Origin of the sequence: Enterococcus sp. S53 (genome assembly GCF_016516865.1) — a bacterium.
GTDB lineage: Bacteria > Bacillota > Bacilli > Lactobacillales > Enterococcaceae > Enterococcus_D > Enterococcus_D innesii.
The window spans coordinates 1-115,343 of sequence record NZ_JACVUH010000008.1 but is presented as its reverse complement, the minus strand read 5'-3'; the positions used below and the strand labels follow the sequence as shown (position 1 = coordinate 115,343).

At 42.8% G+C, this 115,343-nt stretch carries 105 protein-coding genes and 1 riboswitch (1 of these 106 running past the window's edge); of the genes, 16 read left to right on the top strand and 89 right to left on the bottom strand.

Annotated elements, in window-relative coordinates; genetic code table 11:
• The 38 genes from IAE45_RS11640 to IAE45_RS11465 all read right to left on the bottom strand — a co-directional run.
• Positions 1–1,506, bottom strand: the 5' portion of a protein-coding gene (locus IAE45_RS11640; RefSeq protein ID WP_200127085.1) for a DNA topoisomerase 3. Its footprint begins 675 nt before the window's first position; 1,506 of the gene's 2,181 nt are visible here — the first part of the coding sequence; its start codon is at positions 1,504–1,506; the stop codon falls past the left edge of the window.
• Between the two features lie 61 nt (positions 1,507–1,567).
• Positions 1,568–1,981 (bottom strand): CPBP family intramembrane glutamic endopeptidase, encoded by a 414-nt coding sequence (locus IAE45_RS11635; RefSeq protein WP_200127087.1) that lies wholly within the window; start codon positions 1,979–1,981, stop codon positions 1,568–1,570.
• A gap of 13 nt (positions 1,982–1,994) precedes the next feature.
• Positions 1,995–4,622: a DUF3991 domain-containing protein gene (locus IAE45_RS11630; protein WP_233619031.1), complete on the bottom strand. Its 2,628-nt coding sequence runs from the start codon at positions 4,620–4,622 to the stop codon at positions 1,995–1,997.
• Positions 4,623–4,625: 3 nt separating this feature from the next.
• Entirely contained in the window at positions 4,626–5,417 is a 792-nt protein-coding gene (locus tag IAE45_RS18940; RefSeq protein WP_233619030.1) for a hypothetical protein, read from the bottom strand.
• 119 nt (positions 5,418–5,536) lie between these two features.
• A complete protein-coding gene (locus IAE45_RS11625) occupies positions 5,537–5,728 on the bottom strand; it encodes a hypothetical protein (protein WP_005230848.1) in 192 nt (63 codons plus the stop codon).
• A 16-nt stretch (positions 5,729–5,744) separates the two neighbouring features.
• A complete protein-coding gene (mobP2, locus tag IAE45_RS11620) occupies positions 5,745–7,256 on the bottom strand; it encodes a MobP2 family relaxase (RefSeq protein ID WP_200127088.1) in 1,512 nt (503 codons plus the stop codon).
• A 17-nt stretch (positions 7,257–7,273) separates the two neighbouring features.
• Positions 7,274–7,546 (bottom strand): hypothetical protein, encoded by a 273-nt coding sequence (locus IAE45_RS11615; RefSeq protein WP_005237637.1) that lies wholly within the window; start codon positions 7,544–7,546, stop codon positions 7,274–7,276.
• A 253-nt stretch (positions 7,547–7,799) separates the two neighbouring features.
• On the bottom strand, positions 7,800–8,237 hold the full coding sequence (locus IAE45_RS11610; RefSeq protein ID WP_200127090.1) for a hypothetical protein: 438 nt from the start codon (positions 8,235–8,237) through the stop codon (positions 7,800–7,802).
• A gap of 6 nt (positions 8,238–8,243) precedes the next feature.
• Positions 8,244–9,122: a hypothetical protein gene (locus IAE45_RS11605; protein WP_233619029.1), complete on the bottom strand. Its 879-nt coding sequence runs from the start codon at positions 9,120–9,122 to the stop codon at positions 8,244–8,246.
• Positions 9,122–9,358: a hypothetical protein gene (locus tag IAE45_RS19295; protein ID WP_200127139.1), complete on the bottom strand. Its 237-nt coding sequence runs from the start codon at positions 9,356–9,358 to the stop codon at positions 9,122–9,124. Before IAE45_RS19295 ends, IAE45_RS11605 begins: the two co-directional genes overlap by 1 nt.
• A gap of 356 nt (positions 9,359–9,714) precedes the next feature.
• Complete coding sequence (locus IAE45_RS11595; RefSeq protein ID WP_200127094.1) at positions 9,715–10,380, bottom strand: hypothetical protein; 666 nt, start codon at positions 10,378–10,380, stop codon at positions 9,715–9,717.
• A 24-nt stretch (positions 10,381–10,404) separates the two neighbouring features.
• Positions 10,405–11,520, bottom strand: coding sequence for a lysozyme family protein (locus IAE45_RS11590; protein ID WP_200127096.1), 1,116 nt, complete (start codon positions 11,518–11,520; stop codon positions 10,405–10,407).
• 4 nt (positions 11,521–11,524) lie between these two features.
• On the bottom strand, positions 11,525–13,450 hold the full coding sequence (locus IAE45_RS11585; RefSeq protein WP_200127098.1) for a VirB4 family type IV secretion system protein: 1,926 nt from the start codon (positions 13,448–13,450) through the stop codon (positions 11,525–11,527).
• 17 nt (positions 13,451–13,467) lie between these two features.
• Entirely contained in the window at positions 13,468–14,037 is a 570-nt protein-coding gene (locus IAE45_RS11580; RefSeq protein WP_005230823.1) for a hypothetical protein, read from the bottom strand.
• A 3-nt stretch (positions 14,038–14,040) separates the two neighbouring features.
• Positions 14,041–14,349: a DUF5592 family protein gene (locus tag IAE45_RS11575; RefSeq protein ID WP_005230821.1), complete on the bottom strand. Its 309-nt coding sequence runs from the start codon at positions 14,347–14,349 to the stop codon at positions 14,041–14,043.
• A 13-nt stretch (positions 14,350–14,362) separates the two neighbouring features.
• Positions 14,363–14,812 (bottom strand): single-stranded DNA-binding protein, encoded by a 450-nt coding sequence (locus IAE45_RS11570; protein ID WP_200127100.1) that lies wholly within the window; start codon positions 14,810–14,812, stop codon positions 14,363–14,365.
• A gap of 11 nt (positions 14,813–14,823) precedes the next feature.
• Positions 14,824–17,202 carry a pLS20_p028 family conjugation system transmembrane protein gene (locus IAE45_RS11565; RefSeq protein WP_200127102.1) on the bottom strand — a complete coding sequence of 793 codons (2,379 nt, stop codon included), beginning with the start codon at positions 17,200–17,202 and terminating at the stop codon, positions 14,824–14,826.
• Positions 17,203–17,297: 95 nt separating this feature from the next.
• A complete protein-coding gene (locus tag IAE45_RS11560; RefSeq protein WP_200127104.1) occupies positions 17,298–18,410 on the bottom strand; it encodes a hypothetical protein in 1,113 nt (370 codons plus the stop codon).
• 72 nt (positions 18,411–18,482) lie between these two features.
• The gene (locus IAE45_RS11555) at positions 18,483–21,107 is read right to left on the bottom strand and encodes a VirD4-like conjugal transfer protein, CD1115 family (protein WP_200127106.1); all 2,625 of its coding nucleotides are present in this window, start codon (positions 21,105–21,107) and stop codon (positions 18,483–18,485) included.
• An 11-nt stretch (positions 21,108–21,118) separates the two neighbouring features.
• Entirely contained in the window at positions 21,119–23,389 is a 2,271-nt protein-coding gene (locus tag IAE45_RS11550; RefSeq protein ID WP_200127108.1) for a hypothetical protein, read from the bottom strand.
• A gap of 63 nt (positions 23,390–23,452) precedes the next feature.
• Positions 23,453–23,731: a hypothetical protein gene (locus IAE45_RS11545; RefSeq protein ID WP_230319195.1), complete on the bottom strand. Its 279-nt coding sequence runs from the start codon at positions 23,729–23,731 to the stop codon at positions 23,453–23,455.
• Positions 23,685–23,978, bottom strand: coding sequence for a DUF5415 family protein (locus IAE45_RS11540; protein WP_200127110.1), 294 nt, complete (start codon positions 23,976–23,978; stop codon positions 23,685–23,687). Before IAE45_RS11540 ends, IAE45_RS11545 begins: the two co-directional genes overlap by 47 nt.
• A 26-nt stretch (positions 23,979–24,004) precedes the next feature.
• On the bottom strand, positions 24,005–24,415 hold the full coding sequence (locus IAE45_RS11535; RefSeq protein WP_200127111.1) for a hypothetical protein: 411 nt from the start codon (positions 24,413–24,415) through the stop codon (positions 24,005–24,007).
• Positions 24,416–24,428: 13 nt separating this feature from the next.
• Positions 24,429–24,572, bottom strand: coding sequence for a hypothetical protein (locus tag IAE45_RS11530; protein WP_176462067.1), 144 nt, complete (start codon positions 24,570–24,572; stop codon positions 24,429–24,431).
• A gap of 4 nt (positions 24,573–24,576) precedes the next feature.
• On the bottom strand, positions 24,577–24,945 hold the full coding sequence (locus IAE45_RS11525) for a hypothetical protein (RefSeq protein WP_200127113.1): 369 nt from the start codon (positions 24,943–24,945) through the stop codon (positions 24,577–24,579).
• Between the two features lie 17 nt (positions 24,946–24,962).
• Positions 24,963–25,727 (bottom strand): hypothetical protein, encoded by a 765-nt coding sequence (locus IAE45_RS11520; RefSeq protein WP_200127115.1) that lies wholly within the window; start codon positions 25,725–25,727, stop codon positions 24,963–24,965.
• Complete coding sequence (locus tag IAE45_RS11515) at positions 25,724–26,581, bottom strand: type II secretion system F family protein (protein ID WP_200127117.1); 858 nt, start codon at positions 26,579–26,581, stop codon at positions 25,724–25,726. Before IAE45_RS11515 ends, IAE45_RS11520 begins: the two co-directional genes overlap by 4 nt.
• Complete coding sequence (locus IAE45_RS11510) at positions 26,550–28,013, bottom strand: CpaF/VirB11 family protein (protein ID WP_200127119.1); 1,464 nt, start codon at positions 28,011–28,013, stop codon at positions 26,550–26,552. The genes IAE45_RS11515 and IAE45_RS11510 overlap by 32 nt, the downstream gene beginning before the upstream one ends.
• 4 nt (positions 28,014–28,017) lie before the next feature.
• Positions 28,018–28,404 carry a hypothetical protein gene (locus IAE45_RS11505; protein ID WP_086373492.1) on the bottom strand — a complete coding sequence of 129 codons (387 nt, stop codon included), beginning with the start codon at positions 28,402–28,404 and terminating at the stop codon, positions 28,018–28,020.
• 67 nt (positions 28,405–28,471) lie between these two features.
• Positions 28,472–28,633, bottom strand: coding sequence for a hypothetical protein (locus IAE45_RS11500; RefSeq protein WP_200127121.1), 162 nt, complete (start codon positions 28,631–28,633; stop codon positions 28,472–28,474).
• Between the two features lie 51 nt (positions 28,634–28,684).
• Positions 28,685–29,005, bottom strand: coding sequence for a hypothetical protein (locus IAE45_RS11495; RefSeq protein WP_148844165.1), 321 nt, complete (start codon positions 29,003–29,005; stop codon positions 28,685–28,687).
• Positions 29,006–29,018: 13 nt separating this feature from the next.
• A complete protein-coding gene (locus IAE45_RS11490) occupies positions 29,019–32,645 on the bottom strand; it encodes an MSCRAMM family protein (protein ID WP_200127123.1) in 3,627 nt (1,208 codons plus the stop codon).
• A gap of 139 nt (positions 32,646–32,784) precedes the next feature.
• Entirely contained in the window at positions 32,785–33,165 is a 381-nt protein-coding gene (locus IAE45_RS11485; protein WP_233619027.1) for a hypothetical protein, read from the bottom strand.
• A 259-nt stretch (positions 33,166–33,424) separates the two neighbouring features.
• On the bottom strand, positions 33,425–33,613 hold the full coding sequence (locus IAE45_RS18930; RefSeq protein WP_233619026.1) for a hypothetical protein: 189 nt from the start codon (positions 33,611–33,613) through the stop codon (positions 33,425–33,427).
• A gap of 420 nt (positions 33,614–34,033) precedes the next feature.
• On the bottom strand, positions 34,034–34,135 hold the full coding sequence (locus tag IAE45_RS19365) for a hypothetical protein (protein ID WP_376707402.1): 102 nt from the start codon (positions 34,133–34,135) through the stop codon (positions 34,034–34,036).
• Between the two features lie 1,057 nt (positions 34,136–35,192).
• Positions 35,193–35,606 carry a hypothetical protein gene (locus IAE45_RS11475; protein WP_200127125.1) on the bottom strand — a complete coding sequence of 138 codons (414 nt, stop codon included), beginning with the start codon at positions 35,604–35,606 and terminating at the stop codon, positions 35,193–35,195.
• A gap of 62 nt (positions 35,607–35,668) precedes the next feature.
• Complete coding sequence (locus IAE45_RS11470) at positions 35,669–35,857, bottom strand: helix-turn-helix domain-containing protein (protein ID WP_200127127.1); 189 nt, start codon at positions 35,855–35,857, stop codon at positions 35,669–35,671.
• A gap of 10 nt (positions 35,858–35,867) precedes the next feature.
• Positions 35,868–36,281: a sigma-70 family RNA polymerase sigma factor gene (locus tag IAE45_RS11465; protein WP_200127129.1), complete on the bottom strand. Its 414-nt coding sequence runs from the start codon at positions 36,279–36,281 to the stop codon at positions 35,868–35,870.
• 228 nt (positions 36,282–36,509) lie between these two features.
• On the opposite strand from IAE45_RS11465, the gene IAE45_RS11460 reads away from it, so the two are divergent.
• The gene (locus tag IAE45_RS11460) at positions 36,510–36,806 is read left to right on the top strand and encodes a helix-turn-helix transcriptional regulator (protein WP_325123423.1); all 297 of its coding nucleotides are present in this window, start codon (positions 36,510–36,512) and stop codon (positions 36,804–36,806) included.
• 63 nt (positions 36,807–36,869) lie between these two features.
• Positions 36,870–38,165 carry a site-specific integrase gene (locus IAE45_RS11455; protein ID WP_200127131.1) on the top strand — a complete coding sequence of 432 codons (1,296 nt, stop codon included), beginning with the start codon at positions 36,870–36,872 and terminating at the stop codon, positions 38,163–38,165.
• Positions 38,166–38,187: 22 nt separating this feature from the next.
• On the opposite strand, the gene rpsI is transcribed toward IAE45_RS11455, so the two are convergent.
• Complete coding sequence (rpsI, locus tag IAE45_RS11450; RefSeq protein WP_003128901.1) at positions 38,188–38,580, bottom strand: 30S ribosomal protein S9; 393 nt, start codon at positions 38,578–38,580, stop codon at positions 38,188–38,190.
• A gap of 15 nt (positions 38,581–38,595) precedes the next feature.
• The gene (rplM, locus tag IAE45_RS11445; RefSeq protein ID WP_301280258.1) at positions 38,596–39,042 is read right to left on the bottom strand and encodes a 50S ribosomal protein L13; all 447 of its coding nucleotides are present in this window, start codon (positions 39,040–39,042) and stop codon (positions 38,596–38,598) included.
• Between the two features lie 406 nt (positions 39,043–39,448).
• Between rplM and IAE45_RS11440 the strand changes: the two genes are divergently transcribed.
• Positions 39,449–40,663 (top strand): argininosuccinate synthase, encoded by a 1,215-nt coding sequence (locus IAE45_RS11440; RefSeq protein WP_200127133.1) that lies wholly within the window; start codon positions 39,449–39,451, stop codon positions 40,661–40,663.
• Positions 40,664–40,717: 54 nt separating this feature from the next.
• Positions 40,718–42,097: an argininosuccinate lyase gene (argH, locus tag IAE45_RS11435; protein WP_081119186.1), complete on the top strand. Its 1,380-nt coding sequence runs from the start codon at positions 40,718–40,720 to the stop codon at positions 42,095–42,097.
• A 40-nt stretch (positions 42,098–42,137) separates the two neighbouring features.
• Here the strand turns inward: argH and IAE45_RS11430 are convergent, their stop codons facing one another.
• On the bottom strand, positions 42,138–42,626 hold the full coding sequence (locus IAE45_RS11430) for a Dps family protein (protein WP_005230382.1): 489 nt from the start codon (positions 42,624–42,626) through the stop codon (positions 42,138–42,140).
• 125 nt (positions 42,627–42,751) lie between these two features.
• On the opposite strand from IAE45_RS11430, the gene IAE45_RS11425 reads away from it, so the two are divergent.
• The gene (locus IAE45_RS11425; RefSeq protein WP_081119187.1) at positions 42,752–43,423 is read left to right on the top strand and encodes a prepilin peptidase; all 672 of its coding nucleotides are present in this window, start codon (positions 42,752–42,754) and stop codon (positions 43,421–43,423) included.
• An 81-nt stretch (positions 43,424–43,504) separates the two neighbouring features.
• Here the strand turns inward: IAE45_RS11425 and IAE45_RS11420 are convergent, their stop codons facing one another.
• A complete protein-coding gene (locus tag IAE45_RS11420; RefSeq protein WP_200143129.1) occupies positions 43,505–49,702 on the bottom strand; it encodes a Spy0128 family protein in 6,198 nt (2,065 codons plus the stop codon).
• 294 nt (positions 49,703–49,996) lie between these two features.
• Between IAE45_RS11420 and IAE45_RS18925 the strand changes: the two genes are divergently transcribed.
• Together IAE45_RS18925 and IAE45_RS18920 are read left to right on the top strand one after the other, a co-directional pair.
• Positions 49,997–50,461 (top strand): helix-turn-helix domain-containing protein, encoded by a 465-nt coding sequence (locus IAE45_RS18925; RefSeq protein ID WP_233619025.1) that lies wholly within the window; start codon positions 49,997–49,999, stop codon positions 50,459–50,461.
• A gap of 32 nt (positions 50,462–50,493) precedes the next feature.
• Positions 50,494–51,414, top strand: a complete 921-nt coding sequence (locus IAE45_RS18920; protein ID WP_325123422.1) for a hypothetical protein — start codon at positions 50,494–50,496, stop codon at positions 51,412–51,414.
• A gap of 212 nt (positions 51,415–51,626) precedes the next feature.
• On the opposite strand, the gene rpoC is transcribed toward IAE45_RS18920, so the two are convergent.
• Positions 51,627–55,277: a DNA-directed RNA polymerase subunit beta' gene (gene rpoC / locus IAE45_RS11410; RefSeq protein WP_325123421.1), complete on the bottom strand. Its 3,651-nt coding sequence runs from the start codon at positions 55,275–55,277 to the stop codon at positions 51,627–51,629.
• 87 nt (positions 55,278–55,364) lie between these two features.
• The gene (gene rpoB, locus IAE45_RS11405; RefSeq protein WP_008381746.1) at positions 55,365–58,982 is read right to left on the bottom strand and encodes a DNA-directed RNA polymerase subunit beta; all 3,618 of its coding nucleotides are present in this window, start codon (positions 58,980–58,982) and stop codon (positions 55,365–55,367) included.
• A 432-nt stretch (positions 58,983–59,414) separates the two neighbouring features.
• Between rpoB and IAE45_RS11400 the strand changes: the two genes are divergently transcribed.
• Positions 59,415–60,377 carry a biotin--[acetyl-CoA-carboxylase] ligase gene (locus IAE45_RS11400; RefSeq protein WP_081119192.1) on the top strand — a complete coding sequence of 321 codons (963 nt, stop codon included), beginning with the start codon at positions 59,415–59,417 and terminating at the stop codon, positions 60,375–60,377.
• A gap of 336 nt (positions 60,378–60,713) precedes the next feature.
• Here IAE45_RS11400 and menA read toward each other — a convergent pair whose 3' ends face one another.
• The 3 genes from menA to pplA form a co-directional block, all read right to left on the bottom strand.
• Positions 60,714–61,667, bottom strand: coding sequence for a 1,4-dihydroxy-2-naphthoate polyprenyltransferase (gene menA, locus IAE45_RS11395; protein ID WP_081119193.1), 954 nt, complete (start codon positions 61,665–61,667; stop codon positions 60,714–60,716).
• Between the two features lie 12 nt (positions 61,668–61,679).
• Positions 61,680–62,756 (bottom strand): FAD:protein FMN transferase, encoded by a 1,077-nt coding sequence (locus IAE45_RS11390; RefSeq protein WP_074536301.1) that lies wholly within the window; start codon positions 62,754–62,756, stop codon positions 61,680–61,682.
• A gap of 262 nt (positions 62,757–63,018) precedes the next feature.
• On the bottom strand, positions 63,019–63,957 hold the full coding sequence (gene pplA, locus IAE45_RS11385; RefSeq protein ID WP_077454144.1) for an extracellular electron transfer flavoprotein PplA: 939 nt from the start codon (positions 63,955–63,957) through the stop codon (positions 63,019–63,021).
• Positions 63,958–64,227: 270 nt separating this feature from the next.
• Here pplA and IAE45_RS11380 point away from each other — a divergent pair, with 270 nt between their 5' ends.
• From IAE45_RS11380 to IAE45_RS11365, 4 genes are all read left to right on the top strand, one after another.
• Positions 64,228–66,168, top strand: a complete 1,941-nt coding sequence (locus IAE45_RS11380; protein WP_005230327.1) for an NAD(P)/FAD-dependent oxidoreductase — start codon at positions 64,228–64,230, stop codon at positions 66,166–66,168.
• A 206-nt stretch (positions 66,169–66,374) separates the two neighbouring features.
• Positions 66,375–66,782 carry a NusG domain II-containing protein gene (locus IAE45_RS11375; RefSeq protein ID WP_005230326.1) on the top strand — a complete coding sequence of 136 codons (408 nt, stop codon included), beginning with the start codon at positions 66,375–66,377 and terminating at the stop codon, positions 66,780–66,782.
• Positions 66,783–66,792: 10 nt separating this feature from the next.
• Complete coding sequence (locus IAE45_RS11370; protein ID WP_005232987.1) at positions 66,793–67,353, top strand: Gx transporter family protein; 561 nt, start codon at positions 66,793–66,795, stop codon at positions 67,351–67,353.
• A gap of 11 nt (positions 67,354–67,364) precedes the next feature.
• Positions 67,365–68,351, top strand: a complete 987-nt coding sequence (locus tag IAE45_RS11365; RefSeq protein WP_081119194.1) for a polyprenyl synthetase family protein — start codon at positions 67,365–67,367, stop codon at positions 68,349–68,351.
• Between the two features lie 163 nt (positions 68,352–68,514).
• Here the strand turns inward: IAE45_RS11365 and gor are convergent, their stop codons facing one another.
• From gor to IAE45_RS11275, 18 genes are all read right to left on the bottom strand, one after another.
• Positions 68,515–69,861 carry a glutathione-disulfide reductase gene (gor, locus tag IAE45_RS11360; protein WP_081119195.1) on the bottom strand — a complete coding sequence of 449 codons (1,347 nt, stop codon included), beginning with the start codon at positions 69,859–69,861 and terminating at the stop codon, positions 68,515–68,517.
• A gap of 93 nt (positions 69,862–69,954) precedes the next feature.
• Positions 69,955–71,196, bottom strand: a complete 1,242-nt coding sequence (locus IAE45_RS11355) for a peptidase U32 family protein (RefSeq protein ID WP_081119196.1) — start codon at positions 71,194–71,196, stop codon at positions 69,955–69,957.
• A gap of 13 nt (positions 71,197–71,209) precedes the next feature.
• On the bottom strand, positions 71,210–72,130 hold the full coding sequence (locus tag IAE45_RS11350; protein WP_200127205.1) for a peptidase U32 family protein: 921 nt from the start codon (positions 72,128–72,130) through the stop codon (positions 71,210–71,212).
• Between the two features lie 269 nt (positions 72,131–72,399).
• Positions 72,400–74,880: an ATP-dependent Clp protease ATP-binding subunit gene (locus tag IAE45_RS11345; protein WP_008381720.1), complete on the bottom strand. Its 2,481-nt coding sequence runs from the start codon at positions 74,878–74,880 to the stop codon at positions 72,400–72,402.
• A 5-nt stretch (positions 74,881–74,885) separates the two neighbouring features.
• Positions 74,886–75,353, bottom strand: a complete 468-nt coding sequence (locus IAE45_RS11340) for a CtsR family transcriptional regulator (RefSeq protein WP_005230319.1) — start codon at positions 75,351–75,353, stop codon at positions 74,886–74,888.
• Between the two features lie 223 nt (positions 75,354–75,576).
• The gene (gene pknB / locus IAE45_RS11335) at positions 75,577–77,580 is read right to left on the bottom strand and encodes a Stk1 family PASTA domain-containing Ser/Thr kinase (RefSeq protein WP_096741974.1); all 2,004 of its coding nucleotides are present in this window, start codon (positions 77,578–77,580) and stop codon (positions 75,577–75,579) included.
• Positions 77,577–78,317: a Stp1/IreP family PP2C-type Ser/Thr phosphatase gene (locus tag IAE45_RS11330; protein WP_077454136.1), complete on the bottom strand. Its 741-nt coding sequence runs from the start codon at positions 78,315–78,317 to the stop codon at positions 77,577–77,579. Before IAE45_RS11330 ends, pknB begins: the two co-directional genes overlap by 4 nt.
• 14 nt (positions 78,318–78,331) lie before the next feature.
• A complete protein-coding gene (gene rsmB, locus IAE45_RS11325; protein WP_015510616.1) occupies positions 78,332–79,690 on the bottom strand; it encodes a 16S rRNA (cytosine(967)-C(5))-methyltransferase RsmB in 1,359 nt (452 codons plus the stop codon).
• A complete protein-coding gene (gene fmt, locus IAE45_RS11320) occupies positions 79,680–80,633 on the bottom strand; it encodes a methionyl-tRNA formyltransferase (protein ID WP_081119199.1) in 954 nt (317 codons plus the stop codon). The genes rsmB and fmt overlap by 11 nt, the downstream gene beginning before the upstream one ends.
• Positions 80,626–81,117: a peptide deformylase gene (def, locus tag IAE45_RS11315; protein ID WP_081119200.1), complete on the bottom strand. Its 492-nt coding sequence runs from the start codon at positions 81,115–81,117 to the stop codon at positions 80,626–80,628. Before def ends, fmt begins: the two co-directional genes overlap by 8 nt.
• Positions 81,118–81,127: 10 nt before the next feature.
• Positions 81,128–83,530: a primosomal protein N' gene (gene priA, locus IAE45_RS11310; RefSeq protein WP_081119201.1), complete on the bottom strand. Its 2,403-nt coding sequence runs from the start codon at positions 83,528–83,530 to the stop codon at positions 81,128–81,130.
• A 128-nt stretch (positions 83,531–83,658) separates the two neighbouring features.
• Positions 83,659–83,964 carry a DNA-directed RNA polymerase subunit omega gene (gene rpoZ, locus IAE45_RS11305; RefSeq protein ID WP_005232977.1) on the bottom strand — a complete coding sequence of 102 codons (306 nt, stop codon included), beginning with the start codon at positions 83,962–83,964 and terminating at the stop codon, positions 83,659–83,661.
• Positions 83,965–83,969: 5 nt separating this feature from the next.
• Positions 83,970–84,584, bottom strand: coding sequence for a guanylate kinase (gmk, locus tag IAE45_RS11300; protein WP_005230308.1), 615 nt, complete (start codon positions 84,582–84,584; stop codon positions 83,970–83,972).
• Between the two features lie 124 nt (positions 84,585–84,708).
• The gene (locus tag IAE45_RS11295; RefSeq protein WP_005230307.1) at positions 84,709–84,990 is read right to left on the bottom strand and encodes a hypothetical protein; all 282 of its coding nucleotides are present in this window, start codon (positions 84,988–84,990) and stop codon (positions 84,709–84,711) included.
• Positions 84,991–85,003: 13 nt separating this feature from the next.
• Positions 85,004–85,888, bottom strand: a complete 885-nt coding sequence (locus IAE45_RS11290) for a YicC/YloC family endoribonuclease (RefSeq protein WP_081119202.1) — start codon at positions 85,886–85,888, stop codon at positions 85,004–85,006.
• 27 nt (positions 85,889–85,915) lie between these two features.
• Positions 85,916–86,131, bottom strand: a complete 216-nt coding sequence (locus tag IAE45_RS11285; RefSeq protein ID WP_005230288.1) for a YdbC family protein — start codon at positions 86,129–86,131, stop codon at positions 85,916–85,918.
• A complete protein-coding gene (locus IAE45_RS11280; RefSeq protein WP_081119203.1) occupies positions 86,124–87,788 on the bottom strand; it encodes a patatin-like phospholipase family protein in 1,665 nt (554 codons plus the stop codon). Before IAE45_RS11280 ends, IAE45_RS11285 begins: the two co-directional genes overlap by 8 nt.
• A gap of 75 nt (positions 87,789–87,863) precedes the next feature.
• Positions 87,864–88,580, bottom strand: a complete 717-nt coding sequence (locus IAE45_RS11275; protein ID WP_077454132.1) for a class A sortase — start codon at positions 88,578–88,580, stop codon at positions 87,864–87,866.
• 231 nt (positions 88,581–88,811) lie between these two features.
• On the opposite strand from IAE45_RS11275, the gene IAE45_RS11270 reads away from it, so the two are divergent.
• Positions 88,812–89,600 (top strand): hypothetical protein, encoded by a 789-nt coding sequence (locus IAE45_RS11270; RefSeq protein WP_081119204.1) that lies wholly within the window; start codon positions 88,812–88,814, stop codon positions 89,598–89,600.
• 54 nt (positions 89,601–89,654) lie between these two features.
• Here the strand turns inward: IAE45_RS11270 and thiT are convergent, their stop codons facing one another.
• The 7 genes from thiT to IAE45_RS11235 all read right to left on the bottom strand — a co-directional run bounded on the left by thiT (position 89,655) and on the right by IAE45_RS11235 (position 96,623).
• A complete protein-coding gene (thiT, locus tag IAE45_RS11265; RefSeq protein WP_081119205.1) occupies positions 89,655–90,227 on the bottom strand; it encodes an energy-coupled thiamine transporter ThiT in 573 nt (190 codons plus the stop codon).
• A 51-nt stretch (positions 90,228–90,278) separates the two neighbouring features.
• Positions 90,279–90,380, bottom strand: a riboswitch (TPP riboswitch).
• 181 nt (positions 90,381–90,561) lie between these two features.
• On the bottom strand, positions 90,562–91,536 hold the full coding sequence (locus IAE45_RS11260; protein ID WP_005230276.1) for a ribose-phosphate diphosphokinase: 975 nt from the start codon (positions 91,534–91,536) through the stop codon (positions 90,562–90,564).
• A gap of 116 nt (positions 91,537–91,652) precedes the next feature.
• Positions 91,653–93,026: a bifunctional UDP-N-acetylglucosamine diphosphorylase/glucosamine-1-phosphate N-acetyltransferase GlmU gene (gene glmU, locus IAE45_RS11255; protein ID WP_081119206.1), complete on the bottom strand. Its 1,374-nt coding sequence runs from the start codon at positions 93,024–93,026 to the stop codon at positions 91,653–91,655.
• Between the two features lie 177 nt (positions 93,027–93,203).
• A complete protein-coding gene (gene purR / locus IAE45_RS11250) occupies positions 93,204–94,028 on the bottom strand; it encodes a pur operon repressor (RefSeq protein ID WP_005230273.1) in 825 nt (274 codons plus the stop codon).
• A gap of 151 nt (positions 94,029–94,179) precedes the next feature.
• On the bottom strand, positions 94,180–95,010 hold the full coding sequence (locus IAE45_RS11245; protein WP_005230272.1) for a metal ABC transporter permease: 831 nt from the start codon (positions 95,008–95,010) through the stop codon (positions 94,180–94,182).
• Complete coding sequence (locus tag IAE45_RS11240) at positions 94,983–95,663, bottom strand: metal ABC transporter ATP-binding protein (protein ID WP_081119207.1); 681 nt, start codon at positions 95,661–95,663, stop codon at positions 94,983–94,985. Before IAE45_RS11240 ends, IAE45_RS11245 begins: the two co-directional genes overlap by 28 nt.
• 12 nt (positions 95,664–95,675) lie before the next feature.
• A complete protein-coding gene (locus tag IAE45_RS11235) occupies positions 95,676–96,623 on the bottom strand; it encodes a metal ABC transporter substrate-binding protein (RefSeq protein ID WP_200127207.1) in 948 nt (315 codons plus the stop codon).
• 306 nt (positions 96,624–96,929) lie between these two features.
• Between IAE45_RS11235 and IAE45_RS11230 the strand changes: the two genes are divergently transcribed.
• Positions 96,930–97,109 carry a hypothetical protein gene (locus IAE45_RS11230; RefSeq protein WP_081119209.1) on the top strand — a complete coding sequence of 60 codons (180 nt, stop codon included), beginning with the start codon at positions 96,930–96,932 and terminating at the stop codon, positions 97,107–97,109.
• 179 nt (positions 97,110–97,288) lie between these two features.
• Here the strand turns inward: IAE45_RS11230 and ispE are convergent, their stop codons facing one another.
• On the bottom strand, positions 97,289–98,140 hold the full coding sequence (gene ispE, locus IAE45_RS11225; protein ID WP_200127209.1) for a 4-(cytidine 5'-diphospho)-2-C-methyl-D-erythritol kinase: 852 nt from the start codon (positions 98,138–98,140) through the stop codon (positions 97,289–97,291).
• Between the two features lie 174 nt (positions 98,141–98,314).
• Between ispE and IAE45_RS11220 the strand changes: the two genes are divergently transcribed.
• A complete protein-coding gene (locus IAE45_RS11220) occupies positions 98,315–98,722 on the top strand; it encodes an Hsp20/alpha crystallin family protein (protein ID WP_077454126.1) in 408 nt (135 codons plus the stop codon).
• A 57-nt stretch (positions 98,723–98,779) separates the two neighbouring features.
• Here IAE45_RS11220 and IAE45_RS11215 read toward each other — a convergent pair whose 3' ends face one another.
• From IAE45_RS11215 to IAE45_RS11205, 3 genes are all read right to left on the bottom strand, one after another.
• Positions 98,780–99,535: a DUF6681 family protein gene (locus IAE45_RS11215; protein WP_081119210.1), complete on the bottom strand. Its 756-nt coding sequence runs from the start codon at positions 99,533–99,535 to the stop codon at positions 98,780–98,782.
• 8 nt (positions 99,536–99,543) lie between these two features.
• Positions 99,544–99,978, bottom strand: coding sequence for a hypothetical protein (locus IAE45_RS11210; protein WP_081119211.1), 435 nt, complete (start codon positions 99,976–99,978; stop codon positions 99,544–99,546).
• Between the two features lie 181 nt (positions 99,979–100,159).
• A complete protein-coding gene (locus tag IAE45_RS11205; protein ID WP_081119213.1) occupies positions 100,160–100,711 on the bottom strand; it encodes a hypothetical protein in 552 nt (183 codons plus the stop codon).
• A 125-nt stretch (positions 100,712–100,836) separates the two neighbouring features.
• On the opposite strand from IAE45_RS11205, the gene IAE45_RS11200 reads away from it, so the two are divergent.
• Complete coding sequence (locus tag IAE45_RS11200; RefSeq protein WP_081119214.1) at positions 100,837–101,349, top strand: type 1 glutamine amidotransferase domain-containing protein; 513 nt, start codon at positions 100,837–100,839, stop codon at positions 101,347–101,349.
• Between the two features lie 137 nt (positions 101,350–101,486).
• Here IAE45_RS11200 and IAE45_RS11195 read toward each other — a convergent pair whose 3' ends face one another.
• From IAE45_RS11195 to rsgA, 13 genes are all read right to left on the bottom strand, one after another.
• Entirely contained in the window at positions 101,487–101,786 is a 300-nt protein-coding gene (locus IAE45_RS11195; protein ID WP_081119215.1) for a hypothetical protein, read from the bottom strand.
• A 175-nt stretch (positions 101,787–101,961) separates the two neighbouring features.
• Positions 101,962–103,110 carry a mannitol-1-phosphate 5-dehydrogenase gene (locus tag IAE45_RS11190; protein WP_081119216.1) on the bottom strand — a complete coding sequence of 383 codons (1,149 nt, stop codon included), beginning with the start codon at positions 103,108–103,110 and terminating at the stop codon, positions 101,962–101,964.
• Between the two features lie 22 nt (positions 103,111–103,132).
• Positions 103,133–103,570, bottom strand: a complete 438-nt coding sequence (locus IAE45_RS11185) for a PTS sugar transporter subunit IIA (RefSeq protein WP_005230254.1) — start codon at positions 103,568–103,570, stop codon at positions 103,133–103,135.
• 15 nt (positions 103,571–103,585) lie between these two features.
• On the bottom strand, positions 103,586–105,358 hold the full coding sequence (locus IAE45_RS11180) for a PTS mannitol transporter subunit IICBA (RefSeq protein WP_081119217.1): 1,773 nt from the start codon (positions 105,356–105,358) through the stop codon (positions 103,586–103,588).
• A gap of 315 nt (positions 105,359–105,673) precedes the next feature.
• A complete protein-coding gene (locus IAE45_RS11175; protein WP_016612038.1) occupies positions 105,674–106,108 on the bottom strand; it encodes a PTS sugar transporter subunit IIA in 435 nt (144 codons plus the stop codon).
• Positions 106,109–106,120: 12 nt separating this feature from the next.
• A complete protein-coding gene (locus IAE45_RS11170) occupies positions 106,121–108,151 on the bottom strand; it encodes a BglG family transcription antiterminator (protein ID WP_081119218.1) in 2,031 nt (676 codons plus the stop codon).
• Positions 108,132–109,880, bottom strand: a complete 1,749-nt coding sequence (locus IAE45_RS11165) for a PTS sugar transporter (RefSeq protein WP_081119219.1) — start codon at positions 109,878–109,880, stop codon at positions 108,132–108,134. Before IAE45_RS11165 ends, IAE45_RS11170 begins: the two co-directional genes overlap by 20 nt.
• A gap of 69 nt (positions 109,881–109,949) precedes the next feature.
• Entirely contained in the window at positions 109,950–111,311 is a 1,362-nt protein-coding gene (locus tag IAE45_RS11160; RefSeq protein ID WP_081119220.1) for a C40 family peptidase, read from the bottom strand.
• Between the two features lie 185 nt (positions 111,312–111,496).
• Complete coding sequence (gene mreD / locus IAE45_RS11155) at positions 111,497–112,006, bottom strand: rod shape-determining protein MreD (protein WP_081119221.1); 510 nt, start codon at positions 112,004–112,006, stop codon at positions 111,497–111,499.
• A gap of 2 nt (positions 112,007–112,008) precedes the next feature.
• Positions 112,009–112,866, bottom strand: a complete 858-nt coding sequence (mreC, locus tag IAE45_RS11150; protein WP_200127211.1) for a rod shape-determining protein MreC — start codon at positions 112,864–112,866, stop codon at positions 112,009–112,011.
• Between the two features lie 143 nt (positions 112,867–113,009).
• Positions 113,010–113,642 carry a thiamine diphosphokinase gene (locus IAE45_RS11145; RefSeq protein WP_081119222.1) on the bottom strand — a complete coding sequence of 211 codons (633 nt, stop codon included), beginning with the start codon at positions 113,640–113,642 and terminating at the stop codon, positions 113,010–113,012.
• A complete protein-coding gene (rpe, locus tag IAE45_RS11140; protein WP_081119223.1) occupies positions 113,643–114,296 on the bottom strand; it encodes a ribulose-phosphate 3-epimerase in 654 nt (217 codons plus the stop codon).
• Between the two features lie 9 nt (positions 114,297–114,305).
• Positions 114,306–115,190: a ribosome small subunit-dependent GTPase A gene (gene rsgA / locus IAE45_RS11135; RefSeq protein ID WP_077454114.1), complete on the bottom strand. Its 885-nt coding sequence runs from the start codon at positions 115,188–115,190 to the stop codon at positions 114,306–114,308.
• Between the last annotated feature and the right edge of the window lie 153 nt (positions 115,191–115,343).

Sequence of the window (115,343 nt, the reverse complement as noted above, 5' to 3'; positions counted from 1 at the left end):
CTTATTAGCCGTTTTCATTGCTGTAAGCAACGTGCCTTCAGTAAATGGTTTCGGCGGCTGCGTCTCTTTCTGCACGCTTTTTACCTCCGCTTGAATCGCTTCACCGATCATCACAACTGGTAATGTTTGGCTCTCTTCGCTCTCCTTGTTGGTATCGGCTTTGAATAGGATCTTCCATCCCTCGACTTTTGGCACTTTTCCCGTCGCTTTAAAACAGAGATTTGATACCATAGTTTCTATTACGGTTTCTTCATACGTGTAATCTGGTAAAAACATGGCGATCGTTGTTTTCATGACGAGCAGATAGATTTTCTTTTGTAGATCATCTAATTTATTAAAGGCTGACTCACTTGCGACTTGCTTTGTTGGGATAATGGCGTAATGCTCTTGCACCTTACTACCATCGACATATCGCTTTCTTGGCTGATCTTGTGCCATGGGTTCATCTATGGATAAAAAACGGGCATAACTGGCGTAATTCGCTTTTAAGTACTGAAATTCACTGTCTGTAATAAATGGTGTGTCTGTTCTTGGATAGCTCAACAATTTTGCTTCATACAGTCCTTGCATGGCTTTCAACGTCTGACTGGCTGTTGCTTTGTACAGCTGATTGATTTTTGACTGCAGGCTGCTCAATGAGAATAAATTGGGACTATTCGTTTTCTTCATTTTTGTTTGAAGATCTTTGATCGTTCCTGGTTGTGTGCCGATTGCAGCGCCCTTAGAAGAAACAAAGGAAAGTAGTTCCTCTTTAGTAGAAAAACGTTGTGACGGGCTTAATAGGGCTTTGAACGAGCCATTCGTTGCCTTGATCAATGATTCGATTTCATAAAATGGTTCTTTTTTAAAATGCTCGATCAGTTGTTGGCGTTGATAGATCATGTAAAGCGTTGGTGTTTGTACCCGTCCAAGAGAAAACGTTCCATTTGCTCCTTTTGCACGAAGATTCAACGTGTAAAGCATACTCCCGTTCATGCCAATGAGCCAGTCGGCAATTTGCCGTGTCTGTGCTTCTTGATAAAAAGGATAATAGTCCATTCCTGGTTTTAAGTTTTGAAACCCACTACGAATCACATCTTTTTCAAGACTGTTGATCCATAGGCGCTTGTACACTTTTTTATTGGAAAAGGCGCCTGATTCATGAATGATCGACCAGGCGATATTTTCCCCCTCTCGATCGCTATCTGTTGCAATAATGATCGTATCGGCTTTCTTTAGCAGTCCGGAAACGATCTTAAATTGTTTTTTCTTATCAGCTGCGACCTGAAAATCGTATTGTTGCGGAAAGATAGGCAATGCATCCAATGCCCAATTCTTCCATTTTTCATCATAATGTCCTGGTTCTGCTAATTCGACCAAATGACCGAAGCCAAAGGTGATAAAGGTCTCATCTGAAAAAATTGGATCTTGGATCTCAAAAAAGCCATCCTTTTTCACGCTATGCTTAAAAGCACCTGCATAGGAAGCTGCTTGACTTGGTTTTTCTGCTAAAATTACGGTAGTCAATACATAAACACCTCTTTTTTTGTGATTGATAATCAGTATAACGAAAAATGGTTTAGATTTCTTATAAACCAGGAATCAGGGCAATAAAATTATAAGCACTATGAACGATCATCGATCCATAGGCTTTTTTTGTTTTGAGTGAAACCCATGAATAGACCAGGCTGTTAAAAAAATAGGGCAGTAGAAAAACCTGCCCATGTAAAACAGAAAAAATGAAGCTAGAGAAAAAGACTGCAGCTGGTAAATTCGTGCGTCGAATCAAAAAAGGCAATAGTTTGACCCGTATCAAGTATTCTTCAATGATCGGTGCCAATACAATAGAGAACGTTGCGGCAGAAATGGAAATTCCATGTCTTGCTTCAGGAAGTCTAGGAAGATACGTTGAAAAAAATTGTTCGCCGATCCACATACTAAGAAGGGACAGCACCACGGCCATCCCTATTCCCTGAATGATTGTAAAAATCATTCGTTTCATCCGTTCACCTTCTTTATAAGCTCAATGATGGTTCAGATTCGAGAGACTTTTTTCTTTGATTTTCGCCTTCGTTTATTTGATAGACCAGCTCATTGTTCCAATCCCATTTTTGCGTTTCTTGTCCGACCGGAGCTTGCGGAAACTCTGCTTGAAATTCAAGGGGCGCTTTTTCTTTTTGATTGAAAGTAAATTGTTGGAACTTATCGAAAAAGGCTTTTCCGGCTTCATCGTTATCGACACACAAGGCAATTTCTTCAATTCCTGAAGGACTGACTTGTTGTGCTTCTTCCAAATAGTGATAAACCGTTTCTGGCTTCAATCCTTCCATAGAAACAAACCAGGTATCTTTTAGATCGCTTTTATTCAAGGACATATAGCTCATAAGATCGACGCCAGCTTCAAAAAACTTCAATTTCTTCGGCTCGCCATTGCGTACATTAAACCCGATTTTACTATCGGATCCTGTCTGAATTTTCTTCCACGTTGAATCCGGAATCGTGCCTTTTTCGCTGCAGCCGGCAATTTTCCCATGATCATTCCATAATAACAAGACATTGTTGCGCTTGTCTTGTTGTAAGAGACCTTTATTATGAAGAACGCTAACGATTTCTTCATCAATGCAGCGATCCTCGATCAAATATTTCTTCGCACGAACAAAGTCCCGTTCGTTTTCTTTGTTGTAAGTAAATTCCCGTTGTTCAGACGGTGCTACATCGGAAATCTCATACTCGCTATCTGTAATATGGTGTACAGCGGATTTAAAATCCTCGATACCAACAACTTTTTGAACGAAATCGATTGGCCCACCGCCAAAGTTCCCATTATTTTCTATAAACAAGTTCTTATCAGCCGTGATCACTAAGGAATGATTGTCAGCTAGCCGATACTGTTTTTTTGAGTCCTGAATCAAGTCGATGCCATTTTTCAAAGCGATATCTAGGATCGATACCGTCTTCGCAAAAGCAATCTGTTCTGAGAACGTTTTGTACGTCTTTTGTGATTCGGTCAGCTTTTGTTTTTCTACCGTGGGCGCTTGCTCTTGTTCTTGTTGTTCCAATTCTTGTTGGATCATAAGTTGCGTGTCGATCTGTTCAATCATTTGACGAGAGAACACTTTCACCTCTTCCATTTGAGCTAATTTATCCTCAACGGTTTGTCCATTCTTTGTCCAAGCCGCAATATAAGGAATCGATTCTTCTTTCGTATCAATGCCGTAATGGTGGGCAACGATATACGCAGCCAGCTCCGCTTGAAATTCTTTGACTGAGCTAGAATAAGTCGAGTTACTCGTTTTTGAGTGAAGCTTTGCATGTGCCAATTCGTGGATCATGGTTGGCACTTGTTCTGCTTGAGTAAACCGAGGATTCATGAAAAGCATTTCTGAGCCATCGATGCCCTGACCATATGCCCCTTTTGCGGTTCCTAACACTGGCGTAACAGTCGTTAGATCATCAATGATCGTTAGGCCTTCTGATAAGGCATAGGTTTCTAATGATTGGTATAACAGTTTCGTGTTTGTGGCTTTCGTCAAATCAAAGTTATAAGGACGATTAGGGAAAATTTTCGGCAGATCATCGGCTGTGGCCGTCGTCTGACTAATGTCAAAGACCGGCACGTTTTTGAATGCCCTTCTTTCTTCTGTTTTCAATTCTCCTTTGAGAATCTTCTCTTTTTGTAGCTTAGTGGCTTTCGATAATGATTGCGTACGTCCCTGTTCGTTGATAAAACATTTATAGGTCGTTGGCGCTAAAACCCGTATGGCTTTTTCTCCCTTGCGAATAAAAAAGCCAGCTTCTTTGAATTTTTTCGCACCGGCCACAGCGTGAGCATGAGGTAATTGCTTTTGGATCAATGCCGTATTTTTTAGTGAGTAATTGTAAAACTTACTCATAAACGCACCTAATTCTAAGACGTCTTCCGGATCATCAAAATGATTCTTGATATTTTCCATGGCATCTTTGACGAGTTGGTCGGTTTCTTTTTTTAGTTCCTCGGCTGATTTTCTTTTTTTGACTGACCGTTTTTCTTCAGAGTGTTCAACTTTCTTTTGAGTATCTATGCTATCGATTGTGAGTTTCCCTTGTGTCAAAGGTAATGCCGTTCCTTTATAGTAATCACTCGGATCAAATTCGATCAGTCCATGATCAATAGGCACGCCCATATAAACATTATTTTGTTTTTTATAGTCATTCCATTGGCTAATGAAAGAGGAAAGATATTTTGGATTCAATCGGTTATTTACCAAAAAATCACCATTCAATTTCTCTTTAGCTTCTTTATGATCTTGACTGAACCAAATATTTTCTTCAGTTAATTTCGCATGTAAATCAAACTCATAGGACGCTACTGTACTTTTAAAAATATTTTCCTCATCCGTAAAGATTCTGAAAAAAGCTCCTTCTGCATGGTTTTCAATTCTTAAATAGTAAGCTGCTTTTGAACGTTCGTTTGTTACAACATTCGTCTTATCTTGTGCAGCTAACGATTCGAGCTTTTTATAATAGTCTTGGTTACTATTGACCCCGTCCCCGACGTCTAAACGAAACGCATCGACGATTTCTCCATCTTTAATTTCCTGAAAGTAAAATTTGTAATACCCACTTTCCATTGGTCGATCTAAACGTTTGATTTCTTCGATCAAAGGTTATGAAACGATCTCTCCTTCAAAATTACGAATGCTTTCCGACCCCTCGTTAAATTCCACTCGGTAGAAATGGTTCAAGGCAGCTTCTTGATCTTTTGTAGCATTGGGTATTTCTTCAGTGTTAAAATTTAGTTCGCTTAAAATATCAGAAATGACCGACTGTTCTGCTTCCGTTTTTGCCGCATACCGTTGAGAAGGTGCGAATGTTCCCGACTCTGTTAATTCAACGGCCAGTTTTCGATAGCCTTTTACAAAGTAGATCATTGGATTTTTTTTCCATTGTGTCAGACGTCCACTTTCAATCATTTTTTGCGCTTGTTCATTCATATGTTTATCCGCCCTTTCTGATCGACGCTTCAATTCTTCTAACTCAACCAGTTGCTTTTCGTATTTCCGAATCGTTGCGGCCGAATACATCGAGTTTCCTTGCTTTGCTTGTTCGATTTCTGCTTTGATCATTAGAATATTATCAACGCTCATGATCAGACCACCTTGATTATTTAGGCCGAGTTCTTTGCGTTCCTTTTGGTGTTCCAGCATCGAGATCCGTTCCTCTTGTGCTTCTATTTCACGAAGCAAAGTTCTAGCCCTACCTTCCAGCTGCTCTTGCCTATTAAAAAAAGATCGGCCATTTGCTTTCTCATTCATTGGCTGACCGTTTGTTTGTGCTTGATGGTCAAAGACTCTTGAAATTTGCGCACTGTACTCTCTCTTCAGACGTTCCAACTTTCTTTTTGCTCTTGCTAATCGACTATTGTCCGTTTCTTGTCGATCATTGTCCTGTTGTTCCATCAACTTTCCCTCCAAAAAAAGACCGGCTTTCGCCGATCTTCTTTTTTTATTCTGCTATTTACTGATTGAAAGCAGCCACTCTGAATCCGAAAAAAATTTTTCTACGGCTGGTTTTGACTTTATTTTAGATCCAGCTGAACGATCAACGGCTCCCCTTCTTGCGTTGCTTCATCCAACATTAAAGAATAAACATCGGCATCTTCTTTCGTGATACGTACCTGTTGCGCACTCATTTCGCCAGCACCCACTTCTTGAATACGCATCGTTTGGTTCTCCGGATCCACGCTATTGATAAAGTAATAATTTTCCATGACTTTCCTCTTTCTCCTAATTGAATAGGTCTGAATCTTGACTCATTTTTGCTTGTTCGATTTCACGCTGCAGCTTTTCAAAGGCTACTTTATTTTTGAATTGATCAAATTCATTGCTCGTCACCCGTTCCAGGTGTTTGACTTGATTTGTGACCGACCGACGATACTTGAATGATTCCTTAAATGGTTTGGTTCGCTCACTTAGATTTCTCTTTGGCGGTGATCGACTTTCATTCGTTTCTTTCCCCTTGAAGTACCCCTGTTTCATTCTATTGTATATTTCTTTGTTAGGGTTTTGTTGTCCTGATACCGAAGATCGATGGAAAGGTTTGTCTTGTTGGGAAGAATCATTTTCCTTTTTTAGTTCTTGGAGGATACTGTTTCCTAATCGATAGTATATGCCATCCGGCCCGTACATTCGGCCATCGTAAAATGATTTTTTCTCTTTGCTGGGATCTCCCTCACCATAAGTAGCTTTCTTGAAAATGTCTTCCTCTTTTGCCAGCTGTTTGAATTCTTCAAAGTGGCCATTGTCTTTCATCAATGAATCAATCAGCTGGTTCATTGTTTCTCGACTTTCTGGCGTTAAGTTTTTACTATTCCACTTGCTTTGATTCTCCGGCAGCTGCGCTTTTAATTCCTCAAGTAACAAAACACTTTCTTTTTTTGGTGTTGCCATTTCTGTTTTGATTTCATTACGCAGACCATTTCTCAAATCATTCAATCGTTCCAATTCGCTCGAACGATCAAAGATCAGATTCGCAAAAGTCGATTTCATTTTTTCTAATGTTTCATCGGAACGTTGCCCTTTTCGTTCATAGCGATTATGCTCTTTAACAAAAATCATTTCACGGGTAGGTTCGACTTCCGTCGTCGCAAAATGCACGTGAAAGTGACCTGTATTGTAATGGATCTCACCTACACTGATTGTGGATCCATTTAATTTTTCTTTCTCATAAAGAACGTTCATCATCTTTCGACCGGCCATGATCAACGGTTCCCTTTTTAATTCATTTGAATATGGATTGTAAATGCCTGCTTCAATCAATGCTTTTGTATCGAAAGACACCACATCTTGAAACAAAACAGATTCATTTTTGTTCGCTCGATCGAATAAATCTTTGTATTGTTCAACTTCATTTTGTGTCAAATCATCATTATTAAAATCAAACATTCCTGTATTCAGTGACCATATTTTTTCTTGGGTTTCCTTTTGCATGATCTCGATTTGTGCTTTTGATAAAGTCGAATAATCAGCGAGACGTTTGTTGATCTCACCTAATGATACTCTTTCTTCAGCTGTCAATTTTGATTGAGCGAGTAACGCATTTTTTCGATCCATATAATCCAAATAGCCTTCAAATGATTGACTAGGATCGTCATTCGTCATGGCCGTTTCAAAATCAGAAAGGTCTTTTTCTTTATACACTTTCTTATCTTCTCGATCCATATACTTTACATACTCAGAATCAAACGAAATAACAAAACCGCTCATTAGGTTTATATAAGAGCCAGCAGATTGTGCCATGTGATCACCTCGTTCATTTAAATGCCATCAGATTCAAATGCACGATACAAAAGCGCATTATTCGTGTCGACGTATTGTTGTAGAATGTGCTTAAAATCATCTAAACTATCTTTAATCGCATCAACTTCTCGATTATTCGTTAGATCATTGATCATTTCATTTTGAAGAATCTGGTTGATCACTTCGTTTCGAGTGACTTTTTTTCCTGTATTAAAGGTTTGTTTCTTAGCTCGCTGTTCGAGGTACGCAACCAACGGCTCGTTTTCAATTATTAAAGTAAATCTTGGCATGAGAAAACCTCCAGCTATTTAATCATTTTGAATCTTATGAGTGCCTAAAAGAGGTAGAACAATGAAAGAGCATAAGGTGAACGCACCACTCTCATGGAGAGAGTGGGAAAATAGGCTGTGCCTATTGCGTTTCAAGACCTTCAGAGAAGTCACCACAACCCTTTTTTTAATGGCACTCAGCTACCACTACAGATGGCACCTAGGTGGTACTTTTTGTAAAAAGTGCCACCTAGGTGCCACCATCAACCCTCAATTATTTTGGTAAATATTGGGAAACAATATCATTAAAATCACGTTCTTTTTTGACATCTTCTTGAACAGATTTGACCTTTTTCTTTTTTTCTTTCTTTGATTCGTCCTTCCTATTTTTAAAGCGATAGTTCTTATTTCGAACAACTCTCTTACTCATTGTGACTGCTTCTTGATAAACATCTGAAGAAAAAAGGTCTTGTATTTTGGTATGATCTTGCTCCAATTTTGCATTGGTCATAATCTCTAATAAAGACAAAGAATCCAATACTTTTTTTTCGAAATTTATTTCTTTTCTCACCCGATTAAGTAATTCAAGCAGCGCATATCGAATCATCGGACTGTCTTTAATATCCTCGTCAACGGGCAAATATGTTTTTAATTCTTTCAAAGCATCTTCATGTTCCGTGTCTAAAAATACCGGAATTCGTTTCTTTGACATGCTATCTCACACACCTTTTTTGAGTTCGTCAATTTTCGATTCAATCAACTGAATCGTCTTTTCGATATCAGAAATTTTGGTTTGATTATCTGAAATGTTCCCTTTAAATGATTCAATCGTATTCTCCAAAGTGGTGATTGAATCTTCCGTTTTTGCTAACTGCTCTCCGACTTGGTATTCTTTTTCTTCAGTGAAAGAAGCAATTTTTTCTCGTGTATTTTTGATTTCTTCGATAAGAGATTTGTTCTCTTCCTCAATCATTTTTCTGTTTAGCTGCTGTAATCGGATATCATTTTCAAGTCCGCTGATTTTCAATTCAGCTTGACTTAAAGTTGAAAGATCACTTTTAATGATCGTCGATTTTTCTTGGGATCCATACAGACTAAGCGCTGATTCATCGGAATCTTTTGATCGTTTATACGTAACATCAAACCGCAAAGCGCCGAATTCATCGTCGATATTTTGTGCTAAAAGAACAAAATAATTTTCAGAAACGGGAATTACTTCTACTTTTAACGGTGTATTGATATCTTCTTTTGTGACGACAGTTGCCTTTGTAACTGGCTCTCCATCAGATACAAGATCGACTTCTGAATCGACATAAATATCCATTCGATAACTTTTACTAACTGGTGAATATTGTTTTTTTAGTACTGTGACCTCTCCTGCATCAAAAGGAATCGGCTTTTCAACTGACGATTCCGAATACGCATTTGCTGGTTTTGATAACACAGCTTGACCGATGATCGATAGAAATAAAAAACCAAAAGCCATTAATATTTTGGTGTATGTTTGTGTCTTCGTTCGAAAATGTTTTTGTTTTATTTTCGATTTCATTTCCTTTACTGAAGAAATAAAGTGAGAGATTTTTCCGAAAATAACCATCATTCATCCCCCTTTTTTAATTTGGTATTTGTTGCGATCAGCTCATAATGATCGATTTGATTCGAATCACTGACGTGCGCAGATGCTACATAAACAAGGACTTGATTTGAATCCAATCCTTCATATTTGAGATCAAAAACGACGAAATAGGTTTGATCATCGTTCGTATAAACACGTAGATCTTCTACGCTCATTTTGGCATCTTCATTGTCCATATCCCCAATCGATTGCTTCATTTCTTGGTTATATTCGTCAGTAATCAACTTCTTTTCGTTCAACAGCGAAACACGATCTTTAAGAAATGGTTCATCTTTTGTGTTGAAATAGGTCGTCACAAAGTCTTGCACAACGGCACTTTTTTCATCCGTTGATTGATTTGTTTGTTCACTTTCAACGGTTTCTGATGCCTGATTTTCAGTAGGAACAACCGTGCTGCTATTGTCCGGCTCCGAATGGTTTTCTTCAATAGATTGTTCAATTTTGGTTTCTGAAACAGCTTCTGATTGTTTGCTTGAATGCCAGATAAAGAGTCCAAAAACTCCCCAGCTAGCTAATAAACCAAGTATTAAAATACCGCTCAATCGTTGATAACTCATGATCTCAACTCCTCATTTTTATTTTCTTCTTGAAAATAGTCCATTCGATAAATACGTGGCTCATCTTCCATTTCAAATCGTATGCCGTGACGCTTATAATGACCGATCAAATCTTCTTTCTCTGCTTCGTTATAAGATAGGAACACGGCTTCTCTTTGTAGATCCTTCCATATTCGAATGACTATTTTTACAATACCTAGTCCTAAAACGAACAATAAGTATGCTGGTTGAATGATACAGGCCAAACAAAGCAACAAATAATTTACACCGCCAAACAAGAAAAAAATAAGCATATTATTTAGCACCCGAACATCCTTCAGCTTGTCTTTAGATAGAACTACAGTAAAGAAAACAGAGAAAATCATCAGTAACAAAACTAAAATTGTATAAATAAATACAATATTTTGATAGGTTACTTTTGTAATATGGCTACCCAAAATAGCATTTAGTTTACTAACTGGCAACGTGTAAATAGATAGATAGCACCCGACTAAAATGATATAGTCGATCAAAATAGATCCATTCCTCAACCATTTGTACTTCTTAAGTTGTCGATAAAGGTCTGTTTTTTTTAGTTCTTCGAACCATTTGTTTTGGATTTTAATTTGTAAATGCTCTTCTTTCAGCGCATGTTTCCACTGTTTAAAAGCTTCTTTGATCATGTTGTTTCACTCCTTTGCTATGACTTATTTAGGTGTGCCATAGCCCATAATATACTGACTGGTCTTGCCATAATTGCGTTCTTTCGTGCTGTCTCCTGAGTTTCCTTCCAACGTATAGACCGTGCCGTTTGAGTAGCTTTTTACGATTCCCACATGGTCACTGATGCCATCTGCGTCCCAATCAAAGAAGATCACCCACCCATCTTTTGGTTCCACACCGACTGGCTGCCATTCATTTTTTTGTTTGAAGTTTTGAATACCCGTCGGACAGTAGGCGAATTTTTCCATGTTCACATTTGCTTTTGCGGCCACATAGGAAACAAAGACAGCACACCATTCAACACGACCACCATAGCCATACCATGACCAATATTTTTGTCCTCCGACATGCAAACCTTCATCGATTTCTGCTTGAGCGACTTTAGCCATATCACTGCTTCCACCAGGAAGACCGGAACTTTTCGGCGTTAGATATTGTTTAACGATCATGGCATAAAACATATTTCCATAGTCATAACGATAGGTATAACCGAGGTTTACCGCCACCGGATTCGTGTAGGTCACTTGTACGCCGTGAGCGTATTTATTCGAAAAAGCGATCGCTCGATTTAAGTCGTAATTGTTTGTCGAAAAGGACAAGAAACCTGGGCCAAAATTATAGGCCTGAATGAGATTTAACAAATCCATATCCTTATGTGCTTTAACCAAACTGGCGAAATACTTTACACCGACTTCAATGCTCGTATAAGGATCTGAAATCGTGTTAGGGGCATTTCCTTGTGACTCACTGGACTGCATGACATCAGGATAACGAATGGCATTTCCACCCGTCTCTGCTTCAATAATGCCAAGTAAGGGATCCACCATATCAGGGATCCCGTTTTTCTCTGCTTCTTTTGTGACCTTATCTTTCCATTGCATCGTCATTTCTGAGACACTAATTCCGCCCCCCTCAATACCTCCATCAGTCGATGTTGTCTGAGAAGCACCACCGATAAAGATCACGAGAAGCAAGCTGGCTACCACAATAACAAGGGCAGTTAAAACAGCGGTTGAACTACCTAAAAAAGCAAGTAAGAGTTGGATTTTCTCCTTCTTACTTGCTTTTCCGGCCAACAATTTAATTATTTTCGATTTCATTTTATTAATGACCTCCTGCAAATCGTTTCAACTGTTCTTGATCAGGATCCGTTTTGATCTTGTAGTTGTTATTTCCTCCTAAATTTACGATTACTTCTCCTTGTTCGAGTAATGCCAGGTCTTCATACTGTCCATCAGTCAACAGATTTCCCATTGCTTTTTTCATTGTTTCACTGACTGAAGCATCCAGCTGTAGAAAGAATTTCGCATTACATAATTCAAAGACTTGTTTGATTTTTGAAATGTAATCATCAGAAGACGTTTCAGGCAATAGCTCTTGCGGTGATTGTGTCGCAAAGAAAGCACCTGCAGAAAATTTCCGCATTTCTTTTAAGAATTTGACCACTTGTTTGACGACAAATACCGTATCAGGACTTAGGATCTCTTGACATTCATCCAAGAAAAAGGCAAAGAATCGAACTTCATCAGGAGTAATATCGCCATTCTCCAAAGCAATTTTTTGTTTCCGGCCATTTTTAAGTGCCTGGTTCCAAACGATATTCATAGCCGTATAAAGCATGCATTTGTACACTTCATCGTCAAAGTGACCAATCGTTTCAATATCAAAGAAAAGGACATCTTCTTCATCAATATTTCGAAACGTGCTGCGTCCATTGAAGATCGACCCATATTGTTCGCACATTGACGTGATCACCGTTTGAAAGTTTTCCATTTCCACCATTTTGACGTCTGTCACACGATCCTTATAGCCGCTTTCCACAAATTGATCAACGAATTTCTTGAATTCACCAACTGTAGGATATTTTGAAGGATCCAATCCAATGATATGAATATCTTTTTGATTCTGTGTATAGTTTTCAGGTAATAGACCGTAAGAGATATAAAAATCATCCATGATCTTACCAAAATCGAGAATATCTACTGAACGCATAGCAGGATTTAAGAAGCGCACTTTGTTAAAAAAAGTTGCTCTATGCTGCAAGTAACTGTTCAGTTCATCGATCACTTTACCGCTAGTATCGGTGATTGTGGCTAGTGGTTCCATCGGATTTAACATGCCTTCTTTTCCAGAAAGATCATAAATTTTCCCGTTTTGCGACTGAATCAATTTATACCAATCTCGATTTTTTTCAAACCCTCGAATGATCGTCCGCTTGCCATATAACAATTCCTCAATTAGCTTCAGTAACGTCGATTTTCCCATACCAGATTTCCCAAGAAGCATAGAACTAAATGATTTTCTAAGTGCAGTGATCATGTACGGATTATAGATAAATGACCCACCTGTGTCTGTTTTCCCAATATAGCCACCACCCGTATCATTTAAAAATTGGTGATTAAAAGGATAACCGCCACCGATCGCAGAACTTGGCACGGTTATGCCTTCCTTACTGCCTGGTTCATTTTGTTGTTCAGAATAACTTTGAAAGAAAGCTAGCCATTCTTGAGCTTGTTTGCCAATATAAGAAACGGATTTGTAGCCCATGGCTTTGAGCGAACGTCTAAGATCACCCACTTCCTTTTCAAGCTCTTCTTGTGTATCTGCAGTCACATAGATACGTATATCGACCATTTTACTGACTTCGTCGCCTTGATTGATTTCATTTGCGTAACGTTCCAGAGAACGAAACTCATTGACTGCTTCGTTTCGTTGGGTACGGGTTCGGTTTTCTTCTGCTTGTGAGTCTAATTCACGCATAGCTTTGTCAATATCGCTTAAAATGACTTCTTTGTCGATCGGCGCTAGATCGAATTTTGTGATTGAATTTTGATTGTTCATGATCGTGGTTAACCAAAATGGCGCTGGCCGTTTGGCTAATTGATAGATGTGAAGGCAAGCATAGGTACCGTCCCCTGCGACCATTCGGTCTTCAGGAAACGTAATGCCGCCTTGAGGTTGGATTTTTTCGATGAAACTGAGGTCAAAGCCTTCTTTAACAAGTGTTTGAATTTCTTTTTCATTTAACATAATTTTTATCCTCCAGACTAAATCGGGGTATTCAGGTTATTTAATTTAATTAAGATCTGCTCAATTTGTTTCGGCGGAATATCCTTGATTCCTAGATTGGATCCGCCTGCTCGTTTTAGAATCGTTTTGGAAAGATTCAGCTCCTTTTCTGTTTTTCCATAAACGATAAAGTAGAATTCTAAATTTGATAGTTCTTGTTCGACCCACACCAAACGGCTGATCTGTTCTCGAATGATTCTTGCTCGAACGGGGTTTCTTTCTTCCCTTGCCAGCTGCAGCTGTCGGTTCCAATAGACCAGATTATCATCGATATTTGTAGGAAACATCATCGATAAAATACTCATTTCTTCTTCATAGATCCGCAACATATTTTCAAAATGGCGCATAGCCTGATATTGCTCGCTTGCACTGAGACCGTTAATATTTCTTGTCGTGACTTTCAAAAAAGAGAGGTACCGGCCATTTTTTTTGACCACGTTTCCTCTGATCATTTTTTTGATTGGTACCAATTCTTGAATAGAAGGGTTCTCCCCTTTAGTGCGCTTTCGTCCTATTGATCGGAAACTTTGAACTTGTTTTGCGGCCATGCCTTACCCTCTCCTTTTTTTATAGCTTTGTACTTCATACACATTTCGATCCATAACGATCAAGCAATAGATCGTATATAGGTTTCTTCTGTTGCCATTTGACGCTGGCTTTGCACATAGGAACAAGCCAAGGAAAAAGAAAACAATGCCTAATAGGATCGACGTCACAAGAGAAAAATGCAGATACCCTTGTAGATACAAAAGGAACATCGAGGGGCCAAAGACGATCAGAAGATCCAAGATATACAAAGATTTATATTTTAGTTCTTGTTTAATACTTCGTTGAATCACTATATTATGGTATTTATCCATGTTTTTTCCTCCTCTATTGGTACCAATCTGCTTCGTCATAACTGGTTGGAATATGTTCTACCGCTTGACGGTACTCATTTAAAGCCGTTTCTTCTGCTGGCTGACCTTCAGATAAGTGCTTTCGACGACGATCGGTCACTTCCTTGGTTTCTAACAAGTTGTAGCTTTGTACAATATCTTCAGACACGTAACACCGTTCCCCTGACTGATTTTCATACGGTCGGACTTGGACTCTGGCCACAAAGGACACATGAGATCCTCGACACGTCATTTCAACAAAGGACTTTGCGATCGTGCCATACAGCACACATAAAAAGGAATCTGATTGATAGTCAGATTCCTTTTTTGTCTTGAAGTTTCGTTTTGATATTAGCAAGACACGTGTATAACACGTGCCACTTTCCGTTTTCTTTAAGACGGGACTTTCAGCCAATCGGCCTTCAATACAATGGACATTTAACACGAGATCTCCTCCTAAATATAATCATCGGCATTTACTTTATTCATGGATTGATAGATATCATAGTACTCATTTTCTGGTGTCACACTCGACTCTTTCAGGTATTTAGTGGCCAATTCTTTTGGTGTAGAAAGCTCCTTCGTTTTTGATTCAACCGTTGGAATATGATACGTTGGTGCCGTTGATTTTTCTGCAGGTTTCTGGCTAGTCACCGATCGATGGTTCGTTGGTTGTACTGATTGTTTGATCGAACCTGATTTTGGCTCACTACGTCTAGCAGGTATCACCGTTGATCGATCAATTCCTCTACTTGGTGATTGTTGCACTATTTGAGTGCCAGCACTGGTGGACGATGGATTGCTTCGTTGTACGCTCGCTGCTGTAGAAGAACTTACACTTGTAGTCCGTTCAAACGCCACAGAAGCTCCTTCAGGCGCTTGTTCACTCGATTGAACAGATTGACTAGGTGCTACTGCAGAAGTGCCGTAAGACGTTTCTGGTGCGGATCGTTTCACTTCTTGATCATTGGCTCTCTGAGTGTTAGTTGGATTTCCTTCAGAGGCACTCGGATTGTTTGACTGTTGCATATTGTTGTTCTGATTGACTTTGTCAGTCGCTGCTTGGATGGCGGCTTTTCTACTTGGCGTATGGATCGGCGGAATGGTCGTTCGTTGGATTTTTTGTGAAGCGGCCGTTTTCCCTGTTTCCAAACCATTCGTACGATTGCCGTTGATAGGGTCGATCGGTGATTCCGTTCGATTGCCGCTTTCACCCATATGTTTCAGCTCTTCAGCTGAAATATTGCCAATGCTTTTTCCATCTGTTTCTTTTCCTTGGGAAACGGTGCTGGAAGAAGCAGAAGCGTTCATTGGTTGATACATTGTTTCTGGTGAAAGATTGGTTCCTGAAGGCAAATCTCCATTAGCAGAAACCTGATCCTTGTCTTGAACCGATGGACTTATCTGATCATTTGGAACCGCTGATCGATTCGATCCTTGCGTTTGTGTCACCGGCTCTTGTTGGTCATTCATGCCAAATGTTTGGCGCATGTTGGCCGCAAATTCCTGCACACTGCTTTTAGAAGATCCATTGTTTCCTGGAACCGTTGAGCGACTCTGAATCGATTTATCATTGTTATTTTCGTGTACACCGTTATTGACTCTCATACGGCTGACTGCATTTCCGGCGTGCTCTTTAATACTACTACCAGCATTCACTCCACCTTTTACAGCGCTTGTCGCAGCTTTCGCAGCAACTGCTGTACCAACCATAGCTTGCCATCCTGAACGAAGCCCGATATCCAACCCCAGAAATTTCCCAAAGAAATTTGGGCCGTCGATCGTAATTCGGACACCAACAATACAAAGTACTAAATATGGAAGAAAATCGACATCAAGATTACCTATAAATGAAAAATATAACTTAAAGATACTCAAGCTAAACCCTGTCAACATAATCGCTAATAAACTGTTTCCAATATCCAAAAGGATTTTTTTTGTTCGTTGTCCGGTTTCAATATCAGAAACAGAAAGAACTGGAAACATCAACTTTGCAAATAGTAGTTCAATCAAAGACGTTGCAATTATAAATGCAGAGCAGATAAAAGCAAACGACACTGTCAGTAATGACAAAGTGATTGTCCCCGTCCTGTATGAAAAACGGAATTTACCTTCCTTAAAAAAATCAAACATTCCATTTTCTATTTTTTCTGATATGACTTTTCCATCTTCGTCAGTCTTTAACCTATATTCTAGGTAGGAAGTGTCATCTTGATTTTTGGCTTTATCCTTCATGTTTCTGACTTTTTCAGGAGTTAAAACTTCTGATAAATCAGTAGCTTTAAAAGCTTGTTCTGACAAATTGTTTTTTTGAGTTCCCGCATCACTATTCTGTCGAGAAAAGCCATTTTTTGAAGAATACTGTAAGTCCGACAAATTTTCTTTTACAATACTGTATGAAAGTGTGCTTTTCTCAGCCATATCTAAATTTTTTGATTCTCCATAAACTTTTTGAGAAAGCTCCACACTGGATGTAATCAATCCTGGAAGCTGAACACCCAAACAAACAAAAAAGACAGCCCTAAAAAGGCCTGCCTTTAGATCCACTCGTTCGTTTAAAATATATTTATAAGCAATAACAATAATCATAATAATCAAAACAGTGAATGAGACTAATCGCATGCTTGTATATATTTTACCGATTGCCCCATTATCAAGAAATCCAAAGACCTTAAACACTTGATCCAGGATATCTTCCACCCCTGAAGCCAGTTTATAAAGTCCTTTGACCCAGTTTGCACTTATCCATTTAAATAAATAGCTAAATAAAGTTGCATCTTGAATCCATTCACTAAATTTTTGAAGAAAATCCGTTGCTTTTTCCGTTTTACTCACCTTCCAATCATAAAAAAGAAGCCTTGAAAAGGCTCCGTTGTTACATCAAAATATTTTTAAATCCCGCTTATACATGAAATGAATTTAATCGTTTTTCATTTAATTTCTTTAATTCCTTTGTAGTCTGTTCTCAAATTTGCTAAAAGAAGCTCTAATGTATCCTCTGATCCATAGTAATCTTCGTATCCAGTATCACTTATATCCAATTTATTATTTTGGTAAGGAATAGACGAATATCCAAGTGCTTTATAAAACACTTTATTTTCGGTTTCTTCTCCATCAGAATCTCTATCTATTTTTCTAACTTCATAAATAGATAGAACTCGAAATGTTTCTTTTTCGCTAAGAAGGCCTTTCTCTGAACAATAGTAGTTTCCTTTATTAGTTGAGGAATACGTTGTACTAGTAAATCCGTAATCATAGCTTTCGAATTCTTTTTTTGATAAATCGTCGATTAAACTAAGAATATCCGCTAAATTAGATATCTCACTAAAGTCTTCTAGATTTGAGACACTTAATTTTACATTGTTATCTCCTTTGATAAATTTACCTTCATCTTCTAATTCCGTAATATAGGAATCAGAAACCTTTACATTCACAGAATCTCCATTGCTATAAGTACCGCTTCCAGCTAACTCCTCATATACAAAATCATCATAAGTCGCCTTTCCAGCCCCGTCAAATCCAGTGAATACAATAGGCTCCTTTTCTACTATACTTTTGATATCTATATTTTCACCTTTTTTGAGTCCTGTAACTTTGTATTCTTTTTCTTGATGAGGTATGGGAAATTCACTTGAGGTGGAAGTTATAGTAAATTTGACAATATCTCCATTTTTGAGATCACTGGTTTTATCGAATCCATACTCAACACTTTCAAATGCTTGATAAGCTTTATAAGCTTTTTCATAATCATTGGGAGTACTCTTAATATAGTCAATGGTAATTTCGTTCTCACTTATCAATCCTTTTGCTTGATCTTTTGATAAACCAGATTCAATTAATAAGTACTCTTGGATACTATGCTCTAAATCATCCTCATTATAATTTAAGTGACCATTTTCATTGTATCCAGAAAATTTTGGATCTATCTGTGAAATGAAGTTTGTCTTCTTTTTATTAACAACTCCTATTGCTACTGAAACACATACCAGAATTAAAACAATAGTAAATATCCATCTTTTACTTTGAAACTTTTTGAAATTCATATTAACCCAACTTTCTCGTTTTTTACTATATTAATATAAATCGGTTTGACTAAAAGATAGTTAACAGTTATATCAATCTATTCTAATTAAATTAGAAATATCTTTATAGTATGGCTTGTTTAAATAGAAATTCGCCAGCTGTAGAAACGCACACCGTTCTTCTTCTTTAAAAAGTGGTTTAAGATCTTCGGTTACCGCTTGTTTCAAAAAGTCGATTAAATCAATTTTTTGTGATTCTTCCGGATCCTCGTCAATCGAAAGTTTGATTATTTCTCGATAGTTTTCCAAATCTTTTGTATCAAAACGGTTGAGGACTGATGCAAAGGCTTCTTCATCGATCTGTAACAGTTCCTCTTCTGACTGAAGGCCTTCTTCCAGAGACAAAAGCAGCGATCGGTTGATTGATTCTGAAATCAAATCATCGACGTCGATTGCGTTTGCTGCTAAATCAAAGGTTTTATGTTCAGAGGGAATGTTAAAGTCTTCAATCGGTCGGTTTGGGTCAAAGTACTCACCCAAATATTCAAATCGGAAAGGCATAGACGTCTCTTTCGTAGAAAAAATAGAGTACGACCGGATTTTTTGGCGCTTTTTGTTTTCCCTGTGCAACCTCAGTACAACCATTTCACCCATCATAAGCGTAGATAATTTATACGGAGTAATTATTCGTTGAGAGCCGACGTTGGTTTGTTTACTCGTATCAAGAGAAAGTGGATCCTGTTCACCAGTCGAATGTTTTTCTACCGTTTTCTCACCAACTCTTTTCGATATTTCTTCGTGCGTATCTTTGTCTTGGCTCATGATATACAAATGGTTTTGGCAATTTTCTTTGATGATCTTCGCCGTATAGTCTCCATATACAGAGCCTAATTGCGCATAGCTTTGTAAAAATAGATCGAACAGAATGTTTCGCCCTAAACAAACGGTCACAATGTTATCCATACTTTCAATGGCTGGCATGTTCCCAAATTCATCCAGGATAAAATGGACTCTTCGGAAGCACTTCCCACCTCTTGTATTTCCAGCATTTTGCGCAAGTGTTGTGTACAGTTGTTTGACAAACATGGAAGAAATCACATTTTTAGACGGATCATAATCCGGCGTGATCATGAATACAGCGATCGGCTTTTCTGTGTAGAAAAGTTCACATTGCTTCAACTCGTCTAAATCTCCGCTGGTTCGATTTAACTCACCATCTTTTTCAAGTAGAGTGATCGAATAGGTTGCTTTTTTATCTTGAAAAACCACTTCTAATTGATCGCCAGTGTTTAAATTCAAATTGAAGTTCAAATCCACCACACCAGCCATATTCGGACGGATCGTTTCTACTCCTAATACTTGCCCATTGCGTAAGAAGCGAACTTTCAAAATTTGATCATACATCGATCGATCAAATTGGAAGAACAACGACTTAGGAAAACCCACCGACTTCAGCCGAAAACTATTTTTTGACGTCATCTTCGCAATCGCTTCAAACCCTTGGAAAATCGTTAACTTATCCAAGACGGCACTTTGAATTGGCCCTTTATTCTTCGAATCCATAGAAGAAAATGAAGAGTATTGTGCTTTGGCGATATGCCCTTGCGGCAAACGTTCAAAGTAGAGATCGAGTTGTGTGTACTCTTTTTTCGTGACCCGATCAATGACTTTTCGATTTGTCATTTCAATGATCCACTGTGCCACATTGTACATTGTAATCTTTCCTAAATCGTCCTTTTCCAAATAATAGTCGATTAGGGCTAAGATCACACCGTTTAACAGCTTCTGCGCACCGCTATAGACCCATTTGTTCTGACCGGCGTTTGGATCGTTGAACAATGCATACGTGAATTGATCCACCAACATCTGCGCAGAAGAAGAATCCCCTCTTACATAAGCATCAATGATCAGCTGCAGCGGATTATAACTCATGGATTGATCGGGTGTTTCTAAATTAAGTACTTGTACCTCATAGCCCCTTTCTTCTAATGTTTCTTTTGATCCTTTGTAGAGTTCTCCTTTCGGGTCATTAAAAATCAGAGAACACTGTTCCTTCGCTCGACTCAAGATATCAGTCAGTGGAAAAACGATCGACTCACCCTTACCTGATCGACTCGTCCCTAGAATGAGTGAATTGACTGTATTGAGATCGATATAAAACTTGTTCATATAGTGCGTGATAGGAATACCGCCCATTCCTTCAAACCGTTCCTTTCGATCAGGTACGGCCGAATATTGCTCTTTGATCTCTTGAATCGTCGCCAAACGGGCGTCTCCTTCTTGCCCATAACTCAATGAATCAAATTTTCGAGTCAGTTTTTTAAAGACGAACCAGGAAAAAAAGAAGGCCAAGGGTAGCGTGATAAGCAGCTGCTTGTTCGTTCCTACATGAATGAACAAGGAACGGGCAAAATAAGGAAACGTTTGAAACAGCTTCCCAGCCGTTGAAAAGTCCTGGTTTATCGAAAGTGTAAAAGCTTGGCCAAGAATCGGCAGAAATGAAACGATAAAATTGATCAGATAGTTGCTCATAAAATAAACAAAGAAGAAGGCACTGAAAAAACCCAGAAACGCTATTGGCGCATGACGCTTCTGTTCTTCAGCGAGTCCTTCTCCTTTTATCGAATAACCCCTTCCGATAAAAAGGGCTAATTTTTTCAGACCGAAAACAGAAAATAATCGGTAGAAAAAGGAGCGTCTCTTACTTCGTACTCGCATAGATGCTCACCTTATTCCAATACCGATTTTGCTTCTTTCGGCTTGTCCTGTAACAAGTAAGCAGAAGCGATCTGTTGCTTTTGACCCATGGTTAAATCCTTTTTCAACGCATCTGAAAGCTCTTGGTAGATTGACGTAATGGCCTTTTGATCTTGTTGTAGAATGGCCAGATCCAATAAACCATAATCAGATTCGCCTAGCTTTGTTAACTGCTTTAAGGTGTCTGTGTCCTCTTTTTCAAAGACGACTTGAACCACGTGGTCAATATTTTCAGGATATTCTTTAGCCGCTTCAATATACTTGCCAGCACTGATTTGATCATCATAAGAAGGAACCGCTGGTTCCGTTGATTCGAAACTTGCATAAGAATTTTCTGTTTGAACAGCTGCAGATACAGTTGTTTGATTTGAATCTTGTTGGGCTATTGCATGAACATAGCCGCCAAATCCTGCCACCGCAAGTAAAACCGCACCACTTAAAGTGATTTTTTTCCATAAAGATGGTTTCCCAGCTGCTTGTTGTACGGCACTTGGCTGTGTTGGCGCTGCCTGTAAAGGCGTGCCTTGTTGTTGCTGTTGGATAAATGCCAGCAGCTGTTGTTGCGTCGCCAAGTTTTCAGCCCCTCTTCGGGTCTGATCATCGAACAATTTTGCTAGAAATTGCGAGATTTCCATTTCTTTTTGTTGATTTTGTTGCTTCGTCGATTCAACATTCTGCACGGCTTTATCTTTTAGGGACAATTCTTTTTCTTTTATAGCCAATTCACGATCACGCTGCGCAAGTACGGCTTTTTCCCGTAACTCTTGTTCATGGATCCGACGTTGCTCTTCAAAGACAGGCTGTGATTCAATCAGTTTTGATTTCATTGATTGTAAGTACTGCAGTTCTTGATCCGTGACTTGTTGCACTGATTCGACCAAGATCGTGCTTAACTCTTCGAGTTGACTGTTCTTACGCTCAATCAATTGGCTGTACTGTGACTTATGAGCTTTTTCTTCATAAGAAGCAGTGATTTTTTCTTCCTCTTGTTCGATTGCTTCTTGTCTCATTTGATTGAGTTGTGCCGCTTTTTCCTGTTTGTCTGCCTGCAGTTTGACATCGATTTGATAAAGCTCGTCTTGATGGCGCTTATTCAATCGTTCCAGTTCTTCTTGTTGGCGCTTTTGGATCCTCGCTTTATCAAGCGCTAATTGATTCTCTAAAGAAGTGAACGCTGCTTCGATCTTATCAGTAAATTCTTCACTTAGAATTGCTTTTTTAGCAGCTAATTCCGCAAGACATTCTTCAGAACCGTCGTCTGCAGTAATTTCTTGATAAGCGATCGTCAACTTTTTGATCAATTTGTTCTCTACGTCATTTTTTAATTTATATAGGCTTGAGATCAACTGTTTGTAGAACGTTGGATTGTATTGCGTCCGGATAAATTCTTTCTTTCGCTCACTAATAAAGTCATTTTTATCGGCTAAATCAAAATACACGATCAATTCTTGCGTTTGACGATCCAGCTTTGCTTCTAGTTTAGCGATCAGCGATTCTATAGGATTAAAAATCGGTTGAGTCGTTAAATCCAAATAGGCGTCCAACGGTGGAATAACGACACTTGGAATCGATTCTTTGACTGTAGAAGGAACAATATCGTTCTGAGAAGCTTGTGGGCTAAGAATTTCTTCTTTTTCCATTTCTAGATCTTCAAGAGGAACTCCATCTTCTTCCTCGACGGTTTCGTAATCAGGGACATAGTTGTCTTCGGGCAACTCCAAGGCTTCTTCTACAAAATTCTCTGAAGGTGATTCTTCAATTAGTGGTACGGCTACTTGTTGTTTTTTCGGCAGTACACGAGAAAGAAGATTTTCCGCAACCTCCGGCAATTTCACTTCTGGCAAGGACAAGCCGCTAAGAAATGATGGTTTTGGTTCGTTGACTTCTTGTTCAACAGGTTCAAATGACTGATCGAACTCGACTAAAAGATCATTTTCCAATTCCTCAAACTGTTCTTTTTGGCTTCCCTTTAAGTTTCTAAGCTCCTGAATAATATCCTCGTCGATCAGTAGGTCTAAAGGTACATCTTTTGTTAAGGGGAGAGTGAACTCCCAATAGTCTTTTGTTCCTTCTATACGATGGATCTCTAAAGTCATCTTATTATCCAGCGGCCCAACGTCTGCTTGAACCTGGTAAAAAAGTTCTCTCGCTTCAGGAAGAGAATACTTCTTTTTCAGGGTCAATCGCTTCGTAGCTTTGATTTCTTTTGGTAATTTTGTAAAACGCAAAATATAATTTCCCATGGTTCTCTCCTTTAAAAAAAGATGGAAAGTGCTAATGCTTCCCATCTTTTTGTACATTTAATTTTAGAATCCTTTACCAATCCCTTGAAAGTAGGTTGCTAATGAAACTGCTGACATAATTACGATCATTCCTAAAGCAATCCGAAACCACATACTTTTGGCCATGTCCGCTTTTCGATCTGAACTCATGAAAATAATTCCGGCAACGATCGTCATAATAACGGCCAGTGGTAGTGATAGTTTTTGTAGTGCTGTGTAGATTGTTTTTCCTGAATTATCTAAAGAAGTGACCCAATCATTCGTTGGTAGTGTTAGCAGTGCTAGTTGTAGTTTCATTAACATGTTTATTTCCTCCATTTTTCACTTGGTTTTTATCTGATACAAGAGTATTGATTTTTGAAAGCACGTAAGACTCGCATTGCTTTTCAATCGTTGATTCTTCCCATTCCTTGTCTTTTCCTTCAAGAATGGCCATTTTTTTATCTCGTAAATGATCATTCGTCCATTCCTTAAAGGTAATACCTTCTTGAGAAAGTAATTCTTTTGCGGCTTCTACAAATGGTGAAGCCGCAGATTTTTTCCCTGCCATATGCTTCTTCCTTCCTGGCTAATTGATTATCTGAAAAAAGAAAAACCCCTCGATTTTTTCGAGTAGGTTCGCTTTTGTCTTGGTTCCATTTCCGGCAATGCTTTTTGTTCTTCGTTGAATTGCCGATTGATTTCTTGGTAAAGCTTTTCTCCTTCCAAGCGATTTGTCTCAAGAGTGGATATCTCCTCTTGCAACATATCTAACAGTTGTACCGTGTTCCGTGTAGGATCAACGACCACGTCTTCTAAGATTATTTCTTGTTCGCCATTGTCAATCACTACTGACAATTTCGTAGGCTCCGTGATTGAACGCTGTAGCTGTTCCATGATCTGTTGTGCTTGAAAGATACCGTGAACCATCTTTGTGTTCAATGCACGGTATTTTCGTGTCAATTTTTTGTTGACGTGCGAAAAATGTACCCGATATTGCCCGGACACACGATCACCCCTTTCACATTCTTATGCTTCCTTGTGTCCACCACTGTTCCCATGCAGCTTTTATGACGTCTTGATAATCAATGACTACTTTAAGAAAAAGCGCACCCACGACCAAACTGATGATCAACCGCAATAGCTTTGAAAATACTTTTCCCATATCTTCACCTCACTTGAGAAGGCGCTTGACCTTCAATTCCGATTTTCACAGAGATATTGTCCGGTAGAAATAAAACTGGATAGGTCGCTTTGATCGTATAAGCCACCGTATCTCCAAATGCGGCCTTTTTCCCTAGTTGTGTACTTTCTATCGTATACCATCCGTGGAATTGTTTAGTTGAGTACTCTTTAAGTTCTGAAACTGCTTCAGCTGTCAGTCCACCTTTTCGCTCGATCTGATAATTGACTTGTTGGCGATAAGTAGTGATCGTTTGAAGTTGATAACCGAAAACGACGACGCTCAAAAAGGCAAGCACAGTCAAACAGTAAAACAGCATGCTGAAAATTTCTCCCTGACTATCTTCTACATCCATAATTTATGCTCCTTTCTTTAGAGATAAACATAGACTTTTCCAAGTTGGAAAGGAATGATCGCAATAGAAGCACCGAGAACAAAGATCAAAATCGCTCCTACTAGCTTCATATACAACCCCGAAAATCGACTGAGCTTAAAATGGATGATTTGTTCAATACCGGCCATCATTTCTTCACTGGCAATCCTGGAAAGCTGATCGATCACTTGCAAATTCGCTGATCCTTGTGCCAAACGTGCCAAAGTAACCATAAATAACCGGCTGCTGTCAGTGCCAGACATTTGTTTAGCGAACATCTTAAACGGATCGAAACTGCTTGGATTTCGACTCATATCCAACATGAGCCGTTGTAAGATCTTCTTATCGATTTCATGTGGCATCCTTGGAACGATTCGCTCAAAAACAGAACGAAGATTGATCCCCCCTCTTGTTTGTTTTAATATCGGAACAAGTAGCCGTGAAAATTTTGAAAATTGAATTTGACGTTCAAATCGAAACTGCTGATAAACGACCTTAACTGATTTGATCGTGTCCAAATAAATCAGCACACTGACAACTAGCCCAATAGGAATCAGATACAAACTCATTAAAAAGCCAAGAACCACAAAGATAGAAAAACAGATGGCAGAGGTGCGAATTTTCTTTTTCGCCCACTTTTCAATGTTTTCCTTAGTATTATTCATTTCTAATAGATTTTGATAAACAACATCTGAAAGTAAACGGGAAAAAAATGGTCGATTCTCACTTGGTTCAGCGGTTTTGTTTCGAATAACGAGATTCATTTTTTGGTTCGCACCCCCAATTCCGTGACAGAATCATCAAAATACTGCTTGAAGAAACTATTTAAGATCACACTAAGCGAAATGAGACAAATGGCTGAACTGACATAACCGATTGGATGGTGCGCATAGCCGTCCATGTATTGCGCAAAATCACCATTCATGAAGAAAGAAACTCCATGAAATAGTAAGATAATAGCGCCCATTAAAAAAAGAAGTGTTTGCACACCGCTTAACATTTCATTCTTCTTCTTTAGAAACGAATTGACTTTTTCTAACATTTTACTGTGGTGTTCTGTTAGGTATTGCAACGAATCTGTATTGTTTTTCCCTTCTTGAATAATCGTGTCAAGCTGTTCCAAATACTGACCAAAAATCGCATCATCATGATACTTTTCAGATAAGGTATTCAATAAATAAGAGACCCGTTCCGGATCAGACCCTACACCAAGAGCGGCATACAAGCTTCGGAGATCTTCAGAAAGTTCTCCTTCTGTTTCATCGATCACATAGGCCAACGACTGAAGAACAGTCAAATCATTGTCCATTGTCACTTGTGTGAGATTCAAAAGAAATTTGTTTCTGGCCACCAATGACTGTATCTGGTACCGCCGATTCACGACCTTTGGCAAGATAAACCGATAGCCGTAGATGGCACCAATCACTGTACACCCGACAACGATCCACCAAATATACGTCAGAATCAATGAAAAAACGCCTAAGACTACAGCTGGGAGTCCAACGAGCTGAACGATCTCTTTTTGCTTTAATCGCTGCCCGTAAGCACTGTTTAATGCATGTAATTCTTCAAGATTTACACGGTTTTTAGTTTCCGTCTGAAGTTGATTGATCCGCAAACTCTTTCACCGCCTTTTGAAGAATCTGTTCAAGCTCTTCCGATTTATTAATCTTTTCATTGGTCATTTCAGGAAAATCAAAAGTTAAGAAGCGTTCTGCTAGCTTTTCCTTGTACTGATCAGACAACTGACCCGTAGTAACATAGAACTGCCCGTTGTTTAATACTTGTTTAAACAAAGTAGTGGCCGTATCTTTTACTGAATACTCTACGATTTCTGACAAATATCGAATTTTTTTGAAAATAAGATTTTCCGAATCGATCTCGATATAAGCAGTTTTGATCTGAAACCCAAAGTCAAAGAATGTAAGGATATCTTCAGTAACTGCTTCTTCATTGATTTTGTAAACCATACTAGACATGGTGACTAACCTTCGAGGATGTGCGCGACAATTTGTTGAGTGAATCGACGTCAATCCCGAATGGTTTGTCCGTGCAGCTTGGATCATTTCATAAGCTTCAGAACCCCGTGTCTCTGACGGAACGATCCATTTAGGATAATTCCGTAAAGCGGCTTGAACCAGATCTGAAATCGTCACGATATTTCCTGTAACGAGAGAAAAAATATCATGATCTGGCAAAAGTTCCTTGATCCTTGTTTCAGGAACGTCCTCAATCATAAAGATACGGTCTTTTTTTGGTACAAAGGACAACATCATTTTGATCAATTCTGTTTTCCCAGAACCCGTCTCCCCACCGATCACGCTCATTGATCCAGCCTTCATAATTATTTTAAGAAAGTCTAAAACAAAAGATGGCGCAAAATCGACAAACGTTTCTTCGGTCAACACTAGACCTGGTCGACTGACCCGTAAGGACATCGTAGTGCCACTTGGACTGATCACTTGATGCATAGCGTTTAATCGTAAATTTCCTGATACACTATCCAAGATAGGGTCATTTCGAGTAAATGGCTTTCCTACAGCATCCGCGAACTTCTTTACGATTCGAAATACCGTCTTTTCAGGATCGGTCAACTGTAATTGTTCTGCCGTGTAAATTCGTAGTTGATCCGCACTTTCGACGGTTAGAAACGTGCTGTTCCATCCGATATCCGTGATTGTCTCGTCTTGCAAAAGCAGGCGATCGATAAATTCAAAGCCGACGATCTCATTGATAACATAAGCCGCTTTTTTGTGTCCTTCGTCATTTTTTCCAAATCGTTGTTCTTCTTGAACCAACTTAACGAGCTTTTCACGAGAAACTTTAGAAGTGAAGGCACGCATCACTTCATCTGGATAGTGCTCGACTAAATCGTCTCGAATCACTTCGACTCGACTATCTTCAACTAATTTTTTCAAATAATCGTCTTGCTCTTCTTCAGCAGCTGAAGGTACATTGCGAAATTGATTGGTAGTCACGAGATTTCTTACATTTCTTAACACGTCTTTTTCATCTTGAAAGACGGACTTTTTTTCTCTAATAACAACCATTGATTTACCCTCCTTCCGGCGTACTTAAAATGCATGTGGCTTCGTCAATGGATCCATCGGACTCTACATAGGCACGAATGCCTTTGATTCCTTTGTTATCTGCTTCTTTTAAGTAGTTGAACGTCACTTTTACCGTTTTTTTTGCATAAAACGGCTGCTTCTTGATCGTCTGCTCAAACTCTTTTTCAAAGTTGGCTTGATCCAAGTAAAAAGTGCCTGGTTGAATGCGTGCAGAATCATCTTTGTTACTGATTGCAGCTGTTCTTAACGCTTCAGTAATGTTAAATGCTTCCGTATCTTTCTTGGCATTTCCGATAAAAAACCACGCAATTAAAATCATAAAAAGTGCTCCTACGATCATAACCGTGATCTGTCGCCAATAATGTGTCATTCCTCCCTCTCCTAACCAAGAAAAAGGAGAAGACAAAGAGTGTCTTCCCCGATCATCTTTTTATCCATTATTTTGTTGGTAATGTTGAAACGTAAGTAGTGATTTTAGCGAGCATTTGTGTTGTTAAGTCAGGAAAAAATACGAAAGCTGCACCCCCGACGATCGCAACTAAACCTACTGCAATCGCAATGTTCATCAATGTGTGAGAATGATGTTGAACTGTATCCATGAATGTCACCTCCCTTCAGTAGAAATAGAAACCGGCTATCAAAGCCGATCGTTACTTGAAAAATAGTTGTTTGATTTCATCAAAAAATTTGGTGCAGACTGCCAAGATCCCAGTAACGAATACCATAACGGCCTGAACAAATTGATTTTGTTGAATCGCTGAGGTCAGCGAACCGGAGACATTGCTGCTTCCAGAACCAAAGTTTAAAAACGAAGAACTGATCTGATTCAAGTAATTGAACGGGATCCCGATCAACTGCTTAAAGAGAAAGAAAAAGACCAGGATCCCTAAACTGCTAAAAACTACTTTTCGCAATAGGTGCCTGGACTGTTTTAATTCCGATCGTACATCAAAAACGGCTGAACCATACATATTGCCCAACTCCTTACTTTCCTCTTAACCACGTGATCTCTGCTTTTGACCATCCTTTTGGCACAGTCGTATCAGGATAAACCGGCGTGAGTAACAATTCATCTTCTTTCTTTGTTTTACTATCAATCGTCGCATACATGTTTGCGTAGACCGAAAGCGTTTGGTTCATCGATAATTGAATAAAGTTACGGCCAATCACATTCGATTGCAGCGTCAGATTGTAGTCCCCTTTTTCTGCCCAAATCGGCAAATAAAACTTTCTTCCCCCATCAAGTAATTTGTTTGGTATTTTTTTTGTTGGATTTTTTACTTGTTCTTGCGTATACAATGCACCCGTCTTCTCCTCTACGCTTATTTGAGGAAACTCAAATTTTGTAGAAGTAATTGCGGCAGTCGTTTGTTTCGCTACTTGATTGACCGTACGATCTAACGGGATTTGAATGTTCCCTTTTGATTCGACATACTGAAGATCTAAATAGGTATCGACTAGCTTCGTTGGAGAAGAAAGCGTAAACGAAAGTAATGGCGTATCTTGGATCTCACTGCTGTAGATCGGTTCTAATGTGATTGGTAGTCCATAGCCCGTTTTTGACGAACGCTGTTCTTCAAAATCAAATTGAAGGGTCTCTTTCTTTTCTACATACGCTTTGGTTTTTCTCGTTGCTTCTGTTTGACTCACTGCGCCATAGGAAAGCTTACCGCTTTTCAGATCCGCATTGGTGAGGACTTTTTCTGAAGCGGTATAGCCGAATGTTGAAAAATCAATCGTATCTGTTTCAGCCTTTACTTTGTCAGGATTTTTCAGTACCTGAAGGGAAAGAGAATACGGGACCTTCTCACCCTTAGTAAAGCCTGCAGTAGGCAAATCAACAACTAGGCTTGAAGCATAAGAACCAAGTGAAATATCTTTTGTAAAGACAGTTTTCTTCTGCTTTTGATCAGTTACAGTCAATCGATAAAGGACATTTTTCAATTCTTCTTCGTAACTCGCTGACTTAGAAAAAGTGATCGTCGCCTTCAAATTGTCGGTCAATGACGCTTTGCCTGTCAGTATTGAAACTTTCTCGGCATTGATCTCTAATGACGGTAGATAATACGGGATCTCAAGTACAAGATCTTTGCCAGCAACGACCCCACTTCTAGTCACTTTTGAGCGGTAGCGATTGCCTTTCACGTCGAATAGATCATCCAGCGGCTTATACTCGTACGACTCCCCATCGTACTTGGTCTCAACGACTTGTTTAAGCAGCGCTTTTTCTGTTTCTGTCACATGATTCACTGTCAGCTTGAATGCTGGCAAAGTAGTTGTAACAGCGTTTGAAGAAGCAGTTTTCGTTCCTGTTTTCACACTACCTTGCTTACTGAAGGACAGTGTTGCTTTGTTTTTAGCGGTCAGAACTTCTTGCTTTAGCATCATTTTCGTACGTAGATCATATGATTTTCCATAAAATCCAGAAGTTGTAAGTGCAGTGCTTTTCGCAGTAGCAATCACTTTCCCGTTCGTCAGATCTTTGGTAATTGTAAATTGATCTGTCACATCACTACCTTGCGCCAAAACTTGTACCGTAGAAATAGCAACCGTTTCAGCTGGAAACTGGTCTTCTATCACAAAATCAGCTAAGTAACGAGACCCTAGTTTTTCTACCGTACTTGTCGTTAAATCATATTGTAGAAAATCATCGGAAGCAGCTGACCAAGTATTGCTGGTTTTGCCTGTCTCATTCTTGTCTGATACCGTCTTTGAAGCACTTAATTTGTACTGATTGGTGATTGTTAATTTCACCGGCTTTGCTTCAGTCACATCTGCAGTAATGGTAAACGAGTAGTTTTTACTATCTGTTTCAAAACCAACTGCTGCCGTTTTTTCCTTAAAGTAATAGGATCCCAGCGTTAGATCCTTTACTTTCAGTTGGCCATTTGTATCGGTTTTTAGATTATCTTGTAAAATGGATCCATCCGATTTGTATAGTGTAAACACCACACCATCTAACGACTTTTGATCGACGTCTGCGATTTTGGTAAGCTCTACAGCCCCTGCGAGTCGCTCGTTTGTCCAGGTCTTCGATACATTCGTATTTTCCCCTACCGTGATTGAAAACTCCGTTCCGTTTAACTTGTAACCTGAAGGAGCGGTTATTTCTTTCACTTTGACTACTGACCCAGCCTTTAATCGTTCTCCTAGCTTTGCCTTCCCATCCGTTCCTGATTTTACGTCTGTTGTCTTTCCATCATACGTAAAGCGGAAGGTCGCATTTGCTAACGGCTTTTTCGTATCTGCATCTACTTTCAAGACATCCACAGTCCCTTTTCGCTTCACATTCACGGTTACGGAAGTTGAAACATAAAAAGAACCAGTGACCAGTTTTTGATACGAACCGTTCGCCCAGACAGTAGTGGGATATTTTTCGTTTGTTTTCGACCCTTTCACCATATTTACAGTGATTTTTGTTGCAGTGGATCCATTCGTATCGACGGTTAATTTATTGCCACTAATTGTCGCTTTTGCCCCACCGCTGACGGATTCTACATAGAGGTTATGATCACCCCAACTGTTTTTCACAGTAAAGGTTGCTTTTTCTCCTTCATAGACCGTCTTAGACGTTGCGTCCCATTGCGGACGTGTGCGGATCTGACCAGCTCGTGTAGTCATTTTGCTTTTCCAGTCAGTCACACCAGCTTTGTGGTTTGGGGTAATGGTGATACTTTTTGGTTTTTCATTTGAATTTTCCCAAACAAGAATCTGTGCGGCCATCCAACGTTGTTTTCCAGCGTCGTTATTTGCCCAACCGCCTAACTCACGGTAAGCACTAATAATGGACGTGATCGTTTCTTTTTGAGAAGTACTCAAATAGCTGCTTCCGGCATCCGTGTACGTCTTAGCTGCCGTGACCCCTGCTTGTAAACAAAACGCATCTTTCCCATCGATCGTACGTCGGATCCCTCTGTCTTCTGTATAAGAATAGCCGTTGCTGCGAACGATATACATCAGCCAAGGATAACCAGCTGGTGGATTGATCGTTGTTTCAGAAACTGTTTTTGAAACAGAAGCCAGCAAAGCAACTTTGCTTTCTTTTAGCATAGAAGGAACATCATTCAAGTTGTTCGTTTGGTTCAGGATCTCTTCAGCATAAAAGAAACGTGTCTGCATCAAGATCTGTTCGGATTCTTCTGAATCTTTGGCTTTTGACAATTCTTCAGCGACTTGATCTTCTTCAATAAATGGAAGATCGTCACTATTGACTGCCGATTGCAGCGATTCAACATCATTTAGATCGATTTCATCAAAGTCTTTGATTTCTTGATCTGCCTGATCCGCTTTTTCCTGGCGCTTTTCATCGACCCCTACTTCAACAGCTGTAAAGTCTCCTTCTGTTTTTTCAGCGATCTGCGGTGTATCTGAAGAAAGCAGCTGTTCTTTGTCTGATTTGTCTGCTACCACGTACAGTAAGCCATCCGCACCTTGAACAACGGTTGATTCCTGTTCTTTGTTTAAGGTCTCTTCCGATACTGCAGCCACTTCCTGATCCGCTTTAGCGGTATCTGTTTGTTCTTGTGCCAAAACATAAGGAAAGTTGGCCATAGCAAGAAGAGAAATGATCATCATTGAAAACGAAACGACGAGTTTGTACTTCTTTTTCATTGGTACCTGTTCACATCCTCTCCTTCAAAATAAATTTTCGAAAAGGACGGTGGCGCTCGATTACGCATTCTTTGTTCCTTGGCCATATAAGATCATAGGCGGTCTCCTTCGTTTAAATAACTTTTTGAGTTCTTTATATTTAGTGTATGCAGCTCTTGTTTCGATATGTGTTGTTCTTGATCAACGATAAATAAAAAGTCGCCATTCGTGAAAATATTTTTCCAGCGACTTTTTGTTTTGTTTTATCTTTATCGATAACCACGTCTACATGATCCGTATTACCGTGTAATACTTGTTTCCCAGCGACCACTTGCACAACGGTCTTATAATTACTTTTCGTGATCAGTGAAACTTCGTCAATTTCAAAAATACTTTGGCGATCGACCAAGCCATTACTAATAATTTCTGCCAGCTTATTCACGCTCAAGCGAATATACTGTAATGCTTCACCGTTTCCTGTAAAACTTAGGGAAACCTCCTTTCCTACGGTTAAATACAAGGTTTTCTTTTCAGCAACCATCTGTTTCTGCCCTCCCTTCACTCATTTTTTATCTATCATTTATGAACTTCGACAGACGTTTTTCATACGCTTCCTCCTTCTTGAGTATTAAAAAAAGCTTGAGATTCCATTCCCAAGCTTACTCTTCTTATTCTGTTAAACAGCTAAACCGAATTAGTTGATTTACTGTCTTTTTTACTTATAATAAATAAGGATATAATAGTTTGTTTGGTCTTTCTAGCGGAAACTAGGAGGACTTTTTTAATTCTTTCAAACAAGGTCAAAACCGATCCCAATCATCTAATGCACGTTGATCTGGCGATAATTCGGCTAATTTTTCATTGTAACTGTCAACAAGAATTTTGTGTTTCAAGTCCTTCAATCTATCGATTTTGCTTGATAGTTCTGCCCTTATTAATATCCTATCATCGTTCAGATCCATCAACTGTGCATTGATTCGACGAATCATTTTTTCAATTTCCTGTAGAGTGTCTTTCTTGAAAGAATGATCATAGTAACAATTTTTTTGTAAGTACTCTTGATTTTCTTTTGATAGGTACTGGTCAATATCTTCCTAATTGGACATTTTCGCATACAGATATAGCCCATACACACATAGAAAAGGTTACTATCATATAGATAATACTCATATCAACCTCCTGTCCTTGATTTTCCCGTATCAATGACTATCAGATTCCTTGACGGATCATCAATATATATTTAAAATGTCTGTAATGCTTTTATATTCTTTTAACTAACCCTTTCAAGTTTTTGAGGCATTGCCAGCAATCAATTGGTTGTTGGCTTTTTATTTGCTCAAAAAGATTAATTAAAGTAGTATTTAAAAAAAGGCACACTCCTAATCAAAAGTATTGAGGCCCGATCAATTTTAAACGTAGCCTTTCCAGTATCCATGCTCCAATGGGGCTGGTTTTTTTGTTGCAATTAGTCCGCTATCGCTGACTTTGAAGCCGCGATCGTTATTTCGAATCTCAAACGTTTTTTAATCGGTTATTTCTTTGAAGTATTCCGGCAAAATTTTCATTTCATGATCGAATGGGATTGTTATTTCTGGTTTCATAATTTCCAATTATCCTATTCCGTAAAATCTGTCAATTAATGACTTCCCCTTCCTTAGAAGAAAAGGATCCTCTTCGAACAGTAGCATGATCTAGCTTTTGTTGCTCTTCTTATTTTAATCTAATCTGCTTGTTACGCCGTGTCTCTTTAAATACATTTGGATTAGTTTTTCTCATTCTTTTCAGTTGATTCGTCTTCAGAATATTTCCCTCCTGTTCAGTTTTACATTTGATATAGACAAGAAATAATTTCAAATTTTCCGCTTTTCTAGGAGAATCTTGATCTGCAATACGCTAATTAAAAGCCAAATGACTATAGTTATTGCAATAAGCCACTTAATTAAAACAAACGATATAACCAACCCTTGAGTGCCGAATAAAAATAATGTACCTAAGATTCCAATACCAAATAAAGTTGTTATTACAATCAGCGTCGACAGTAACCGACTTTTCAACTTTTCCATTTTTCTTATTTTCTTCGTGATCTTGACTATTTCAGAGACTTTCACTTTTATCACCTTCTAGAAAGTGAAGTTGAAGTAGCATTGATCGCAGCGAACGTGAAAGTAAAAATGAAGATAAATACAGCAACATTCAGCAATCTCATGTTAACTTTAAACATTATCTTCAAAAAAAACTTTCCAACTGCAAATAACTTATTTGTCTTCGTCATAACTTCAACTCCCTTTTTAGATTTTAGTATTAACCAATTAAACATTTTTTGTTTACCAGATTCAAAAATAGAACAAAATAAAAGTCGCAGATTTTTACAACCGGAGAAATCTAACTCCTATGAAGGCCGGATATTCGCTCGCACACGTGCGGTCTTGGCAAATCCTTCAATGTTTTTGGCTCACCAGTTCATTGTATTCCTGGTTACTCTAAACCCCTTAGTAGCCATGCTGATCAGTTTAGAGAAGAAAATATTTTCTTATTACGTATTTAGTTATTTTCTAATTATAAGCTAATTCATTTGGGAAATTTGTGCTCGTTTTTATTATTACTGTACCAATATTCATTTATCATTTTTAAGTATTCATCATTTTCTATTTTCTTTATAAGGTTATATGCACCTAAGTAATTGTTTTTTTTCTTTTTTTTGAAAAAGTATTTATTTTTTTTAATTGTCAATAATCTACAATTTTTACTAATTCTTTGAGCTAGAACTTCACCATCACGATCATACAAAAATTTTATCTGAGGAAAAATTTTTGCTAATTCTTTACTATCAAAATATATTTTCTTGATTCTTCCATCTTCAAAATACTCTACATATCTATATGCAACCCCGCTGTGCAATTCCCATTTTTGTGAATTTAGAAGTTTTACATTCGTATTAATTTTTGTTAAATCACTTAAACGCAATTCTATTCCTTTGCTCATGTATTCCTCCTGTTAGCTATGTCCTTTATGAATTTATTAAGCACGTATAAAATAAACAAAAATTACAACACTTCAAATTTTTTTATGGATTTTATTATAGATAAAACACATTCTTGATAACAGTCTTCATCAAAGTGTCCATATATAATTGATTTTTTTATAATCAACGGCTTAAACTTTTCAATAATTTCTTCAATAGCTTCTGAGTCTCCATTTTTTGCTTTGATCATTATGTTTTTTAAACTACTCATTTTTTCTCTCCTAAATGATTTTAAAACCGCACAAATTTCTTCTTATTTTTTTGTATAATCTTATTTTAAAATTTGTTACCCCCTGTCTGGTTATGCCAAAATTTTTTGCAATTTCAGAATCTGTTTTCTCAAAAAAAAATTTTAATATAAGAATAAACTTTTCTTTATCTGTCAATGTTTTACTTAGATAAATAACAAACTCATTACTTTCAATTTTATTTAAAATTTTATAAGGATTATTATTATTAACATTGCTTTCTAATCCATTTTGATTAACATCTATTTCATCAAACAAATCTCCCAACTGTATTTCTTTTTCATATAACTGATACATAGTCCTAATATAATTTTTTGAAGTATTTACAATAACTTTTGATATATATTTTGTTATTTGTGCTTCAATCTTTTCTTCACAGATATTCAATGTATTCCTCGCATTCTAATTAATTGGAAAGAGTATTTTTTTCACTTCCCTTCACTTTTCTATCACAGATACTTTATAGATAACGTATCTTCATTTTACTCTTCATTCATAACAACAAATTCGAGATAAAAAAGACACAAAAATATGATTTGAATAAATAAAAATCGAATCAATTTATTTAATTGTTTCCTTTTTCAAAATAATTTGTTATTACTACTGAGTAAAAGTATGAAAATTAAAGGAGCTCGGATGGAAGAATTTAGAATTCAATTAAGCGACTATCAACAAAATCAAATAAAAGAACAACTGTATAAATTAATCATTTCAGAAATAGAAAATGTAAGAAAAAGTGTTAATTTAGATTTTAGGTATATGAATAAAAAGCAAACTTGTCGCTATTTACAAGTATCTAACAATACTTTGGATAAATGGATTTCTTTAGGATTACCTTTGATAAAAATAGGAGGATCGGTTCGGTTCGACAAAAAATTAATAAATGAATGGTTAAATAGTTTAACAAATTGATTAGTAGTGATAAAATTGAGTTACAGTGTTTAGTTTCGGCTCGCATTTTCGGAGGTAAATACTATGTCAATTACAAAAACTAAAAACAACACGTATCGCTTAAGACTCTACTATCCTCAAGACATACAAGAAATATTGGGAATTAAAAAATTGTATTCGAAAACTTTTAAGTCTAGAAAAGAGGCGAAAAACGCTGAGGTTGATTTTTACGGTAAAATCAAAGAAGTACGTGCAAATAAAGAACAAAATGCTCTCGAACTAGGTGGTGAAACCTTGTTCAAGGATTTCTATACAGATATTTGGCTTGATGCCTATACTTCGGGTCTTACAACTAACAATACCACCCCTCCTACTGTGGTTACTATTGGTAATACCAAAGATGTATTTAGAATTCATATCCTACCAATGTTTGGTAAATATACATTAAACTATCTCAATAGGAACAAAACATTTGTTCTACAACTAATGACAAAAAAAGCAGCAGAATACGCCAATTTTAAAACTTTAAGAAGTTATGTTAATTCAATATTTGATTGGGCTGAAGAGTTGGACTATATTGAACGAAATAAACTAGGTAAGTCTCTCAGACGAATTAAAGCAACAAAAAAGAATCAATTGAGACAGGCCCGAAAAGAAGACGATTTATATCTATCTTTTGAACAACTTCAAGAATGGTTGATAGCCGTTCAAAACGATCATGAAAGTGGACAACTGATTTTACAAGACTATGTATTATTTCTAACTACATTCTTTCTATCCGATCGAAAATCGGAAACTTACGCTATCAGATGGAAAGATGTGAATTTCACTACTTCTCAGATCACGATTGGTAAAGCCCTAGATAAATTTGGAAATGAAAAAAGCACGAAAGGAAATAAAATAACTATTTTCCATATTCCAAATGAACTAAAGCAATTACTTCAACAATGGAAAGACAAACAAAAAGAAGAACTAGCTCAATTTGAAATAGAGCAAACCGAAGAGCAGCTACTCTTTACCTTCTTTGATAATAAGGGAAATATCAACCAAAGACTTCATACAGATTATTTGAACTACCGTATGAAATCTATTGAGAGACGACATAAACACCTCACCCATGCGACTCCCCACAAGCTACGGCATACTGGAGCAACTTTAGCCAAACAATCTGGTGTAGCTCTGGAACAAATATCTGAAGCATTGACTCACAGCGATACCAACATTACAAGAACCTACGTAAACACACCAAACGTGATTCAAATGCCTATCGGTGAAATTGCCTACCGCAAATTGTCTCAAAAAGAGTCAGACCGGAATGGTGTCAACAATGGTGTCAACTCAAAAAAAGACGCTTCGCAAAGTGACTTGCGAAACGCCTGAAAGTGTTGATATAAAGCTGTTTTTAACGTTTTGAAAACTGTGAAGCTTTACGAGCTTTCTTAAGACCTGGTTTTTTACGTTCAACCATACGTGCGTCACGAGTAAGTAAGCCAGCACGTTTAAGAGCTAAACGGAAATCAGGATCAACTTGTAACAATGCGCGTGCGATACCGTGACGGATTGCACCTGATTGTCCAGCGTATCCACCACCATTTACGTTTACAAAAACATCGTATGAACCTTTAGTTTCTGTAACGCCGAATGGTTGGTTGATTACTTCACGCAAGTCTGCGTGTGGGATGTATTCTTCAACATCTTTTTTGTTAACAGTAATTTTACCAGTACCTGGTACTAAACGTACGCGGGCTACTGCATTTTTACGACGGCCAGTGCCGATATATTGAGCTTGTGCCAATGAAATTCCCTCCTATTAGATTAAGTTTGTGATGTCCAATACTTCTGGTTGTTGTGCAGCATGTGGGTGTTCAGCGCCAGCATAAACATGAAGTTTCATTCCTTGTTTACGGCCTAAAGTGTTTTTAGGAAGCATGCCTTTTACAGAAGTTTCGATCAAACGACGAGAATTTTTAGCACGTAATTCTCCAGCAGAGACTGATTTCAATCCTCCTGGGAAGTTTGAGTGACGGTAATAAATTTTATCGCTTGCTTTGTTACCTGTTAATTTGATTTTTTCTGCATTAATGACGATTACGAAATCGCCTGTATCCACATGAGGTGTGAATGTTGGTTTATTTTTACCACGTAAGACAGATGCTACTACTGCTGAAAGACGACCCATAGGAACATCTGTTGCATCTACTACGTACCATTTACGTTCTACTTCGCCTGGTTTGGCCATATATGTTGTACGCACAATTTTTTCCTCCAATTCAATTTCACGAATGTTTGACATACACTTGAGTTTCCGGGGCTCTTGTGGGGCAAACAATACCATATAACATAATACCTTCTATAAAGCCTAATGTCAACGTAATTCCGCCTCTTTTTGAAAATTTTCTCCATTCGTTTTCTGCCATTTTCTCTGAAAAATGAAACTTGTTGCTGCCGGCTTCTAAAACTGAATACCATAATGAATATCGTGTATAAACTTTCATTAAAAAAGTGAGCATTCACTACTTTTCCTCAATCACCGATAATAGTATAAAAACCTGATAATTACCACTTTTATGTATAAATATTTAATTTCGCCCTTGATTTATTATTTTTATTCTGATAAGATAGCTTCAATCACTTGAAAACATGCGGAAAAGGAGTTAATAAGTATGAAAGAAAAAGTAATATTGGCCTATTCTGGAGGATTAGATACCTCCGTTTCAATTAAATGGTTAACGGACCAAGGATATGATGTGGTGGCTTGCTGCCTAGACATCGGTGAAGGTCGCGACACCCAATCCATTAAAGACAAAGCGTTGGCAGTTGGCGCGATTGAATCTTATGCCATCGATGCCCGCGAAGAATTCGCCCAAGATTTTGCTTTGATCGCTTTACAAGGCAATACTTTTTATGAAAATTCTTATCCTCTTGTTTCCGCTTTGTCTCGTCCATTGATCGCCAAGAAATTGGTGGAATTGGCATTAGCAACTGGCGCAACGACCGTCGCCCACGGCTGTACTGGTAAAGGCAACGACCAAGTTCGGTTTGAAGTGGCGATCGCTGCTTTAGCGCCTCACTTGAAAGTCATCGCACCGGTTCGGGAATGGAAATGGTCCCGGGAAGAAGAGATTGCCTATGCGGCTGAAAAAGGGGTACCGATTCCCGCTGACTTGGACAATCCGTATTCCATCGACCAAAACTTGTGGGGACGTGCCTGTGAGTGTGGCGTCTTAGAAGATCCTTGGGCAACGCCGCCAAAAGGGGCCTACGCCATCACGCAAGAATTAGAAGATACTCCTGACGTACCAACGATCGTTGAGATCACCTTTGATCAAGGGGTACCGACCGCCATTGATGGCGAAACGATGAATCTAGCAGAATTGATCATGAAACTAAACCGGATGGCTGGCGAGCATGGCGTTGGTCGGATCGACCATATCGAAAATCGTTTAGTAGGGATCAAATCACGGGAAGTTTATGAATGTCCAGGAGCGATCGCTTTGATGACGGCTCATAAAGAATTGGAAGATTTGATCTTTGTACGGGAATTGGCGCATTTCAAACCAATCATCGAGCAGCAATTAGCCCAAGTCATCTATGACGGCTTATGGTTCAATCCATTGACGGAAGCCTTGATTACCTTCCTGAAAAGCACGCAAGTCTACGTCAACGGGATCGTGCGTTTGAAATTGTTCAAAGGCAACGTCATCTGTGAAGGACGGAAATCTGAAAACAGCTTGTACGATGAAAACTTAGCAACGTATACTTCTGCAGATACCTTTGATCAGCATGCGGCCATCGGCTTCATCAAATTATGGGGACTGCCAAGCAAAGTGCACGCTGAGATCCAAGCACAACAGCAACTAACAGAAACATTGATTTAAGTATGCACGGCTGAAGCTGCCGCTTCAGCCGTAATCTTTTTTTGAGGTGAGAATATGGCAAAATTATGGGGCGGACGTTTCGATGGGAAAAATGAAGCATGGATCGATGCTTTTGGGGCTTCCATCACGTTTGATCAAAAGTTAGCAAAACAAGACATTCTTGGCAGTTTGGCCCATGTCAAAATGCTGGTCCATACGGGTATCATCAGTCAAACCGATGGCGAAGCGATCATTGGCGGCTTGACCACGATTCAGCAGCAATTGTCCGCTGGCGAATTGACCTTCACGATTGAAAATGAGGACATCCATTTAAACATCGAGACATTCTTGCATGAATTGATTGGACCAGTGGCAGGCAAATTGCATACTGCCCGTAGTCGTAATGACCAAGTGGCGACCGATATGCATTTGTATTTGAAAGAAGTCGTGCAAGACGTGATCACTTTGATCGCTGAATTGCGAGAAGCGCTGGTTTTACAAGCCGAAGCCAACATCTACACCATCATGCCCGGTTATACCCATCTGCAGCATGCACAGCCGATTTCTTTTGCCCATCACCTCTTAGCCTATTACAGTATGCTGACGCGTGACCAAGAGCGTTTCAAAGAGAGTTTGAGCCGCATCGATGTGATGCCTTTAGGCAGTGCCGCTTTGGCAGGAACTACCTTCCCCATCGATCGTGCCTTCACCGCTCAAGAGTTAGGGTTCAGCAATATTTACAGCAACAGCCTAGATGCGGTCAGCGATCGTGATTTTATCTTGGAATTTTTAAGCAACGCCTCTTTATTGATGATGCATCTGTCTCGTTTTTGTGAAGAGCTGATTCTTTGGTGCAGCCACGAGTACCAATTTGTGGAGCTGACCGATACCTTCTCCACCGGCAGCTCCATCATGCCTCAAAAGAAAAACCCTGACATGGCGGAGCTAATCCGTGGAAAAACAGGACGTGTCTATGGGAACCTCTTTGGTCTTTTGACGGTCATGAAGGGCTTGCCGCTGGCGTACAACAAAGATTTCCAAGAAGACAAAGAAGGCATGTTTGACAGTGCCGAGACCATCACGAAAAGCTTGCAGATCATGACGGGCATGATCGCAACGATGAAGGTCAATCAAGCACGGATGCAAGAATCCACTGAAAAGGATTTTTCCAACGCAACAGAATTAGCGGATTACTTAGCTGGCAAAGGCGTGCCTTTCAGACAAGCCCATGAGATCGTCGGCAAGCTCGTCAGTGAGTGTTTGAGCAAAGGCATCTATCTGCAAGATGTTTCCTTGGAAGACTACCAAGCGATCCATCCTGCCATCGACAGCGATATTTTTAAAAAACTTGACTCCTATACCGCCGTCAAAAATCGCCATTCTTATGGCGGCACCGGTTTTGATCAAGTGGCACAGCAAATTGAAGCCGCTAAAGCATTATTGGCAGGCAAGTAAAAAAACCAGCGAAGAAAATTCTTCGCTGGTTTTTTGTTGATTAATGACGTACGCGAGATTTCGCTGGATCGATCAATGGCGCTTCGCCTAAGTGCGCTTGGATCATCCAAATACGTTTTTCGATGGCTGTTTTGAAGCCGATGAAGATATCTTGGGTTGGATCATCGCCTTCTTCACCAGATACTTCGATCCCTTTTTGGTATAAGTCCGCTAAGTAACGGTAACCTTCCACCAATGTAGCTAAGCGTTCTGGAATCGTGCGGTCCCAGTTACCGACTTCATCAGGGATTTGAGTATGTTCTGCCATTTCACGCAAAGTTGAATATGGTGAACCGTCTAATGTAATCAAGCGTTCAGAAACTTCATCCAATTGCTCATTTAGATCATCCATGAATTCGTCCATCATTGGATGCAATGTCAAAAAGCCAGGTCCACGCATGTACCAGTGCGTTTGGTGAACGACCATAGCCATTTGGCTTAAATCAGCAACAAGTTGGTTTAATACTTCTTTTGTTTGTTCAAATTTCATAACGATTCCTCCTCTAAATTATCTATTTTAAGGATAATACGAAACAAATAAAAAGTACAACAAAATCATCTATTTGAGAAAATTTCTCACTCTCTTACGTATTTCTTTATAAGGGGGGACGAAAAATGACGGTTTTCGTGTTTTTTTTAGGCGCTTTACTCGGCTTCTTTTGGCTTTTGCTCTTACAAACCCTGTTTTGGAATCTGCCAAAAAGTGATTCTCGTTCTCACTACCAGAAAGTGAACAAAGTTTCGGATAACCATTGGTTTCTTCTCCTTCCTACGAGATGGCTTTCACCCCCGTTTTATTGGGTTTTCGCCTGCTTGTGCTATGGCGGACTTTGCGGGGTTGCCTTTCATGATTCAGAAAGCTTCCTGGCTTTTGTCTGGCTGACCAGTGCCTTTTTACTCAGCTTGACCGACTTGATAGACTATAGCGTCTACCCGCACCTGCTGTACCCCGCCCACCTACTGCTAGCGCTGGCACAGCTTAGAAGCGGCGCTTCTTTTCAATGGCTGTCTTTAGGCTTGCTGGTTCCACTGGTCTTTTTTGTCTGGCAGGAAAAAATGGGCGGCGGCGATCTCTTAGTGCTGGCAGGTTGGAGCATTTGGCTAGCGCCAACGACCCTTTTGGCCCTCTTACTGGTAGCCAGTAGTCTTGGGCTCCTCGCTTTTTTTAGCTATCAAGGCATCTGGAAGAAACGATTGGCGCAGTTGCCCTTCGTCCCCTTCTTGAGTCTGGGTTTGCTGATTGTTCGCTTTCTAGCGTTTCATACTTTTGACGCTTTTTTTCTTTGAAGTGAAGAAAAACAGGACAGGAAAAAGCGGGACAAGTTGGCCTCATCCCGCTTTCTCTTTCTGCTCTGTTGCTTCTCCTGCCTATGATAACGGCGTTCGTTTTTTGCGATCAAGGTAGATGCCCACTGCAATTACTACTAACAACAGTCCCAAGACGACCCAACCAGCGGTCGTGGTGTCATTGGTTTTCGGTAAGTTGTCAGTTCCCGGCTTCGGTGTTTTGCCTTCTTTGACATGGTTGTTGAATACCATCTCTGCCGTTTGCTCCGCTTCAGCTACTAATTTTCCTGCTTGATCTTTGACTGTGACCGTTACTTGATAGGTGGTTTCATCATAGATGATCGTGGCGTCGTTGCCAGCTTTTTCACGAATCGTGTAACGATGTTCCCCAGCATCGTCATACGTCATTGCATCAAAGGTAATCGTTCCATTTGCGTCATTGCGTTGGGTTTGCAGAACCTTTCCAGCTTCATCCACTAATTCAAATGCGAATTCGTTGGCTTGCAAATCTCTACCCGTCAAGACTTTCTTAGCACTTAGTACGACACTGCCTGCTTGTGGTTGGTAGCTGTTTTCAAAGACTTGATCGCCTTCGTATTCCGCCACTGCGGTCAACTGTCCAGCTTCATCGGTGACGGTCACGACTACGGCCAGTTCTTTTGCATCGTAGGTGATGGTACCGTCAGTTCCTGCTTTCTCACGAATGGTGTAGTGGTACTCACCTGTTTCATCATAGGCGAGAGCGTCAAAGTAAATCTTGCCAGTTGCGTCATTGGCTTTTGTTTGAAGAACAGTTCCGTCTTCATCGACTAGTTCAAAATCGAATTCATTTGCTTGTAGTGTACGACCAGTTAAGACTTTCTCGGCACTTAGTACGACACTGCCTGCTTGTGGTTGATAGCTGTTTTCAAAGACTTGGTTGCCTTCGTATTCGGCAACTGCGGTCAACTGTCCGGCTTCATCAGTGACGGTTACAACTACCGCCAGTTCTTTTGCATCGTAAGTGATGGTGCCATCAGTTCCTGCTTGCTCACGGATGGTGTAGTGGTACTCACCTGTCTCCTCGTAAGAAAGAGCATCAAAGTAGATCTTGCCAGTGGCATCATTGGCTTTTGTTTGAAGTACAGTCCCGTCTTCATCGACTAGTTCAAAATCGAATTCATTTGCTTGTAACGTGCGGCCGGTCAAGACTTTCTCGGTACTCAGTACGACACTACCAGCTTTTGGCATATAGTCGTTTTCAAAGACTTGGTTGCCTTCATATTCGGCAACTGCGGTCAACTGTCCCGCTTCATCCGTCACAGTAACGACTACCGCTAGTTCTTTCGCATCGTAAGTGATGGTGCCATCGTTTCCTGCTTGTTCACGGATAGTATAGCGGTATTCGCCTGCCTTGTCATATGCAAGAGCATCGAAGGCAATTTGTCCGGTTGCATCATTGGCTTTTGTTTGAAGAATGTTACCTTCTTCATCTACCAGTTCAAAGATAAATTCGTCAGCTTGTAACGTGCGGCCTGTCAAGACTTTCTCGGAACTCAATACGACACTACCAGCTTTTGGTGTATAGCCGTTTTCAAAGATCGCATTACCATCATACATTGCTTTTGCCACTAGTTGCCCGTCTTCATCGGTTACTTTCACGACAACACCAATTTCTTTCGTGTCATAGGTAATGGTACTATCTGCGCCAGCTTTTTCCCGAATCGTATAACGGTATTCGCCGACTTCGCCATATGTCAATTCATCGAAATAGATTTGACCATTTACGTCATTGGTTTTCGTCTGTAACACGTTGCCTGCTTCACCGACTAGCTCAAAGGCAAACTCGTTGGCTGCTAGTGTGCGGCCTGTCAACACTTTCTCTACATTCAAGACCACACCGCCAGCTTTTGGCGTATAGTCGTTTTCAAAGACTTGGTTGCCTTCATATTCCGCAACTGCGGTCAATTGTCCGTCTTCATCGGTGACGGTCACGACTACCGCTAGTTCTTTCGTATCGTAAGTGATGGTACCGTCAGTTCCTGTCTTCTCACGAATGGTGTAGTGATACTCACCTGTTTCCTCGTAAGGGAGCGCGTCAAAGTAGATCTTGCCAGTTGCATCATTGGCTTTTGTTTGAAGTACAGTTCCGTCTTCATCGACTAGTTCAAAATCGAATTCATTTGCTTGTAAGGTACGACCGGTTAAGACTTTCTCGGCACTTAGTACGACACTGCCGGCCTTTGGTTGATAGCTGTTTTCAAAGACTTGGTTACCTTCATATTCCGCCACTGCGGTCAACTGTCCGTCTTCATCGGTGACGGTCACGACTACCGCTAGTTCTTTCGTATCGTAAGTGATGGTGCCGTCAGTTCCTGCTTTCTCACGGATGGTATAGCGGTATTCACCTGCTTTATCGTAAGGAAGAGCGTCAAAGTAAATCTTGCCAGTTGCATCATTGGCTTTTGTTTGAAGTACAGTTCCTGCTTCATTGACTAATTCGAAGTCAAATTCTTCTGCTTTCAAATCACGACCAATCAGTACTTTCTCAGCACTCAAAACGACACTACCGGCTTTTGGCGTATAGTCATTTTCAAAGACTTGATTGCCTTCATAGACTGCTTTCGCAATCAACTGGCTGTCTTCTTCAATGACAGTCACAGTTACCTTTAGTTCCTTGTCAGTATAGGTGATGGTTGGATCGTTGCCGGCTTTTTCCCGAATCGCATAGTGGTACTCGCCAGGCTCGTTGTAAGTGATGGCGTCAAAGGCAACTTGACCGTTGTCTTCATTGGTTTTCGTTTGAATCACAGAATCAGTTTCATCCACTAACTCAAATGTAAATTCGCCGGCTTTTAGCTCGCGTCCATCAAGCATTTTCTGAACATTCAAGGCAAGGGTTGTTTCTTTGATTTCTCGCTTATTGGCTAGTTCAAAAACATAATTGACTTGCTCATCAGAAATAGTGAAGGTGTACTGAGTCGCATCTCGCTCGTATCCTTCTGGTGCGGTGATTTCTTGGATCATGTAATCGCCGTAACGCAGATTGTCGATCCGTTCAATGGCGTTGCCGTTTTCCATGATCTGATTGTTTTTCACCACCAGATTCGACAAGATGACTTCATAGGTGTTTTGCGCATTTTTGCGGCTTAATTGGAAAACTGCTTCTTCATCGATCCCTCGTTCTTTGGTGCCATCGGCATCGTATTTCACGATCGTCAAGGAGCCGTTTGTCCCAGAAGAGGTTCCGCTACCGTCTGTCGATTTGATGGTAACTTCTTTGGTCACTGTGTGAATTTCAATCTCACTACCCGTCAAATTGACACTATTGGCCACCCGTTCATTGTTCAAAATCCCGGGATCAAGCTGTGTTTGATAAACGATAAAGTACGGTTTATCAATCATTTCTTCAAAAGCGATCACTAACGATTGCGTCCCTGCGACCACATCCGAGGTGATTTTCGGATTGTCTTCGTTGGTGAAGGTAACTTTTTCCCCTTTTTCCCACGTGCCATTGTTTAAGACTGCTTCATACACCTCTACGATCACGTTATCGTCGGCATCGCGTAAAAAGGTGTGCTGATTGTAGTTGATGGTATCGGTCACTACCGCATTGTGGATTTTGCGACTGTCAGCGTTGATCATGATTTCCCAATCGAGCAACCGATTGTTCTCGGCATTCTGGCTGCCGTTTTTCATCAACCAGTCCGTTTTCGCAGACTTGTCGACTTGCCCATCGGCAGTCAACGTTGTGTCATTGTCCGTCAATGTAATAGTATTTTTGTAGGTAAATACTTCTTCAGATGCTTCCGTTGCCAAGAAGACCGCCAGTGTTTCTGACGTTTCTTTCAGCAAGGTGATCGTAACTTTCTTCGTGTCAGGGTCATAAGTGTAACTGTAATCCTCGTTTAGCACCAATTGCTCTTTCAGTGCTCTGACTTGTGTCGTATATCCAGTTACCGTGACCGTGTAAAGCGCCAAGTCTTTCAAAGTTTGACCTTCTTGCAACTGGTCCGTGATGATTGCATCTTTATTGATTTTTTCTTTGTACGTATTGAATAGCCCCATCCAATAGACTTGATCGCTTGAAGCAGTCTGCTCATTAAAAATAGTTCCTAGATTCCGGCCTAATACAGCGGTAATCGCTTTGGCGACATCTTCCCCTTCACCAATGAATAGGCCGTATTTCAAAGCATTTTTTAACCAGTTGGTATCCATCCAAGTATTGGATTCAGAAGCTTCCGTGAACGTATTGCCAGCTTCGTCTTTATAATGGACAAACGCTGCATTACTAAAACGGCTGCTAGAACTTCCTAATGCGATCTGCTGTGAAACATCGAAGCTGGTTTTGAAATTAACAGTGATCGTTGCCGAGATCGTTTGGTACGCCCCTTGCAGCTTGATGCGAAAACCAGTCTCAAGTTCCTTCGTTGAGCCATCGGCTAGCGTTTTCGTTTCTGTGATCAGCTCTAGCGTATAGTCGGTATTGAGCGCTAAAGGCTCGGTCACCCCGCTGGCTGTCACGACTAGCGTATCCGCCAATAAAGCTAAAGCACTGCTGTTTGCGCCAGAGATCAATTGATAGCGGTCTTCTATAATCAGGTCGCTAACTTTTTGCTGATTGGTATTGGCTTCAATTTTCCATGCGACAGTCTTCGCCTCATAATCTTTAGTGCCAGCGGTTTTCACGACACCGATCGTTTTGGTTGGTGTCACTGTCCCGCTGCCCGTCAACGAGGTATTTTGATTGTCGCGGATCGAAGCGTAATTGTATATACGGGTATCGGCTAAAACCGATTCATACAACTGGGTGTCGTATTGGATCTTGTAGTAGCCAGCTTTGGCAAACGTGATGCCAAAGCGGACGATTTCCCCCTCTTTGTCCAGCTGGTATGACCCATCAAAGGACCAGTCTCCTGAAGGGACTTGGTTGCCATCTTTGTCTGTGATCACCAAAGTTTCTGGAACAAAAAAGTGCAAGGCTTTTTCAGGATCTGTTCCCGAGTAGGTCTGATCCAAAACTCTGGCTTGATCTTTGTCCAATGTAACGGAAATTTCCCAAGATGCTCGTTTCGTTTCTGGATCGTAGCCTTTAAATCGTTTGTATTCTGATTGTTCATCATAGGTAACCGTTGCTTCTGCGGTTTTTTCTGTAAAATCGCTACCGTTGATTGTTGCCGTGTTTTTGAAAGAAGAAGCCGTTGGATCGGTGACTGCACTATTAATCACGATACGAACTGGTTGATTAACCGTTTGATTGAAGGTAAACGTATTGTTAACACTGTTAAACGTATATAAGCCATCGGTACGAATCCATTCATCGGTGGATTCATCGTACAAGTAGCCTGTCGAGGTACTATAAGCTAATCCTTGTGGCATCTTATCGGTGATCACAACATCATGCAATTCACGACTGGCTTGGTTAAAAATAATTTCCCAAACCACTGAACCGCTGGAAGTCACGTTACCCGTCTTAATGATATCGACCTCATAAATAGGTAATGTAATGATGATCTCATGGCCATCTTCATCGTAAATCCCGGTAGGAATGGTCACTTCTTCAGTAACGGTGCTTACACTTAATTCAGTGATCAGATCAATAGTCCCTGAGCGGTTGGAAAGTGTTTGTGCCGCCTCATTAAAAGTAACGGTCAATGTACCATCGAGTGCTAAGGTAAAGCTTCCGATCGATTGTCCGCCGGAACGGGTCAATTCACCACTGACGGTGTTATGAATGGCAAAATAATTCGGCAATTGATACGTATAATAATCACCAGCGCGAATTTCTTCCGTATCTGCTAACGACCAGTCAAAATGAATTTTGATATTGTCATTATACATCGGTGGATTTTCGGCTGTGAAGGGTTGATCGTTTAAGTCAGTGATTCGGACATTGTCAAAAAGCTGCACGCCCCGTTCGTTTAGGTTGGCACTAAGATTTTCAGCGGTAGTAGAAGCTTCCGTTTCCGTCTCTGTCTCAGTATCTGGTGCTCGGGGTTGAATGCTGTTTTGATTCAGTGTCGAGGATGCTTGGGTTGCTTGACTTTCACTAGGGACGGTTGCTTGTTCTTCTTCTACTTGACTCGTTGCTGACTGAACTGCTCCCGCTGTCGATGAATCCGTAGGTGCTTTTTCCGTATCGATCGTTCCGGTCACAGGTTCAGTACTTTCTAATGTTTCGGTCGTTCTTTCGGTACTTTCGGTTGCATTGATTGCTTCTGCTAGAATGATCGTTGGTTCACAAAAAATGGAACCAAGCAAGACTAGCAAACATATATAGATAGAAAATTGTTTTTTCATAATTGTTCATTCCTTTTTATATATTTTTTTTCAATTGATCTCGGAAGTGCTCTGCGTATAACATTGTTCAACAGTGAGCAATATATCCCAATAAACAACTGCTTTTTGCCTCCTCACTAAGGTTCAATCATTTTGGTCTTTGCTACTTGTATCAAACGTATTACTACTATTCCACACTTCTATTTTCCCAAAATTTTGGGGTGGGATGTATTCAAAAAAAATACAACACGCAATTTTTTTGAATACATGTAAAAACGTGATACTATTTACTTAAAAGGGGGCTCAGGGGCAATCATGTTACGGAAATTGTTATCATCTACAACACAAAAGAAACTACAGCTGATTGAGTATTTATTAGACGATCAGGGGACGAGTCTTCACGATTTGGCAGTGAAATTTTCCATTTCAATGTCTGCAGCGAAAACCTATATCGCGGAAATCGACAATGAATTTTCGTTTCTGGACTTACAATTTGACGATTATTCAGCTGTTCGCCTACACTTGCAGCCTTTCGCTACTCGACTAGACGTATACAGCCAGTTTTTAAATCGCTCGTCTGCGTTTCAATTGTTAGAACTACTCTTCTCATCAAGTTTCACTAGTTATGACATGCTGGCACTAGAATTAAATTTAAGCAAGTCATCGATCATTCGTTTGATCAAGAGGATCAATTTGGTTCTGGCACCGTATGATTTCTTCATCGCAACCAAACCCATCCAGTTAAAAGGAAATGAAAACAATATTCGCCAATTTTTCTGATTTTCTTCTTAGAGAAGTACCAGTATGAATTTGTGGATGCCAACATTAACCAAGAGCAGGATTTCTTGAAGATCGCCCGTATCATGGCTGCTGCGACACCCTTAAAACTTTATTTTTCCGACATCAAAAAAATTGCCTTTGTAATCTATATCAACACGAAGCGCGATCGCTTATACGCTTCCAATCCCAATGGGAACCACATCGAATATTTCTTAGAAAAAATCGATTTAAGCGAATTTACTGGCTACAGTCGTGCTTACGTCGAGAAAATGGTCGGCTATATCACAACCCATATCGGTCAAGACCCCGCTGTCTTTCGCGAGACCAAACAAGAGTTTTATCAAATGACCAAGCGTATATTTAAAAAATACAACTATCATGAAGCCAATTTTGAAGAGAAGTTGGATGCCGTCGTCTTTTCCTATTTTCTTGGAATCAACTTGCAGGTTCCTTACTGCATCTTGGATGATCGCTTTGCTCGTTTTGTCAATAACTGTGATTTGGTCCAACAGACAGTCAATCAAGACATCGTTCAGGTTTTGACCCATTCGAATTTGCCAATCATTCGACCAAGTACGATCAATTACCTAATTTATATTTTCCATACCTCTTTTCCAAATTTCGCCAAAGAAATCATCGATACCCACGCTGACTTTCGCTTAGCTTTGTTTTATGATACAAATAGTTACCATACGGAATTTATCCAGACGAAAATCCAACAGTTTATTCCTTATCAGCTAACAATCACGATTTTAAATCCTCTGGACTCGTTTTCTCTGACCAAACTGGACGAGACTTATGATTTGATCATCGGCAATTTGACCCCCTCCTGCAGAAAAAATGTGTTTCATTATGCAGACATCAACCTGACTTCGAATGATTTGGCGTTTATCGCTCGGCAGGTTCAGGAAAAGGGGATTCGGATGCTGCAAGAACGGCAAGAGGAAAACTAATAAACCAAAAAAGCACCTTCGAAAGAGTTGAATGACATACGCCAAAGAACAATTTGAGCGCATGTCGGGATTCATCATACTTTCGAAGGTGATTTCTTTTGCACATATGACCTAACAACATTCATTTCTATAATATAAACAAAAAAAGCTTGCCATTCCGAAGAATGACAAGCTTTTCCTTCACACTGAGTCAATCAGGTGCTGGGCATTGATTAGTTTTGGCTGTTCAATGCGTCTTCAGCAGCCATTTGTGCTTCGATGTCTGAGATGCTGTAGACATTTTCGCTGGCAACTGTTACTTCTTTTGGTTCCATTTCACGGTAACGAGGCATACCAGTACCAGCTGGGATGATCTTACCGATGATAACATTTTCTTTCAATCCAAGAAGTGGATCTTTCTTGCCGCGGATCGCTGCATCGGTCAACACACGAGTGGTTTCTTGGAAGGACGCAGCAGACAAGAAGCTGTTGGTTTCCAAGGATGCTTTCGTGATCCCTAATAGGACTGGACGGCTAGTTGCAGGAACGCCGCCGGCTACCAAAGTGTCGTAGTTGCGGTCTTTAAAGTCGGCGATATCCAACAATGTTCCTGGTAAGATGCCTGAATCACCTGGATCCATGACGCGGACTTTACGCAGCATTTGACGAACCATTACTTCGATATGTTTGTCGCCGATTTCTACCCCTTGCATACGGTAAACGCGTTGAACTTCTCGTAATAGGTAGTTTTCAACAGACAAGACATCGCGAACTTGTAACAGTTGTTTTGGATCGATCGATCCTTCTGTCAATGGTGCACCACGATGTATAAAGTTGCCTTCTGCTACTTTCATCCGGGCAGTATAAGGAACGGTATACGTACGCGTATCGGTTTCCCCTTTGATGGTCACTTCTTTGGTCCGAGTTGAAGGGTCTTCTGAGATATCGATGACTTCTCCGGTAACTTCGGTAATGACCGCTTGTCCTTTCGGATTACGGGCTTCAAAGATTTCTTGGACACGAGGGAGACCTTGTGTGATATCGTCTCCGGCAACCCCGCCGGTATGGAAGGTACGCATGGTCAACTGAGTACCAGGTTCACCGATTGATTGGGCAGCGATGGTACCGACTGCTTCCCCAACTTCAACTTCAGAACCAGTGGCTAAGTTGCGACCATAACAATGTTTACATACACCATGTTTGGTGTTACATGTAAAGACAGAGCGAATCGATACTGTTTCGATGCCAGCATCCACCGTTGCTTTGGCTAGGTCTTCGGTGATCAATTGGTTGACCCCAAGAATCACTTCGCCAGTTTCAGGATGGATGATTGATTTACGAGTGTAACGACCAACTAAACGTTCTTCTAAGGATTCGATGATTTCGTTTCCTTCGCGAATTGCTTGAATATCTAGACCACGGTCAGTGCCACAATCGTCTTCACGGATGATGACATCTTGGGCAACGTCAACGAGACGACGTGTCAAGTAACCGGAATCGGCTGTTTTCAAGGCGGTATCGGTCATCCCTTTACGGGCACCATGGGTCGAGATAAACATTTCTAAGACAGATAGACCTTCACGGAAGTTTGAGATGATCGGCAATTCCATGATACGTCCGTTAGGAGCGGCCATCAATCCACGCATCCCAGCAAGCTGAGTAAAGTTGGAGATGTTACCACGGGCACCGGAATCAGACATCATGAAGATTGGGTTTTTCGCTTCCAATGATTCCATCAGTTTTAACTGAATTTCATCTTTGGCTGCATTCCAAACACCAATAACTCGTTCATAACGCTCGTCATCGGTAATTAACCCACGACGGAATTGTTTCGTGATCGTTTCTACTTGTTTGTGGGCATTGTCGATGATTTCATGTTTTTCGTGCAAGTTCATGATATCAGCGATACCAACGGTGATACCCGCCATTGTTGAATGGCTGTATCCTAAGTCTTTCATGCGGTCAAGCATGCGTGACGTTTCAGTGATGCGGAAACGTTTGAAGACTTCTGAAATGATGTTTCCTAAGTTTTTCTTCTTGAATGGGCCAACAAGCTCTTGTTCTTTGATGAAGGCAGGCACATCTGTACCAGCTTCAATAAAGTACTTGTCTGGTGTTTGAACCGTCAAGTTGTAGTCTGTCGGTTCGTTCAAGAATGGGAATTCTGGGGGCATGATCGAGTTGAAGATCACTTTACCCACTGTTGTTACCATCAAACGTTGTTTTTGTTCAGACGTGAATGGTTTGTCCCCTAAAGTGTTTGGATTGATGGCGATCCGTGTGTGTAAATGCACGTAGCCATTGCGCCATGCCGTAACTGCTTCGTCCATGTCACGGAAGATCATGCCTTCCCCTTCACGGCCTTCTTCTTCCATCGTCAAGTAGTAGTTCCCTAGGACCATATCCTGAGATGGTGTTACAACTGGTTTTCCGTCTTTTGGATTCAAAATGTTTTGGGCTGCTAACATCAGCATACGTGCTTCTGCTTGCGCTTCTTCGTTCAATGGTACGTGAACGGCCATTTGGTCTCCATCGAAATCGGCATTGTAGGCTTCACAAACAAGTGGGTGCAAACGAATGGCACGGCCTTCAACTAAGACTGGTTCAAATGCTTGGATACCTAATCTGTGAAGCGTAGGTGCCCGGTTCAATAGCACTGGATGTTCTTTGATGACATCTTCTAAAACATCCCAAACTTCGTCTTCTTGACGTTCGATTTTGCGTTTGGCATTTTTGATGTTTGACGCGATTTCACGAGAAACAAGCTCCCGCATCACGAATGGTTTGAATAATTCGATCGCCATTTCTTTTGGCAGACCACATTGGTACATTTTAAGGAATGGACCAACGACGATAACTGAACGACCTGAGTAGTCGACCCGTTTTCCTAGCAAGTTTTGACGGAAACGACCTTGTTTCCCTTTCAACATGTGAGAAAGAGATTTCAATGGGCGGTTCCCTGGACCTGCAACTGGACGGCCACGACGACCGTTATCGATCAACGCATCGACTGCTTCTTGCAGCATCCGTTTTTCATTTTGAACGATGATGTTTGGTGCATTCAAGTCTAACAAGCGTTTCAAACGGTTGTTACGGTTGATTACACGACGATACAAGTCGTTCAAGTCACTTGTGGCAAAACGTCCACCTTCTAATTGCACCATTGGGCGCAAATCAGGCGGGATAACTGGGATAACGTCCATGACCATCCAGCTTGGTTTGTTTCCTGAAGCACGGAACGCTTCTAAGATATCCAAACGGCGGATCGCACGGGTCCGTTTTTGACCAGTCGCGTTTTTCAATTCTTCTTTTAATTCAGCAACTTCGCCTTCAAGATCAACGCCATCTAATAATTGTTTGATGGCTTCGGCACCCATTGCTGCTGAAAATTCTTGACCGTATTGGTCACGTTTTTCACGGTATTCCCGTTCAGTCAATAGTTGTTTTTTCTCAAGGCTGGTGTTTCCTGGTTCAATCACTACGTAAGAAGCAAAGTAGATGATTTCTTCCAATGCACGTGGGCTCATGTCTAAAACAAGACCCATCCGTGAAGGAATGCCTTTGAAGTACCAAATGTGTGATACTGGTGCTGCTAGTTCAATGTGTCCCATGCGTTCACGACGCACTTTTGAACGTGTTACTTCCACGCCGCAACGGTCACAAACGATGCCTTTATAGCGGATCCGTTTGTATTTGCCGCAAGCACATTCCCAGTCTTTGGTTGGACCGAAAATACGCTCGTCAAACAACCCTTCGCGTTCAGGTTTTAACGTACGGTAGTTAATGGTTTCTGGTTTTTTTACTTCACCATAAGACCAGCTTCTGATTTTTTCAGGAGAAGCCAAACCGATTTGCATACTTTCGAATTTATTTACATCGATCAAAAAAGGTTCCCTCCATTTCATTTCATGGACATATCCGATAGAACGGGGGCTATTTCCGCTGGTGGCGGAAATAGCGAGGGCCGTCTATTATTGCAAGCGATCTTCTGCTGTCTCGATTTGTTGGTTCAACGCGTCGGCGGCATTTTTAGCTTCTGTTTGTGCTTTTTGTTCTAATTCACGGGCTGTTTGTTGCTCCGCAAATTTTGTTAAGGCATCAACGGTGATCAAATCATCATCGTCATCATCCATATCACGTAGTTCGATCTCTGCATCATCGATATCTAGGACACGCATGTCTAGACCCAGTGATTGCAATTCTTTTACTAATACGCGGAATGATTCTGGTACACCTGGTTTTGGAATTGGTTCCCCTTTGACGATCGCTTCGTATGTTTTCACACGACCAACCACGTCATCTGATTTGTAGGTCAAGATTTCTTGCAAGGTGTAAGCAGCACCGTATGCTTCCAGTGCCCAAACTTCCATCTCTCCGAAACGTTGTCCACCAAATTGGGCTTTTCCTCCCAATGGTTGTTGAGTAACCAATGAGTAAGGTCCAATGGAACGGGCATGCAATTTATCATCGACCATGTGGGCCAATTTGATCATGTACATGACACCAACGGAGATGCGGCCATCAAATGGTTCGCCGGTACGTCCGTCGTAAAGCACTGTTTTGGCATCGCTGGCCATTCCTGCTTCAGCAACCGTTGCCCAAACATCTTCATCGCTGGCACCATCAAAGACTGGTGTTGCCACGTGAATGCCTAGTTGACGCGCAGCCATTCCTAAGTGTAACTCTAATACTTGTCCAATGTTCATCCGAGAAGGTACCCCTAATGGGTTCAGCATGATATCGACTGGTGTGCCATCTGGTAAGAAAGGCATGTCTTCTTCTGGCATAATGCGAGAAACGACCCCTTTGTTTCCGTGACGTCCGGCCATTTTATCCCCTTCATGGATTTTCCGTTTTTGAACGATATAAACGCGAACTAGCATGTTCACACCTGGTGACAATTCATCGCCAGCTTCGCGGGTAAAGATTTTAACATCGTGGACGATTCCGCCGCCGCCGTGAGGCACGCGTAGAGAAGTGTCACGCACTTCGCGGGCTTTTTCACCAAAGATTGCGTGCAACAAACGCTCTTCTGCTGAAAGTTCCGTTACCCCTTTTGGAGTGACTTTCCCAACAAGCAGATCGCCATCTTTGACTTCCGCACCAATGCGGATAATCCCCATTTCGTCTAGGTCTTTCAACGCGTCTTCCCCAACGTTCGGGATTTCGCGAGTGATTTCTTCAGGTCCTAATTTTGTGTCGCGGGCTTCTGATTCATATTCTTCAATATGGACAGAAGTGTAAACATCATCTTTCACCAATCGACGGCTCATGATGATGGCATCTTCATAGTTGTACCCTTCCCAAGTCATGAATGCGACTAAGACGTTTTGTCCTAATGCCATTTCACCTTGTTCCATAGATGGGCCATCTGCTAAGATATCGCCTTTTTCCACTTTTTCACCAAGTGCCACTAATGGACGTTGGTTGTAGCTAGTTCCTGAGTTTGAACGACGGAATTTGGTAACAGAATAAACGTCTAATGCGCCATTGTCACGACGAACGCGCACTTCGGCTGCATCCACGTATTCTACGATCCCATCATGTTTACATAACAAAGCAGCTCCTGAGTCATGTGCTGATTTGTATTCCATACCAGTACCAACCCAAGGTGCTTTCGGATTGATCAATGGTACTGCTTGCCGCTGCATGTTGGCACCCATCAAGGCACGGTTGGAGTCATCGTTTTCCAAGAAAGGGATACATGCGGTTGCGACTGCGACTACTTGTTTTGGTGATACGTCCATGTAGTCGACTTTATCGATCGATACTTCCAAGTTTTCAGAAGTAGCACGCGCCATAACAACGTCGTTTACGAAAGAGCCGTCTTCATTTAACAAGCTGTTTGCTTGGGCCACAACGTAGTGGTCTTCGGTATCGGCAGTCAAGTAATCGATCTTGTCAGTAACACGGCCTGTTTCGCGGTCAACTCGACGGTATGGTGTTTCAATGAAGCCATACTTGTTGACTTTGGCATAAGAGGCCAAGCTGTTGATCAACCCGATGTTTGGTCCCTCAGGCGTTTCGATCGGACACATACGGCCATAATGGGAATAGTGAACGTCTCGGACTTCATAGCCGGCACGGTCACGCGTCAAACCACCAGGTCCTAAGGCAGATAGACGACGTTTATGGGTCAACTCACCCAGTGGGTTTGTTTGGTCCATGAACTGTGACAACTGAGAAGAACCAAAGAATTCTTTGATACTTGCGACAACTGGACGAATATTGATCAATTGTTGCGGTGTCAAGGTTTCGGTGTCTTGGATCGACATCCGTTCACGCACGACACGTTCCATCCGAGCAAGCCCGATCCGGAATTGGTTTTGCAATAATTCACCAACAGAACGAATCCGGCGGTTTCCTAAGTGGTCGATATCATCGACATTGCCGATGCCTTCCATCAAGTTGAAGAAGTAGCTCATTGAAGCAATGATGTCTGCTGGACGAACGGTACGTGTGGCAGTATCTGGATAGCCATTACCGATCACGTTGACTTCTTGTTCTGGATCTTTTGGTGAAAAGACTTTGATGACTTGGACGGTCATTGGTTCGGTCACGACCCCATCTTCTGATGGATAGTACGTTACGCTGTTTAGGCCATTATCGATAAATGCGCCTAATGTTTCCATGACTTGGTGAGTCAAAACAGTGCCTTTTTCAACAATGATCTCGCCTGTTTCAGGGTCAACCAAGGTTTCTGCTAAGGTCAAGTTCAATAGACGTGTTTTCAAGTCTAATTTTTTGTTTACTTTGTAACGACCAACATTTGCTAAGTCGTAACGTTTTGGATCGAAGAAACGTGCGTTCAGCAAGCTGCGTGAGCTGTCTGCTGTTTTTGGCTCGCCTGGACGAAGACGTTCGTAAACATCTTTCAATCCTTCTTCGGTACGAGAATCGCTTGCGTTTTTATGCAAGTCTTTTTCGATCGTGTTGCGCAATGATTCACTGTCGCCGAAAATTTCAAAGATCGTGTCATCAGAACCAAACCCTAGGGCACGGACTAAGACCGTCAAAGGAATTTTACGGGTACGGTCAATCCGTACGTAAGAGATATCTTTGGCATCAGTTTCCATTTCTAACCACGCACCGCGGTTAGGGATAACGGTTGAACCAAAGCCTTCTTTGCCATTTTTATCGACTTTGCCATGGAAATATACACCTGGAGAGCGGACCAACTGAGAAACGATAACCCGTTCTGCCCCGTTGATGATAAAGGTTCCTTGTTCAGTCATTAATGGGAAATCACCAAAGAATACTTCTTGGGATTTGATTTCCCCGGTTTCACGGTTCGTCAAACGCAAAGTAACATGTAATGGTGCCGAATAGTTTGCATCATGGGCACGGGCTTCTTCTACTGTGTACTTTGGTTCTTTCAATTCATAGTCCACAAATTCTAGGGACAAGTTACCGTTGAATCCTTCGATTGGCAAAATATCTTCAAACATTTCTCTTAGGCCCTCATCTAGGAACCATTGGTAAGAGTCGGTTTGAATTTCAATCAAATTCGGTAATTCTAATACTTCACTGATCCGTGCGAAACTTCTACGTTCGCGATGCTTTCCGTATTTTACTACGTGTCCAGCCAAGCTCTTCACCTCTTCATAAAGTCTTTCAAAAAGGCTATCCGATTATTTACAAAACTGTAACAAATATTAAATATAGGTTACAGAAAGCATTTTTTGCGGCTTTTAGGCAAAAAAAAACCAAAAATAGAACGGATGCATTGGGCATTTTCTACTTTTGTTTCCTTATTCCTAAGCCGAAACGGACAATATTTCGTTTCTGCTTTTTTCGTTCAGATAGTTTTTGCAACTCCTTATTATACAGATGAAGCACTTTCCTGTCAAGCTTTCATTGGAAGTTACAATGCTTTTCTGACGCACCCATTTCCTAAGATTTTCTAAAGAAAAAAACAGGCTGGTGGGGACTGTTTTTCGTAAGAAACTACTTTGCTTTTTGCCGATTTCTTGCTATGCTAACGAAAACGTTACACGTGAAACATTAGGAAGGATATCCTTATGACGACAAAAGAAAAAATACTGACCTTATTACAAAAAGAAGATACTGTGCTATCTGGAGAGAAACTGGCCCAAGCCTTGTCGATCTCTCGTACAGCAGTCTGGAAAGCCATTAAAGAACTCGAGAAAGAAGGCTATCATTTCGAACACTTGGCCAACGGCTATCGCTTTGTCTCGGATGATCGCTACGATCAAGCAGCACTTGCAGCCGCCTTGCCGATGATCCCCACGATTCAAATCAAGGATGCTGTTGAATCCACCATGAAAGAAGCCAAGATTGCCGCTTTGGACAGTGGACTGGCAACCCCCGCCCTTTTTTTGACCGAAACACAAACAGGCGGTCACGGCCGCTTCGAACGTCCGTTTTTCTCACCGAAAAAACAAGGGATCTATATGAGCTTGCTTTTAAAACCAAACCAAGCGTTTCAAGAATTGCCACAATATACCGTTTTGGCGGCGGTGGCAGTCGCCGAAGCCATCGACGCCCTTCTAATGAAGGAAACGGCCATTAAGTGGGTCAACGATCTGTACTTAGATGGAAAAAAAATCTGCGGTATTTTGTCTGAAGCAACCAGTGACTTTGAAACAGGCCGCATTACTTCGGTTGTGATCGGTATCGGCATCAGTTTTTCGATTCCGCAACAGCAGTTTCCTGCAGAGATTCGGGAAAAAGCGACCTCACTCTTTCCTGGTGAAGAGTATCCGACCTTTTCTCGAGCAGTATTGATCCAAGAAATTTGGCGGCGGTTCTTCCAATTGTTGGCACAACTGCCTGACATGGATTATATGGCCCGCTATCGGCAAAAATCCTTCGTTTTGGGCCGCACCGTTCAATTTACGCAACAAGGGGTGACCTATGAAGGGATTGCCAAAGACATTACCAACACCGGTGAATTGGTGGTGGAAACAGCGACGGAGCGCAAGGTGCTTTCTTCTGGAGAAATCAGTTTGGAACGGTATTGATGCTGCGAAAAGTCGCAAACCAGCTTGCTGATTCGAAGCTTTCCCAGGGAATCAGTCACAGCAAGCGTAAACACAAACACTCCATAAACAGACCTGCTTATTCCGAGGGGTCATACAAAAGAACAACCTAGGCAGCTCCCCTTTCTATCGGGTTTAGCCACTGTCACCAAAACTTTACTGTTGCAATCAGGATCGCAAAGAAAGCGAGCCTCATCTTTTCATACTAAGTAGGATGCTCGTTCTTTTATCATGTCTTTTCTACAGTTTTCATGCGCTCTTTCATTCCCCACATAAAAAGATCGACCTGCTCTTTCAAGAGCGGGTCGATCTTTTCTTTTATAGCAATTGCCACAGCAGGCACAAAAGCAAGCCCAAGGCATAGCTGCTGTTGAATAAAATCATGTTTTTAATCGAATAGCCGAAGCTACGTGGGTGGGGCAGGCTGGCTTGATGCTCTTTCAAATTTTGGTGGATTTTCGGCAGTGTCAGAAACACGAGCAAAATCGGCCATTGGAAGAGACCAAACAAGAGGCCCAATAAAATAGCGGCGTAGGAAGCTAGCATCATTCCTTGAAACAGACGGATACCTGCTTCGCGACCGATGTAGTACACCAGCGTGTAGCGGTGATTTTCGATATCGGCTTCCAGATCCCGTAAGTTATTGGCTAACATGATGTCAGCAATCGTGAAAATCAACGGCAAGGATGCCAACACGATGGCGCACACGGCCCAGAGGTTCCCTACTAAGCCAAAGGTTCCGTTCGCAAAATCCAGTGCCAGATAAAACACTTTTTGATCAATGGTATTGATATAGATCGTGATGGCAAAAATCCCTAATCCCATCGTTACGCCGCTGAACACCTCACCTAAAGGCATCCGCGATAATGGAATGGGGCCAAAGGTATAAAAGACCCCGATAAAACAAACCACCAGCCCCATCACTAGCAGCAGCCAGCCGGTAACAAAGGTCAAGTAAAGACCGATCAGTAAGGTTCCTGCCAACATCGCAAAAATCAGATTGCGAACAGTAGCTTCTGAGATGTTTTCTCGCCCGATCACATTGTGCTGGTATTTGTAGGTTTCTGATTTGGCTTTTTTGAAATCCATATAATTGTTGATGGACGTCGTCGTCAAATCAAACAGCAGCATCCCCAGAAAAAAGATTGCGGTATTCAACGGATGAAATTCATGAAAATACACCAACGAGAACAATGCACCCATAATGAAGGGGAAGACACTGGCCACTTTGGTACGGATCTCCACTACTTCTAAAAACACTGAAAGAGACATCTTTCACTCCTCCTATTCTAAATCCGCACGATCACCCATCGTGTAGCCTGATTCCTCTGAAAGTTCAAAGGTATCTTTGATACCGTCGGTTACATACACTTTGTCTTCTTTTGTGATAAAGATCGCATCGGTACCCTTTTCGGTATGTTGTTCGATATAGGCTAAACCTTCCTTGACCCCCTTATCAAACGCCACCGTAGTTAACCCATCGCCATCGATGGATTTGTCGGTGATGACAGTCACACTTGCCACATCGCTGTCGTAAGGATAGCCAGTCTCAGAATCGAAAATATGATGGTACGTTTTGCCGTCTACTTCTAAATAGCGTTCGTAGATCCCTGAAGTAACCACTGTTTTATTGGTTTCTTTGATACTACCGATAATCGAGCCGCGAGATTTGTTCGGGTCTTGGATTCCGACATTCCATGGCTCATCTGTGCCGCGATTACTATGACCTAACACATAGACATTCCCGCCCAAATCGACGATCGCGGAAGTCACGCCATTGTCCTTCAGCACTTTGACGACTTCATCCGTGATGTAGCCTTTAGCGATCGCCCCAAGGTCAAGGATCATGTCCTTGTCTTTTAAATAAACGGTTTGATCTTCATCGTTAAACTCGACTTGTTCATAATTGATATGTTTCAATGCTTCATCGATCTCAGATTGCTCTGGCTTGCGGGCATCATCAAAGCCGATTCGCCATAATTGGGTGATGGCACCGATGGCCATATTAAAGCCGCCTTCTGATTTCACACTGTAATCGTAAGCTTCTTTTAACAAATAATAGATGTCATCCGAAACCTTTACCGGCTTGATACCAGCTTGCGCATTGATCTCATCGATCTCTGACCCTGCTTGGTTGATGGTGATTTTATCGCCTAACTCTCTGATGCGGTCAAAGGCCGGCTTCATGGCGTCCTCTTTGCCTTCATCATAAATGCGAATCCGAGTATAAGTGCCTAATAAAAATTCTTCTTGAAAATATGGTTCTTCTCGCAGCGTCGTTGCTTCCTGATCACTGCCACAAGCTGCCAACATTGTGCCTAAAAAAACAAACATCAGAAAAAACGTTACTTTCTTTTTCATGATTTTCCTCTTTTCTATTGTCTTCAACCTTCATATAATAGCCTTTTTTTAGCAGAATGAAAAGGGGCATTCCGTGATTCCGCAACGTATTTTAGGAATCCTTAATCGAACTTTTTCTTCTTTGTAAAAAACAGTTCTTTTAAAAAAAACTTCCCGCCAGATTGCTTCCTTTTGCACGAACTTGCTTTTATGACCTTGCTGCCCACGAAAAAAAGACAGCACTCAAAACGAATGCTGTCCTCTTCATTCAAAAAAGTTGTGATTATTCAGTAACGAAGTTATCCACTTCGATTGTTGTTTGGTCGCCTTTTTCAGCGGCATTCAACAATTGTTGTGCATAGATAACAAAGCTGTGGAAGCTGTGGGTTGCACCAGAAACTACATCCATGTCTGCCACAGAACCATCTTCAGCATTGACTGCAGAAACAAAAGCTTCGTTGAAGTTTGGAATGAATTCTTCTGGACTTGTACCAGATTTAGCTTCCATGTTTTCGTTGTATGATGCATCATCTTTTTTCGACTCGCCGGCTTCGTTTAGGTAGTCGTAGTTTGATTCAGAGATTTTGCCATCAGCCACAGTCATTGAGAAGACTACGCGGTAACCATTTGAGTAGTTCTTTTCTTCTAATGTATAGGTTCCGTCTTTCAAGTCTGCACCATTGTCGATTTCAATGGTTTCCGTGTTTCCTGCTTGCGCCGCTTGAATCAATTGTTGTGCATAGTTTTGGAAGGAATCAAAGGAATGAGTCGCGCCAGAAACTACTTCGATTGAAGAAGGGCTTTGTGCGGCAACTAATTCTTCATTGAATTTAGGAATAAATTCTTCTGGGCTGATACCTGCTTTTTCTTTCATCGTTTCATTGTATTCAGTGTTTTCTGTTTTTGATTCGCCATCCGCATTGACGTTGTCATATTTTGATTCAACGATTTTGCCGTCTTTGACTGTGATCTCAAAGGTAACACGGTAGTCGTTTTTGTAGTTCTTTTCTTCTAAACGATATGTCCCATCTTGCATTGGCTCGCCTGCAACGACGGTTGCTTCCGTGCTTTCTGTTGATGCTGAATCGCTTGCAGAAGTTTGTGATGTACTTTCACTAGTTGACGAAGAAGCTGTATTGTTGTTGTCCGCTCCGCAACCCCCTAACAATAATGCTGCGAATGAAAATACCGCCATACCTACAATCAATTTCTTTGCTTTCATAATTATCCACCTTTTACTTGTTTATTTTCCCCACAAAAAAGTTTGTGATACATATAACATTGTAAAGTAAATTTACGATATGTCAACCGCTTCCTTTCCGCTTTTTCTCGAAAAAATGACTTATTTTTTGATTTTCGCAAGTTTTCACGAATTTCAGGAAATATGCGTTTTTTTCATCAGAATCGTTAGACAAATGAACCATTTGTCTATATAATAGGAACGATTGTGTAATTATTATCATAGATTATTTTTATTAAGGAGAGATTTGCAATGGCAAAGAAAAACATTGTCGTTGTCGGTGCCGGTTATGCAGGCGTTTCTGCTACGAAGTACATGGCAAAGAAATTGAAAAAAGACAATGATGTTGAGATAACATTGATCGACCGTCACTCTTATCATACGATGATGACTGAACTGCATGAAGTCGCTGGAGGACGTGTAGAACCTACCGCAATTCAATATGACTTGCAGCGCTTGTTCTCACGCAAGAAAAATGTTCGTTTAGTAACCGATACAGTAACTGGGATCGATAAAGAAAATAAAACTGTCCAAACAAAATTAGGTAGCTATTCATTTGACTACTTGATCTTAGGGATGGGTGGCGAACCGAATGACTTCGGTACACCTGGCGTTAAAGAAAACGGCTTTACTTTATGGTCATTTGACGATGCTGTCCGCATTCGCGAACACATTGAAAAAACTGTCGCAAAAGCAGCGATCGAACCAGATGCAGCATTACGCAAAGCAATGTTGACCTTTGTCGTTTGTGGTTCTGGATTTACCGGGATCGAAATGATCGGTGAACTGATCGATTGGAAAGATCGTTTAGCTTCCGATTATAAATTGGACCCAAGTGAAATCAGCTTGAAAGTCGTTGAAGCAATGCCAACGATCTTAAACATGCTTGATCGTAACGATGCAGCGAAAGCAGAACGTTACTTGAAGAAAAACAATGTTGATCTTGTCTTGAATGCACCAATCGTTGAAGTGGCACCTGACCACATCAAACTAAAAGATGGTTCAACGATCCCAACCCACACATTGATCTGGACTGCCGGTGTCAAAGGAACTAGCGATGCTGCTGATTTCGGTTTAGAAACCGCGCGTGGATTCCGTCTAGTTGCCAATGAGTACATGGAAGCAAAAGGCTACGAAGACAAAAACATCTATATTATTGGTGACTTGGTTTACTTCGAAGAATTCCCGAATACACCAACACCACAAATCGTGCAAGCAGCTGAACAAACAGGTCACACTGCAGCAACGAACATCGTTTCAGCCATTAAAGGCGGCGAAAAACATAAATTCAAAGGAAACTACCAAGGATTTATGGTTTCCATCGGTGCCAAATGGGGCGTGGCGAACTTATTCAATAAGATTCACCTCAGCGGTTTCTTAGCGATCATTATGAAACACATCGTTAACTTGAAATACTTCTTTGATATTCGTTCTGGTTACTACATGTTCCAATACTTGATGCATGAAATCTTCCACATCAAAGATGACCGGACAGTAGCCCGTGGTCACACGTCTCGTTACGGTAACGTCTTGTGGAGTGTTCCGCTTCGTATTTTCTATGGTCTTGTCTGGTTCGTTGAAGCCTTCAAGAAAATTTTGGGTACGAACGGGGAAGTCTTCAAACCTGGTACTTGGTTCGGTGAAGGTTCTTGGTTCCAAGGCAACAGCGTATTCCCTTGGACTTGGGAATATCAAACAGTCGCTGATGCAGCCAGTGGTGCTAGTGAAGCAGCCGATGCAGCAAGTGCCGCTAGTGGCGCCGGCGAAGCAGCCGATGCAGCGACACAAGCCGCACACTTCGGTTTGAGCTATGCTTACGGTGAGCAACCAATGATCGTGATTGAAAAATCACCTGACTGGTTCACAAAAGTTATGCAATTTATTATGCCAAACAACGACGTTGCCATGTTCTTCCAAAAATTCATGGTCTTCTTTGAAATTGCTTTAGCTCTTGCATTGATGGCTGGTCTCTTCACTTGGTTAGTAAACGCAACGACTATCGTTTTGGTGTTGACTTTCTGTATGTCTGGTATGTTCTACTGGGTAAACATCTGGTTCATTCCAGTTGCATTTGCCTTGATGAACGGTTCAGGACGCGCAGTCGGTTTAGACCGTTGGGTAATCCCATGGTTGCAACGTACCCTTGGAAAATGGTGGTACGGTACCCCTCGCTCCTTATATGGCAATAAATAAGCCAGCAAAATAGAATACCTGTACGACTTCATGAGACTAAGACATTCTGATTTTCAATCAGTGTCTTGGTCTCTTTCCAAGTACAGAACTTTTTCTTGATCGTCCTTGCACAGAAATCGGTGGATTATTGAGGATTCAGCTAGTAGAATCTTGTCTTCTTATGCTAGAATGAGACACATCACATGAAAGAACAGGAGTCTTTTTTGATGAAACTAAAAGAATTTATCCGCGATGCCCATTTAAAACCATGGGATGGCGTCATCATACTTGTTTTGATCCTCAGCTCTTTTTTACCGCTTTTTATTTTTGGCCAGACGCAAACGGCTGACAAAGAAGCCGTCTTACGGGTCGATGGGACAGAAATCAAACGTTTTGACTTAGTTGAAGGTCAAAAAGCATACACCTATCTTTATGAAGATGAAGACGGAGATACCAATTTACTGGAGATCGAAGGGGATCGGATCCGAATCAAGGAAGCTGATTGCGGCGACCAGATTTGTGTCCGCCGTGGCTGGGCCAGTAAAAATGGGGAAACCATCGTCTGTCTACCTCATAAATTGGTGATCGAAATCCAAGCCGCAGATGGGAGTGAGACCGACGATCTAATCTATTGATCGTTTGCTTATGAGTCGATTACAACGAATAATTTTCATCTCACTGCTGGTCGCCCAAGGGGTCGTGATTGGTTTAGTTGAAAATATGATCCCTTATCCATTTGCCTTTGCGCCTGGTGCGAAACTAGGTTTGGCAAATTTAATTACCATTATTGCTTTGTTCACCATGCCGAAAAAAGACAGCTTTCTCTTGATTTGGCTAAGACTGATCTTAACGACGTTACTAGGAGGAACGGTTTCGACCTTCTTATATAGTATGAGTGGTTCCTTACTGAGCTACTTTGGGATGTCTTTGGTGAAACAGTTGGGGCCTAAGCGTGTCAGTATCATCGGCATTAGTGCGGCCGGCGGTTTCTTGCACAACGTCGGACAGTTGATCACTGCCTCATGGATCGCTCAATCCTGGAGCGTGATGCTCTACTTGCCGGTCCTGTCTTTCTTTGGGATCTTGTCCGGGATCGCTATCGGGATCGCCGCCAACTACTTGCTGCGCCGTGTCGAAACACTGCGCCGTTTTCAAATTGATTATGAACGCCAGACCAAAGTCAAATGGCGCTCGGATTCAGAATAAAGGAGTTAATTATGAAACTTCATTCCATGTGGCAAGAGTATCCAGCACTGCAAGCTGACTTATCTGCCTCCTTGCAATTGATGGAAAAATCATTAAAACTAAAAAACAAAGAGGTCGAACAAGCGATCCTATCCATGATCCATTCAGGTGGAAAACTGCTGCGTCCTGCTTATCAGCTACTCTTTTCTGCTTATGGCAGTGACAAAGATCGCGAGAAAGCCGTCGCATTGGCGGCCTCGATCGAGATGCTCCACACTGCTTCGCTGATCCACGACGATATCGTCGATCATGCGGACACCCGCCGCAAGCTGCCGACCATTCGTTCCGAATTTGGCAACGATGTCGCTGTCTATGCTGGTGATTACCTCTTCGTCTGCTGCTTTAAATTGATGGCGGATTATGCTAGCTCCATGAAAAGCTTGCAGATGAATTCCCGTAGTATGGAAAAAATCCTGGCCGGCGAATTAGGGCAAATGAGCAAACGATATGATTTGTCCGTCACTGTCGAGGATTACTTAGAAAACATTCGTGGCAAAACCGCTGAATTGTTTGCTTTAAGCTGCTTTATCGGGGCTTATGAAAGTGGTACTTCTTTGCGCTTTGCCAATCAAGCCCGTGAGATCGGCGAAGCCATTGGCCTTGCCTTTCAAATCATGGATGACGTCTTGGATTACAGTCAAGACGCGACTGCCTTAGGAAAACCAGTATTGGAAGATGTTCGGCAAGGCGTCTATTCTTTGCCGCTGTTGATGGCATTGAAAAATGACCGCCAACAACTGTTGCCACTGCTGGAAAAACAAGCCGCCATGACTGAGGCGGATACCCATGAAGTCTATCGGATCGTCCAAGAAAGCGCCGGAATTGACGAAGCCAAGAAACTCGCTGCCGACTACACGAAAAAGGCTTTGCAGGCGATCCAGAAATTGCCTGAGACCAAAGATGAAACCAAAACATATCTTTATCAGATCACTGCTCAGATCCTTGGGCGTCAGAACTGATCAAGGATCTAGCAAAAGCCTAGCAGCTGGAATCATACTGAAATAAGTCCCCAAGGGTAGATTTTTGATCTACCTTTGGGGGCTTTTTAGTTGATAGCTAGAATTTTATACGCAAAAAAAGCCTCAACGGACAAATCATCTGTCCGTTGAGGCTTTTTTTCTTTTAACGCATCGTCACAAATTCTTCTGATCCCGTCGGATGAATGGCAACGGTTTGATCAAAATCTGCTTTTGTAGCACCCATTTTGATGGCTACAGCGAAGCCTTGCAGCATTTCATCGACACCGATCCCGATGCCGTGCAGACCGATGATTTTTTCTTCTTCTCCTAAGCACACCAATTTCATCTCACATTTTTGGCGATACTCATTTAAAGCAAAGTACATCGGTGTAAAGCGCGAACGATACACCTTTATCTGCTCTTGGCCGTATTTTGCCAAGGCTGCTTCTTCGGATAAACCAATCGTGGCAATCGGTGGATGCGTAAAAATGACCGTCGGCACTAAGTGATAATCCAAGTACGCATCGCTTTGACCGTTGAACAAGCGTTCAGACAAGCGACGACCGGCGGCGATCGCAACCGGAGTTAAATCCAATTTCCCGATGACATCGCCCACCGCAAAAATCGAGTCAGCTGTGGTATTTTGATATTTGTCCACAATGATAAACCCTTTTTCATCCAATTGGACATCGGTGTTTTCCAGACCTAACTTGTCCGTATTCGGCACACGACCACCAGCAAAAAGGACGCAATCGCCGGTCAAGGTTTCGCCATTTTCAAAGTGAACGATATACTCGTCACCTTCTTTATTGATACGAGAGGCAACGTAGCCTGCATAAGTTTCGATTCCTGATTCTTGGTACATCTCCACGAGATTATCCGCAAGCATCTTGTCAAAGGTTCGTAATGGCCGCTCTTTGCGGTACGCCCAAGCCACTTGGCTGCCCAGCTGTTGGCTGACACCGCTGATTTCGGCTGCGATGTAGCCTGCCCCTAAGACGACCATACGCTTTGGTGCTTCTCGCAGCGCAAAAAAACCATTCGAGTCAATGGCGTACTCACCGCCGGGAATATTCATCGCGCTAGGTTTTCCACCGGTGGCGATCAAAATGTTTGCTGCATGGTAGTTTTCCCCATTGACGGTAATCGTGTGGTTATCCACAAACTGTGCATAACCGTGGATAACTTCTACATTGTTGCTGTCTAAGCCTTTTTGATAGGCTGTGTGTAGAAAATCAATATATTTTTCACGGTTATCCACAAGCTCGGTAAAATTAAATTTATCCACATGTGGATAAATGCCGTAGCTAGTTGCGTCTCGCTTGATCATTTCTAACATCTCACTAGCTTGCCACATGACTTTTTTCGGTACACAGCCGACATTGACACAGGTGCCGCCTAATTCATTGCCTTCGATCAATAATACTTTGGCACCGTGCATCCCTGCCCGATTGGCTGAGGCGATCCCGCCGCTGCCGCCACCAATTACTATGTAGTCGTATGTTCCCATATTTGTTGTTTCCTCCTTAAGATTGTCTATGTTCTCATCGATCCTTTTTGGCTGGATTGATTCAACAAAAAAAGCCGAGAGAAACTCTCGACCTTATTTTTTCTTCCGAATCATGTCTCCGACTTCCACCGGTTCTTTGACCGGCATCGTCAGCAGCATCATAGGATTTGGTGCACGATCGATGGATTCACCGTCTTCATTATACATGACTTCGACGGTTTGGTGAAAGTGATGGAATCCGGGACCGTAAAATTCGATTTCATCGCCGACGGAAAAGTGGTTCCGTTGCCGAATCGTAGCGGTTTTCGTTGCCGGATCATACGCCATGACTTCCCCAATAAATTTGTATTGCGGAATTTTCCGACGTAGACCAAACAACTGCTCATTTTCACTTGGGGTATCGTAGTAAAAGCCTGACGCAAGCTCGCGCTGCGCAACTTTCCACAATTCATCGATCCATTCTTGTTTGCAGACATAGTTCTCTGGATCGGCCATGTAACTGTCCACGGCTGCTTTATAAACGTTCGCCACAGTTGAAACATAGTGGATCGATTTCATGCGGCCTTCGATTTTGAAACTATCCACGCCGTTTTCAATCAGATCAGGGATATGTTCGATCATCGACATATCCACGGCACTCATGGAAAACTCTTCTTCCACTGTCCCGTTTTTAGTCAAACTGTTTCGTTCCGTTGCAAACGGCATGTCAAACAAATCATATTTCCAGCGGCAAGATTGCGAACAGCCGCCGCGATTGGCGTCTCGCATCGACATATGATTGGACAAAGTACAACGGCCAGAATACGAAATACACATGGCGCCATGAATAAAGGCTTCAATCTCCACGCTAGTATTTTTGCGGATCTCAGCGACTTCCTCCATCGACACTTCTCGGGCGAGAACGACCCGTTCTAGGCCTTCTTCCCGCCAAAATTCCAATGTTTCATAGTTCGTGGCACTGGCTTGGGTGGACAAATGGATCGGTAGACCCGGCGCTTCTGTTGCGCAGATCTGTATCAATGCGGGATCAGAAACGATCACGGCCGAAATACCGACATCTCGCAATTCCCGAAAGAATTCCCCTGCACCTTCCTGATTGCCCTCATGGGTCACCATATTGGCTGCTACATAGACTTTTGCGTTGTGGGCTTTGGCAAAAGCCACCCCTTCCGCCATTTCTTCATAGGTAAAGTTACCCGCGCGACTCCGTAGACCATAGGCATTGCCGCCGATATAGACAGCGTCAGCGCCATAGTGGATCGCTGTTTTTAATTTTTCTAACGTACCAGCTGGTGCTAACACTTCTGGTCGTTTCAATGCTTGTTTAACGGTCATTTGTTCTTGCTCCTTACTTGATATCGTCAGGATCGATGGCATAAAATCCAGTGTCTAACCCACGTTCTGCCGGATGAAGTTGGGCAACTTGTTCACTGAGCACAGCTGCTTGCTCTGCTTGCCACTTCCCACTTTCCACAAGGCTCTTGGCTTGGGCAAACAGTTTAGCAATTGCCACAAAGGCAGCCCCTCGTGTATAGATTCCGTCCAGCTTCCAGGTTTGAAAGCCTGTTGCGTCTAATTCCGCCAGCTGCAGCATCAGATTGATGTCGTTATTGGCAAAAATGTGCGTGCCGTGGCTATCTTCATAAATGGAATAGTGGGTTTCTTCTTTTTTCGGTTCGGATAAAAACAACCCACGGTCGTGGTTCTTTTCTTCCGATTGTTGGGTATAGTTATAATAATTTTGTAAAAGCGGACGCTTCGATTGGTGAATGCAGGTCGCACCATAAACCAATACTTCCACAGGAATATTTAGTTGTGGCGCCATGATTTTCATTTCCTCGAAAGGAACTTCTCGCGCTAAAACGGCTGCCTTTGCTCCTTTTTGTCCCCAAAAATTGATTTGACGAGCGCTCGTTACTAAGGTTTCCCCTGCATAGATAAATGGCAAGGCACATTCTGGATTTTGCTTCATGCGGTAAATAATCCCAGGATCTCCGAGAGCGATTTGATCGGCTTGATTGGTCTTCAGAAATGCTAGGTATTCTGGAATCAGCTTCATTTTTTCTGGATGCATGATGCCATTGACTGCGATCGTCACTTTCTTTCCAGCTTCGTGGGCCATGTCGATCAGTCTGATTTGCTCTTCACGAGAAAAAGAGGTCGGTAGGCGCAGCCCGAATGTCTCTTCTCCAAAAAACAATGTATCAACATAAGGGATGAGCTGCTGTGCTTGCTCGATCGATTCCACCGTGGCGATAATCTCAACCATAATACTCCTCCTTTTTTCAACTCATTCATAGTATCACACAGCAGTGTTCTTTCCAAGAGGTCTCGTTACTCTTTTTTTCACGAATAGCGCTTTGCTCATTAATCAACCGCTGACATAAAGCTGTTTAGAAGGATATTTTTTTGTGAATCACCAATCATAATCAATGGAGAATTCTTGATCACTACTAGACATAGCAAGACAAAAAAGCGACGTTCCTATGGATGCCGATTGCTCGACCATAGAAACGCCGCTGCCGTTATTGGCTCGACTTAAACTTGTTGCAAGACCCGTGCTTGTCCCTCTTTGACATTGAGGGTGATCGATCCTTTGGAAGCACCGATCGTCACTTTGTCACCTAAATGAATTTGTCCTGATAGGAGTGCTTCACTTAAACGGTCTTCGACTTCTTTTTGCAAGGCCCGACGAATCGGCCGTGCCCCATATTCTGGATCAAAACCAGCTTTACCGATCACATCGATGGCAGATGGCGTGATCTTCAATTGGATGTCTTGGTTGCCTAATCGTTTGATGATCGCTTTGCTCATGATCTTCACGATCTCGTGGATCTCCCCTTCACCTAAGGATTGGAAGACTACTGTTTCATCCACACGGTTCAAGAACTCTGGACGGAAGGCTTTTTTCAGCTCTTCTAAGATCCGTTTTTGCATCGCTTGGTGATCTTTCGTTAAATCAGTGACATTAAAACCAACGCTTTTTTCTTCGCGGATTTGTTGGGCACCGATATTAGAGGTCATGATCAAAATCGTGTTGCGGAAATCGACCTTCCGACCTTTGGCATCTGTCAAATGACCATCATCCAGCACTTGCAAGAGGATATTGAAGACATCGGGATGGGCTTTTTCCACCTCGTCCAATAAGATGACGGAGTATGGTTTTGAACGGATTTTTTCCGTCAATTGCCCACCTTCATCGTAGCCGACATAGCCTGGCGGTGAACCGATCAAACGGCTCGTGCTGTATTTTTCCATAAATTCGGACATATCGACACGAACCAAGGCATCTTCACTGCCAAACATCGCTTCTGCTAAGGCTTTGGCAAGCTCGGTTTTCCCGACACCGGTCGGCCCTAAGAACATGAAGGAACCGATTGGGCGGTTGGGGTCTTTCAATCCACTGCGGGCGCGGCGGATCGAACGAGCGACTGCTTTGACCGCTTCTTCTTGGCCAACTACCCGTTGATGCAAGATCTTTTCAAGATCCAACAAGCGTTCGCTTTCTTTTTTCTCCATCTGCTGCAGAGGTACGCCGGTCCATTGGGAAACGACCGTGGCAACATCTTCTGCAGTAACACTATCGGCATAGCCTGAGGCTTCTTTGACTTCCATAAACGCTACTTCCGTCAGCTGTTGGGTCAATTTCTTTTCCTTGATCCGTAGACGAGCTGCTGCTTCAAAATCTTGCTGGCGAATGGCGGCTTCTTTTTCTTCGATCAAGTTAGCGATCTCGTTTTGCAGATCTGCCAATTCTGAACTTTCATCGGTTTTGTCTAAACGCACTTTGGCAGCTGATTCATCCATCAAATCGATGGCTTTATCTGGTAATTGGCGCGAATTGATGTAACGCACGGACAATTGCACAGCGGCGTGTAACGCATCATCAGAAATTTCCACCCCATGATGTTCTTCATAACGAGGACGCAACCCCCGTAAAATTTCTTCCGCTTCTTCTGGTGTTGGTTCGTCGACTTGCACCCGGGCAAAACGGCGTTCTAACGCAGAATCTTTTTCAATGTATTTTTGGTACTCATCTAGCGTTGTGGCACCGATGGTTTGCAATTCTCCACGGGCTAAGGCTGGTTTCAGAATATTCGAGGCATCAATCGCCCCTTCTGCTCCGCCGGCCCCAATCAGTGTATGCAATTCATCAATGAATAAGATGATTTGACCATCTTGATAGATCTCATCAATGATTTTTTTCATTCGGTCTTCAAATTCCCCACGATATTTCGTTCCGGCAACTAAAGCCCCCATGTCCAGCATCATCAAACGTTTGTTTTGCATGTCTTCTGGGACTTCCCCATTGATGATTTTTTGGGCTAAGCCTTCGGCGATCGCGGTTTTCCCAACACCAGGTTCCCCCACGAGAACAGGGTTGTTTTTGGTCCGACGGCTAAGGATCTGGATCAACCGCTTGACTTCTTTGGCACGACCGACAACAGGATCCAACCGTTTTTCACGGGCTAATTTGGTCAAATCACGGGCTAAGGAATCCAAGGTCGGTGTTCCTTGCTGCGCTTTGGCTTGGGCTGGACGACGACGACCAGCACTTCCGTTGGTTTTGCTTTCATTGAAGCCCATTTTTTTCTTCAAAAGCTGACGCATTTTCGCGAGACTCAAGCCGAGATTCAGCATGATTCGTGAAGCCAATATGTCTTCGTCTCTTAATAAGCCCAATAATAGATGTTCGGTACCGATTTGTGGTGCCCCTAAACGCTTGGCTTCATCCCCTGCATAAGCAAATGTATGTTTTGCTCGTGGTGAATATGCGAGATAGGCATTTTCTGGATATTGACGAACGGTGCCGTACCCTGTTAAATGTTCGATTTCTTCACGAATATCATTTTCTGTGATATTCATTTCCCGCAAGGTTTTGCCGGCAATCCCGTTTTGTTCAATGACCAATGCCAATAGAATGTGTTCAGAACCTACTGCTTGGTGCTTAAAGTATTTTGCTTCTTCTTGGGCGATAGCCAAAACAGCTTTCGCGCGTTGGGTGAATAATTCATCCATCTCTTTCACTTCCTGTCTTCGTAACTTAATCGTTCTAGAATTGCATGGAGCAAATCAGCTCGTGTTCTATTTTCATAAGGAGAACGTCCTAGAACTGCTTTCGCGATGACGGTCAACAATAAATTGCCTTCTCGCTTGGACAGGATTCCTTCCTCATAAAGTTTCTGGATTATTGCATATGCATCTTTTTCCGAGATGGTTTCATCGAATAATTGATTCATTTCTTTTAAGTAGTGGTGGCTGTCAGTAATTTTGACTTTCTCGATCCGAATATAGCCGCCCCCGCCGCGTTTGCTTTCAACCGCATAGCCTCTTTGAACGGTAAAGCGGGTATTGATCACGTAATTTATTTGTGAGGGCACGCAGTTGAACAAATTTGCCATTTCTGCGCGACGAATCTCAATGGTTTCACTGTCTTCAAGAATTTTCTTCAAATATGCTTCAATCAAATCGGAAGTATTGTGATGACTCAATTCATTCCCTCCCTTGACTAATTCTGACCTTCATTATACCCAATTTTTGATTCCTTGGAAAGATGTACGCTTGCACAAAGGGCCGGACTAAAGGAAATTTTAAAGACACCGGTGCCTCACTATAAGGTTTAGAAACAAAAACAAGCAGCTGGACGGGGAACAAAAAGAGAATTCTTTGGTCCCCGAAGGCTGCTTGGTTAAAGTATTTGGTTTTAGCTAGTTTCTAATCACTTTCTGAGCTACTTTCACTCGTAGCACTTGAATCAGAGGAATCATCTGAACTACTGCTTGGCGTCGATGAGGACGAATCATCTGGTTCAGGTCCTCTAGAGATCGTGACCGTTACAGTAGAGCCAACTTCGACGGAGGTTCCAGCACCTGGAGAGACACGGACAACATGTCCAGCTGGTACCGAGTCATTATAGCCGTCCTCTTCCTCAAAAGTTGAGTCCAATCCCGCTTCATTCAAGTCTGCTTCTGCATCGGCTTGGCTTTTCCCAACAATTCTTGGTACATTGACCATTTCCTGCCCACTGCTGACCGTCAAAGTGATGGTCGTTTGGGAAGTCACCACCGTTTCACCTGTTGCGGGTGCTTGGGCGATGATCGTGCCTGATGGTTGACTGCTAGATTGATAGTTCACTTCGATCTGTGATCGGTCGACACCACGAGAAGTCAATGCTGCTCGTGCATCTGCCTCTGTCATGCCATAATAGTTGTCCATTGCGAAGCTATCTGGTCCGGAGCTGACCTTAAAGGTGATTTCGTCTTCTGCTGGGGAAACTTCCCGCCCTGCTGCTGGTGATTGACTGATAATATCCCCTTCATCGACATCATCTGACGACTCTAGCTCTTCTTTGATTCTGTCTTCATCAAAGCCCAAATCGATCAACTCTTTTTTGACATCATCAAAGGAACGGCCTTCATAGTCATCAAGGGTGATTTTCTTCGTTCCACTACTGATGTAGAGAGTCACGACGGAATTCTTTTTGACTTCATTGCCTTCTGGGGGATCGGTTTTGACGACATTGCCTGCTTCGACTTCATCATCTTCGATTTCTTCCACCTCGTCTGCCACTTTCAAACCGGCGGCTTCCAGTTCGGCCCGAGCGGCGGCTTCTGTCTGACCACTGACTTCAGGAATTGCCACATCTCCCCGACCACCGCCGAATAGGAAGTAACTGCCTATCCCTAGCAGTGCGATCACCATAATGATTGGCAGCAGTAGCCAGCGCTTGCGTTTTTTCTTTTTCGGCTGCGCCGCTTCTTCAGCTTGATCCGCAGCCGTTTCTGCCACGGGTTCTTCCACTGGCGGCGTTTCGACTTGGGCTGCTTCCACAGGGGTCAGCACTCTCGTTTCATCCATCAGGGCATGAGGTTCCCATCTCGGTTCATTGAGCCGTTCAGGAGACAACACGGTATCGAGATCCGCCCGCATTTCATCGGCGGTCTTGTAACGATCCGCCGGTTCTTTGGCGGTCGCCTTCAACACGACGTTTTCCAGCGATTGTGGAACATTTTTGTCATAGATCCGAATCGAAGGGATCTCATCTTGGAAGTGTTTCAAGGCGATCGTTACGGCTGATTCGCCATCAAAGGGTACTTTGCCGGTTAAAATTTCATAGAGGATAATCCCGATCGCATAAATATCTGATTGATTGGTGGCCATACTGCCTCGTGCTTGTTCTGGTGAAAGATAATGCACCGAGCCTAGCATCGAGTTGGTTTGGGTGATCGATGTTTCTGATAGGGCGATCGCGATCCCAAAATCGGTGATTTTCACCACGCCGTCTTCATTGATCAGCACATTCTGGGGCTTTAGGTCCCGGTGAATGATGCGGTGCTGATGGGCCAATGCCACCGCTGATAAGATTTGTTGGATGATATCAACGATCTGCAAATAAGGTACGGGATAGTGCGTTTGGATATAGCGCTTGAGATCCATCCCTTTGACATATTCCATCACCAAAAACTGCATGCCGTCTTCTTCGCCGACATCATAAACGGTTACGATGTTGGGATGAACCAGCTCAGTCGCCGCCAAGGCTTCTCGTTGAAAGCGCCGAATCGCACTTTGGTCGTTTTGGAAGTCAAAACGAAGCACTTTGATTGCCACTTCACGGTCTAAGATCAAGTCATGCGCCAAAAACACATTTGCCATTCCGCCGCTGCCGATATTGCCGATGATTTTGTATCGGCCGTTTATCTTCTTCCCAATTTCGATCATGGGCGCTCTCCTCCAACTTTAATCAATAATACCGTGATATTGTCGACACCGCCGCGTTCGTTGGCTTGATCGATCAATGATTGCACTGCTTCTTCCAGCTCAGGGGTTTCTTGGATCGTTGCTGTGATCTCTTCATCTGAGACCATGTTGGTCAATCCATCTGAACACAGCAGCAAATAATCCCCGTCTGCAATAAAGTGGATCGCCACATCGACTTCGACTTCGCTTGGCATACCGATCGAGCGGGTCAAAACGTTTTTGCGAGGATGATTCAAGGCCATTTCTGCTGTGATTTGTCCTGACTTCACCAATTCATTGACCAGTGAATGGTCCTCTGTGATTTGGGTCAGCACTTGATTGCGTAAAAGATAGGCACGGCTGTCCCCGACATTGGCGATCGTAAACTGGTCGCCTAATAAGGCCACAGCAATGATCGTGGTGCCCATGCCGCTAAGTTCTTCTTGTTCTTGTCCTTTTTGGAAAATCACTTGGCTTTCCGCTTGGATTTTTTGGATCAGCCATTGGGCAGTTTTTTCACTATCTGTCAGTTCTGTCTGTTCCCAAGCGGTGCCGATCTCACTGACTGCTTGACGGCTAGCGACATCTCCGGCCCGGTGGCCCCCCATGCCATCGGCAAGCAAGGCCAATGTCACATTGGCTTTATTTACATAGGTTGCTGCAAAATCTTGGTTTGTGTTGCGACGTTTGCCGACATCTGTTTGAAAACGAATCTCCAATTTCTTTCACCTCGTTACTTTTTGCGTAGACAACTGATAAAAAAGCCATCTGTCATAAAATCTTGCGGATAGATCGTCAACATATCCTCTTGAACAGCTTCAGCTGCCAGCGGTCCTACCGCAAGAGGCATTTGCTCAAATTCAGGATGGTCAGCGAGAAACGCTGCCACGACTTGTTGATTTTCTTCCGCTAGAATCGTACATGTGCTGTAGACCATTATACCCGATTTTTTCAAGGTTGGGGCGGCACTTTCCAAAATCTCTCGCTGAATCTGCGGCAAGCGTTGGAAATCGGCTTCCGTCTTGCTGTATTTGATGTCCGGCTTACGGCGCATCAATCCTAATCCAGAACAAGGGGCATCCACTAAGATGCGATCAAATTGTTCAGGGGCAAAGGTTTGAGCCGTCTCCCGCGCATCCATCACGCGGGTTTCCACAACTGCTTCTACGCCTAAACGTTGGGCATTTTGCTGAATCAACTTAACCTTATGGGCATGGATATCCAGTGCTGTCACTTTGCCGCCCTCTGCGGCAGACAAGAAGGCAGCGATATGGGTCGTTTTGCCTCCTGGTGCTGCGCAGGCATCCAGTACTTGATGGTCTCGGGCTACTTGTAAAACGGGGGCAACCAGCATCGAACTTTCATCTTGGATCGTCAGTAAGCCTTCTTTGTAGAGGGACGAGCCCGCCATAAAGCCTTTGTCAGCCACAACCCCATAGGGGGAAAGCTCACTTGGTCGTGCGTCGATGCCTTCTTCTTGTAGCCGTTCGATCGCTGCTGCTTGCGAGATGCGCTGCAGATCGATACGCCCACTGGCATGATTGGGTTCAAATAGGGCATAGCCTAGCTCACTGGTTTCTTCGATCCCAATTTGTTTGACTAGTTTCTTCGTTAGCCACAGGGGCAAACTGATTTCCGTTGCTAAACGTTCCATTGGGTCTTTGATCAATGCCAAGTCTGGCACTCCTTGTCGTTGGATCGTGCGCAGGACGCCATTGACGAATTTTCCAGTTCCCGGATTGCCTTTGGCTTTCGCAATATCTACGGCTTCATGAATGATAGCATGGGCGGGTACTTTATCGAGATACAGCATCTGATACAAGGAAAGCCGCAGCAGCGTTTTGACCCACGGGTCGACTTTGCGGGCATTTTTAATAAAGCGATCCAAATAATAATCCAATAAAAGCTGACGACTGATGGTGCCGTACACCAATTCAGTCAGTAAGCGACCGTCTTTGTCATTTAAACGCCCTTGATTCATCAATTCCCGCAGCAGTAGATTGGAATAAGCACCGCCTTTTTCGATTCGCAACAACGCTTCTAGTGCCACAAAGCGCACTGTATATTGTATGTCTCCAAGATTACGCTTCATAGGTACCTACCTGATCCCCTTTTTGAATCTGTTGTCCACTGCCGTTTAAGAATGCGGCAATGTCTTGTCGGCCTTTTCCAGCTGGCTGCAATTCATCGATAGCCAATACCGTGCCTTCCCCACAAGCGATCAGCAACGTTTTTTTCGTCCGTTCAATGATCGTTCCTGGCGGGGCTGTCGTCGTTTGCTCCAGTGGTGTCACTTGCCAAAGCTTCCAGCGGTTGCCGTTTTGTGTCGTAAAGGCGATCGGCCATGGCCGCATGCCTCGGACTTGGGCATCGATTTGCACCGCCGTTTTCTGCCAGTCGATGGCTTCTTGTTCACGGCTGATATTTGGTGAAAAGGTGACTTTTGCTTCTTCTTGCGGAACCGGCTGCAGCTCTCCTGACAAGATTTTCGGCACAGTTTCCAGCAGCAAATCTTTGCCTAATAGGCTCAACTTATCAAACATCGTCCCCACATCATCTTGTGCCGTGATCGGCAAACGAGCTTGAGCAAAAATACCGCCAGCATCCATTTTTTTGATCATTTCCATGATGGTTACACCCGTTTCTTGCTCCCCTTCCATGATGGCATAATGCACAGGTGCTCCGCCTCGGTATTTCGGCAGTAGGGACGCATGAACGTTGATAGCGCCATACTTCGGTACTTCTAGTAAAGCACTAGGTAAAAATTGGCCGAAAGCTGCCGTGATCAGCAGATCAGGTGCCAAAGCTTGAATCTGCTCCATTTCTGGTGACCCACTGATTTTTTCTGGTTGTAAAATCAACAAGCCATGCTTCAACGCCGCTTCTTTGACGGGGGTCGGAGTGATGGTTTTTTTGCGACCGACGGGACGATCCGGCTGGGTCACGACTGCTGCCACTTCATAGCCGGCTTCAAGCAAGCCTTCTAAAATTGGGACGGAAAACGCCGGGGTACCCATAAAGACGATTTTAGTCATTTTCATGTTCCTCCATATACTTTTCTAAGTCTTCTTCAGGAATGCGTTCGACGAGCTTGTCGACAAACAGCACGCCATTTAAATGATCGATCTCATGCTGCATCGCACGCGCCAAGTAGCCGAATGCTTCCACTTCCATTTCCTCTCCTTCTCGGTCGAAATAGCGGACAGTGATCTCGTCTGCTCGTTTGACGGTCCCGAAGGTGTGAGGAATACTCAAGCAGCCTTCCACATCAAGGGATTCACCAGAAGAAGCGATGATCTCAGGGTTGATCATTTCAAAGCGGTCGTCTTCTTCGACTTCCACGATCGCCACTTGCAGGTTTTTGCCGACTTGCGGTGCGGCAATACCGATCCCGTCGTGGGCGACCATCGTTTCATAAAGGTCTTCTAGTAGCTGAACGAGCTCATCGGTAATAACTTTGACGGGTTTTGCTTGCCGACGAAGACGTTCATCGGGGGTGATAATAATAGGATAACGCATATTTTCTCCTCTAAATAAAATTCAGCGGCTCTTGGTCAATCGACACGTACAATCCTTTGCGCTGATCGATTTGACTTTGATCCAACAGACGGGTCAACAAAGCAGGTAGCTGCGGTTCATTTTTGTATTTAATGATCAATTGGTAGTAATAACGGTTTTTCACCCGCAAAATCGCACTGGGTGCCGGCCCCAATAAAATACTCTGCGGTGACAGCTCCTGCTGCAGATCCCGCGCGATCGCAAACATCTTCTGAGCTGCGACTTGCTCTTCGGGATGACTGCAGGTGATTTTGACGGTGAAATAATATGGTGGATAGCCGCTTTGGTGCCGCATCCACATCTCTTTTTGATAGAAATCTTCGTAATCTTGCGACTGCGCCAATTGGATGGCGTAGTGCTCAGGGTTGAATGTTTGGATCACCACTTCGCCGGTTTTTTCCGCCCGACCTGCCCGACCACTGACCTGAGTCAACAGCTGGAACGTCCGTTCACTTGAACGAAAATCTGGCAAATTCAAGGCGGTATCGGCATTCAAGACCCCTACCAGTGTGATATCAGGGAAATCCAAGCCTTTGGCGATCATTTGAGTCCCTAACAAAATATCCGCTTTTTTCTCCCCAAACAAGGTCAAGATTTTTTCATGGGCGCCTTTTTTGCGGGTGGTATCGACATCCATCCGTAAGACCCGCGCTTCGGGAAACAGTTCCTTCAACTCTTCTTCCACTTTTTGCGTACCCGTTCCGTAATAACGAATCTTGTCTGCATTGCAGTTGGGGCAACGATGGGGGATGTGTTCTTCATGTCCGCAATAATGACAGCGCATCGTTTTGGTATCCATATGCAGCGTCAAGGAGATGTCGCAATTTGGGCAAGGCAAAACATACCCACAATCGCGGCACATCACGAAGGAAGAGTAGCCGCGCCGATTCAGCAGCAAGACGATCTGTTCTTTGCGGGCCAAGCGGTCTGTAATTTTTTCCTGTAACGGACGAGAAAAAGTTTGATACTTTTTATTGGCAAATTCGGTACGCATATCCACGACTTCGATCTGCGGTAATTGCGCACTGGTTTTTGCCCGCTGATTCAATTTCAATAAGCGGTAGACTTCTTTTTGCGCCCGGGCACGAGATTCCAATGACGGCGTCGCACTGCCTAACACCACTGGACAGTGATGGTACTGGCTGCGCCAAATCGCTAAATCTCTCGCATGGTAACGAGGGGCTTCCTCTTGCTTGTAGGAGGCTTCGTGCTCCTCATCGACGATGATGACCCCGATGTTTTTCAACGGAGCAAAAATCGCCGAGCGGGCGCCAACCACCACCTGCGCCTCCCCACGTTCGATCTTACGCCATTCATCGTATTTTTCACCTTGGGACAAGCCGCTGTGTAAAACAGCCACTGCGTCGCCGAGACGGCTTTTAAAGCGTTCGACCATTTGCGGGGTCAACGCGATCTCTGGCACGAGCATGATCGCGGTTTTGCCTTGTTTCAGCAATTGGGCGATCGCTTGCAGATAGACTTCTGTTTTTCCACTGCCGGTGATCCCTTCCAGTAAAAAAGTCTGTGCCTCTTGGTTATCCGCACAAGCAGTGATTTGCGCTACTGCAGCTGCCTGTTCTTCATTTAATTCAAGGGGGACCGTTTTTTGAAATTGACGGTCTTTGTAAGGATCACGGTAGGCTTCAACTTCCGTAAAGGTCAGCCAACCAGCTTCTTGCGCTTGGTTCAAAGCCGCGGTGGAAATCCCTTGTTCGGTAAAAAAGGAAACCGGCAAGCGGGCTTCCTCTGTCAAAATCTGTAAGATTTCCAGCTTGCGTTTGGCCCCTTTGCGCAGCTGTTGCTGGACGGCGGGGATTTCTGCTGGCTCGATCTTGCGTTCAATGTAACGGGTCATTTTCGCTTTGTTTTTATTTTTCACGAGATACTGCAGTTCAACTACTGCGGCTTCTCGCAAAGGTTTCAACTGCGGCAGCAGCCCGGAACTTTCGGCGTCTTGCCAGCTGAGGATGCCGTTTTCGGGAAAATATTCTTTGATGGGATGATTTCCTTCCAGCAAAACGATCTGCTTTTGGTACTCGGCTTTCATCACACTAGGCAGCATCGTCTGCAAGCAAGTGATCTTAAAGGCAAAGGTCGTTTCCTTCATGTAGTCGGCTAATTGGAGAAGTTCTTCATTGACGACAGGCGACAAATCCAACAAACGAACGATTGGTTTTAAGGTCTGCTGCGGTTCGGCAATTTCTGAAAGGCCGACGACGAACCCTTGAATATGGCGGTCGCCCTTGCCAAATGGCACTTCGACCCGCATCCCTGTCTCAATGGCGGCTTGTAATTCTGATGGGATCAGATAGGTAAAAGGCTGATCGGTCTGCATCGTGGGAACATCCACGATCACTTCTGCTATGTACGCCATTTCTTCTCCTCCTTTTAGGTTCTATTTTACTAAATGGGTGGGGGTTTGTCTGTACCCCTTACAAAAATTTAACCATCATCATTCAAAAGAAAAAGCCAGAACACAGGCGTGCTCTAGCTTGCTTTTGTCTATAGCTTTTGTTCGTCGCGGATACGCGCTTCTAATTCTTTTTGTTCTTGGTCTTTTTGCGCTTTGCGCTCTTCTTGTTCCATTTTCAAGCGGGCCCGTTTGATTTCTGGATGCGGATCATTAACGACTAATTCCGCTTCGATTTCTTCAAGCGCTTGACCCACGCTTTTCACTGAATCAAAGTTTTCTAGTGTTGCTTGCGCACCGGCATCAAGTTCATGCGCCCGTTTGCTTGCTAAGATCACTAATGAATATTTTGAATTGACACGATCCAACAAAGAATCGATTGAAGGTTTTAACATCATATTTCTTACAGCTCCTCTAACATTTTGATATAGGTTCCGATCACTCGGTCAACGCGAAAATGTTCACTTGAAATAATTTCGCGAATTCGTTGGACTGCCTTAGGTACTTCATCATTGACAACGGCATAATCATACAAAGCCATCATTTCGATTTCTTCACGGGCGACACGCATCCGTTCATCGATCACTTCGGCAGAGTCGGTTCCTCTTCCTGTAATACGAGAGCGTAATTCTGCCAGATCAGGTGGCGTCAGAAAAATAAACACACCATCGGGAACTTTGTCTTTTACTTGTTTTGCCCCTTGCACTTCGATCTCTAAAAACACATCTTTTCCTTGATCCAGTGTCTGTTGGACATAAGATAATGGGGTGCCATAATAATTGCCGACATATTCGGCGTATTCCAGCATTTCACCGGCTTCGATCAAGGCTTCAAATTCTTCCCGCGTGCGGAAATAGTAATCGACCCCTTCCACTTCCCCCTCGCGTTTTTGACGAGTGGTCATTGAAACGGAATATTGAAAATCGTTGTCGTCACTCTCAAAAATTGCTTTGCGCACGGTCCCTTTCCCTACTCCGGAAGGTCCTGATAAAACTATAAGTAATCCTCGCTCTGACATAATGACGTCCTTTCACTGACATTTGCTTAACGTCTATTTTGCACTTTTTTTCAGCAACTTTCAAGAACTACTTTATTATAATGGGAATTTCATGAAATTGCTAGTCTACACTTCGGCTGCTTTCTTAAAAGCCCATGTTGCTTAAGGTATTGATGACCCCTGCTAATTCGTCTTTGGCGGTGATCGCTTTTTCGGTAGGATCCGTCACTTCTTGGCAATCGATACGCACGATGTACCGACGATTTAAAGAAACAGCTACGCCATCAACTAGTAGATGAAGAAAATCCGGCTCGATGGCTACGCAGGCATCTTCCCATGCAGAGAAATTCTCTTTGTCAGAGGGAATACTGCGCTTGATGACATTTTTTCCGCTTAGTTCGTGAAAGGTGATATCGTAATATTTCATTGGTTCATTCCTCCTACTCGATGTTTTGAACTTGTTCTCTGATTTTTTCAATGATCGTCTTCATTTGGACGACACTGTTTTTGATTTGGATCGGACTCGATTTTGAGCCAATCGTATTGACTTCCCGGTTCATCTCTTGGATCAAGAAATCCAGCTCTCGACCTATTGGTGTCTCGGCTGCCAGCAGTTCCGTCATCGTCGTTAAATGGATACTTAAACGATCCAGTTCTTCGTGGATATCGCCGCGTTCCAATAAAATCGCCAACTCTGTCAGTAAACGATCGCGATCGACTTCTTCCCCTAGATAGGCAGTCAGTTTCTTTTCAAAGCGTTCTTGGTAGTCCGCCTCATAGAGGGTCACGAATTGTTTGAGTTCTGTCAGTTTTTCCTGCAGCTGTCGCTGGTTTTCTTGTAAGATCTGCAGAATGCCTTGCCCTTCCACCCAGCGGCTTTGGTCGATCGCTGCCAACGCTTGGTCTAATGCTTCCATCACGCCATCGGCCAAGGTGCTTTCTTCTGGCTCTTGATCAGAGATCGTTAGAAAAGCCTCATGGAGCAGGAATTGTTCCAGCAATGCTGCTTTTGGCAGCTCTGGCAGGTCAAAACGGTCTTTGGCTTCGGTATCGATCTCCTGCATGAAACGTTCCAGTAGGTCCCATTGGATCTCGATCTGTTTCGTATTTGCGGTTTTTTCTTTTAAAGTCACATACAATTCGATCCGTCCTCGCTGGAGGGTCTGCTTGATCGACTGCCGTAAAGCACCTTCTAGAGGATTCAATTGTTTGGGCATTCGCAGCTGCAGGTCCAAAAAGCGCTGATTGACACTTTTGATCTCAATTTCGATCTGCACATCTGGCGTTTCTGCACTGCCTTTGCCAAAACCAGTCATACTTTTCATTTGATCACTCCTCACCCTTTTGCTTTCTTACATGGAAAGCAAGGCTTTTTTAAGTTCTGCAAATTCTTCATTGGATAAGGTGACGCCTTTGCCCATCTTCTCGTGCTCTGGGCCCCAATCTCTCAGATCAAATTTTGGCGGACGCCCATTCCAGCTCACCAAATTCAATTCTTTGCGCCAGCCTCTTTGATTTTCCGAAAGCACGGCGATCTCTTCAACGATTTCATACGAAAATTTATCCATTTTCTGCTCCTTTCAAAAGATAGTGACTATACGCTGCCATCAAAGCAGTCAGCGGGTAACGCCGACGAATCTGCTGAAGGGCGGGCAGATTCAATTGCTGCGTCCGATAAAAAAAGAAAAAGCGGTTTTGCTCGGACAAGACAAAAAAACGGTCGCGATAATAACTCAGCCACTCGGTGATCGACCAGGCATCGGCTTCTTCCACTGCCTTTAGCGCAATTTTTTCAGCTAAAGCCGTTAGCATCGTTTCCTGCTCATAAATCACCGTAGGCGCTAGATACAATACTTTCGCGGTACACTCTATCAGTATACGCCCCCACTGCTCAAATGGCACATCCTGTTGATAGAATTTACGCATTTTTTTCCAAAATTCTTTTTTCTTTAGTTCCTGATAAAGCAGCGGGTCTGTCTGGCGCAGCTCTTTCAAAAAGCCCCGCCATAACGGCTGAAAATCAACCGTCTTTTCAAAGGTATACCAATGGCCTTGGTATTTGCCGAACACTTTCAAGGTTTCCAAATAGCCTAAGGTCATATTATCCAGCGAACGCTGGGCATCAAAAACCAAAAAGCTGCCTAAGGACCAAGGAGACCCCAACGAAAGCTGCGCGGTTTCTTCCGTCACAACCGTCCTTTTATTGATGCCGGGTCCTTGGACATCCACGGTGATACATTCCGTTGCCCCTTGCTGGAGAGCGACATCGATGGGCAGGTTATTGCGATAGCCGCCATCGATATAATAGGCGTCGTTAATTTTTTGCGCCTGCATCGCTGGATAAAATGAGGCGGATGCCAACAACCAATGCAGATTTTCCTCAACTGCGGATGGATCAAAGGCATAGATCGTCTCCTTGAAGTCGGGCAGACGAGTCGTACAGATCAGCAAATGACAAGCAGTTTGGCTGAATTTTTCTTGATCAAAGGTCTTTTGCAAAAGCTTTGCCAAGGGTTCGGTACTGGCGCCGTTGCTTTTGACCGCTTCGCGGACCAGCGAGTTGGCTTGATTCATCAAATCCCGCAGCGTTTGGGCTCGTACCGAAGCAAGCGGATAGTGCAATACTTGTTCGCTGGAGATATTTGCCCATAAATCGACGGCCGCTTCCACATCGTTCATTAAAATCAAGGCACCATTCAACGCACCGACGGAAGTTCCCGTGATCCATTCAAAGGTGATGCCCCGTTCTTGCAGCGCTTGCCAAACCCCGATTTGATACGCCCCATGAGCACCGCCACCGCCTAAAACCAGCGCCGTCTGATAAGCTAGCGCTTTTTGATACCCTTGAGGGACCTCCTGATACCCTTGCTGGATAAACCACTCAGCCAAGGGGGTCCGATGAGGGAGCTGCCACAAGACGGCTGCTACAAAACGACTGCGGGCAAAGCTTTCTGTCACAGCTAGCAGTTGTTTCCAAGTAAACTCGGCGGCTGCTTCCACCAGCAGATTGGTGATAGTCAGTGTCTTTTGGTCAAAATCAAACTGCCCGGCAAGGTAAAAGCGGCCATAACGGCTGTCGATCTGCCAGCCCTGCTGCGACATGTCGGCAAGAAAGGCTCGTCGCGCTTTTGAGTGCGACTCAAAAAAGGAAAAGACCAGTCGGCTTTCTTGAAACCCTGCCCTTTGTGCAAGAAAATCGATCGAAGTCAGTTTTTTCACTTTCATCAAGACGCCTCCTTAAGCAAAAAAGAATAGACGAATGACACGCCGGCTGCCGTACCACTCGAGCTATTCTTTTGATTAAAATGTTCGTTGTGCCATGTTGAATGCTGCCAACATCTCATCCGTGGCTTCATCGACTGGCGTCACAGATTCCAAATCACCTTGGATCACACGACGGGTGACACCGCCCATTTCGCCACAGGTGATCAGCGTGATCATTTTGCGGCCTTCTACTTCGTCAAGCAAATAGACATCGGTCGGATCGACCCGCACAGAAGAAGTCGCGGTATACGTGTAAATATTTTCCAGATCGGTCACATAGATAGCCGCCCCGATGGCGACATCATCCAATGGTGTAAACAAAAGATCTGGCGATTGGGCGCGATGGCTAGCCAACGCGTAATTGCCTTCCCCCATTTTTTGGGTGGGACTTAACGTACCAGCACCATACAGCAAGGCCTCGTTGGCCAAGCCTTTAAAAATCGGTAGATTGATCCCAACACTGGGAACCGCCACGCCGCCGATCACTGGCAAAGCTTTGTTGCTCAGCTGCGCCCGTAAGACTGCTTCTGAACTCGCCGGCTCCACGGCATCAAAATCAAAGGTCGCTTCCGCTTCCATGTTTTTTTCCACATCACTACGATCAATGGTGCCGACTGCGTAAGCTTCACCCGTTTGTTTAATAAAATAATTTTTGATTTGATTATTAAAAATCAAGGCTAAACCAATCAATAACAGCAAAAGCAAAAAGAGATTGCTCAGCCAATTGGAAAGTCTACTTTTCTTTTTTCTCATAGGTTCTCGTCTCCATTAGTTTCTTCTTTTATCATACCAAAATCCTCATAAAGACGCCAATTTGGGCAATTTTTTTTACGAAAAGACAAGATTTGCCTTTTTTTGTCGAAAAAGGGAACTTAAAAATTGTTTTTTCTGTTATTTTGTAATATAACTTTAAACGAAAAGATACAAGCAATTTTCAGCGCTTTGTTGTAGAATGAACTTAGTAGATAGGAGGGATCGATCGGCATGTCTAACACGATTTACGTACATATTGATACAACCAGCAATGCCGTCTTGACCCGCGGGCTTGCCCCCCAAGATTTTAACAAGAGCATTGTCCATCAGCCCAAGAATCTGCTCTTGCTTGATCCTTCCAGTGATTTCGGCGAATTCGACGGTCATACGGGCTTAAAAGTTATTCGTGGAATGGAAGATGTCCAACTGTTTTTTCAGCAGATCAACAAAGGTCGCATTGCCGAAGAAATGAAGTGGATCGATTTTAATGATTACGAGATGGTCAAAGAATTGACGCCTTTAGAGATCTCCGAATTGTTATATTTTGGCCACATGAAGACACACCTCCACTCCCCTTTCTTTTACAAACTGCAAAATAACTTTGTTTTCTTTGACTTAAAAGATGCACGTTCCCGTGTTTATTATCGCTATTTAGATGAATATTACCGGATCTTGGCGGATCGGATCACCCGCATCGTCTTAGAAAAAATCAATGATCGCCTCTCCTTTTTTAAAAAAGCAACACCGGTTGAAAAGCTCGATTTTAATTTGCTGAAAGAATTGCGGGGAATCATGCAAGAAGGCATCGTCTTCTGTCTGACACAAGAGCAACTGATCGATAAAACTTATACGATCCCGATCTATCTGTCAGAAGATGCTGGCTTGAAAAGCACATTGGTCAATCAAAAAGAGTTAGATCAAATTGCAGTTTTGCGCTACTCAGCCAGCAAAAAAAGCTGGTCGTTGGAAATCGACCAAGAAGATTTGGCTTTTGGCTTTTTCGACAAAAAAATGTCTTGATGCTTCTCTTTTTCAAAGAGCATCAAGACATTTTTTATGATTTCATTTCTAAAACTAAGCTTTAGGCACAAATAATTTTGGAGCGGCCTTGACTAAGAGACCTAATACGACCCCTACATAAACGATATTGATGATGACCGATGACCCATTAAAGATCAAGGAATACAGATACGGACTTTGTCCTGGCGGTGCGTACATTCCCCAGACAAAAACCCCTGCCCAATAATGCCAAAACCAACGGCTAATCACCGCCACGATGCCCCCTAAGACGACATACCACGTAACGTTTTTGCTGTTTTGACGGATCGCTTGCTGGATTTTATTAGCAAACATGCCGCCCATCCCACCAAAAGCAAAGGCAAAGGGATATTCAAAGATGATCTGTGGAACGGTGATAAAGTTACGCATCGCACTACCAATCAAAATATTCAGCAAGCCCCACATAAATCCCGCCGTCATTCCCGGCAGCACCCCGCGACGATACGAATACAAGACCAAGGGCACGAGCCCTAGAGACAAGTCGATACTGGAATTGGCTGTCTGGATCGGGATATACGACAAGACGACCCCGATCGCAGCAATCATCGTTCCTTCCGTCCACACTTGCAGCGACATTTTTCGTTTCAAAAAAACTCCTCCTTTAGAATCATCACAATTCACAAAGGAGAAGTGTTAGACACTTCAACTCGTCACAATTCCTACGTTCGCATGATCGAAACAGGTACGAAGGGTTTAGAGTACTCTCATTCTCAGCCTTTGCAGACTCCCCTTTGTGATTAGATTCTATTTTATTTTTTGCTTGCGTTTCGCAAGTCACTTTCAAGAATACCATAAATTGATGAAAAGAAACATGACTGCGATCGTTTTTTCTAAAAACATCCTGAAACTCCTCAGAAAAAAACAGCCAATGAGGGGCTAAAGACCGACCATTGGCTGTTTTTCTCATGCATATGAGACACGATTAAATTGATAATTTTGATTCAAACAGTGGACTTACTGGTTTGTTCTCATGGATTCGTTTGATCGCTTCGCCCATCAAGGCACCGACACTGATCTCATCGATTTTTTTCGACTTGCGGTCTTCTGGCAAGTGAATCGAATCTGTCACAACTAGATGCTCAATGGCCGAATCTTCGATCCGTTCCAAGGCAGGTCCTGACAAGACAGGGTGAGTACATGAGGCGTAAACACTTTTAGCTCCTGCTTGTTTCAACGCGTTCGCAGCCAATGTGATGGTACCCGCAGTATCGATCATATCGTCGATCAAGACACAAGTTTTGCCTTCAACATGACCAATGATATTCATGACTTCCGCTACGTTGGCTTTCGGACGACGTTTGTCGATGATCGCGATTGGTGACTTAAGAAACTCAGCTAATTTGCGGGCACGAGTCACGCCCCCGTGGTCTGGTGAAACAACGACGACATCATCGCCTTGAATGCCTCTTTCCAAGAAGTAGTTGGCGATCAATGGTGCACCCATCAAGTGGTCAACGGGGATATCAAAGAACCCTTGAATCTGTGAGGCATGCAAATCCAGTGTAACCATGCGGTTCGCACCGGCTTTTTCGATCATGTTTGCTACAAGTTTTGCGGTGATTGGTTCTCTTGATCGCGCTTTGCGGTCTTGTCTTGCATAACCATAATAAGGCATTACTACATTGATCGTCTTCGCACTGGCGCGCTTCAAAGCATCGATCATGATCAGCAATTCCATTAGGTTATCGTTTACAGGGCTGCTGGTTGATTGAATCACGTAGACGTGGGCACCACGAATACTTTCTTCAATATTCACTTGGATTTCACCATCGCTAAATTGTTTGACTGAACACTTACCTAATTCAACACCTACTGCAGCTGCGATTTTTTCCGCCAAAGGACGATTTGAGTTCAGAGAAAAAATCTTCAATCTTGGATCAAAATAATGATTTGACATGAGAACCTCCACTTTCTTTGCGTTCATCTAGAAAAAAATGACTCCTTTTTACTAGAATCTTCTTCCTAATAAATAGTAGTCATTTTTCCTTAAGAAATCAAGTCATTTCGCTATTTCTAATTTAGATAAGGCAACTTTTTCGCGTAATCCGCTTTATTTTCCTGACGGGCGCGGGCAATCGCCATACTGTGTTTAGGAACATCTTTGGTGATCGTTGAGCCAGCAGCGATCATCGTTTCCTCTTCGATGGTTAATGGCGCAACTAGATTGGAGCCAGAGCCGATAAAGCAATTGTCGCCGACAGTCGTTTTGAATTTGCTCTTGCCGTCATAATTAACAAAGACTACGCCGCAGCCGACATTGATGTTTTTGCCTAAGGTCGCATCGCCAACATAAGACAAGTGTCCGACTTTGGTGCCTTCACCAATCGTCGCATTTTTGACCTCCACAAAGTTACCGATATGGGCATGGGCCAAAATTTCCGCATGGGGACGAAGATGGGCATTAGGACCGACATCGGCGCCATCATGGATGATGCTCTCCTCGATCGTCGATGCCTTGATCGTCACTTGGTTGCCGATCTTGCTGTCTTCAATTTCAGAAGCTGCCGTAATGACACAATCTTCTCCGATCGTCGTCTTCCCTTTGATGATCACACCGGCTTCGATCAAGGTATCTGAACCGATCACAACGCCTTCGTCGATATAAGTCGTCGCCGGGTCGATCAAGGTCACGCCATTTTGCATGTGCTGACGATTGATCCGCTGGCGCATCAAGCGATTGGCTTCGGCTAAGGCGATGCGGTCGTTGACCCCTAAAGATTCATGGAAATCTTCGGTTTGATAAGCAGCGATGATTTTGCCGTCTTCCTTTAAGATCTCGATAATATCAGTCAAGTAGTACTCCCCTTGGGCATTGTCCGTATCTAATTTTGCCAAGGCGTCAAATAACAATTCATTGTCAAAGCAATACGTGCCTGTATTGATTTCTTGGATCAGTGCTTCTTCGGTCGACGCATCTTTTTGCTCGACGATTTTTTCCACGATGCCGACATGATCCCGTACGATCCGGCCATAGCCCGTTGGGTCTGCCGCTTGTGCCGTCAAGATCGTTGCCGATGCATTTTTCCCTTGATGGTAATCGAACAAGTTATTCAAGGTTTCCGTCGTCAATAACGGCGTATCCCCACTAATTACTAAGGTGGTGCCTTTTTTGCCTTTTAAAAATGATTCGGCTTGAACGACAGCGTGACCGGTACCTAATTGTTCGGCTTGTAAGGCATAATTGGTGCGATCCCCCAGTTGCTCTTTAACCATTTCCGCCCCGTGACCAACGATCGTCACGATCTCTTCAGGATTTGTTTCCACCACTCGGTTCATGATGTGCTCCACCATTGGTTTGCCACAAACCGGATGTAACACTTTATATAACTTCGATTTCATGCGCGTGCCTTTTCCAGCCGCTAAAATTATTGCAAAACGTGCGTCCACGTATTCCACTCCTATCAATCTGAAGGATTTTTGTTCATTGAATTTCCTATAAACAGTTTAGCCCAAGTACTTGTAAATTTCAACGATTTAAGGAATCGCCACCTAGACCAATCAAAAAAAGACTGGCAGCCGCCGTTTTAAAAACAGCTGCTTGCGCCAGTCTAAGAGCCACAATAATCAGGCTTTTTTCTCAAAGTAATTTCCCGGTACTACCGAGATCGTTTTGGTCTGGGTATCGACATCTTCAACATAAAGCAGAGAGCTGTAATCGCTGATGGCCCGCTTGCCTTTGAATTTCGTTTCGGCAAAAACCGTAATACCGACTAATTCGGCCTCAAATTCTTCAATCAAGCTCTTCATCCCATTGACCGTGCCGCCGCCTTTCATAAAGTCATCGACCACCAATACTCTAGAGCCGCGCTTTAAGCTGCGTTTGGATAATTCCATTTTTTCGATGCGCTCTGAAGAACCAGAGACATAATTGACACTCACGGTCGAGCCTTCAGTGATCTTGGAATCACGACGCACGATCACGAAGGGAACATTCAAGTAGTAAGAGACTGCTTGAGCGATCGGCACTCCTTTAGTAGCAACGGTCATCACCGCATCGATTTGTTCGCCTAAATATTTGGAAGCGATGATGCGGCCGACTTGGCGCAGCAATTCCGGTTCGCCTAATAAGTCAGATAGATAGACGTAGCCGCCAGGCAACAAACGGTCTTGCTCAGACAGGCGTTCTGCTAGCCCTTCGACGTACGCATACGCTTCTTCTTCAGAAATTTCAGGCACAAAAAAAACACCGCCAGCAGCGCCTGGCACGGTATCAAGAATGCCTGTTCCTCGTTCTTTAAAGGTCTTTTTGATAATAGATAAATCTTCGCTAATCGATGATTTTGCAGAGGCATATCGTTTAGAAAAGAAGGACAATGAAATCAATTCATGGGGATGATTCAACAAATAATGTGTCATATCGATCAGTCGTTCACTTCGACGTATTTTCACACCGGACAACTCCTTTAGTTTATTCGCCTTATTATAAGGCTTTTTCGGGATAAATGCGAGCATTATCTGAAATATTGCTTATATTGTTCGGTTTTGATTAGAGTTTAAAAAAAAGAAACGAAAATTCTTCGTTTCTTTTTCATAAAGCCCTTTATTTGAGGCGCTGTTTTCGTTGCACGAGGATCACGATGCGTTTGATCAAATTGATCACTAAGAAAAGAGCGATAAAAACCAGCGTGATCGTCGCTCCCGGTGGTGTGTCCAAATAAAAGGAACTGGTCAAACCAGACATCATCCCAATCATGCCGATCACGACACTGATCAAAATCACCGCGTTGAAGCTTTTGCCTAAACGCATACTGATGGCAGCTGGTAAAACCATGATCGCAGAGATCAGCAATGCGCCCGCAATCGGGATCATCATAGCGATTGCCACCCCCGTCAAGACATTAAAGAGCATCGACATCACTCGCACAGGCAAGCCATCGACATGGGCGGTATCTTCATCAAAGGTCAAAATGTACATGGGCCGTTTGAATAAGAAAAATAAAGCAAAAACGACTAAAAACAAAAAGCCTAAGATCCAGACTTGTTCTTGTGTGATCGTAACGATCGACCCAAACAAATACGATTGGATACTCGTTGCGGAGTTCCCACCGCTAAGGTTCATCAAGACGAGGGCTAACGCTAAGCCACCGGACATCAAAATGGCGATCGAGATCTCTGAATAACTGCGGTACAGCGTTCGCAAATATTCCAAAATGATTGCGGCAATGACTACGATCAATAGCGTCGTCAAACTGGGATTTAGATTTAGAAAGAAGCCTAGTGCCACCCCTGCTAAAGAGACATGGGACAGCGTATCAGCCATCAATGACTGTCGTCGAATCACCAGAAAGACCCCCAGCATCGGTGCGATACCGGCAATAAAAATCGCCGCAAGAAAAGCTCTTCTCATGAATTCATATGAAAGCAGCGCCATGGTGAATCCTCCTTCCGCACTAAACGGATCTGACGGTCCGCATATTCTTTGATATCTTCGTGATCATGGGTGATCATCAAAATCGACTTGCCATGGTCATGAGCATTGTGTCGCAGCAGTTCATAAAACAGATTGCGGGATTGTTCATCCATCCCCGTGGTTGGTTCATCTAAAATAAATAAATCAGGATCCGTGGCAAAGACCCGTGCCAAGCTGATCCGTTGTTTTTGGCCACCGGACAACTCACCGATCCGTTTATTACGCACGTCCCACATCCCGACGGCATCTAATGCACGGCGGACATGTTCATGGTCTCGTTTCGTCAGTCGCTTGAACCAGCGGTCTCTTGGGTAGCGGCCTGATTGGACCAATTCCAAAACGGTGCTGGGGAACCCGACATTAAAGGAAGCAATCTGCTGAGGAATGTAGCCGATGCTTAATTTTTCACCAGCGGCATTCTTGGTCGCCAAGGTGACTGCTCCTTTAGAAGGTTTCAACAAACCAAGGGTTGCTTTGATCAAAGTAGATTTTGCCGCCCCATTTTCGCCGGTCAAAATCACGAATTCGCCGTCTTCAACAAAGTAAGAAATGTCTTCCAAGACGGGCTCATCGTCATAATAAAAGGTCAAATCTTTTACATCGATATAACGCACGCAGGCGCCTCCTTAGTGAATACTTTTTTGTAATGCTGCCAAATTGTCTTCCATTACAGACAGGTATGTTTCGCCGTTATCCATCTGCGCTTGCGTCAAGCTTTCTAATGGATTCAAGACCGCCAGCTCCACTCCTGTTTCAGAGGCTAAGGTCTCAGCCACCTTCGATGACGCGTTTTCTTCAAAATAGATAACTTTGACTTGCTTTTCTTCTACATATTCTTTCAGCTCAGCCAAACGACTTGGCGTTGGTTCTTGATCGGGTGAAATGCCCGAAATCGATTCTTCGACTAAATTATACTGCCGTGCCAAATAGCCAAAGGCTGCGTGCTGCGTAACGAAGGTCCGCTGAGTCGCATCCTTTAACGCCGCTTGGTAGGCTTCATCTAAAGCAGAAAGTTTTTCGATATAGGCAGCCGCATTTTCCGTGAAGGTTGCCTTTTGCTCAGGAAACTTCGCAATCAGGTCATCGCGGATCGTTTCTACTTCTTGGATCGCTAAGACTGGATCGGTCCAAACATGAGGGTCATACGTATGATCATGGCCTTCATGGCTGTCTTCATCCTCGTGACCATGCTCTTCCTCTGTGCCTTCCACCAACTGAATGTTTTTGACCGCTTCAATCACTGCTGTTTGCTCAGGATCGACGGAATCCGTCAAACTAGCAACCCAAGTTTCTAGCTCAGGACTATTGTAGACAAAGGCATCTGCATCCATGATTTTGGTCATATCTTTGGCACTTGGCTCATAGTCATGAGGCTCGGTTCCTGCAGGGATCAACAAGGAGACCTCTGCTGCATCGCCTACAACTTCTTTCGTAAATTCGTACATTGGATAAAACGTCGTGACGATCGACAGCTTCTCGGTGTCACTCGATTGACTTGTCGCTTCTTGCTGCCCACAAGCGCCAAGAAGCACGCCCCCTAAAAGGAGTGCTATAGTAAGTAAGATTTTTTTCATCGGGATTTCCCCTTCCATTTGCTGGCTCTTCTTTTTATTTTAAAACGGAACAACTCCGTTTTGTTAGCAAAAGTTACTCTATCAAATGATTTCCGGTTCGTCAAGACAAATCGTACGTTTTACGATTTAAAACTTTTATTTCGAGATAAATCGGAAAACATAGGAGATAACGTTCATTTGAAGCGGATTCTTCTCTCAGAAACTTAGTTATATTTTACACCATTCGCCATGCGCCCCTACTGTGTCAGCTTGAAAAATTAGAGAGTATGTAGGATAATGATCTAAAAGCACTTGGAGGAAACGAAGATGAACGAATTTGTAACTGTGCCGCCAACTGTAACCAACAGTGAACTGCTGAATCGAATCGATTTACCGGAAGATCCTGCATCGCAACAAACCGAAGAAATCCGCAAAGCGATCGACAAATCATTGTACGAAGAAGACAAAAAGAAAAAATCCGCAAAGCAGCAGCACCAAAAAGAATAGCCTTTGCTTTACGTAAAGATTCAGACCCCGACGCCTTTTTTTCGTCGGGGTCTTTTCTGTAAGGCAGCTTCTAGATGCTTCCTCCCTACCTCAGCTGCCTTATTCTTTACTATTGAACTGGATTTTATAGAAGGAATGCAAAAAAACACAGGCGAATCCTGCCTGTGTCCTTGACTCATTCATTTCAATGTACGTACAAGATAAACCTCGTCACAGAACCCTTTTAAGGCATTGTAGACCCGCAGTGCCCGTGAATATTTTTGACAAAGAGCAAAAACAGTCGGTCCGCTGCCGGTCATCAAGGCAACATCGGCACCATATTTCATCATGCGATCTTTGATCTGTTGGACGATCGGATATTTTGGGATCGTGATGGCTTCTAGGCTATTGCCCATGGCAGCGATCATAGCCGAGTAGTCTTCGGCTAAGACGGCGGCAGACAATGCTGCGATATCTGGATGGTGCAGTTGGTCTAGCTCGACTTCTTGAAAGATTTTCCCCGTTGAAACACTCAGACGAGGTTTGACTAAGATGACCCAACATTGCGGCATCGGCCGCAGCGGCGTCACCAGCTCCCCTTTTCCTGCAATATGAGCAGTGGTCCCATACAGACAATAGGGAACATCGGTACCAACTTCCATACCAATATCGATCAGCTCTGCCATGGAAAGATCCAAGTCCCAAAGGCGAACCATCCCCCGCAACGCTGCCGCACAATCCGTACTGCCACCACCTAACCCAGCTGCCACCGGGATATTCTTGGTGATGCGAATGCGGATGCCTTTTTTGATACCATAGCGTTTTTTTAAAATACTGGCGGCCTGATAGACATTATTGCGTTTATCGATTGGTAAAAAAGCTTTGTTGGTTTCTACAATGATCTTATCTTCTGCTATCTCTTCCATTATCAGACGGTCGGCTAGATCAACACTAGACATCACCATTTCCAACTCATGGTAACCGTCTGTTCTTTTCTCTAACACATCGAGACCGAGGTTGATCTTAGCTGGCGCTTTTTCAATAATCTCCATCTTCATTCATCCAATCATCTGATAGTTATTTAGTTCTATCATAGCAGATTCTTATAAGATAGTTGAGTGATTTCTCTTGTTTTTGTGATTGTTGCCATTTTGGTTGCCCTTTGGCTTGGTTCCTCGTAAAATAGAGGTACCAACTCAATAGATAAAAGAAAGCGGGGGAACCACATGGCAAATTTGATTCCAAGAGATTTAGCAGGCGGCGAAGAACTATTAGGCAAATTAATGAACAGTTTTTGGCAAGAACGGCAAATGAACACGGACATTAAAGAGTACGAAGACAAGTATCTCGTTCAAGCAGATTTACCCGGCATCAAGAAAGAAAACATCCGCGTCAGTTACGTCAACAATACCTTGACGATTTCAGCGGCTCAAACAGAGACCACTGAAACCGAGGATGATTTCGGACATTATTTGCGCAAAGAACGCTCTAGCAGTGCCTATCAACGGACCTTCACCATCACAGACATTGATGAAGAGTCCATTAAAGCAGTGTTTGAAGACGGCGTTTTGACCCTGACCTTACCGAAAGCTAGCTACAAAGACGCACCCGCAAAAAATATTCCGATCGAATAACCGAGATACCAAAAAGGCAGTCCCTTCAGAGAACGCTCTGGGGGGAACTGCCTTTTCTTATTTGCGTGCTTGTCGTCGATATGCCTGTCTTGAGGTCTGTGGTTCTTCTTCGGAGACCTCTTTTTTGACGTACAATTTCAAACTGTACGGTTCATGGTATTTGACATCGTTTTTGACAAAATCACCGCCAGTGATAAATAAGCCCACTGGCTCTAAAGGTTGCTTGCCGGTCCATTGAATCGTGCCGACTTTCGTCATCTCCGTGTAGCTGGTCCCGATCTGCAATACGTACACGTTTTTCCCTTGCTGTTTGACAAAATAGTAAGGGTACAAGGTATTTTTCGGAATCGTAAAGCCGTTGGATGACGGTTTAATCGCCAATTCTTCTTGAGCGATCAAAGTCTGCAAATGATTCGCCAATACTAGCTGATAGTCTTCTTCAAAATCGATCACTGCTTTTTCAGTCGTCAAACGATCAATGTCGGTGGTGCTGATAGTTTCCCCTTCAATATTGAAGACTTCATCCGGCAAGACTTTGACAAAGGTCTGAGTGACATCGAACTTCAGGTTTTTATTCAAGAAATAATAGAAGATATTCAGTACCCAGAAATAGACTAAGACCAAAAAGCCGATCGTATAAAGGATCGCTTGAAAATAGTTTTGGTTCGCAAACATTCCATAGACGATCCGCAAAATATACGCCGTTGGAATGATACTGAGGATGGTATAGGCGCGATTCAAGTATTTTGGACTGATGTCAAGATAGCCCAAAAATTTGTGGATGCCGTTGATTAAATCTAAAATAAGCGTCATTTTCTCACCTACTCATTTCCTTGATTCTCATCCATGATCACTTGCTGATCTGGCGTGGTTTCTTCACTTGAAGAAGGCGTTTCTTGATTGTTTTCCGGTGTCGTCGGTGAAACACTCTCATCGCTTGATGGTGTCGTTTCTGTCGGCACCGAAGAAGACGGGGTCGTTTCTGGTGTTACTACTTCACTGCTGGATGACGGTGTTGTCTGCTGGTCATCGTTCGTCGGTTGTGAGTCCATACTAGCAGGTGTTTGATTTTGACTGTCTTCCGTTATCGAAGACGGTGTGCTTTCACTTGGTGCTTGTTCGGTCGTTTCTGTCGTTTCCGTCGCACGACTTGGTTGGCGATAACTGCCTGAATTCACCACGCCGGTAGCAGTGGCAATGATCGTTGATATCGTTAAAAGTGCAATTGGTTTTAAAATAGGCGGGACTTTTCGCATGATTCTCATCCTTTTCTTACCCGATTCTGCCCATCTGCAGTCTCGGTTCCTTCAGCCTCTTCTTACCTTTATAATCGTTTCTGACAAAAGGGTCAAGATTCCCGAGGCTTCTGTCGCAGGATTTAAAAAAAACTAAACATGTAACTGTTTTCACAAAAAATAACGACGACAGTTGCCGCCGCTACACAAGGTATTCATAAAACTTTTCAAAGGTCAGTTGCAACGTGCCATGGTAATCCCGTAAAAGGGCGGGCAATGCGATCACTTCTTCATGTTGGATCGGGGCATCGATTTGGATCACCGCTTCTTCTTCATCCAGATAATAAGAACTAAACAGTTCATCATCAGCGACTTCTTCTAGCTGATTGGTCAGCTCTTCATAAAACTTTTCTACGATCGGTTCTGCCAACTCATCAAAGACCGGCTGCAAGGCTGCCTCTACAGCTGGAAAAGGCTGTGCGAGTAATTGCTGTCCGCTGAGAGAACGACGGGTATTCTCATAGGTCAAATAAAGCAGGTCGAAATAATCCTCTTCTTCCCCGATCGCTTCTAGCGTCAAAAGGGCTTTTTCTACCAATGAAACCAAGGCCGAGGATACCTCTTGATGCATCACCGCATCGACTTTTTCAAATAGTTGCTGTTTCTCGATGACAAATGTTTCTTCCATAAAAGTGAATTCCGCTTTTTCAAAGCAAAGGGGGGTATCAGAGATAAATAGTTGGATCGTTGCCATGGCGTTGCCTTCTTTCTTTTTCAAGCTGCGGACAAAACAGATGATTTGTCAACAGCGAAAATCTTCGTTAGCATAAATAATAGCAGGTGAACAAATTGTTCATCAAGTAATAAGGAGGAGATCGAATGAGTAAAGTTGCTGTTATTGTCACTGATCTAGTTGAAGATGTTGAATTGACGTCACCCAAAGAAGCACTGGAAGCGGCCGGACATGAAGTAGTCGTTATTAGTAATGAAGGCACCGAGACCGTAAAAGGCAAACAAGGTGGAACGTTTCCCGTCGATGCGGCCATCGATACGATCGATCCCACCAGTTTTGATGCTTTGTTGATCCCAGGCGGTTTCTCCCCTGACCAATTACGGACCGATGAGCGCTATGTGTCATTGACGAAAGACTTTTTGACATCTGATCGTCCCGTCTTTGCCATTTGCCACGGCCCACAACTGTTTATCCAAACAGGACTGACGAAAGATTTGACCTTGACGGCTTATGATTCTGTGCGACCAGATTTAGCCTACGCAGGTGCCACCGTCAAAGATGAGCCCGTCGTGATCGACGAAACTTATCGGTTGATCACCAGTCGGAACCCAGATGACTTAGATGCCTTCAATCAAGCGATTACTGAGGCATTGAACTAACCGCGAATAAGACGTGGTTTCTTTGATAGAAAAAAAGCCGCCAGTTGCAGCGTTCGATCCTTCGTATCGATCGAGTTGCAGCTGAGCGGTTTTTTCTTGCGTAGCTTTTCAGTTTTCAGTTCATGGCTCGTTTCCTGTTACTCGTCAGAGGGCAAGTCAAAACCATCGAAAGTCTCGCCATCATAGTAGCGCAATAATTCTTCCGTCGATAATAAGGAAGACGTCATTTCTTCCTGCGCCTCATTGACCTCTCGAAGTTGGGCAAGGTAAGCCGCGTAGGCTTCTGCCAACTGCCGATAAACAGCTTGCCGCGAAGTTCCTTCCCCTTGGATCGTCGGCAATTCACGGATAAAGGCCCGATAGACGGGACGGTTTTCCTGCCATTCGATCGGCAACTCAATTACTTGAAGCTGGGCTTCTTCAAACCATCGTTCCATTGCTCTCCCTCATTTCTTTTCTTATTATCGTCAAGTTGGCAGCAAAGGTCAATCGGTGAGCAAAAAAATACAGAACAAGCGCTGAAAGAAATTGACCTATCCGCAAAAGCTCACTTGTTGGGCTAGCTTTTACGGATGCGGCAATTTATCTGCTTGCTCTGTGTGTTACTCGTTTTTATGCGGCAACATACGCATATTTTTCAATGTTTTGTCGGATCGTTTCAATCATGTCTTCATCTTGCAAGCCAGTGATTTCTGCAATGACTTCCGGTAGTGACTTTTCATCCAAAAGTGCTTGTAACTGTTGGCTTTGCTCATCTTCAGGGTCTTTGTAGTTGAAGATCATGCCGATCGTTTCATAGAGATGATCTGGCTGCATGTTGCGTTTTTCTAACTCAAGGACTGGTCGGATAAAGCGTTCTTCGGTCCCTAATTTGCGGACAGGCGTCCGTGCCACCCGAGTGATGGCATCGGAAATGTGTTTGTTTTTAAAGCGTTGGATGATTTTTTCGATATACCGTTCATGTTCTTCAGGATCAAAGGCCCATTTCTCAATTAAAAGCCGGCCAGTTTCTTCGAGAACGGATTTTAATTGGATCACCACTAAATGATCCTGCATCGCTTCATCAATCGTCTGATAGCCTTGGAGCGCGCCTGTGTACGCTACCGTGGCATGACCCGTATTGACACTGAATAGTTTCCGTTCAATATACGGTTCCAGATCCGCCACATAATGGACCCCTTGCAGATGGATCGAGGATTTCATCCCTGTCTCTTGGATCACCCATTCGCAGAAGGGTTCTACTTGAACGAATAAGGGATCATCATGGTGCTGCAGCGGTACGATGCGGTCCACCGCTGCATCTGGAAAACCAACCGTCGCTTCCAACGCTGACCAATCCGCAACGTATTTTTGCACTTCGCTTTTTAAAAAGGTCGATCCGCCGATCATATTCTCACAGGCGATCACATCAATGGCTGGCTTGTCTGGGTATTGCTGACGTGCTTCTAAGCCTTTGGCGATCAGCTCAGCGATATGCGGCAAAATGTTGGGACCAATGGCGGTCGTAAGGATATCTGCCTCGGCGATCGCTTGGATCACCGCTTCTGGTTCTTTGGCATTGTTCAATCCCGTCACATGCTCGATGTGGATCTGTTCTTGGGTCTCATCGGCTAATTCGATGGTATACCCTTGTCTTGCTTTTAAGGCGTCAATGATCGTTTCATTGACATCAATAAATGTGATTTCAAAGTTGTTGGCAGCCAATATCTCGCCGATAAAGCCGCGACCAATATTACCTGCACCAAAGTGAACTGCCTTCATGTCTTGTCTCCTCCTTAAATCCTTATGCCACGGTCAAACTTTGGGCGATTTCTTCTTTATCTAAGGCATCCGCCAATTCGACAACGTTATCGATATCGCTGCAAAAGAGGGCGATTTGTTGGACCAATTGCAGATGATCTTCTCCTTTGCCCGCGATGCCGAAAAGGACGGTGACGATTTTTTCTTCGTCCGCGGTACCGAAATTCACGCCATCCGGCACTTGTACGATACAGATACCTGATTTTTTGACGTATTTTTTGGCTTCATCCGTACCGTGAGGAATCGCAATAAAGTTCCCCATATAGACTGAGAGCATCTCGTCACGCTCAAGCATGGCTTCGACGTATTCTTTTTCCACACAGCCTGCCGCCAGCAATTTTTCGCCGCAGTAACGAATGGCTTCTTCTTTGGTCGCAAATTGTTTGTTCAATTCAATCATGTCTTTTTCTAATACTTGCATTCGGCTCATCCTTTCTTAATTCGCTGCTTTGATCGATGCTACGATCCGTTGATAGTTCGTCGTTCCCATCAAATTATTGACAGATAGGTGGATCGCTTCTGGCGCTGAGGTTTGCGCTTGCGGCGTTAGGGCTTCTTTTGTGATCACCAGTGAAGAGGCGTTGGCATGGAGATCATTGATATGGCTTTTTCTGATTGGCATCGTCAGAGCTTCTTTGGCTAAAAGATCTTGGAAGACTTTCTGAGCCATCGTTGCCGAACCTTTGCGATCATCGTGGGCCAAAATGATTTCACTGACTTGCTTAAGGTCATTGGCGGAAGGAACATCTGCCTGGTTGCCTGCTTCAGACGTTTTTTCTGACTCCCCCGCTGTCTTAGTCCCTGACAATGTGGCTACGATTTCATCGTACCGTGGAGAGTTCAGGAAATTTTCAACCGCGACGAAGGTCGCATTTGGCGCTTTTTGTTTGGCACGTTCTTGCAATTCTTCTTGAGTGACGATCAGCGTATTGGCATCGTCCGTCAAATTGTTGATGGCGGAATTCGAGACATTTTGTGGAAGACCCGCTTCTTTGACTTTTTTACGTAAGATCGATGCCCCCATAGCACTGGAGCCCATGCCTGCATCACATGCGAAGATGATACGATTGATGCCAGTCATTGGTTGAGCCGCCAATCCTTTAGCGCTGAGTTTTGCTGCTTGCGTTTGTTGTACTTTTTCTTCAAAATTATCCACTGTATCCTTCGCATCTGCTTTCAAAATTGCGGCAGCGACGATAAAGGACACGCCTGCTCCTACGGCAATTCCGGCTAAGACAGAAACGACACTCATCACCGAGTTGAATGGCGTCATTGCTAAGATCGCAATGATCGAACCTGGTGAAGCAGGTGCCCGTAAGCCTGCACCTAGCAATTGGAAGGTAAAGCTTCCTGATACACCGCCGGCAATCACTGCTAAGAACATCAATGGTTTCATCATGACGTATGGGAAGTAGATCTCATGGATCCCACCGATAAAGTGAATGATGATCGCTCCAGGTGCCGAAGATTTCGCTGCTCCTTTTCCGAAGAAAGTGAAGGCTAGCAAGACTCCTAAACCAGGTCCAGGATTGGCTTCTAATAAGTAAAGAATCGATTTCCCAAATTCGCTGACTTGCTCAGTACCTAGTGGTGTCAAAATTCCATGGTTGATGGCGTTGTTTAAGAATAGGATTTTTGCTGGTTCAATAAAAATATTGGCTAATGGAATCAAGTGGGCATTGACGATCACTTCTACCCCTGCTGCCATTGCTTCTGTCAAGGTGTTAACAACTGGCCCGATTGCTACAAAGCCCAGTAATGCTAAAGCAAAACCGATCAAACCTGATGAAAAGTTGTTGACCAACATTTCAAAGCCAGCGCGAACTTTGTCTTGGAAGATCTCGTCAAATTTCTTGATGACCCAACCGCCTAAAGGACCCATGATCATTGCACCCAATAGCATTGGGATATCCGTTCCGACGATGACCCCCATCGTTGCGATCGCCCCAACCACGGCTCCGCGGTCACCAGCAATCACTTTCCCGCCAGTATACCCAATCAAGATTGGGATCAAATACGTTAGCATTGGACCGACCATCGTTGCAAAGGCTTCATTTGGTAAATACCCATCTGGAATAAATAATGCCGTTAATACACCCCATGCAATCAATGCGCCGATATTCGGCATCACCATACTCGACAATGTACTGCCTAATTTTTGAACTTTTGCTTTTACTGATGATTTGGCTGCTTTTTGTGTCTGTTCCATTTTTTTCTCTCCTCTCGTCTGCTTACACCCTTATTGTAGGCGCTTCCCAAAACGGTCGAAAGTCGTACTTTGGCACAAAAAACTGTGCCAAAACTTGTAGCCAAACGGATAGAACAAAAAAAGGCGAGCAGCCCCTGCACTCGCTTATTTTTGTTATGTTTCACGTGGAGCATTTCTATCTGGTTTTTGCCAAAACACAAAAAAAAACGTGTACCCGCTCCTTCTACACAAGGTAGAAAGAGCGAGCACACGGAGGCAGCTCATTCACTCATTTCGTTCGCTGCTCTTGTTACAAGCCAGTCTGCTGCTGATTGCTTATTCTTCTGCCAGCAAAATCTGTTGGATCTCTTCAACCGATTCGGCATCACTCAGCGCCCGAACATTTTGCATATCGGAACAAAAAAAGGCGATTTCTTGCAAAACAGCTAATTGCTGCTCTTTTAGGACGACTACGAAAAGGATCGTAGCGATTTTGGGTTGCTCCTTCGTGCCGAAGTCGACGCCATCCGGCACTTGGATCAAAAAGAGCCCTTCTTCCTTGATCCATTGCTGGGCTTCTTCTTCCCCATGGGGCAATGCAACAAAGTTACCGATGTAAACACCTGTTTTTTGATGGCGCCGCAAAAGGCTTTTGACATAAGGTAAAGAGACGATCTCCTGGTTGACTAAGTACTCGCCAATTTTTGTCAGGGCCTCTGTGGCATCGGTAAAGTGTTGATCCAACAAAATCCGCTCCTGTGGAATATACATCGCTGATCCCTCCTATTGTTTTACTTCTTCAATCAAGAGCGAAGAGAGTAACTGATAAATAATCGAATCATTGCCGGAATTAAAAATCTCCGTATTTAGATCATTCATAATGATCGAACCACTGATCTTCCCTAACATCTGAGAGCTTGTTTCATTGATAGGATACGGCGCCAGCATGACTAATAAACGGGTAACAGCGATTTCTTTTTTATCCATCGCTAGAAGTGGCAGTGGCTGTTTCAAATCGAAAATACGAAAAACAGGTTGCAGGATCGCCGAACTCGCCGCGTGAAACAAGGCAAAGTGAGTGTCAGGAATGCCCACTGGCGCTTGGAAGTAGCGCCTTAAGAGACGATCAACAACTTTCTCACGATCCAAAACAACATGTTCATCAAAAGACGTCAGCACCAGCTGCAACGTTTCTTCCAAGTCCGCTGGGTTATCAATGGTCTGCACTTGAAACAGCGCCAATAGCTGGTTAATAGCTTCGATAAAAGCCAAGACCGCTTCATAGGATTCCTCTTTGACCAAAGCAGAGGGCGCTTTTTTGGCGGAACGTTTTTTCTGACTAATGGCTTGGAAGGCCTTCTTCAACTCTTGAATGTCTTCTTCTAGCAGGATCGGTGAAACGAGTTTGTATTCTCCTTGATACCCTGGCAGCAATGAAGTCGAGATCACCAAGTCATAGGTCTCCTCGATATTTTCCCGTTTGACATCCCCCACTCGAAAGAAGGTGATTTGATTGATAAAGGGAAAATGTTTCCGCAGCTGCATCTCTAACAAACTGATGGAGGCTAATCCGCTAGGAGAGATCCCTGCAATATTGACTTCTAACACTTTCGGATTTTTTTCCAACGAATTGGCAAAATGCAGGACCATATAGGCGATTTCTTCTTCCGAGAACTGCTGCTGCGGAAAGACTTGCGGCAAATGATTGCGAATCCCGCTGGCGATCTCGACATACTGGTTCATGATTTTTTCTAGGATAGGGTTGTTCAAATGATCTTCTTCTAAAATCGCCCGCGTCATCACTCCTGAGATATGGGTCAGCAGCATTTTATACAAGTTCGTATCTTCATAAAACGCCACTTCCGTTTGCTCACTGACCAATTCGATCAAGCGTTTTACACGATAAGCCAAGTCGGTATCAAAATGGTCATCAAAAAAATCACGATCAAAGGAATTAGCAAAATCACCTAGTAACACGGCAAAAAAGACGATTTCGTTGATGGAATAAAGCAGTTTCGTCTTTTCGGCGATCTGAGCAAAAATCTTTTTCGCCACCTTCAGCAAGTCTTTGTTGATCTGACTCGGGTACGTCTCTTCTTCCACCGTGTAGCCCAAAGCTACCCGATCCATGGCTAGCGCCAGCATCAAGACGATAAACGCCAATTTACGGTCACTAAGTTCCTTGAACTGCGGCTCGATGGTTTCTCGAATCAGCCGCTGGGCTAGCAATAGATGGTCACGGGACAGAAATTGAAAAATAAACGGGGCTTCATCATCGGTTTCCAGTAAATGGAAAAATTGGTACTCATTGATCTCCATCACTAGTGTATTGGCAGTGATCAACCGCCGATATTTTTCGGAGCCTTCGATCTCATACCCTTGATTGCGCACGATCCTTAACGGCAGCCGTGCGAGACTTTCTTCTAGCTGTTTGATATCTGAAAAAAACGTCGTATTGCTGATTTGGTAGCGATCCAAGAAGAAATGACTAGATACAGGCTTCGTGGCGGTAGTCAGTTGCAGCAAAATACGATGTTGTCGCTCACTAGCCGCGAATTCTTGATCGGTATCTGCCATAATGGCTTCTTGCAATTGGCGAATGCTCGTTTCTGATGCAAAAATTTGGAAATGACCACGACCGACCTTCTCTAAGGTAGCTCCTACTGTTTCCAGGGATTTTTCTAGATTAGCCAGTTCACGGTACACCGTTCGTTTACTGACTTTTAAGACTTGCATCATGCGATCTAAAGAAACCGGACCGGTACTATTCATCAATTCCGTTAATAAAAGTGTTTCACGATTGGTCAAAAACATAGTCGACTCCTTCTGTCAGTAACTGACGATACGCATCTGTCGTCAATAAATCATCCACCACCAGTAAAGGAACATCTGGGATCGGGCACTTTTCTGCAAGTTCTTTCGGGAGAATATAGACTGCCGTAGGATCAAGAGCTTGTCCTTCATATGCCATTTTTTTGACGGTCAAAGACAATGTTTGTTGGCGAGCCATTTTTCTTAATATCTCCACTGCCATCGTTTGTGAACCGCGTTTTTTTCCAGTATACAAAAAGATGATCGTTGAAAACCCTAGCGAATTTGCTGCTTCGATTTGTAGCGATTGCTGCGGATCCTGTTCTCTTCTTTGTAATTCTTGGATCAGCGGGGCATACTCATCTGCCGCCAAAAAATTATCTAACACATAATGCTGTGCGTGAGGTGTCTGCTTTTGGGCAATAGCTGCTAATTCCCGTTGGGTGATCACCAAAAGCGCGGGATCATCCGTCACACGATAAATCGACTGATAGCGGACAGGAAACGTTAGCTGGGCTTCTTCTAACTCTTTCTTTAGTATGCTGGCGCCGATTGCACTGGACCCCATCCCTGCGTCACAGGCCACGACGATCTCCGTGACTTTCTTCATTTTCGGCATCTTACGCTCCTCATTTTCTGTATTGGTCTTCCGTTTTAACAGCACACTAGCGATCACAAACGATACGACCGTACTGACGACAATCCCAGCTAAGACACCTAGGATCATAGAAGCCGGTGTATTGAGCAAAATCGCCAAAATCGAGCCCGGGGACGCAGGCGCTCTTAAGCCTACCCCTAAAAATTGGAAGATCAGCGTGCCACTGAAACCACCAACGATCGGACCGAGCAACACCCAAGGATCGAGCAGAACAAACGGGAAATAGACTTCATGAATCCCGCCAATGGCCTGCACAAAAATGGATGCTGCGGCATTCGTTCGGTTTCGCTTTGAACCAAAGAAAAGATACGCCGCTAAGACCCCTAATCCCGGACCGGGGTTGGCCTCGATCAAAAATAAAACCGACTGACCGTTGACTGCCGCGGCTTCGATTCCTAGCGGCGTAAATAGTCCATGGTTGACAATATTATTAAAAAACAAAACCTTCAATGGTTCTACAATGATATGAATAAAGGGCAAGACATTTTGCCGAACGAAATAATCAACGAGCTGATAGCTGCCGAGACTGAACCAATTAAAAAGCGGCGCCAATAGGAAATAACTACCTAAAAAAAGGAGTCCGCCAAGCGCACCTGCAATAAAATTGCGCACCAGCATCTCATAGCCACTTTTGACCTTACTAACGAACGAATCACTGCGATACAACAGCCAGCCTGCCAGTGGTCCCAGTAGCATCGCCCCAAAGACTTGGGGAATATCCGTTGCGAGAATAGCCCCTAAGACCGCCACTGCTCCTACGACCCCACCTCGCTCAGGTGCCAACATTTGCCCACCTGTATAAGCAATCATGAGGGGCAGCAACACAGTCAAGACCCCTTGTTCCATTTGCTGGATCACTTGTTGATCGACTGAAAAAAAAGGCAGCAGGAATGAAATCAGCATCCACGCAATAAAAATACTTAAATTCGGCATCATCATGCGAGAAAGATAATTCGTATAAAACTTAACCGTTATCATTTTTTCTCTGGAAGACGAGGTCTTGTTCATTTTATCCGCTTCCTTTCTCTTTTCTATTATAAGATGTTCTGGCAAGACTGAAAACAAAAAAAGCATACGTTTTTTTAAACAGAAATCAAAAAAAGCTGACGTAAAACGCCAGCTTTTGAAATAGCTTCAATTGATTTAGTTTACGCGTACCGCGAAATCTGGTGAGTAATAAGAGTAACTGCTGACAGAAACACTTTGACCAGGTGTTGGTGCATGAATGTATTGTCCGTTACCCATAGCGATCGCCACGTGATGCGTGCTTCCACGGCTACCCCAGAATAACAGGTCGCCAGCTTTTGCTTCGTTGATCGAAATCACCGTACCGGAAAATTCTTGTGCATACGTTACCCGTGGTAATGAGATGCCAACTTTAGCAAATACATATTGTGTAAAGCCAGAACAGTCAAAGCCATCTGGTGTCGTACCACCCCAAACATAAGGGGTACCAATGTATTTCATTGCTTCTGCTACGATTGCTGAACCGTTGACCGTTTGTGCGGGTGCAGGAGTATTGCTTGCACCATTGCCGCTATTGTTCGATCCTTGGTTGTTATTGCTATTGTTATTGTTGGCAGGAGTCGATGGTGTCGTATTTGTTGAACCGCCACCTTGTGATGAACTGCCTTGCGTAGTATCAGTCGTCGTACTAGAATTTGTTGTTGAGTTTGATGTCGTTGAATTCGACGTTGAAGACTCGCTTGATGCTGCTTCCTGAGTAGCTGCTTCAGCTGCTGCCGCTTCTTGAGCCGCTGCTGCTTGTGCTGCTTGTTCACGAGCTGCTGCTGCTGCCGCTTCTTCTGCAGCGATGCGAGCTTGTTCTGCTTCGTAATCTTCTTTTTGTTTTTCTAAATCAGCTTTTTCATCTTCTTTCGATGCTTGTTGAACAGCCAATTCCGCTTGCAAAACATTTAAATCAGCTTGTTTGGCTTGTAGATCCCCTAATTGTGTTTCTAATTCAAATTGGTTCGCTGCGATCTCCGCCAATTTATCGTCGTTTTCCGCTTTTTTCGCTTCAACTGCTTCTTGGTCTGCTTTTTGTTGATCCACAAGATCTTTGTTAGCATTGACGATCGTTGTCATTGCTTGCACACGACCAATGGCATCGGTTAAAGAGTCAGCTTCTAATACTGCATCAATAAAGTTTGTGCTTTGACCGTTGACTTGAACGTCACGGGCTTGTTTTTGGATCGCTTCTTCACGCTTTTCGATTCTGACTTTCAAATCGGCAATTTCTTGCTTCAACTTTTCAGAATCCGCACGCAAATCCCCTTGTTGTTGCAACAAAGCTTGGGCTTTTTCATTGATTGCAGCCACGTCGCTTTCAAGTGCTGCTACTTGTGACTGGATGCTTGCTTGCTGGTTTTGCAAGTCAGAGATTTCTTGATTTTTTTCTTCAATTTTATTGTCAAAATCTGATGCAAAGACAAGTGTCGGTGCTGCTGCAGAAGTAAGAACAATTGAACTTACTAACAATAAAGATAAAATTCGCTTTTTCACTCTTCATTCCTCCGGCTGTTGCTTCCCCTAATATGGTTTTTTTATGTATAAATGCTTAAGAATACCTAAAGTCCTTCACGATAGTGTGATTGTAACACAGCCGTATGTCAGAGAGATAAAAGGAATATTACAAAAACATTTCAATCGCTGTTATTTTTATACCGTCAAAGGCAAAAAAAATGAAGCTATTCGTCTTTGAATAGCTTCATGAATGGAACAACTAAAAGGATAAACAAAATGATGTTCAATAAAAGCGTTGGTGCTAAAAAGCGGGAAACAAAGAATGACGTGCTAACTGATGCGATCTTAAATAGCAACTGGACGCCCAACGTCACAACTTCTAAGCTGGTAACAAAGATGATCATTCCGAAAAACATGGTAAATATATTTTGATAAAGCGTATTTTTCAAAATGTACATGATCCACACGATCAGAGGAAAAGCCACCGTGTAGATGCCGATCACACCGACATAATACACGTCATAGAGGCAGCCGATCACCAGCGCCGTGGTAATCAAAAAGTTTTTCGGCAAATACTTTGCGCCACACAAAAGGGCGATCAGCAAAAGATGGGCACTGGCGATATAATTGTCTTGGGTCCATTTTTCCAAAAAACGCGTCAGTTGTCCATCTGCCAACATCATCAAAAAGAAGACGCCCGCTGCCAGGTATTTGATGTAGTCATGCTTTTTCATGGCTATTCCTCACCTGCCAAGCGTTTGATAATCGTTACTGCTTGAATATCATACATTTGGGCATACAGTTTTACAAATACTTGGGTATCAAGACCAAACTCATCTTTAGTGGTACGGATCACTGTTCCGATCGCTAAGTCGGCGGGCGAGTTTCCTCCTAATCCAGAGGTCTGCACGACATCGCCTTCCTTCAGCTCATTGTCCCCCGTCAATTGGGTAATGACTAAGGAACGTTCTTTTTGATCGTAACTACTTAGGATCCCAAAGTTTGACCCATCTTCGCCACTGATTCGAACCGGATAGTGGTTGGAATTCTGGTTTTCAGAAGTCAAAAGTTCAATTTTAGAAGAAGCTGCATTGACCTCAATGACACGACCAATCAAGCCTTTTTGTGACATGACTGCCATGTTGACCTCAACGCCATCTCTTGAGCCTCGGTCCACGATCAGCATATCTTGCCAAGTATCCGGTGACCGATTGATGACATTGGCGGAGATCCGTTCATAATTCGTCAAGGTTGCATTCAGCTCTAGCTCTTCTTTCAAGGCATCGATTTCTCTTTGCGCATTGTCCTTCGCTTGTTCCAGTTCCTCAAAACTGTCCAATTTCTCTTTTAAACGTTCATTTTCTTCATAGGTCACAAACAAATTTTTGACTGAATTGGCACCATTTTCGATCCAACGAAAAGGAGCGGTAATCACTTTATCGATAAAGCCAACGGAGTCATTGACCGTAGATTGCACGGCATTGGTGGAGTTTCCCGCTGCTCGGCGGGCGATCGTCACGCTTAATACGGTGACAACTAAAATCACAATAATCAATGTGATGATAATATTTTTATTAGGATTAAACTTTTTCACAAAGACACCTCAAATAATTCCAAACTGTAGTTCCAATTTTACCATTAATACCCTGCAAACAAAAGCTAAGTTGTCCGTCTTAATGTTTTTTTTGTAATTAAGTTTCTGAAATTTTCAACAAAAAAAAAGAGACGTTCCGTCTCTTAATCACAACTTTGAATGACTGCTATCATCCCGCTGCTAAAGGAAAAACCTGCTGTTTGTGTCAGAAATTCATTGCTGGCATAAGAAGTTGGGTACGGTACTTGGACGTTTTCTAATAAATACTTGCTACCTGTCAACGTCAAATCTGTTACCGGCGTCAAACAGCAATACGCCAAATACTGCATCTCGGGTTCTTTTTCCAGTTGATAGGTGCCCGGTAAAAAGAACTGAACGACATTTTGACGATCTAAAAAACGCAGATTTGGGGCAAATGGACGAAACCGATCTTCTAAGGGCAGCCATAGATTGGCTAAAAGATGGTCGAGACGTCCCCCTGTTGCACCAATCAAGTCGATTTGCGCTTCTGGATAGCGGCGCAACGTCTCCACCAATGCCAATTGGGTATCTGTATCATCTTTTTCAGCAGGGGCTTGGATCACGGTCTTAACTTGTTGTTTGACCGCTTGCAGTTCTGCTGCGTTCAGGGAGTCGAAATCACCGATTGCCAGATCGACTGGCCGTTGGTGCTGAAGCAAAAACAGGGCCCCGCGATCAATTCCAATGTATTTATCATACGCCATCAACTGTGGCCAATTTTCAGGGCGCCCCCCTGCTGCTAACAAAATCTTCATTTATTGCAAAGCTTCTTTCAAGGCTCTGATTTGTGCTGCAGGTTCATCGGCATCGTAAATATAGCTTCCTGCTACGAAAACATTTGCACCTGCTTCCAGGCAACGTTTGGCTGTCTCAGGAACGATCCCGCCATCTACCTCGATATCATAATGATAGCCTTTTTCTTCTTTTAAAGCAGCCAGCGCCGCAATTTTTTCCAGTGATTCTTCAATAAAGGATTGCCCACCAAACCCTGGATTGACCGTCATAACTAACACTTGATCACACATGGATAAAACATGTTCAATGGCTGAAACTGGTGTGCCTGGGTTGATGACGATTTCTGCTTTGACATTTTCTGCCACAATCATTTGGATCGCACGATGGATATGAGGTGTTGCTTCTGCGTGGATACCAATGATATCTGCTCCAGCTTCTGCGAAGGCATGGATATACTTTTCTGGCTCGATGATCATTAGGTGAACATCCAACGGCAGTTTGGTAACTGGGCGAATCGCTTTAACGATGTTTGGGCCTAAGGTAATATTAGGGACAAAATGACCGTCCATCACGTCTACGTGAATGTAATCTGCGCCATGGCGCTCTACCAGCTCAATGTCTCTTTGAAGATTTGCAAAATCGGCACTTAAAATAGATGGTGCTAGTTTTATCATGCTTTTCCCTCACTTTTTCTTCTTTTTATAAACCGGACGTCGGTTTTCAATCTCTTCTAAAAATTGCACGTAATTCTTATAACGAGTCTCGGCAATCTCATTTGCTGCAACTCCCTGCTTGACTGCACAATCAGGTTCATTGAGGTGCATACATTCCCTAAAACGGCAGTTGGCAGCTACTGCTAAAAAATCAGGGAAGAGCTTTGGTAACTCTACTGCTTCGATTTCCAGAAAATCGATTGAACTAAAACCAGGCGTATCGGCAACCAATCCATCACAAATCGGCAAGAGCTCCACATGACGGGTCGTATGTTTCCCCCGTCCGAGAGATTCTGAGATCGCTCCTGTTTCCAATGCCAATTCCGGGACGATTCGATTCAATAGCGTAGACTTTCCAGCACCGGATTGCCCCATAAACACGGTAATCCGCTCAGGGAAGTACCGTTGAAGTTCCAATAGATCTTCGCCTTCTGCTTTTGACGTGATCACGTGGTAGCCAATTGCTTGATAGGTCTCCTCAATTGCTTTCATTGCGGCAAGATCTTTCACAAGATCCGCTTTTGTCAAAAAGATGATCGGTTCGATCCCCTCATACTCTAAGGTCACTAAAAAGCGATCCAATAGGTTATAGGAGAAGTTCGGCTCAACTAGACTTGTCACGACCACTCCTTGATCCACATTTGCGACTGGCGGTCGAACTAGCTCATTTTTTCGCGGCAAGATCTCTAAAAGATAACCGTCTGTTTGATTGCTGCTTTCAAAGATCACTTCATCCCCCACCAAAGGAGTGATTTTTCGATTCCGAAAATTTCCTCGAGCGCGGGTTTGAAAGATTTCATCTTCTGATGCCACATAATAAAATCCGCTTAGCGCTTTGATGATTTTTCCCTTCAAACAATTTCCTCCTCGTTTTTTACTATTGTATCATATTTTCAGGTCTTCTCACTGGCTGAAAACACAAAAAAAGCCTGAAGCGAATGCTTCAGGCATCAAAAAATCGGGAAGACAGGATTCGAACCTGCGACCCCTTGGTCCCAAACCAAGTGC

Excerpts from the sequence above, each read along its gene's own strand:
- IAE45_RS11285 (WP_005230288.1), bottom strand. The coding sequence starts at position 86,131 with ATGGATAAATTTTCGTATGAAATCGTTGAAGAGATCGCCGTGCTTTCG.
- IAE45_RS11270 (WP_081119204.1), top strand. The coding sequence starts at position 88,812 with ATGTCTAACACGATTTACGTACATATTGATACAACCAGCAATGCCGTC.
- IAE45_RS11260 (WP_005230276.1), bottom strand. The coding sequence starts at position 91,536 with ATGTCAAATCATTATTTTGATCCAAGATTGAAGATTTTTTCTCTGAAC.
- IAE45_RS11425 (WP_081119187.1), top strand. The coding sequence starts at position 42,752 with ATGACGGTTTTCGTGTTTTTTTTAGGCGCTTTACTCGGCTTCTTTTGG.
- IAE45_RS11420 (WP_200143129.1), bottom strand. The coding sequence starts at position 49,702 with ATGAAAAAACAATTTTCTATCTATATATGTTTGCTAGTCTTGCTTGGT.
- IAE45_RS11560 (WP_200127104.1), bottom strand. The coding sequence starts at position 18,410 with ATGAATTTCAAAAAGTTTCAAAGTAAAAGATGGATATTTACTATTGTT.
- IAE45_RS11555 (WP_200127106.1), bottom strand. The coding sequence starts at position 21,107 with ATGCGAGTACGAAGTAAGAGACGCTCCTTTTTCTACCGATTATTTTCT.
- IAE45_RS11350 (WP_200127205.1), bottom strand. The coding sequence starts at position 72,130 with ATGGTTGAGATTATCGCCACGGTGGAATCGATCGAGCAAGCACAGCAG.
- IAE45_RS18925 (WP_233619025.1), top strand. The coding sequence starts at position 49,997 with ATGTTACGGAAATTGTTATCATCTACAACACAAAAGAAACTACAGCTG.
- IAE45_RS11540 (WP_200127110.1), bottom strand. The coding sequence starts at position 23,978 with ATGGCAGGGAAAAAATCTGCGGCTTCACCATTTGTAGAAGCCGCAAAA.
- IAE45_RS11485 (WP_233619027.1), bottom strand. The coding sequence starts at position 33,165 with ATGGTTGCTGAAAAGAAAACCTTGTATTTAACCGTAGGAAAGGAGGTT.
- IAE45_RS11365 (WP_081119194.1), top strand. The coding sequence starts at position 67,365 with ATGAAACTTCATTCCATGTGGCAAGAGTATCCAGCACTGCAAGCTGAC.
- priA (WP_081119201.1), bottom strand. The coding sequence starts at position 83,530 with ATGGCGTACATAGCAGAAGTGATCGTGGATGTTCCCACGATGCAGACC.
- IAE45_RS11145 (WP_081119222.1), bottom strand. The coding sequence starts at position 113,642 with ATGAAGATTTTGTTAGCAGCAGGGGGGCGCCCTGAAAATTGGCCACAG.
- rpoZ (WP_005232977.1), bottom strand. The coding sequence starts at position 83,964 with ATGATGTTAAAACCTTCAATCGATTCTTTGTTGGATCGTGTCAATTCA.
- IAE45_RS11440 (WP_200127133.1), top strand. The coding sequence starts at position 39,449 with ATGAAAGAAAAAGTAATATTGGCCTATTCTGGAGGATTAGATACCTCC.
- rsmB (WP_015510616.1), bottom strand. The coding sequence starts at position 79,690 with ATGAAGCGTAATCTTGGAGACATACAATATACAGTGCGCTTTGTGGCA.
- menA (WP_081119193.1), bottom strand. The coding sequence starts at position 61,667 with ATGTCTCTTTCAGTGTTTTTAGAAGTAGTGGAGATCCGTACCAAAGTG.
- IAE45_RS11280 (WP_081119203.1), bottom strand. The coding sequence starts at position 87,788 with ATGAAAGTGAAAAAACTGACTTCGATCGATTTTCTTGCACAAAGGGCA.
- IAE45_RS19295 (WP_200127139.1), bottom strand. The coding sequence starts at position 9,358 with ATGAAGCAATCGATTGGGGATATGGACAATGAAGATGCCAAAATGAGC.
- IAE45_RS11495 (WP_148844165.1), bottom strand. The coding sequence starts at position 29,005 with ATGTATGGTTCAGCCGTTTTTGATGTACGATCGGAATTAAAACAGTCC.
- IAE45_RS11235 (WP_200127207.1), bottom strand. The coding sequence starts at position 96,623 with ATGAAAAAAATCTTACTTACTATAGCACTCCTTTTAGGGGGCGTGCTT.
- IAE45_RS11585 (WP_200127098.1), bottom strand. The coding sequence starts at position 13,450 with ATGTTAAATGAAAAAGAAATTCAAACACTTGTTAAAGAAGGCTTTGAC.
- IAE45_RS11180 (WP_081119217.1), bottom strand. The coding sequence starts at position 105,358 with ATGGAACAGACACAAAAAGCAGCCAAATCATCAGTAAAAGCAAAAGTT.
- IAE45_RS11175 (WP_016612038.1), bottom strand. The coding sequence starts at position 106,108 with ATGTATATTCCACAGGAGCGGATTTTGTTGGATCAACACTTTACCGAT.
- IAE45_RS11205 (WP_081119213.1), bottom strand. The coding sequence starts at position 100,711 with ATGGCAACGATCCAACTATTTATCTCTGATACCCCCCTTTGCTTTGAA.
- IAE45_RS11430 (WP_005230382.1), bottom strand. The coding sequence starts at position 42,626 with ATGAAATTTGAACAAACAAAAGAAGTATTAAACCAACTTGTTGCTGAT.
- def (WP_081119200.1), bottom strand. The coding sequence starts at position 81,117 with ATGCGTTATCCTATTATTATCACCCCCGATGAACGTCTTCGTCGGCAA.
- IAE45_RS11530 (WP_176462067.1), bottom strand. The coding sequence starts at position 24,572 with ATGGGAAAAGTATTTTCAAAGCTATTGCGGTTGATCATCAGTTTGGTC.
- IAE45_RS11550 (WP_200127108.1), bottom strand. The coding sequence starts at position 23,389 with ATGGGAAATTATATTTTGCGTTTTACAAAATTACCAAAAGAAATCAAA.
- argH (WP_081119186.1), top strand. The coding sequence starts at position 40,718 with ATGGCAAAATTATGGGGCGGACGTTTCGATGGGAAAAATGAAGCATGG.
- IAE45_RS11185 (WP_005230254.1), bottom strand. The coding sequence starts at position 103,570 with ATGCAAGTATTAGAAAAAGACATGATTGAATTGAACAAACAATTTGCG.
- IAE45_RS11520 (WP_200127115.1), bottom strand. The coding sequence starts at position 25,727 with ATGAATCTCGTTATTCGAAACAAAACCGCTGAACCAAGTGAGAATCGA.
- pknB (WP_096741974.1), bottom strand. The coding sequence starts at position 77,580 with ATGATCGAAATTGGGAAGAAGATAAACGGCCGATACAAAATCATCGGC.
- IAE45_RS11615 (WP_005237637.1), bottom strand. The coding sequence starts at position 7,546 with ATGCCAAGATTTACTTTAATAATTGAAAACGAGCCGTTGGTTGCGTAC.
- IAE45_RS11195 (WP_081119215.1), bottom strand. The coding sequence starts at position 101,786 with ATGGAACGATGGTTTGAAGAAGCCCAGCTTCAAGTAATTGAGTTGCCG.
- IAE45_RS18940 (WP_233619030.1), bottom strand. The coding sequence starts at position 5,417 with ATGGAACAACAGGACAATGATCGACAAGAAACGGACAATAGTCGATTA.
- IAE45_RS11345 (WP_008381720.1), bottom strand. The coding sequence starts at position 74,880 with ATGGATGAATTATTCACCCAACGCGCGAAAGCTGTTTTGGCTATCGCC.
- IAE45_RS11625 (WP_005230848.1), bottom strand. The coding sequence starts at position 5,728 with ATGGAAAATTATTACTTTATCAATAGCGTGGATCCGGAGAACCAAACG.
- mreD (WP_081119221.1), bottom strand. The coding sequence starts at position 112,006 with ATGAAAAAGCATGACTACATCAAATACCTGGCAGCGGGCGTCTTCTTT.
- IAE45_RS11505 (WP_086373492.1), bottom strand. The coding sequence starts at position 28,404 with ATGACACATTATTGGCGACAGATCACGGTTATGATCGTAGGAGCACTT.
- IAE45_RS11545 (WP_230319195.1), bottom strand. The coding sequence starts at position 23,731 with ATGTTAATGAAACTACAACTAGCACTGCTAACACTACCAACGAATGAT.
- IAE45_RS11190 (WP_081119216.1), bottom strand. The coding sequence starts at position 103,110 with ATGAAGGCAGTTCACTTTGGTGCAGGTAATATTGGTCGCGGCTTTATC.
- IAE45_RS11230 (WP_081119209.1), top strand. The coding sequence starts at position 96,930 with ATGAACGAATTTGTAACTGTGCCGCCAACTGTAACCAACAGTGAACTG.
- IAE45_RS11220 (WP_077454126.1), top strand. The coding sequence starts at position 98,315 with ATGGCAAATTTGATTCCAAGAGATTTAGCAGGCGGCGAAGAACTATTA.
- IAE45_RS11490 (WP_200127123.1), bottom strand. The coding sequence starts at position 32,645 with ATGAAAAAGAAGTACAAACTCGTCGTTTCGTTTTCAATGATGATCATT.
- IAE45_RS11455 (WP_200127131.1), top strand. The coding sequence starts at position 36,870 with ATGTCAATTACAAAAACTAAAAACAACACGTATCGCTTAAGACTCTAC.
- IAE45_RS11460 (WP_325123423.1), top strand. The coding sequence starts at position 36,510 with ATGAAAATTAAAGGAGCTCGGATGGAAGAATTTAGAATTCAATTAAGC.
- IAE45_RS11390 (WP_074536301.1), bottom strand. The coding sequence starts at position 62,756 with ATGAAAAAGAAAGTAACGTTTTTTCTGATGTTTGTTTTTTTAGGCACA.
- IAE45_RS11610 (WP_200127090.1), bottom strand. The coding sequence starts at position 8,237 with ATGTCAAAGAAACGAATTCCGGTATTTTTAGACACGGAACATGAAGAT.
- IAE45_RS11215 (WP_081119210.1), bottom strand. The coding sequence starts at position 99,535 with ATGACGCTTATTTTAGATTTAATCAACGGCATCCACAAATTTTTGGGC.
- IAE45_RS11525 (WP_200127113.1), bottom strand. The coding sequence starts at position 24,945 with ATGGATGTAGAAGATAGTCAGGGAGAAATTTTCAGCATGCTGTTTTAC.
- gmk (WP_005230308.1), bottom strand. The coding sequence starts at position 84,584 with ATGTCAGAGCGAGGATTACTTATAGTTTTATCAGGACCTTCCGGAGTA.
- ispE (WP_200127209.1), bottom strand. The coding sequence starts at position 98,140 with ATGGAGATTATTGAAAAAGCGCCAGCTAAGATCAACCTCGGTCTCGAT.
- IAE45_RS11165 (WP_081119219.1), bottom strand. The coding sequence starts at position 109,880 with ATGCTTTTTTTGTTTTCAGTCTTGCCAGAACATCTTATAATAGAAAAG.
- IAE45_RS11170 (WP_081119218.1), bottom strand. The coding sequence starts at position 108,151 with ATGTTTTTGACCAATCGTGAAACACTTTTATTAACGGAATTGATGAAT.
- IAE45_RS11605 (WP_233619029.1), bottom strand. The coding sequence starts at position 9,122 with ATGGTTATTTTCGGAAAAATCTCTCACTTTATTTCTTCAGTAAAGGAA.
- IAE45_RS11290 (WP_081119202.1), bottom strand. The coding sequence starts at position 85,888 with ATGAAAAGTATGACTGGTTTTGGCAAAGGCAGTGCAGAAACGCCAGAT.
- IAE45_RS11355 (WP_081119196.1), bottom strand. The coding sequence starts at position 71,196 with ATGACCGTTAAACAAGCATTGAAACGACCAGAAGTGTTAGCACCAGCT.
- IAE45_RS11595 (WP_200127094.1), bottom strand. The coding sequence starts at position 10,380 with ATGATCAAAGAAGCTTTTAAACAGTGGAAACATGCGCTGAAAGAAGAG.
- IAE45_RS11500 (WP_200127121.1), bottom strand. The coding sequence starts at position 28,633 with ATGGATACAGTTCAACATCATTCTCACACATTGATGAACATTGCGATT.
- IAE45_RS11580 (WP_005230823.1), bottom strand. The coding sequence starts at position 14,037 with ATGGCCGCAAAACAAGTTCAAAGTTTCCGATCAATAGGACGAAAGCGC.
- IAE45_RS11590 (WP_200127096.1), bottom strand. The coding sequence starts at position 11,520 with ATGAAATCGAAAATAATTAAATTGTTGGCCGGAAAAGCAAGTAAGAAG.
- IAE45_RS11210 (WP_081119211.1), bottom strand. The coding sequence starts at position 99,978 with ATGCGAAAAGTCCCGCCTATTTTAAAACCAATTGCACTTTTAACGATA.
- fmt (WP_081119199.1), bottom strand. The coding sequence starts at position 80,633 with ATGACTAAAATCGTCTTTATGGGTACCCCGGCGTTTTCCGTCCCAATT.
- IAE45_RS11370 (WP_005232987.1), top strand. The coding sequence starts at position 66,793 with ATGAGTCGATTACAACGAATAATTTTCATCTCACTGCTGGTCGCCCAA.
- mobP2 (WP_200127088.1), bottom strand. The coding sequence starts at position 7,256 with ATGGCACAATCTGCTGGCTCTTATATAAACCTAATGAGCGGTTTTGTT.
- IAE45_RS11375 (WP_005230326.1), top strand. The coding sequence starts at position 66,375 with ATGAAACTAAAAGAATTTATCCGCGATGCCCATTTAAAACCATGGGAT.
- IAE45_RS11400 (WP_081119192.1), top strand. The coding sequence starts at position 59,415 with ATGACGACAAAAGAAAAAATACTGACCTTATTACAAAAAGAAGATACT.
- IAE45_RS11475 (WP_200127125.1), bottom strand. The coding sequence starts at position 35,606 with ATGAGCAAAGGAATAGAATTGCGTTTAAGTGATTTAACAAAAATTAAT.
- rpe (WP_081119223.1), bottom strand. The coding sequence starts at position 114,296 with ATGATAAAACTAGCACCATCTATTTTAAGTGCCGATTTTGCAAATCTT.
- IAE45_RS11470 (WP_200127127.1), bottom strand. The coding sequence starts at position 35,857 with ATGAGTAGTTTAAAAAACATAATGATCAAAGCAAAAAATGGAGACTCA.
- IAE45_RS18930 (WP_233619026.1), bottom strand. The coding sequence starts at position 33,613 with ATGATTCGTCGAATCAATGCACAGTTGATGGATCTGAACGATGATAGG.
- IAE45_RS11575 (WP_005230821.1), bottom strand. The coding sequence starts at position 14,349 with ATGGATAAATACCATAATATAGTGATTCAACGAAGTATTAAACAAGAA.
- gor (WP_081119195.1), bottom strand. The coding sequence starts at position 69,861 with ATGGGAACATACGACTACATAGTAATTGGTGGCGGCAGCGGCGGGATC.
- IAE45_RS11295 (WP_005230307.1), bottom strand. The coding sequence starts at position 84,990 with ATGAAATATTACGATATCACCTTTCACGAACTAAGCGGAAAAAATGTC.
- IAE45_RS11380 (WP_005230327.1), top strand. The coding sequence starts at position 64,228 with ATGGCAAAGAAAAACATTGTCGTTGTCGGTGCCGGTTATGCAGGCGTT.
- IAE45_RS11635 (WP_200127087.1), bottom strand. The coding sequence starts at position 1,981 with ATGAAACGAATGATTTTTACAATCATTCAGGGAATAGGGATGGCCGTG.
- IAE45_RS11275 (WP_077454132.1), bottom strand. The coding sequence starts at position 88,580 with ATGAGAAAAAAGAAAAGTAGACTTTCCAATTGGCTGAGCAATCTCTTT.
- pplA (WP_077454144.1), bottom strand. The coding sequence starts at position 63,957 with ATGAAAGCAAAGAAATTGATTGTAGGTATGGCGGTATTTTCATTCGCA.
- IAE45_RS11245 (WP_005230272.1), bottom strand. The coding sequence starts at position 95,010 with ATGGCGCTGCTTTCATATGAATTCATGAGAAGAGCTTTTCTTGCGGCG.
- IAE45_RS11510 (WP_200127119.1), bottom strand. The coding sequence starts at position 28,013 with ATGGTTGTTATTAGAGAAAAAAAGTCCGTCTTTCAAGATGAAAAAGAC.
- IAE45_RS11200 (WP_081119214.1), top strand. The coding sequence starts at position 100,837 with ATGAGTAAAGTTGCTGTTATTGTCACTGATCTAGTTGAAGATGTTGAA.